This window comes from Dokdonella soli (assembly GCF_039523175.1).
GTDB lineage: Bacteria > Pseudomonadota > Gammaproteobacteria > Xanthomonadales > Rhodanobacteraceae > Dokdonella_A > Dokdonella_A soli.
Map to the genome: position 1 here is coordinate 1 of NZ_BAAAEU010000010.1, position 113,727 is coordinate 113,727.

Here is a 113,727-nt window from a genome sequence, read left to right on the forward strand (position 1 = left end):
ACCTGATAATCGATGCCGAGGCCGGATGGCACGCACGGCTGCGATACCAGGGACGGCGGCGGGGGCGGGGACGAAGCAACGTCGAATCCGTCGCTGAAAACACTGTCGGTCGTCGCTGCAGGCTGCGCGGCGCTGGCTGTCGCCGCGAGCTGAAACATCACCAGCAGGGCGAATGAGGTCTTGCCAACCAATGTCACCAGCGGCGAACCACACAATCTTTTTACGTGCCGACTGGCGACGCTTGGAAGGAACTGTTTCATGCAACCCGCTCTTTCAAATCAGGAGGGGCGCAGACTACTGTTCGATTTCTCACTAATACTGTGAACAGGTAAACAGTTGTGTTCCATGAAAAGCGCGGGATTGATTCAAAACATCATGAAAGGTGACGTGCTTCTCATTGTCGGATATTTAACGTTAGCTGCATTTTAACAACCGCTTTTTCGACTTATTTGAAATATTGCAAGTGTCTGATGTGCATGACTTTGCCGGCGTGGTCGTGCCGTTTGGAAGTGATGGGCATCCACTCAAATTCGAGGACTGTATTTGTTGTCTTTTAACGGTTCTGGAAAATATGGCATCTGTGAAATGGCTGCCTCGATAACTGCGCATGAGTTTCGGCCATCGAGGCGGAGGCCTTCGCTGGAATTATTCATTTCGAAGCATTTTCCATCGCGTGTCGGGATTCCGGCAGGCCCCTCGAAGGGCAGGCCGTGAATCGTCTCGGCTGCTGTTTCGGGGTGATGGCAGGCAATTACGCAAGACGCGATTAATTTTGACTGACAGGGGGCGGGCTGATGGATTTCACCGCACGCGACCTGGCGCGTAATGGCAACCGCCTCGGCCGGGGCGGCGCCATGGAGGCCGGGGACGTCCGTGACGAACGAAATCGCCGCATTCGATCCGGTAACGGGCCGATCCCCGGCAGCACGCTTCTCGGGAAGGGGCCGCGCTGTGCTACATCGGGCGCGCGTGGCAAAGTAACGCCGCCTCACTTGGCGGGAGCCTTTCAGCTGCCCGTTGGCAATCCGTGGGATACTCGATCAACGACAATCGAGATCATCGCTGGAGATCGGTAAGAGTCGCGGGTGAAGCTCGATGACTATCTCCGGACATCGGAACGCTACCCGCGTGGTCACGCGACGCCGCGCCCGGTACGATCTCGGCGATGCTGAGCGAATGGCAGTAGGTGCGAACCTGTCGGCACAATACTGCGTCCGACGCAGGAGCGATCGGTGCATCGGATAGAATCGGTGAATGGTGATCCAATCGCCTGGTCGTTGTACATCGACGTCAGGGGGCATGCAGAGTGTCCGTCGCTTACTCGTTGATGCGCACCGTTTGCCGCTGTGTGGCGCCAGCGGGAGATCGTGCACGTTTGCCGATCCTGTTTTATCACCGGGTCCTGCGCAGGTCGGATACCTTGCTGCCGACGGAGCCGGATGCTGCGATCTTCGATGCGCACATGCGTGCAGTCGCGAATGTGTTCAGGGTGCTGCCGCTTGACGAGGCGGTCGACCGACTCGGTTCCGGAACCTTGCCGGCGCGCGCGGCCTGCATAACGTTTGACGACGGCTACCGGGACAATTTCGAGATCGCCGTTCCGATCCTGCGGCGGCATGGTCTCGTCGCGACATTCTTCATTGCCACCGGCTACCTCGGCACCGGGCGGATGTTCAACGATACGGTGATCGAAGTCGTGCGCCGCCTGCCGTTGGGTGAGATAGACCTTTCGTGGATCGGTCTGGCTACCCACAATATCCACGACGACGCATCACGCGCTCGCTTGTTTGCCGAGTTTGTCGGAGCAGTGAAGTATCTGCCTGTCGAACGCCGGCTCGCTGCCTGTGACAGGCTCGCGTCGATCGTGCAGGGCCATCTCCCGGCGGATCTCATGATGACGCCGGAACAGGTTCGCGACCTCGTCAAACATGGCATGTCGGTCGGCGGCCATACCGTCGATCACCCGATTCTCGCAAGCCTTACGGATGAACAGGCGCGCATCCAGATCACCGAGAACCGCAACGATCTCGCAGCGCTGATCGGCACGGCCCCCACCTTGTTCGCATATCCGAACGGCAAGCCGGGTACCGACTACACGATTGCGCATGCACGCATGGTCGAGGAAGCTGGTTACCGCGCGGCCTTCTCGACGGGCTGGGGTGTTGCGACGCGACGCTCCAGCAAGTTCCAGCTGCCCAGGATTGGCCCTCGGGATGTGAACGCCACGCGCTTCATTGCCCGCGTGATCTACAATGTCGGGTCCGCGCGGCCTGCGGTCGAGGCGATTTGAGCCTGATCGCACACACGCTGGAACAGCGGCAGTCTTCGCCGGAAGCCGACGGATTCCAGGGCCTGCCCGACTTCGGTTGTACGACGGCGGAGGTCAAAGCCCCATGTACATTCCGGTCAGCAAATTTCATACGGTCGGTCTGGTCGTCCTGACCTGCGTCGGCCTGGTCGCGCACGCCGGCGGTGGGCCGAAGAGTCGGGTGCGGGTCGCGAGTGCGTCGAATGCCACACTCATGGCGGAGCCTTTCTTTTCGGCGGCGTGCCTGGCGTCCGGTAGAGGGCGCGACTACCAGGTCGGCCCCGGCGCCGGCCAGCTGGCCAGCCTCGACCAGGTGCCCTGGGAAAACCTCGCCGCCGGCGACACCGTACGTATCTTCTATCGCGCCACCCCGTACACCGGCAAGGTCGCGATCAATGCCCACGGCACGGCGAGTGCGCCGGTGCGCGTGTGCGGCGTCAAGGGACCCAATGGCGAGCGTCCGATCATCGACGGCGCCAATGCCGTCTCGCGCCCGAGCCTGTCCTTCGGCCGCTCCAGCGCCAGCACCATCAACCAGCAGCGCGGCATCATCATGCTGGTCGCCAGCCTCGCCGACGGCAACGGCAATCCGACCTACGTCCAGATCGACGGCCTCAAGCTGCAGCACGCGACCTCCGCCTACAGCTACACCGACACCAGCGGCATCGTGCAGCCCTACATGGACTTCGGCGGCTGCATCTGGATCGAGCAGGGCGAGCACATCACGATCGCCGACAACGAGATCACCGATTGCTCGCAGGCGATCTTCAGCCGTTCGGCCGACTGGGCCACCAACTACGTGACCAAGGACATCCGCATCGCCGGCAACACCATGACCAACAACGGGGTGGTCGGTGACATGCACATGCACACCACCTACATCCAGAGCGTGGGCATCACCTACGAGTTCAACCGCTACGGGCCGCTGCGTCCGGGTGCGGCCGGCAACTCGATCAAGGACCGCTCCGTCGGTGCCGTGGTGCGCTACAACCGCATCGAGGACGGGACCTACGGCATCGACCTGGTCGATGCGGAAGACTATGCGCGGACCGCGCTTGCCAACCCTGCCTATCGGACCGCCTTCGTCTACGGCAACCAGTTCGCGTTGCCGGCCACCACGGTCATGCTCCACTACGGCGGCGACCACATCGGCAGCGAAGCCAACTATCGCAAGGGCACCCTGTACTTCTACAACAACACGGTGCACTTCACCGGCACGGCCAATGCGGCCTTCCTGTTCCGCCTGTCGACCACCGATGAGACGGCGCAGGTCTGGAACAACCTCTTCACTTTCGACCCGGGCATCCAGTACCCGGCCATGCGCATCGGCCAGGACGCAGCCGTCGGCTACACCGCCGGCGGCATCCTCAACCTGGGCGCAAACTGGATCACCGCCGGCTGGGCCGACAGCGATCCCTGGCACCCGGTCCCCGGCCAGCTCAACGGCGGCCAGAACATGATCACCGGCGCAATTCCACCGATCGATCCGAGCACCCTGCTGCCACACGGCGGCTCCATCTTCCTCGGCAAGGCGCGCAAGCAATCCGCAGGCGCACCTCCGGTGCAATATCAGCTCGACGCCCGTCTCAGGCCGATGGTCCGCAAATCTGCTGACGATCTCGGCGCCATCGAGCATTGACGGGTTCGCACGCTACGGCGGTGTGTCGGCAGCAGGCGCACGCATCCACCGCTCAAGTCGTTGCAGTATGGCGCGCAGCATCGGAATCCGTGTTGCGACCGAGCCGATGAGTTGCAGGTCGCGCTGATGCCAGGCGCGCAGCAGCACGCTGCTTCCCGCATACGCTGTCGCGTACACGATGCCGGCGATGAACTGGGCGACAAGGTTCGAAGATACGAGCAGAACGGGAAGCGCGGCGAGGGCGCCGCATGCCGCTGCCCCCAGCAGGCGTGCGATTTCCGCGTACGGCAGACGGATCCGCAACATGCGGGTCGTGCCGATCGCGATGGCCAGCGTCACTATGCTGCGCGAAAGAACGTGAGCCCAGATGGCGCCCATCAGACCGTATACGGGAACCAGTGAAAACGCGGTGACCGCCGTGACGACGACATACAGCACGGAGGCCGCCACGCGCGCCTTCTGGTTGTCCGTGGTCGAGAGGACTGCGCCAAACGCCCCTTCGACAAGGGTCAATCCTCCCACCAGAACCATCATCTGCAGCACAAAGGCCGCCTGGCTGAACTTCGCGCCGTACATGATCGCGATGACGGAATTCGCCCAGAGCACGCCGACCCCGGCGAGCAGCAAGCCGAGAAAGACGAAATAGCGCAGCGCGTCGATCAGGATGCGATTGACGCGTTCGATTCCTCCGACACCGAATGCGTGGCTCATCGCCGACATGAGAACGGAGTTCAGACCCGAACACAGCAAGTCGATTCCACCGCGCGTCAGCGCCGCCGCAATGAGGAAGAATCCCACCGCTTCAGGTCCGGCCCACTTGTTGAGCAGGAACGTCTCCAGCGATTTGTTGGTGAGCGCCCCAACCATCGTCAGCACGATGGTCCACCACAGATGTTGGCGGATGCGTCGAGCCAGCACCTGATCCACGGCTTCGTGGCGGGGATGGATCCGAGCTCGCCGCGACAGCACCTGTGCGACGATCGCGTGCCCAAGGCTGACGGCCGCGAACAGCAGCACATAGGCGTTCAACGATGCGCCGGCGACCGCAAGAGCGACGGTGCCAAGCAATCCGAGGATGCTCATCATGCTGGTGGTGGCCGCGTCCATGCCAAACAGCCCGTAGCCCTTCGCGATGGACACGCGGAACAGGTAGTGGGCTTTCGCTACCGCGCTGATCAGCGCGATCGCTGCGAACACCCAGAGATGCCCTGCCCAGCCCGCCGGCTCCAACCAGCGCACGCACGCGCAGAAGGCGAGCGTCACGATGGCAAGGCTCGCGTAGTAGCCCTTCTGCAGCCATCCGTGCACGTCTTCTGCGACCCCGGGGTCACCGCGCCCGAGGCATTCGGACACAAAGCGGATGCCCGAAGTGGTCAGTCCGTTCGTGAAGAAAATGATGAGGACGCCACACAGCCAGACGAGGTACGAGTAGCGGCCGTAATCGGCCGGGCCCAGGCTGCGCGCGATCAGGGTGCTGACCAGCAGTCCGCTGGCGTAGTTCACGTAGGTCGATCCGGTGACCATGAGCACCGACCGGAACACGACCTGCTTGCTGAATGCCTGGGTCATAGCGGCGATTTTTCCTCGGGCCCGACACGCAGTATTCCGGAACTTGACGCCATCGGACGGTCATCCAGAGCGGCAAGGAGTTCGCACAAGACCCGCCAATGGACCGCCTATCGAGCAACGAAAATCACGGTCGCCGGCGACGTCGTGCGGACGCCATTCGGATTGATCGCCAAGAGTTCAACCAGGTTGTCGAACCGGCTTCGCCTGCTCGCATCCTGACGTCAGGACAGCGTGGTGTCGCCGGCTCCCATCGTACCCTGCGTCGCGACGCTCGGCACGCATGCGTCCGGAGCATGCGATTGCAGTAACCGAACCCGCGTGGGCAGGAGCGAAGGTGCCGGAATCGCGTGCAGCCATGTCGTGGCTGCGGGCCGCGCGACCCGACTATGATGTCGGCGCCGGTCCTTCCACAGCCTTGCCTGCCGACCTATGCAACCAGCGCACCCCGCTCGCGATCCGCTGCGCATCATGCACGTGGTGGACAGCCTCGAACGCGGTGGACTGGAGCGTGTGGTTACGGATCTGGCGATCGCGCAGCATCTGGGCGGACATGCCGTCACGGTCTTCAGCATCAACGACAGCGATGGGTTGCTGTCCGAGCTGAGGGAGGCCGGCGTCCGCGTCGTGATGGGCGGCAAGCGCAGGTCGTTCGACCTCGCGGTTCTGCGCAAGCTGCGTGCTGTCACCACGGACGGCGCGATCGATGTCGTCCACTCCCACAACTTCGTGCCCAACTACTACAGCGCCGCGGCCCAGTTCGCGGCACGCCGGAAGCCGACCCTGCTGACCACGTGCCATGACATGGGCACGCGGCTGTCGAACCGCAAACTGCGGCTGTTCTACCGGGTGTCGCTGGCCAGAACGCAGCTCGTGGCCATGGTGAGCCGGCAGGTTTTCGACCACTACATCGGAACGGGCATGGTCAGCCGCGCGCGGGCGCGTATCGTCATGAACGGCATACCGGTCGAGCGCTTCGACGCCTCGGCCGCGCAGCGGGCCTCGGCGCGCCACGCCCTCGGCCTGGCCGACGCGGCGATCGTGATCGGTTGCGTGGGACGTCTGGTGCCGGTCAAGAACCATCGTTTGCTCGTCGAGGTGATGCCCGCGCTCGTCGCCGGCCATCCGGGACTGCACGTCGTGCTGATCGGAAAGGGCGAGCTCGAGCAGGCCCTGCGTGCGCAGGTGAGCGCGTTGGGCCTCGGTGAGCATGTGCGGTTCGCGGGCGAGCGCGCCGATGTCGCGCAGTTGCTCCCGGCGCTCGACATCTTCGCGATGCCATCGCTGTCCGAAGGCCTGTCCATCGCGCTGCTCGAGGCCTGCGCATCGGGACTGGCCATTGTGGCGACCGACGTGGGCGGCAACGGCGAGATCGTCACGGACGGCAGTACCGGCCTGCTGGTTCCATCCGGCGATGCGCAGGCGTTGCGCATCGCGCTCGGCGACCTCGTCGCCGATCCGGCGCGCCGCGCATCGCTTGGCGCAGCGGCACGCGACTGGGTCGGCCGCCATGCCTCGATGTCGGCCTTTTCCGCCAGCTACGATCGACTCTATCGCGAGGCGCTTGGCGAATCTGTCACCGGCGGCTGATGGCCGGCCGCGAACGCGCGGCGGCGCTATTTCGAAGGCGCGCGCGCATCACGGAACGTGATCGCCATTCCATCCGCCGTCGCGATGCGTTGTCGCCAACCGAGTGCCTTGAGGGCGGCATTGGAGTAGCGCAGGGGCCGATACATCGAGCGCACAATATAGGGCGTGAACACCGCGGGCAGCTGCCCCTTCGATTTACGGTGATACCAGACCAGCAGGCGCGAGCCCAGCAGCAGCGCCGGATACGGCACCGGCAGCACGCGAAGCTTCTGCACGTTGGCGCGATAGCCGCGCAGATACGCGCTGCAACTCGGCAGGTCGTCATCGACGACGTTGAACACGCTGCCGGGCGATCCCTTCAGGGTGGCGACGGCAATCGCGTCGGCGCAGTTGTCGACGTAGCTCAGCGGAAGCAGGGCGCGGCCGCCGAGGCTGAAGAACAGGCCAAGCACGCGCAGGCCGACGCGCGGCGACAGGCCGCCGCCACCGGGACCGTAGATGACCCCGGGGCGCACGCGGACGAGGTCGAAGCCGTAGCGCTGCGCGAGTTCCAGAGCCAGCGACTCCTGGCGCGTCTTGGCGTAGCCGTAAGGCCCCTTCTCGATACCGATCGGCTCGACCGGTACCGTTTCGTCGAGCAGCGCGTCCGCCCCGAGTGGCTCGGTGCGGTAGACCGAGAACGAGCTGACCAGCACGATCCGTCGCGCCGCGCCGCGCTGCCCGGCCGCATCGAGCAGGTTGCGAGTTCCGACGACGGTGTTGGCGAACATGTCCGCCGGCGCGCCGCGCATGCCCGCGGCGGCGTGCACGATGCAGTCGACGCCCTCCACCAGCGGGGCGAGCATTCCGCGCGCGAGCAGATTCGCGCCCACCCATTCGATGCGCGCGTGTGGATAGCGCACCTGCAGATCCTCGATCAATCCGCGCGGAGGGCGCTCGCGGACATGCAGGCGCAGATCCGTCGCGCCTTGCGCGAGGAGACTGGCGGCGATGCGCGACCCGAGGAAGCCGCCGGCGCCGGTGACGAGGATCTTCATCGCTCCGCTCCCGTCGCAACGACGATCTGGTCGATCAGGCGGCACACGCGCAGGATGTGTTCGCGCGGCACCGGATCCGGGCCGCGCCCTTCCACCGCATCGTAGAACCGCCCCAGCAATACCCGCAGGCACTGGAAGTAGTGGAACTCGCTGCGCCGGAAGCGGCCCAGGTTGCGCCAGCCACTGCCGGCGAAGCGGCGCGCCTGCGTCCATGCCGGCATCAGGCGTCCGATCGCGCTCGGTTGGGTCTGGCGCGCGCTGCGCACGAGGGTGCGTGCCGCGTAGTCCAGCTCGACGCTGTCCTGCGTGCCCACCACCTTCAAGGTGTGTGCGACCGGCCGACCATGCGCGCTGACCAGTCCGGAAACGGTGACGTCGCCGCTGCGCATGAGGAAGCGCAATTCGTCGGCCATCCCGTCGACGATCGGGTTGCCGGTTTCGGGCCGGCGTCGCAGCGCGAACGCCTTCACGGTGACCTCGTCGCCGAGATGGGCCACGACCTTGGCGAGCACGTGATCGAGCACGTTGTGGAACAGTTTGCCCGGCAGGCGATGCACCCAATGCGTGGCATCGGCCATGACCGCGAGGCCGTAGTCGCCCGACAGGTTGTAGCCGTAACTGGTATCGAGGTGGACGATGTCACCGAGGGCGCCAGTGTCGAGCAATCCCTGCAGCTCGAGCGCGGGAGCTTCGAAGTTGTACAGGTAGTTGACGCCGACGTGCCTGCCGACCCGTTGCGCATGGTCGAGGATCACCTGCGCCTGCGCCGCATCGAGCGCGAAGGGCTTTTCCATGAACACGTGACAACCCGCATCGAGTGCGGCGGCAGCGAGGGCGACGTGCGAGTCGGGCGGGGTGGCGACATGCACGACATCCAGACGTTCGCTCGCGAGCATGCGCGCGAGATCCGAATACTGCGCTGGCACGTTCATCCGCACCGCGAGCTGTTCGGCCATCAGCGGTTCGCGGTCGCAGACCGCGACGATCTCGCCGCGTCCGATCGCGCGAACCTGCTCGATGTGTCCATCGGCGATCTTGCCGCATCCGATCATCCCGATTCTCAGCACCTGTCGCCTCCGATTGCGATCATCATTGCCGGCCTGGAATCAGCGGCGGGTACGGCGCCAGGAGCCGCTGTAACGACCGCTGGCATAGCCCACCGACGCCACCAGGAACGCCCAGTTCAGTGCAAACAGGAATACCGGGATGCGCAGGATCCGCGGTATCGAATGTCCAGCGCGGCTGGCCCGCCAAAGGGCCGCTGCGACCAGATAGCCAGCCAGCTGGAGCAGGCCGAAGTACAACCAGGGCCGCGATTCGAGTCCGAGCAGCAACGATCCCACCAGACCGATCACCAGCAGATGGGGCGCGATCCAGCGCAGCACCTTGTGCGACAGGTACGCGAACGCGGTGCCGATCGAGGTTCGCCACAGGTACTCGGGATGGCGGACCAGCGCCTGGAAATTCCCGATGCCGATGCGCACGCGGCGCCGGTATTCGTCCGTGATCGTCTCCGGCGTGTCCTCCCCGGCCCATGCCGAGGGCTCGTAGACGAGGCGCCATCCCGCGGCTGCCACGTTCATACCGACGCAGAAATCGTCGCAGATCGTGTCCGCGCGCAGCGGCTGCCAGAGTTCGCGCCGGATCGCATAGATCGCGCCGTTCGCTCCGAGCAGACCGCCGATGCGGGCCTCGAAGAACTTGAGGAACTGCTCGACGCGCCAGTACAGGCTGTCCTGGTTGTCTCCACCGGTACGCGCCAGCCGAAGTTCACCGCTCACGCAACCGACGCGAGGGTCGGCAAAGTGCGCGACCAGCGATCGCGCAGCCGCGCTGCCAAAGTGTGTATTGGCATCCGAAAAGATGAGGATTTCCTGGTCGGTGCGCGCGACCAGATCGTTGAGAACGCTGGCCTTGCCCCGGTTGTGCGGAAACACGATGCCGCGCACGCGAGGGTCGTCGAACGCGGCAAGGAGTTCGCCCGTGCGATCGCTGCTGCCATCGGAGCCGACATAGACGTGCAACCGCTGCGCGGGATAGTCGAGCGCCAGCAGGTTCTCGATGCGCGCGGTGATGTGCGCTTCCTCGTTGTGGGCCGCAATGATCACCGCGACGGCGGGAAGGGTGGAGTCGCGCAGCACGTGCGGGTTGCGCGGGTCCGACCCGTGGAGCGCAAGCCGAGCGATGCGCAGCACGCCGGCGATGCAGACGAGGACCAATGGATAGATCAGGTAGGTGTAGAGGACTGCGCCGAAACAGGTCATGACGACGACCTGCAGGATGAGCGCTTCCATCCAGCGGTCTCAGCGGGCGGCGTAGCGCGGACGCGGAATCGCGTAGTCGCGGTAGCGACCCGGATCGCCATCGAGGCCTGCTTCTGCGGCCTTGACGATGTTGTAGGTCTCGCGGGCGCTTACGTAGTGAAGCTTCCATTCGCGGCCATCGTTGTAGCGTGACTCCAGATAGCGGAACGCGCCGTCCATCAACGGGCCGAGCAGGGTATCGGTGTCGCGCTCCTGCGTGCCGTGCGTGTGCACCTTGACGACGATCCATTCGGGGCGCCCCTGCACGTGAATGCCGGTGCGCACCCATGCATCGATGCGGTCTTCGCTGGGCGGACAGCTGGTGCGCACGTCGCCGTTCTCGATGCGCGGGAAGATGCCGGCCTTGCGGCTGCTCCAGCGAAAGCCGAGAGGCCCCTGGATGATCATCAGGTCCCCGACGGCGTGGCCTCCGACGCGCACACGTTCGCCGCGATCATGCGACTTCGGTTGTCGTGGATCATCGGTGGCGTAGTAGATGCGATTGATCGTGCTGGTCTGGCAGGGATCGGGTGCTGCCGGCAAGGTGAAATCCGCGTAGCAACCCTCTTCGCGCAGGATGATCAGCTCGTTGTTCACGCCGCAGCCGGTGCCATTCGGGTGGCTGTTGTCGAGCGCCCAGTTGCCGTGGATGAAACCCCAGCGCAGCTGGCCTGTCTGCGGGTCGCGCGGCAGCGCGTCGTGGCGATCGGTGAGCAGTCGGGTGAAACGACGCAGCTTCTCGCGCAGCCCGGCGTCGGTGTCGTTGTCGTGGTGCAGATGGATCTCGATCTCGCCGAGCCCCATTCTGCAAAGTTCCACAAGCGCATCGATATGTTCGGGACGATATTCCTCTTCCGGGAAGAAGAAGGAATGCACCGGCGGCCGTCCATCGGCATCGCGATGGTTTTCACACAGCTTGGGATAATCCATGCGCCAGCGTGCGACGCGCGCATGTTCGGTTGCCGGATCCGGATTCGCCCAGCCTGGTTCGAAGTGGTCGACGAAACAGAACAGCAGGTGTTTCGTCACTCCGGTCGGGGCCGGAGCCCGCCAGCCCCCGCGCAGGTAACCGAGGAGCCAGCCGGCCACGTTGCGACGGCGGATCAGGATGATCGAGTACGCCAGGCCGACGGTGATCGGTGCGATGAAAAACCAGGGCGATGGGCTCATCGGACTCTTCAGTTGTTGGTCGCGAGCAACAAACGCGGCGTCGATTGGCGCGCTGGCCGGCGATTCGGGAGCCGGCCGGCAAGCACTCGGCGACGGTCCCATCCATGGCGGGCCTGCACCGACACGGACCCCCTGTACAGGGCGGCGAGTCTATCACGAGCACCTTGCCGCATGACTTCGACAGCACCGGCCGTCGTCACGAGCCGAACACGCGGCCCATGACGATGAAGCCGTACACCGTCACGACGGCTGCCAGCATGCTCAACGCCGTCATTCCGAGCCACGGCTGCGGTGCCCATGAAGTGGTTTCGTTGTTTTCGGAGGTGCGTCGAACGCACCAGGCGGCACTCGCGCAGAGCGCCAGCAACAGGTACAGCTCGGGTTGGTAGGTGCGCGAAAGGAACCAGGCGCAGGTCAGGAAGCCGATCAGTGAATAGCGCAGCGCGCTCGTGATCCGGTGCTCGAACGATCCCGCGGGTGTTCGTCTTACCGCTTCCCCCAGTTCCCGAAAAGCCACGACCAGCAGCGCGGTCCATGCGAAGAAGCCGAGCAAGCCGAGTTCGGAGAAACACAGGACGAAGGAGTTGTGTGCGGTCCGCTCCGGATGGAAGTCCGTGAAGCTGCCATAGCCTACGCCAAACAGCGGATGAGCCTTGAGCATCTGGATTCCGGAATACCAGGCTTCGATACGGTCATTCGCCGATTCCTCTCCGGTGGAAAAACGGCGCCCGCCACTGAAATCGGCGGCATTTACGCCGACAGCGACCACGATGGCCAGCAGCGCCATGCGTGTCGTGCCGAGCATTCGCCGCATGCCGAAAATGAAGATGGCGGCGAGCCCGAGCAGCCCGCCGCGCGAGTGCGTCAGATAGAGCGAATACAACAGCGTCGCGGTAGGCACGCCGATCAGGACCATGTTCCGCAAACCACGCCCGCGACGCCAGGTCACCCACAGCAGCGGCAGCACCACGATGATGGCCTGGGCGAGGTCGTTCGGATCGTTGAGGAATCCCAGATAACGCACCCGCCACAACGTTTCGCCGGACGTATCCTCCGCTGGAGCCGTGGGCACATTGATCGGGGCCAGCGCGTCCTCGGCATCGGTGCTCTGGCTCAGCACCAGTTGATCCATCATGAAGCCGTCGTGGTAAGCCGCAATGGTGAGTGCGGAGATCACGAGCATGCACAACACGATGACCGTACAGGTGCGTCTGACGCGCGCGATGGAAGTAAGGTTGAGGCAGGTCAACACGAACAGCATCGCAGCGGTGCTGAATTCGACCAGTGCGTCGATGGCGCCGCCGAGCCACATCCTGGCCAGCAACGAGGCGGCGATCGCCGCGGTGAGCAGGAGCATCAAACCGAGGAACAGCGGTCTGGCTGCGATCTCACGCCGGGCGCCGGCGCGACCCGCCGCGAAAATGAAGGCGAGGGCCCACAGCCAGAGCATCGGCCGGTAGTCCGCCAGGTCGGGAGCGTACGTCTCGATCGGACGAAGATAGGTGAGGACCAGATAGAGGAGATAGAGGGCGTAGCTCATGCCGGATGGCAATCACGTTGGTCCGGCGCGTGCGATCCACACGGCCACGCCACATGACCGCGCGCGGCGTGTGTGTCGTGACGTGGGCGCCCCGGAAGGGCCGGCTGGGGGTGATCGACGGCGCGGAGCGCAATCAAACGCCGCGCCGGCCTGCTAAGCTCGCAAACCATGACCTCTCCCGCGGCTGCCGGTATCCATGTGGCCATGAACGAGAATACGCCGCCCGCCCCTGAAACAGTCCCGGTGCGCCGGGTACTTTATCACCACCGGACACAGGGCAAGGCGGTGGAAGGCGTTCATATCCGCGGGATCGCGGATGCGCTGCGCGCAGAAGGCGTCGCTGTCGACATCATGTCGCTGCCGGGCGCCGATCCGTATGCAAGCCCCAAGTCGATGTCGCCCACCCGGCAGGCGCGATGGTGGATGCGGTTGCTGTCCAGGTGTCCGGAACCGTTGTTCGAGCTCGCCGAGGTGGCCTACAACCTGATCGCCGGCGCGCGCATCCTCGCCTACCTGCTCCGCAACCGCGACGTGGATTTCATCTACGAGCGCTACTCGTTGTTCATGTTTGCACCGGTGCTGGCGGCGCGCTGGCGGAAGCTGCCGATCATTCTCGAAGTCAATGATTCGGCCACCGTGTTCCGGGTGCGGCCGCTGTTCTTCCAGCGGCTCGCGATGGCGATCGAGCGTTGGGTATTCCGCCGCGCGGCCGGACTGGTTTTCGTTTCCGGCGTGTTCCGTGATCGCGCACTCGCTGCACACGGCGCCATCGCGCCCACGATCGTGACGCCGAACGCCGCCAACATCGCCGACTTCAGTTTCACCGCTGAACAGCGCGCGACCGCGCGCGAGAAATGGAAGCTCGATGGTCATGTGGTGTGCGGCTATCTCGGTGCGTTCGTGCCCTGGCATGCGATCGACGACTTCGTGCGCCGCATCGCGGCGCAGTTGGGTTCGGCGCCACATCTGAAGTTGCTGCTGGTTGGTGACGGCGCCACGTTCTCTGCACTCAACACCTACATTCAGGAGCACGGGCTTGAACAACGCGTGGTCCTGACCGGCCGTGTCGCACACGATGCGGTACCGGGTCTGCTCGCCGCAATGGATATGGCGATCCTGCCGAACGCGGGCGATTACACCTCGCCGGTCAAGCTGTTCGAGTTCATGGCCTGCGCGGTGCCGCCGGTCGCGCCCGATTTCGAACCGATAAAGGAAGTCGTGCGTGAAGGCGAAACCGGTTGGATGTTCAAGGCCGGTGATCTCGATGCGGCGGTGCAGGCCGTCCTCGAACGCAGCCGGGATGACGCGGGCCTCAAACGGGTCGGCGCTGCGGCGCGCGCCTATGTCGCGGCCGAGCGGCAATGGCGCAACAACATACTCCAGCTCGTCGGCTTTCATCTCGCGCTGAAGAAGCGGGAGTGCACGTGATGAATCTGCTGGCCGATCTGCGGGCCAAGCAGGCGCTGTACTCGCAGTATGGGCAGTCGTGTTCCCTGGCCAGGGCGATCTTCGCCGACGGCACATTGGCCAATGCGCTCTACCGCATGCAGGCCGCGCTGGTGCGCTGGCGTCTTGCACCGCTGGCGTTGCTGCCGCACTGGTTGAACAAATGCCTCAACGGCTGCGTGCTCGGCGTGCATGCGCAATTCGGCCCGGGTCTCGTGCTGATCCACCCGGTGGGTGTGGTGATCAATTCGGCAGTGCGCGGCGGACGCAACGTGTGGATCGAGAGCGGCGTGGTCATCGGCGACAACCGTGGCCGCACGCCCATGCTGGGCGACGACATCTTCATCGGTTCCGGCGCGAAGATCATCGGTGGCGTCACCCTGGGGACAGGCGCGCGGGTTGGTGCGAATGCGGTGGTGCTGGAAGACGTCGCACCGGGTGTGACGGTCGTCGGCATTCCTGCCCGGCCGGTCGACGCGAGGCGCACTGCCGCCACATAGCCTTGGCGCAGTCGTCCGCGCATATCCTGGCGACGCGTGTGGGAAGCCACGGTGAGGGACGGCGCAGTCCGGATCCTCGGTTGCCGAAAATCCCTGCTCTATGCGGCCGTCGCTGCGAGGCCGGCCTCTGCACGCGGGAGATTGGGCGTCGCTTCCCAGGCTTCGTTGAGAATGCGCCCGTGCATCACGGCCGGGACCGGCAGCCCCAGCAGCGTCAGCACGGTCGGCGCGACATCGAGATTCGTGCAGTCGGCCAGCTGCACACCGGGTCGGATTCCGCTGCCGATGAAGGCCAGCAGCCCGGCCGGGTGGTGCATGCCCTGCTTGGTGGTCGGCGTGTCGGTCGCGAACAATTCATCGATGGCATAGCCGGCAGGCTGTGCGCGTTCACAGAGCGGGAAGTGGTAGCGGATGCCGGCAGGCTTGTCCGCCAGACCGAGGGGAGTGACGGTGAGCAAGTCCGCGGTCTCCTCGACGCTGATGGCAGCCTCTTCCCTGCCGGCGACGATGCGCTTCGCCGCCTGGAATTGCTCGCGCAGTTGCGTGCGCCTGGATCGGTCCGGGATGCGCAGGTTCCACTGCGGAACCATCGTCGGTACCACATCGAGTATCCCGTCACGACCGGTGATGTCGAGAATGCGTTCGATGTCGAGGAATCGGACGACGATCTTTCCGGACTGATAACGCTCGGTCACGAACGGCTGCTGGCCCATGCTGGATGCGACGACCAGCACGGTGTCGTCGTCGATCAGCCGCAGGAAGTCCCCGATCAACCGGTCGCACACGCGATATCCATACGGAACGGCGTCTCCGAACTGCGCGCGCTCCGCCGCGGTCGCCTGCACTGCAAAGCCATTGTCGTCCCATGCGCGCCAGTAGTGATGCATGTAGTGGGCCGCATGGTTGGTGTGCCAGGTCGCGAAATCCGGCTGGAACTTGCGGTACAGGTGCGCGAAGAAATCGAAATTGAGCAGGGGCTGCAGGCTGACCCGGCGCCACTTGTGGGAGCTGGAAACACGTTCCAGCACGAGTTGGCGGGCAACCGCGTACAGGGTGCGCATGCGCAGGCCCAGACGCAGGAGGTCGAACGCATTGCGCACCGCTCCGAACGCGGTGACCGACTTGCCGGTGCGGTTGTGCAGACTCGTACCGAGACGGTTGAGTGCCTGGATCGGCCGCAGCGAATCCGGATAGGTATCGTCGCTTGGTGCGAAAGGCCCGGGCACGATGAAACCCTCGACCGGGCGTGGCGGAAAGGCGCTGATGCTGCCGAAGACACCGACCGATCGACCGCCTTCCGCCGCATAGTCCCACAGCCGCGGCGCGGAAATACTGGCGGCGTCCTGCTCGAGGACCGCGGCGCCGTGAACCTCGCGCGGAACTCCGGTGTGCAGCGTGACCCAGGTGATCCAGGGGTCCAGATGCGGCGGATGCTCGACAGCGGTCTGAGTGGCCCAGGCACCGGCTGTGCGCAGACGCTGGAAATTCGGCAGATACGCCTGACCGTGTTGCGCAGTCAGGCGATCAACCACGCGCCAGTTGACTTCGTTCAACTCGAGCAGCAGGACTTTCTTGGTGCTGTGCACGGCGGACGTCCTGACAGACGGCTTCATCATGATGCTCCGAAAACCGTGCACAGGACAACCGCAGGCGTGTTTTCGATCCTTGCGTTCAGGTCATCCGCCGACGGGCTGCGGCGGAGAGGACGCGCTCGCACACGCCCAGCGTCTCGGTGGCCACGTCATCCCAGGTCCGCTGCATCGACGCGGCCATGGCGGCGCGGTCCCAGCGCGATGCCAGCGCGGTTTCCAGCGCCGCGCGCAACGCGAGCGGATCGCGCGGCCGGATCAGGATGCCGTTCGTCGCGTTGACGATCTCGCGAGTACCGCCGACATCGGTCGCGACCACCGGGCAGCCGCAGGCGATCGCCTCGACGACGACGTTGGGATAGCCTTCCGACCAGCTCGGCAGGGTCAGCACATCCGCCGCGCCTATCCATTCGGCGACTTGCTCCGGCATCAGTCCGCCCGGCATCACGACGTGATCGCTCAGGTTGGCCGCGCGCACCAGGTCGATCAGTTCCTGGCGCATCACGCCGGCTCCGACGAGCGCGAGCCGAACCCGCGGGTCGGCTGCGCTGAGCAGCTGGAATGCCGCGAGCAGTTCGCGCATGCCCTTGGCTTCGACAAAGCGGCCGACATAGACGATCAGGCGAGCGTCGGACGCGATCGCCAGGCGCGCTCGCATCACCGATTGCGGGCGCGGATGAAACACCGCGGTGTTGTAGCCGTTGATGATCGTGTGCACCTTGTCGGGCGCCGCGCCGAAGTCCGTGATCGCGGTCTGCCGCATTGCCTCGCTGACGGTCACGAGCGCATCGACTCCCGCAATCGTGTGGCGGGTCATGAGCCGGTTGAATCCGGACCGCACGTGGATGTCGGAGCCGAGTGCACCGATCACGCACGGCAGCCCGAGCGCGCGCGCGCTGCGCAGCGCCGCGTACCCGTCCGGATAGATCCAGTAGGCTAGAACCAGGTCAGGCGCGAACTGGCGCAACCGGGGTGTGAGTGCGCGACTGCCGACAAAGCCGTTGAGCGCGCGCGACAGTCCCGGAATGGCCGGATAGGAGAACGTCTCGAGTTCGATCCCCGGAAGGCGGTAGTCAGCTCCAACACGGCCGGGCAGGACGCTGCGCGGTGCAAGCCCCGGAACGCGCGGATAGCGCATTTGTGCGAGGAAGACGCGAACCTGGGTCTGGCGCGAGAGCGAGCGGGCGATCTCGTGGATGTAGCGACCGCGCGCAGGGTCGAACGGCGTGGGCAGCATGGGTGTTACGAGAGCGATTCGCAGCATGGTGTCCGTGATTGCGGAGGCGAAAAGTCATGGCGCGGCCAATGCGGCAGCGAGTCCGTAAATCGCTAGTAGCTGCCTTCGCGCACAGCGTTCCGTAAGCCTGTCGCCGCCGCGCGCGGCGGTCGCCGCCATGTCGTGACGGGCGTCAGGACCCGCGGTGCGCGAGGGGGACAGGAGTCGCGTTGACGTGTCGATCTGCGATAGCAACGCGGTGGATGGGCACCGCCTCTGCCTGCGTGGCGACTCATGCGTTCACACGGGGCGCCGACCGCTGCTCCCATGCCAGGGCGGTGCGCACGATGAATTCCAGATCGTCGTACCGCGGTTGCCAGCCGAGGATCGCTTTCAGGCGGTCGCTGCATGCGACCAGCGCCGGCGGATCGCCGGCACGGCGCGGTACCTCGACAACATTGGCGAGCCGTTGGCCGCTGACGTGCTCGATCGCATGGATGACCTCGCGCACGCTGTACCCATGCCCATATCCGCAGTTCAGCGTCAACGACCGGCCGTCGATGCGCAGATGATCCAGTGCGGCGAGATGGGCGGCCGCCAGGTCGTCGACGTGGATGTAGTCGCGGATGCAGGTGCCATCCGGAGTGTCATAGTCGGTGCCGAAGATCGACAGCTGCGCGCGCTTGCCGACCGCGTGCTCGCAGGCCACCTTGATCAGCAGGGTCGCGTTCGGAGTCGACTGGCCGATACGTCCGCCCGGATCGCAGCCGGCGACGTTGAAGTAGCGCAGGATGACGTGGCGCAGGGCACTGGCTGCGGAAACATCGCGCAGCATCGTCTCGCTCATCAGCTTGGAGCTGCCGTAGGGATTGATCGGCGCGGTCGGCGTGTCTTCGTCGGCGATGCCCGATGCCGGCATGCCGTAGACCGCCGCGGTCGATGAAAAGACGAAGTGCCGTACTCCGGTCGCCGCGCAGCAGGCGAGCAGGTTGCGGGTCGCGCAGGTGTTGTTGCCGTAGTACTTGAGCGGGTCGCTGACCGATTCGGGCACGACGGTGTGCGCAGCGAAGTGCATCACCGTGTCGATCGCGTGGTCGGCGAGAATGCGCACAACCAGATCGCGGTCACCGGTGTCGCCGACGATCAGTTCGCCTCCGAGCACCGCTTCGCGAAAACCGGTCGAGAGGTTGTCGAGCACGATCACGCGTTCGCCGCGCTCGCTGAGCTGGGCGACGACGTGGCTGCCGATATAGCCGGCGCCGCCGGTCACGAGGATCGGATTCATGGTTTCGGTGGCGTCGTGTGTTGCGCGTGTCCGCGGCAGAAGTGTCAGGGCTGCATCAACGCGTGTACGCGACGCCGAAATAGATGATGTTCTGGCTCGCGCCCTGGCCCGGCACCGTGCTGTCGCGCTTGTAGTGGGCCAGGTTCAGGCGCCAGCTCCAGTGGCGTGCCCATTGCTGAAGCAGAAATACGCCGAACGTCAGGTCCTTGTCGGTGCGAGCGATGGCGCTATAGCGCACATGATCCGCGGTGACGTTGGCGCCGAGCGTCAGCTCCGGTCGCAGCAGCCAGGTCGCGACCACGTCACCGCCGCGCACGCTCCGTTTCAAGTTGCCCTGGCTGGGAACCAGCCCCTCATTCAGATAGTCGAGCTTGTCGTAGAACGCCTCGGCGCCGATCGCGCCCTGCGCGACCCGATAGGTGTAACCAAGGTTGACGCGGCTCTCCAGGTAGGGCGCCGAACTGGTGACCACACCACCGGTCGCGATACTGGTTGGAATCGGCAAGCCGAGGCTCGGCTTCACGCGCAACTCCACGGTGTCGATCATGCCGGATGCGGCATCGGAGTACTGGTGCGCCGCGGTCAGTGTGACGGTGCTGCGTTCGCTCGGTCGCCAATCGGCGTTCGCACGCAACAGCGGTTTGGCATGGCTTCCAAACGGAGGTCCGCTGTCGATCGACGTGTAGCCGAGGTCGACCGCGTAATCGAACAAGCGCAGGCTGCGCGCGTAGCGCGCGTACAGGTTGTAGCGGTCGTAGTTCGGGCCACTGCCCGAATGGGTGAAGTTGACGTGTTCGACCTGCACGTTGCCCGACAGCTGGCTGGTCGCACTCAGGTCCTTGATGATGCGCAAGGCGCCGGCCAGGCGATTCGAGTCGAATTCGCGCGTCTCCTCCGCGTAACTGTTGATGTAGCGTAGTTCGGCCTGGCCGTGCGTGGTTGAGCCGAGCCGGAAATTCAGGTTCGGTCCGACCGCGATCACATTGGTCTGCTGCACATTGGTGGGTGTATTGACGAGCAGTGTGTTGATCGGCTGCACACCCAGGTAGTCCTCGACGACCAGGCTGAGCCGCTCCGGCAGCATGACCCAGTTCAGGTGGCCGCCGAGCTGGCTGCGCAGCTCGTTGCCGAAGGCGCCGCCCAGATAGTCGCGGTATTGGAGGATGCCCTCGGCACGTGCCTGGACGTCCGAGCCCTCCTCGGCGAACGTGAAGCCCAGCGCCGGCTCCAGGATGTTCTGCGAGATCGGATTGTTCTCGCTCAGGTTGACGTTGTCGTTGTGTTCGATGCCTAGTTCGAGCCGGTAGTCGAAGCGTGCGGCATGCGCCTGGGTCCATGCGACGACGGGAATTATCAGGCCGAGCACGCGCCCGGCAGAACGAAGCAGCGCCATATCGTTTCCTCCCTTTCTCGATACCGTACCGATGGCCGTTGGCCCGCCTCAGTGCGTGCTGGTGGTTTCGGTCCTAAGGAATATGGTTGAACACCACGCCTGCCAGTTTGTTCGGGTCGAAGTTGGCGACGGCCTTGTTGATCGCGGCCGGTGTATCGCGGCCGTAGCCCACCACCAGCACGACGAAATCGGCAAGGTCGGCAAGTATCCGCGCATCCGGCGACCCCCTCACCGTCGGCCCATCGAGGAACAGGTAGCGGTCCGGATAGCGGCTGCGCAGCGAGTCGAGTGTTGCACGCATGCGGAACGACGAAAAATACTCACCACCCAGCTCGCGTCGCGCGCCGGTCGGGATCAGGCGCAACCGTGGTATGCCGGTGTGATAGAGAATCTTCTCGATGCCGATACCGGGATGGTCGAGATAGTCGATGAGTCCGCCGTTGGCCGGCTCCACGCCCAAGGCGCCATGTTGCGCCGGGTGGCGCAGATCGCAGTCGATCAGCAACGCGGTCCGGGTGTCGTCGAACGCGAACGCCGCGGCGAGGTTGCGCGCCACGAAACTCGCGCCCGAGCGCGGACTGATCGATGCCACCATGGTCACGAAGTTCTGCTCGCCACCCAGGGCGAGCAGTCGGGTGCGCATCTCGCGGAACGCGTCGGCCTCCTTGCGGGCCGACTCGTCGCGATGGATCATCCGGCGCTGCTCGAGCGCGCGCGGAGTCAGGGGATGAGGCTCGGTGATCCTCGCGATCGACAGGCTGGAGCCGGCGCGTCGGCCAATATCGCTGGCCGCGGCACCGAGCGCTGCGCCGACATGATCGGGAACCTCGGAGTTGTCCGGCGAATGGGTCATGAGTTGCCCGCCAGTCTGATCCAGTACGTCAGGCCGTACGCGGCAAGCGTCGCGATCACCAGCAGCGCCGCCAGCGACATGCGGGTGCGATCACGGAGGCGGTCGCGCGAAGTCGTGTAGGCAGGTACCGTCGCCATCACCGTGATGCCGGTCAGGCGCTCGAGCTGCGGCGCCGAGAGAACGCGCGGATCGAAGCGCACCCGCGCAAACAGAAGCCCGAGCGGAACCGCCACCGCGAGCACCAGCCCGCCCAGAGCAAAATGCATCAGGCGCAGCCCTGAGGGGCGCTGCGGCATGACCGCAGGATCCTGGATGCGCAGCGTGAGGCCGCGTTGTTCCTCGTCCATGACCATCGATACGCGCGCATTTTCGCGTCGCTTGAGCAGGTCCTGGTAGATGTCGCGGTTGACCTCGTAATCGCGGGTCAATTCGGCCAGGGCCCCCTCGGAGGCGGCGATGCGCCGGCTGCGCTCCATCTCGTCCTTCAGCATCGATTCGGCAGCACTCATGCGTGAGCGCGTGGCGGCGGTTTGCGCGCGTGCCTGGCCAAGGCGGTTCCGAAGATCCTGGTAGTGCGGATTGAATTGCGCATTGTCGAATGGATTTTTCGCGGAGGCATCCGACTGGGTGTTCTTGCGTTGTCCCTCGGCGGCCAGCTGGCGCTGGAGGTCCTGCATCTGGTGTCGCGTGCGGACCACGTCCGGATATTGCTCGGTGTAGGTCAACAGCAGTCGGTCCAACTGTGCCTGCAGGTCGACCAGCTGGGCGCGATACAGGCCCTCGCGGGTCTGCACGGCCGTCACCTGGGATTCTCCGGAGAGCTGTGCGGCCAACGCACCCTCGCCGGACTGCTGTTCCATCAGGCTCATGCGCGCCTGCTCGATTTCGGTGCGCAGGGCGCCGATGCGCGCGTTCGCGTCGGTTGCGCTGCCCGGCTGCGCATCCGCGTTCGCCGAGCGGTACTTGAGCAGGCTGGCCTCGGCGTCGGTCAGTTTCTTGTGATAGTCCTTGACCTGGTTGTCGATGAATTCGAACGCCTCGCGGCTTTCGCGCTCCTTGGTAGCGCGGCTTTCCTGGATGAACAGCGCGGCCATGCGTTCGGTGATGTCGAACGCGCGCTTGCGGTCGGTGTCGCGATAGGTGATCTGGATCAGGTCCGGACGGGGGCTGGTGATGCTGGTGCGATCCTTGATCTGCTCGATGATCTTGTCCTGCGCCACGGGCGATGGATTCTGGGCCGCCCAGCCGCCGGTCTTGAGCAGTTCGGTCATGACCTTCTGACCGAACACGACCTGGCGCGCCAGGCCTGCACGATCCTTGTTGCCGGTCGGAACCGCGCGTCCTTCCATCAGCGGCTGGATGATGTCGCTGGCCTGGGCCAGGATCGTCGTCGATGCGGTGTAGGTCTTGGCCCAGAGCGCGCCGATGACCAGCGCCACCAGGGCGATGATCGCGAACAGGATCGCCAGCGTCACGCCGTGTCTGCGCCCCTCCCTGTACAGGGCCGGTACGATTTCGGCAGCGGGAACCAGGTCGGTCGTCATCGACCCGCATTCCTTGACACACAGATCCGGGATTTGACGGATGGCATGGTCAGAACGCCCGCTCGGGCACCGTGATGACGTCGCCGGGTTGTGCTTCGTAGTTGGTCGACAGGTCGCCCTTCTGAAGGATCCGATCGAGCCGGACCGCATAGGAGCGCGTACCCTTCCCGTCCTTGCGATACAGCTCGGTACGATCGGCCGCGGCGAACTCGTTGGTGCCGCCGGCGGCGAGCACCGCATCGAGAACGGTCATGCCCTGGCGATAGGGTACCGAGATCGGCGTACGCACTGCGCCTGTCACACGCACGCGCGAAAGGTATTCGTGGCTGCGCAGCTGGTCGACGATGACCGTGACCTGGGGATCGCGGACGAAGTTGGCGAGGCGGGTCTTGATTTCCGCAGCGACGTCCGCGGGCGTCCGGCCGCCGGCTTCGACATCGCCAACCAGGGGCACCGAAATCTTGCCATCGGGGCGTACCGGAACAGTGACGTTCAGGTCAGGATTCTGCCAGACCGCAACGCGGATGCTGTCATCCACGCCGATGTGGTAGTCCTTCACCGCTTGCGCCTCGGGATTGATCGTCGGGGCATCGCCCGGACGTGGGCCGGCGGCGCAGGCCGCCAGCAGCAGGGCACAGCAGATCACGAGCAGCTTGGCGACATGATTCACGTCCACGCCCTCCCGAATGACATGCTCAGAAGTGTGAAAGTTATCACAGTACAGCGATCGTGGCCGGCGCCTACACCTCGAAATAGCGCCGGTACCATGCAACAAACCGGCCGACCCCTTCCTCGATCGAGGTGGCCGGAGCGTAGCCAGTGTCAGTGGCCAATTCCGTGACATCCGCAAAGGTGTCCGGCACGTCACCCGGTTGCAGCGGCAACAGGATCTTCTCGGCCTTGCGCCCCAGGCATTCTTCGAGCACCTCGATATAGCGCGCGAGCTCGACCGGCCGATGGTTGCCGATGTTGTACACCCGATAGGGGGCGGCTGACGAGCCGGGATTTGGATGCAAGGCATCGAATGCCGGATCGCCGGCCGGCACGCGGTCGAGGGTACGGATCACGCCTTCGACGATGTCGTCGATGTAGGTGAAGTCGCGCGTGTGCTTGCCGTGGTTGAACACCTCGATCGATTCGCCGGCAAGGATCTTGCGGGTGAACAGGAACAGCGCCATGTCCGGCCGGCCCCATGGCCCGTAGACCGTGAAGAAGCGCAACCCGGTGGTGGGCAGCCTATACAGATGGCTGTAGGTGTGCGCCATCAGCTCGTTCGCCTTCTTCGTGGCGGCGTACAGGCTGACCGGATGGTCGACCGAATCACGCACCGAGAACGGCAGCTTGCGGTTCGCGCCATACACCGAGCTCGACGACGCATAGATCAGGTGCTCGACGTTGCCGTGCCGGCATGCTTCAAGAATGTTGATGAAGCCGACCAGGTTGCTCTCGACGTACGCGTGCGGATTTTCGATCGAGTAGCGCACGCCGGCCTGGGCGGCGAGGTTGACGACCCGCTGCGGACGGAAATCCGCGAATGCCTTCTCCAGCGCCGTGCGGTCCTCGAGTGCCGCGCGCACGAAACCGAAGTTCGCATGCGGCGTCAGGCGCGCGAGGCGCGCCTCCTTCAGGGACGGATCGTAATAGCTGTTGACGTTGTCATAGCCGAGCACGTCGTCGCTGCGTGCAAGCAGACGCTCGCTCAGGGCTGAGCCGATGAACCCGGCGGCGCCGGTGACGAGGATGCGCATGAGGTATCTCTTGTTTCGCTATGGGAACGGGGCACCGGAAATCGTTAGTCGGCATCGAGTCTCTAATCAGCGCGCTACAGCCGATCATCCACCTTGTCGCGCGGCAGCGCCTGCTTGACGTCGAACACGACGCAGCCGGGCTTGCCGAGCGCGCGGATGCGATCCGCACCGAGCTCGATGAACTGGCGATGCGCGACCGCGAGGATCACCGCATCGTATTTGCCGGGTACGAGCTCGGATGCGAGATCGAGGCCGTACTCCTGGCGGGCCTCGTCCGCGCTGACCCAGGGGTCGTGGACGTCGACGTTCGCGTGGTAGCTCCTGAATTCGCGCACGACATCGACCACGCGCGTGTTGCGCAGGTCCGGGCAGTTCTCCTTGAACGCGAGGCCGAGCACGAGGATGTGCGCGCCCGCCGTGTGGATGCGGCGCTGGATCATCAGCTTGATCACGCGCTGCGCGATGTGTTCGCCCATGCCGTCGTTGATGCGCCGGCCCGACAGGATCACTTCCGGGTGATAACCGATCTGCTGCGCCTTGTGCGTGAGGTAGTACGGATCGACGCCGATGCAATGTCCGCCGACCAGGCCCGGCTTGAACGGCAGGAAATTCCATTTCGTGCCGGCCGCGGCGAGCACCTCGCTGGTGTCGAGACCGAGCCTGTGGAAGATCAGCGCGAGTTCGTTGATCAGTGCGATGTTGAGGTCGCGCTGCGTGTTCTCGATGACCTTGGCCGCCTCGGCGACGCGGATGCTGGACGCCTTGTGGGTGCCGGCCGTGATGATCTGGCGGTACAGCGCATCGACGAAGTCCGCGGCCGCTGGCGTCGAACCGGAGGTCACCTTGGTGATCGTTTCGAGCCGGTGCTGCTTGTCGCCGGGATTGATGCGTTCCGGACTGTAGCCGGCATGGAAATCGACGTTGAATCTCAGCCCCGATGCGCGCTCGATGATCGGCACGCAGACCTCCTCGGTCGCGCCCGGATACACGGTCGATTCGAACACCACGACGCCGCCGCGACGGATCGCGTTTCCGACCGTGAGGCTGGCCGATTTCAGCGGTGCGAGGTCCGGGCGCTTGGCGGCGTCGATCGGTGTCGGCACGGTCACGATGAACACGTTGCATCGGGCGAGGTCGGCCGCATCCGCACTGAACGTCAGCCGCGGCGTCGCCTTCAGTTCCTCGCTCGACACTTCCAGCGTGTGATCGCGGTGTTCGCGCAATTCCGCGATGCGCGCGCGGTTGATGTCGAAGCCGAGCGTCGGCAGGCGGCGGCCAAACCCAACGGCCAGCGGCAGCCCGACGTAACCAAGTCCAATCACGGCAACCCGTGTTTCGTCCGCGCGGGGCAGGGCGGCTGCGTCCATTCGAGGCTCCGGATCGTGGGAGGCAAGTCTAGCAAGAGAGCGTCGCCCGGAACCCGCGGGGGATTGCCTTTGGCATACGCGGCGGGTGCGCGGGATGTGATTGACTCGGCAAACCATTGTTCCGGAGCCGAAACCCATGCGCTGCGTCAGTCCCGCATTGATCCTGGCCCTTGTATCCGGATTCGCCCATGCACAGGGCGCTCAGCGCCACGACCAGATCCTGCTCCAGGGCAACGCTGCCGGTACGCAGACCGTGGAGACGCTCGGCGGCGGCGCCGTGCGCGCCGAGTACTCCTACAACGACCGTGGCCGCGGTGATCATGTCACCGCGACCTGGACGCTCGACGCCGCCGGCATCCCGGTCGCGTACGAGGGGCATGGCAACGACTACATGAAGGCGCCGGTCGAGGAGCAGTTCGCGCTCAAGGACGGCAAGGCGAGCTGGAAGAGTCGTGCCGAACACGGTGAGCAGGCCGTCACCGCCGCCGCGTTCTATATACCGGCGAACGCGCCGCCGGAATTCCTCGGCGTGCTCGCACGCGCCTTGCTGAAGACACCGGGCCACAAGCTCTCGCTGCTGCCCGCCGGCGAAGCGAGCATCGAGGCCGCCGGCAATGTCAGCGTCGACGGCCCGTCAAGCAAGACTCCGTTCACGCAGTACCGCATCACCGGCCTCGGCTTCACGCCGCAGGCGGTCTGGCTGGACAAGGGCGGCAATACCGCGGCCATCGTTTCAGGCTGGTTCTCGGTGATCCCCGACGGCCGCGAAGCGGCGATTCCACCGCTGCAGGCCGCGCAGGACGAAGCGGACAACGCATGGTCGGCGCGGCTTGCGAAAGAGCTGGCGCATGCTCCGAAAGGCGATCTGGTGCTGCGCAACGCGCGCCTGTTCGATCCACGTGATCTTTCGGTGACACCCGGCACCAGCGTGCTGGTGCGCGGCGAACGTATCGTGCGCATCGCGCCGGATGCCGAACTCAAGCCCGCCGCCGGTGCCGAGACGATCGACGCGCGCGGCCGCTTCCTGATGCCGGGCCTGTGGGACAACCACCAGCATTTCAGCGACATCGATGGCGCGCTCGACATCGCGAACGGCGTGACCAGCGCGCGCGACATGGCCAACGACACCGACGGATTCCTGAAGCGCGTCGAGCGCTTCGACGCCGGCACGGAACTCGGCCCGCGCGTACTGAAGGCCGGCATCATCGACGGCACCGGCGAGTTCGCCGGGCCCACCAAGATGCGCGTGGACACCGCGGAAGAGGCGATCAAGGACGTCGACTGGTATGCCGACCACGGCTACGCGCAGATCAAGATCTACTCATCGGTGAAGTCCGAACTGATGCCGCTCATCGCCGAGCGCGCACATGCGCGCGGCCTGCGCGTCAGCGGTCATGTGCCGGCCTTCATGTCGGCGCAGCAATTCATCGAGGGCGGCGCGGACGAGATCCAGCACCTCAATTTCATCGAGTTGAATTTCCTTTATCCGGAGGTCAAGGAAACGCGCAACCGCGATCGCTTCATCAAGGTGGCCGAGCATGCGCGCGAATTCACGCCCGAAAAGCCGCAGGTGCGCGACTTCATCACGTTCCTGAAGCGGCATCACACCGTGCTCGACCCGACCATGAACGTGTTCGAGGGATTGTTCTCAGGCGATCCGGCCGCGGTCACGCCGGGCCTCGAGGACATCGCGCAGCGTCTTCCCCCGCAGATCCGCCGCGGCCTGCTGAGCGGCGCGCTCGAGGTACCGAAGGGCCAGGAAGCCGCGTACCGCGAAGCGTTCCCGGCGATGCTCAAGCTGCTCAAGGCGCTGCACGACGCCGGCGTCACCATCATCCCCGGCACCGATGCGCTGGCCGGCTACATGCTGCACCATGAGCTCGAAGTCTATGCGCGCGCCGGCATTGCACCGGCCGAGGTGCTGCGCATGGCGACGCTGACCTCGGCGCAGGTCATGGGCGTCGAACGCGAGCGCGGCGTGATCATGCCGGGCAGCTACGCGGACATGATCCTCGTCGATGGTGATCCATTGAAGAACATCGCCGACATCCGCAAGGTCGACACCGTGATCAAGAACGGCAAGGTCTACGATCCGGCGGCGATCGAGAAGGCGCTAGGCATCCTGCCACGGCGTTAGAGGATGGCGTGCGCCGGCGCTGACGCAGCGTAGCGACGATCTTCGCGGGACGTCGCCGCTACGTGCTTCAGCGAATTTGTCGTTACGGCGAGGCGATCAATCGTCGGAGTGAACCACGAGCATCCAGGCGCTGCGGCTGCCCGAGATCAGCAGGACCATCGGGCTGGATGCAAGCAGCGACCACAGAGCGTCCGAATCGACCATTCCTCGAAGCGCGATCACGCCGGTGCAGAGGACGCCAGAATTGCCCATCAGCGAGAGCAGAAAGCGCTGCACGATCTGGCCGCGAGCGCGCGCGTCGGCCGTGCGCGTCACGGCACCATACAGGCCGCGAAGGACACGTAGCAGCGCGACGAGAGCGAGCGCGATCAGCACGTATCCGGCCGCGTCCGCCGACAGACCGGGCAGCAGCAGCGTGAGCGACAGCACGAGCACGGTCAGGAAATCCGCGAACGTTTGTCGGGCAAGGTCGCGCAGTTCGGGGCGGCCGCGCAGGCCGAGCGACTTGATATTGAAGGTCAGCGCGACGAACACGAGGCCGACCAGGGCGCCGCTGATCTGCGCAAGCGAACTGAAGTAGGCGCCGAACGGCGCGGCGTGTTCCGAGAACGTGCTCATCGGGGAGGTCAGGTCGGACGATCCGTGGCGGAGCGTTATTTACGTGGTCGCTTCCAGCCCGGAATCGTTGTCTGCTTCGCACGCGCGATGCTGAGCTCGCCGGGCGGCGCATTCTTGCCGATCGCGGAACCGGCACCGATCGTCGCATCCTTGCCGATTCGCACCGGCGCGATCAGCGCGGTGTTGGAGCCGACGAAGACGCCATCCTCGATGGTGGTCACATGCTTGCCCACGCCGTCGTAGTTGCAGGTGATCGTGCCGGCGCCGATGTTCACTTCGCTGCCGATCTCGGCGTCGCCGAGATAGCTCAGGTGGTTTGCCTTCGAGTTCTCGCCGAGGCGCGCCTTCTTGGTCTCGACGAAGTTGCCGACGCGCGTGCCGGCGGCGAGTTCGGTGCCCGCGCGCAGGCGCGCGAATGGCCCGATGTTGCAGGGTCCGTAGGTGACGACGCCGTCGAGGTTGCAGTGTGAATGCACGACGGTGCCGGCGGCCAGCGTCGAATTGCGGATGCGGCAGTACGGGCCGATCTGCACTTCGTCGCCGAGTTCGACCAGGCCTTCGAGGATCACGTCGATGTCGATCTCGACGTCGCGACCGACACGCACGTCGCCGCGCACGTCGAAGCGCACCGGGTCGGCGAAGCGCACGCCGGCCGCGGCCAGATGCGTCGCGCGCAGGCGCTGGTACAGACGCTCCAGCGCCGCGAGCTGCCACGGGTCGTTCGCGCCGAACACCTCCTGCGGATTGATGCACAGGCTCGCCTCGGCGGGCTGGCCTTCGTCGTTGGCCTGCGCGAAGACGTCGGTCAGGTAGTACTCGCGCTGCGCATTCGCGTCGGTCAGGTGGTCGATCCAGACACGTAGACGGCGCGCGTCGGCGGCGAGGATGCCGCTGTTGATCCAGGTGATCGCGCGCTGTTCGGGCGTGCACTCCTTTTCCTCGACGATCGCGCGCACGCGGCCGATGCCGTCACGCACGACACGGCCGTAGCCATAGGGGTTGTCGAGCTGGGTCACCAGCGCGGCGAGCGGGGTTTCCAGTGCAAGCAGCTTGCGCAGCGTATCGGTGCGGATCAGCGGCACATCGCCGTAGAGCACGAGCACGCGCGCATCCTCGGGTACGCCCGGCATCGCGAGTTTGGCCGCGTGACCGGTGCCGCGCTGCTCGGGCTGATGCACCCAGGTGATATCACCGAGATCGGTCAGCGCGGTCTGCACCTGTTCGCCGAGGTGGCCGTACACCACATGGATGCGTGCTGGCTGCAGTGCGCGCGCAGTGTCGAGCACATGCGCGAGCATCGGCCGCCCGGCGAGCGGCATCAGCACCTTCGGCTTGGCCGACTTCATCCGCTTGCCCTCGCCGGCAGCGAGGACGATCACATGCAAAGGAGTGCCCGTCACAGAAAATCCCCTGATGAGATGCAGCGCACATTCTAGACGGGCCGGGTTCGCCGTGGCGCGCCGCTGTTCCGCCCGGCGATGGCGTTGGTCGACGTGGAGGGCAGGCGAGCGCACCAGCGGTGGCTCACAGCCACGGGCGAAGTTCTGGTTGCAGTGCAGCATCAATCCGTGAAACAAAAACGCCGGCTCGCGCCGGCGTTCGTCGATTCGCAGACGGCTGCGACCGGTCGATCAATGCTTGAGCGAGCGCCGCAGCCGTTCCAGAGCCTGCAACTGCGCGAGGGCCTGGGCGAGCTGCGCCTGCGCCTGCGCGATCTCGAGCGCATCGGAGCGGTTCGCCAGCGCACGCTCGGCTTCTTCCTTCGCGTTGCGTGCGGCGGCCTCGTCCAGATCCCTGGCACGGATCGCGGTGTCGGCGAGCACAGTCACGACGCTCGGCTGCACCTCCAGGATGCCGCCCGAAACGTAGAAGAACTGCTCTTCACCGTTTTCGAGCAGCACGCGCACCTGGCCCGGCTTGAGGCGGGTGATCAGCGGCGCATGGCGCGGCGCGATGCCGAGCTCGCCCATCTCGCCGGTCGCGATGACCATCTGCGCGTTGCCGTGGAAGATTTCTTCCTCGGCGCTGACGATGTCGCAGCGGATTGTGCTCATTGTTTCTCTCGCTTCGCTCGATCAACGGGAATCGGGAATGGGGAATCGGGAATGGTCAAAGCAGGCTTCGTCGGTTTGTCGCTTTTGACGATTCCCGATTCCCCATTCTCGATTCCCGAGAAGAAAGCCGCTTAAGCGGCTTTCTTCTCCATCGCCTTGGCCTTCTCGAAGGCCTCGTCGATGCCGCCGACCATGTAGAACGCCTGTTCCGGCAGGTGGTCGCACTCGCCGTCGCAGATCATCTTGAAGCCGCGGATGGTTTCCTTCAGCGAGACGTATTTGCCGGGCGCGCCGGTGAACACCTGGGCGACCGTGAACGGCTGCGAGAAGAAGCGCTCGATCTTGCGCGCGCGCGTGACCGCCTGCTTGTCTTCCTCGCTGAGCTCGTCCATGCCGAGGATCGCGATGATGTCCTTGAGTTCCTTGTAGCGCTGCAGGGTGCCCTGCACGCGACGCGCGGTGTCGTAATGATCCTGGCCGATCACCAGCGGATCGAGCTGGCGGCTGGTGGAATCCAGCGGATCGACCGCCGGGTAGATACCGAGCGAGGCGATGTTGCGCGAGAGCACGACGGTCGCGTCCAGATGCGCGAAGGTCGTCGCCGGTGACGGGTCGGTCAGGTCGTCGGCCGGGACGTAGACGGCCTGGATCGAGGTGATGGATCCCGTTTTAGTGGACGTAATGCGTTCCTGCAGGCGACCCATTTCGTCGGCCAGCGTCGGCTGGTAGCCCACGGCCGACGGCATGCGGCCGAGCAGCGCCGACACTTCGGTGCCGGCCAGCGTGTAGCGATAGATGTTGTCGACGAAGAACAGGATGTCGCGGCCCTTGCCGGTGGCCGGGTCGATGTCGTCGCGGAAATACTCGGCCATGGTCAGGCCGGTCAGCGCGACGCGCAGGCGGTTGCCCGGCGGCTCGTTCATCTGGCCGTACACCATCGCGACCTTCGACTGCTGGATGTCGTCGAGCTTGATGACGCCCGCGTCGATCATCTCGTGGTAGAAGTCGTTGCCTTCGCGGGTGCGCTCACCGACGCCAGCGAATACCGACAGACCCGAGTGCTGGGTCGCGATGTTGTTGATGAGTTCCAGCATGTTCACGGTCTTGCCGACGCCGGCGCCGCCGAACAGGCCGACCTTGCCGCCCTTCGCGAACGGGCAGACCAGATCGATGACCTTGATACCGGTCTCGAGCAACTCGTTGGCCGCCGCCTGGTCGTCGTAGGCGGGCGCCGGGCGATGGATGACCCACTGGTCCTTCTCGCCGATCGGACCGGCCTCGTCGATCGGATTGCCGAGCACGTCCATGATGCGGCCGAGCGTGGCCTTGCCGACCGGCACCTTGATGCCTTCGCCGGTGTTGTTGACGACGAGGCCGCGCTTCAGGCCGTCGGTCGAACCGAGCGCGATCGTGCGCACGACGCCGTCACCGAGCTGCTGCTGCACCTCGAGCGTGATCGCCATGCCGTCGATCTTCAGCGCGTCGTACACCTTCGGCACGGACTCGCGCGGGAATTCGACGTCGACGACGGCGCCGATGATTTGTACGACTTTGCCCTGACTCATTGGAATGCTCCGGATGACTCTTCAAATGTTCGGTTTGGCGCCGCTATGCGTCGCCGTTGCTTCGAGTGCAGCAGCGGTCAAACCGCTGCTGCTCCTCCCACGATTTCCGAGATTTCCTGGGTGATCGCGGCCTGGCGCGCCTTGTTGTAGATCAGCGTCAACGTACCGATCGCCTTGGTCGCGTTATCCGATGCGCTCTTCATCGCGACCATGCGTGCGGCGTGCTCGCTGGCGAGGTTCTCGAGCACCGCCTGATAGACCAGCGACTCGACGTAGCGCGTCAGCACGTGCTCGAGCACGGTTTCTGCGTCCGGTTCGTAGATGTAGTCCCACGCGTGCGTGGTCGCCATTTCCTCCGACGGCGGCAGCGGCAGCAACGGATGCACCGTCGCCTTCTGCGTCATCGTGTTGACGAAGTCGTTGTAGACCAAGCTGAGCCGATCGACACGGCCGGCGGTGTATTCGTCGAGCATGACCTTGATCACGCCGATCAGCTGCGCGATCTGCGGCTTCTCGCCGAGGTGGGTCACGCTGGCGACCAGGTTGACCTTGAGGCGCTTGAAGAACTGCGTCGCCTTCTGACCGATGCAGACCACATCGACTTCGACGCCCTTGTCCTGCCACTGGCGGATCTCGCCGAGAAGCTTGCGGAACAGGTTCGAGTTCAGGCCGCCGCACAGGCCACGGTCGGTCGAGACGACCACGTAGCCGACGCGCTTCACGTCGGCGCGCTCGATCAGGAACGGGTGCTTGTACTCGGCGTTCGCGTGTGCGACGTGGCCGATGGCCTGGCGCATCAGACGCGCGTACGGCCGCGAGGCCTTCATCAGGTCCTGCGCCTTGCGGATCTTCGACGCCGAGACCATTTCGAGCGCGCGCGTCACCTTGCGCGTGTTCGCGACGCTCTTGATCTTGGTGCGGATTTCTCTTGCGCCTGCCATGTTCTTCGCTCGCTAAACGTGATTCGTCATGTGTGATTCGTGATGGGTAGGGGTCATTCGTGTCGTGAGGATTGTTTGCCCTTTCGAATCACGAATGACGATTCACCAATCACGGCTTCACCACGATCCCGTCTTCTTGAACTCATCGACACCCTTCTTGAAAGCGGCTTCGATGTCGTTGTTCCAGTCGCCGGTGTCGACGATCTTCTTCATCAGGTCGCCGTAGTTGCTGTGGAAGTGCGCGTGCAGCGCGGCTTCGAACGGCAGGATTTTCGGCAACGGCACGTCGTCGAGATAACCCTTCTCGGCGGCGTAGATCGACAGGCCGAGCTCGGCGATCGACAGCGGCGCGTACTGCTTCTGCTTCATCAGCTCGGTGACGCGCTGGCCGCGCTCGAGCTGGGCGCGCGTGGCGGCATCCAGGTCCGAGGCGAACTGCGCGAACGCGGCGAGTTCACGGTACTGCGCCAGCGCGAGCTTCACGCCGCCGGACAGCTTCTTGACGATCTTGGTCTGCGCAGCGCCACCGACGCGCGACACCGAGATACCGGCGTTCACGGCCGGGCGGATGCCGGCGTTGAACAGGTCGGTCTCGAGGAAGATCTGACCATCCGTGATTGAAATGACGTTCGTCGGAACGAACGCGGAGACGTCGCCGGCCTGCGTCTCGATGATCGGCAGCGCGGTCAGCGAGCCGGTCTTGCCCTTCACGGCGCCGTTGGTGAACTTCTCGACGTACTCCTCGGAGACGCGCGAGGCGCGCTCGAGCAGGCGGCTGTGCAGATAGAACACGTCGCCCGGATACGCTTCACGGCCCGGCGGACGGCGCAGCAGCAGCGAGATCTGGCGATACGCCCAGGCCTGCTTGGTCAGATCGTCATAGATGATCAGCGCGTCTTCGCCGATGTCACGGAAGAACTCGCCCATCGCGCAGCCGGAGTAGGGCGCGATGTACTGCATGGCGGCCGACTCGGATGCCGAGGCGGCGACGATGATCGTGTGCGCCAGCGCGTCGTTCTCTTCCAGCTTGCGCACCACGTTCGCGATCGAGCTCTGCTTCTGGCCGATCGCGACGTAGACGCACTTAATCCCGGAGCCCTTCTGGTTGATGATCGCGTCGACCGCGAGCGCGGTCTTGCCGGTCTGGCGATCGCCGATGATCAGCTCGCGCTGGCCGCGGCCGACCGGGATCATCGAGTCGACCGACTTGTAGCCGGTCTGCACCGGCTGGTCGACCGATTTGCGCCAGATCACGCCCGGCGCGACCTTCTCGATCGGCGAGGTCTGCTTCGCGTTGAGCGGGCCCTTGCCGTCGATCGGGTTGCCGAGCGCATCGACGACGCGGCCGAGCAGCTCGCGCCCGACCGGCACCTCGAGGATGCGGCCGGTGGTCTTGGCGGTGTCACCCTCACGCAGGTGCTCGTATTCGCCGAGCACGACCGCGCCGACCGAGTCGCGCTCGAGGTTCAGCGCCAGCGCGAACGTGTTGCCCGGGAGTTCCACCATCTCGCCCGACATCACGTCGTTGAGGCCGTGGATGCGCACGATGCCGTCCGACACGCTGGTCAGCGTGCCTTCGTTGCGCGCTTCCGCGGACAGCTTGAACTTCTCGATGCGGCTCTTGATGAGTTCGCTGATTTCGGACGGATTGATTGTCGTTGCCATGGCCCGGGTTCCTTTGTCATGTATCGCTGTCGCGACGCATGCAGAAATGAGTTTTTACGTGAAAAGTGCGGGCAGGGATGCCCGCTTCCTGATTCTCGCGATCACGGATGATCGCACCAGTCAATGTGCAAGTGCTTGTTCGAGACGCGCCAGCCGCCCGCGCACCGAGCCGTCGATGACGACATCGCCGGCGTCGATGACCGCGCCGCCGAGCATGCCGGCGTCGATCGACTGCTCGATCTCGATGTCGCGGCCGAAGCGGCGCTTCAGCGCGTCCTTGAGCTTGGCCTTCTCAGCATCATCAATCGGCGTGGCCGAACGCACGTTCACCTTGAGCACGCGTTCGGCCTCGTGCTTGAGCTCCTCGAACAGTGCGCCGATCTCCGGCAGCACCGGCAGGCGACCGTTCTCGGCGAGCACGCGCACGAAGCAGGCGAACGGGGTGTCGGCGCCTTCGCCTTCCGGCGTGACCAGTGCGGCGAGGTCGTTCTGCGCGACGCGTGGATCGCCGAACAGCGCGGCCACGCGCGGGTCCGCGGCGACCTGCGCTGCGAACGCGAGCTTGCCGGCCCAGTCGCCGAGCGCGTTGTGCGAACGCGCCAACTCGAACGCGGCGCGCGCGTAGGGACGGGCGAGGGTGAGGGCGTTGGACATGTCAGATCTCGGTGACCAACTGGTCGATCAGCGCCTTGTGCGCGTTCGCATCGATCTCGCGGTGCAGGATCTTCTCCGCGCCGGCGACGGCGAGTGAAGCGACCTTGCCACGCAGTTCCTCGCGGGCACGGTGCGTTTGCGCCTCGATGTCGGCCGCGGCGATCGCCTTCTGCTTGGTGGCTTCGACGATCGCGTCCTGCTTCGCCTTGTCGACGATCTGCGCGGCCTGCTGGTGCGCCTTGTCGATGATCGTCGCTGCGTCGGCGCGTGCCTTCTTGATTTCGTCGGCAACGCGCGCGTCGGCATCGGCGAGCTCCTTGCGCGCCTTCTCCGCCTGCGACAGGCCTTCGGCGATCTTGTTCTGCCGATCCTCGATGGCCGCGATGATGTGCGGCCAGCCGAACTTCATGACCAGCAGGACCACGGCGAAGAACGCCAGGCCCTGAATGACCAAGGTGAGATTGGGAATCATCGTCTGCTCCTGCGTGGCGACGGCCGCCGGCCGCCGCACGGACGCTGCGGGTTTATTACTTGGCGCCGATGTGGCCGAGCAGCGGGTTCGCGAACAGCAGCAACAGCGCGATCGCGACGCCGATCATCGGCACCGCGTCGAGCAGACCGGCGACGATGAACATCTTGGTCTGCAGCATCGGGGTCAGTTCCGGCTGGCGCGAGGAGCCTTCGAGGAACTTGCCGCCGAGGATCGCGAAGCCGATCGCGGTACCGAGGGCGCCGAGGCCGATCAGGAGGGCGGCAGCGATGACGGTCATGCTCAGGACATCGGCGACCTGGGCGACGTTGGCGATGGTTTCCATGGTTTTCTCCGTGATTCTCTAGGTAAAAGTGAAAGAGGAAACGAGTGAAGCTAAAGCAAGAAAGAACGAGCTGTTAGTTGAAAAGTGCAGGCATGGATGCCTGCTTCTTGATTCTCGCGTTCACGGACGAACGCACAAGCTAGTGGTTCTCGGCAGCCATGCTGAGGTACACGAGGCTCAGCACCATGAAGATGAACGCCTGCAGCGTGATGATCAGGATGTGGAACGCGGTCCAGCCGAAGCCGGCGATGAGCTGGCCGATGCCGAGCGGCCAGGTCGAGAACTGTCCGAGGCTGCTGCCAAGCGTCATCACCGCGATCAGGATGAAGATCAGTTCGCCGGCGTACATGTTTCCGAACAGTCGCAAGGACAGCGAAACCGGACGCACGCATTCCTCGATCAGGCGCAGCAGCAGGTTCGGTATGACCAGCAGCACCTTGCCGACCATACCCTCAGCATGGAACGGCACGGTCAGGAATTCGGCGAAGAACTTGCCCAGGCCCTTGTGCTTGATGCCGACGTACTGGATCAGCAGGAACACGGTGAGCGCCATGCCGAGCGTGGTGTTGAGGTCGGCGGTCGGCACCACGCGCAGGTACGCATGCGCCGGATCGTGGCCGGTCGCGGCATGGCCGCTCGCCCACGCCCATGGCAGCAGGTCGATCGGCAGCAGGTCCATGAAATTCATCAGGAACACGAGGCAGAAGATCGTGATCAGCAGCGGTGCGAGCATCTTGCTCTTGCCGTGGAAGGTCTCCTTGACGAGGCCGTCGACGAACAGCACCACCATCTCGATCGCGCATTGCAGCTTGCCCGGCACGCCGGCCGTGGAGCGCCGCGCCACGCGCACGAACAGCACGAGAAAGACCAGCGCGGTCAGCAGCGTGAAGAACAGCGTGTCCAGATTGAGCGTCATGAACGCGCTGTCGCCGACGCTCAGCTGCAGGTGATGCAGGTGATGCTGGATGTACTCGGTCATGTTGCCCGAGCCGGCTTCTTCAGTGGCCATTGTTCTACCTGATTGCGATGAGGGCGATCCAAAACGCGAACTGCGCGGCCAGTATCCCGGCGGTCAGGCCGGGAAACGGCAGCTTCCACACGGCTATCGCGAGATACAGCATCGCGCACAGCCAGAACCACTTCAGCGCTTCCGCTGCGTAGGCGGAGCGCAGAGCACTGCGAGCCGGAGCCACGCCCCGACCGAACATGCGCAGTGCGAACAATATGTTTCCTGCGGAGACGATGAATCCGCCCGTGAGTGCCGCCAGTCCCGCGCGCCAACCGAAACCCACTGCCGCGACCGTCGCGACCGCCAAGGTTGCGCCGAACTGCAGGGTTGCGGTGCGCGTCGCCACGTGCCAACCGTGGGCGATGGAATTACGCACTCGGACCTCCCGGTCAAGGGAGACTGGGCGGTGGCGCGCCTCTCCCGATGCGGCCCCACCTCTCCAAAAGGCCGCAGAGTTTATCAACGCGGCACTGGTGGCCGCAATCGGAAACCATGTGAGTGACCGCGTTCCACGGTCAGGATCGCGCGCGCGGGCGTTCCCAAGACGGGCGCGGACCGAGCCGGGGCGCGGGCTTGCGCGGGAGGCGCGGCCTTGGCGTCGCGCTCGCGGCATATTGCCGCAGGTGCGCAGAGTCCGGCAGGCCCGGGATTCCGGCGCGGAAAACAAAAAAAGGCCGGACAGAGTCCGGCCTCGAAGTGAACACGCTCGCGGAGGGGAGCCGCGAGCGTGCTTTCTCTGGGTAAACGTGAAACTCAGCGGGCGCCGGTGGCCTTCTTGGCCGCATTGACCGTCTTGGTCAGCGTCTCGTTGGTGTTCTCGAACGAGCCCTTGGCCAGCGCGCCGATCGCCTCAGAGGTCTTCAGCGAAACGCCGAGCACTTCCTGGCTGTTCGCGTAAAGCTTCTCGGCGCTTTCCTTGGCGAGCTGGACGCCCTTGGCGGAGATCGCCTTGGCGCCTTCGAAATCACGGACTTCGGCGGCTTCGGACCAGAAATCGACGGACGCCTTGACGCGGTCCTCGAAGGTCTTCAGGTTCAACTCGGTGATGCGCTCGAAACTGGCCAGCGCGAGGCCCTGCGCCTTGACGAACGCATCGGCATAGCTCTTGCCGAGCGCCAGGGACTGGGTGTTGATCTGCTCGAACATGATCGATACCTCTGGGGTATTGGGGGAGTGTGGAGGCATCCTAGCAGGGATTATGTTGCGACGCAACATGATTTCGTCAAAAGCATCCACTCGCCGAGAATACGGCTGTCATATGACGTTTATATTCAAGCAGCTATGCGGAGAGCGGCCGCTTGCGGCGTTGCGGGATATTCGGCGCGCGTGACCGGTCAGAGGGCGTCGTCGGGGCCGTCGTAGGTGCAGGTCGAGGTGCAGGTCTCGTGCACGACGATGCGCGCCAGCAGCGGCAGGCGCGGCTTGAGGTTCGCCCAGACCCAGCGCGCCAGCACCTCGCTGGTCGGGTTGTCGAGGCCGGGGATGTCGTTGAGGTAGTTGTGGTCGAGCTGCTCGAAAAGCGGCGCGAACGCGGCTTTCAGGTCCGCGAAATCCATGACCCAGCCCAGCCGTGGATCGAGCGGCCCGCGCACATGGACCTCGATGCCGAACGAGTGCCCGTGCAGGCGCGCGCACTTGTGCCCGGCCGGCACGTTGGGTAGCCGGTGTGCGGCTTCGACGCGGAAGGTCTTCGAGATGTCCATCACCAAGCAGTTTACTGCAAGCGCAGCATCGTCCCTCGGCGGCCCGGCGGCGGCGTTTCGCGAGGATCCATCCATGGAGCGCCTCCCAGTCGGCATCCATGCCTCCTCCACGGTCGCCCTGAGGGCGCGTGAGGTCGGTACAAGCATCCTCCGTGGAGCGCCGCCGTTCCCTCGCGCTCTCCGACGAGAGCGCTCGACCTGCCTCACCCGCATCCGCCCTGAGGGGCAGTGTCAGTGTTTTGCGAGGATCCATCCATGGAGCGCCTCCCAGTCGGCATCCATGCCTCCTCCGCGGTCGCCCTGAGGGCGCGCGAGGTCGGTACAAGCATCCTCCGTGGAGCGCCGCCGTTTGGCATCCTGCCTCACCCGCATCCGCCCGGAGGGGCGGATGCGACCATGCCATTTGTCACGTGACGAATCGCGCAGGCTTCCGACAAGATCGGGTGACGCCTTGCGCATTTCATGAAGAACCGAACCTCGGGAGTGGACTGATGGACAGACGAGATTTTCTCAAGATCACCGGCGCCGGCCTCGGCAGCCTGGTGATTCCCGCGATCTGCGGCCGCGCGATCGCGGCCGAAGCGCTGCTCACCAAGATCGACGTGGCGACCAAGAAGCGCCTCGCCGACGTCGCGCTGCAGGCCGCCAAATCCAGCGGAGCGAGCTACTGCGACGTGCGCATCGGCCGCTACCTGCGCCAGTTCGTGATCACGCGCGAGGACAAGGTGCAGAACGTCGTCAACACGGAATCGACCGGCATCGGCATCCGTGTGATCGCGAAGGGCGCCTGGGGCTTCGCGGCGACCAGCGACCTGTCCAGCGACGCCATCGCCAAGGCGGCGGCGCAGGCGGTCGCGATCGCGAAGGCGAATGCGCGCCTGCGCACCGAGCCGGTGCAACTCGCGCCGACCAAGGGTGTCGGCGAAGTGTCATGGGCGACGCCGATCGTGAAGAACGCGATGGAAGTGCCGATCAAGGACAAGGTCGACCTGCTGCTCGGCGTCAACGCGGCCGCGATGCAGGCCGGCGCGAGCTTCATCAACTCGATCCTGTTCCTGGTCAACGAGCAGAAGTACTTCGCCTCGACCGACGGCTCCTACATCGACCAGGACGTGCATCGCATCTGGGCGCCGATGCATGTGACCGCGGTCGACCAGAAGACCGGCAAGTTCCGCACCCGCGCCGGCCTTTCCGCGCCGCGCGGCATGGGTTTCGAATACCTCGATGCGAAAGCCGCCGACAGGATCGAGCTGCCGGGTGGCGCGGTGGTCTACCGCGACTCCTATGACATGAAGGCCGATGCGATCGCGGCCGCCAAGCAGGCCAAGGAGAAGCTGACCGCGCAGTCGGTCAAGCCCGGCAAGTACGACCTGATGCTCGACCCCTCGCACCTGTGGCTGACCATCCACGAGTCGGTCGGCCATCCGCTCGAGCTCGACCGCGTGCTCGGCTACGAGGCGAACTACGCCGGCACCAGCTTCGCGACGATGGACAAGCTCAAGGACAAGTTCAAGTACGGCAGCGACAAGGTCACGATCTTCGCCGACAAGGTGCAGAAGGGTACGCTCGGTGCGGTCGGCTACGACGACGAGGGCATCAAGACACAGCGCTGGGACCTGATCAAGGACGGCACGCTGGTCAACTACCAGGTGATCCGCGACCAGGCGCACATCCTCGGCCTCAAGGAGTCGCAGGGTTGCTGCTATGCCGATTCGTGGTCGAGCGTGCAGTTCCAGCGCATGGCCAACGTCTCGCTGGCGCCGGGCAAGGACAAGCTCGCGCCCGCGGAGATGATCAAGAACATCGAGAACGGCATCTACATCATCGGCGACGGCTCGTTCTCGATCGACCAGCAGCGCTACAACGCGCAGTTCGGCGGCCAGCTGTTCTACGAGATCAAGAACGGCAAGGTCACGCAGCCGCTCGAGGACGTCGCTTACCAGATCCGCACGCCGGAATTCTGGAACTCCTGCGCCGCGGTCTGTGACGAGGGCGACTACCGCTTCGGCGGTTCGTTCTTCGACGGCAAGGGCCAGCCCGGTCAGGTCTCCGCCGTCTCGCACGGCTCGAGCACGGCGCGCTTCAACGGCGCCAACGTCATCAACACGGCACGCAGCCTCGGCTGAGCGGCGCGGAGAAATCATCCATGAGCATGTACACCGAAGAACAAGCCAAGGCGATCCTCGACAAGGTCATCAAGCTGTCGAAGGCCGACCAGTGCAGCGCGACGCTGAGCGGATCGAACGGCGGCAACATCCGCTACGCGCTGAACAGCGTGTCGACCAGCGGTTATGTCAGCGACGCCGACCTCGCGGTCGAAGTCGCGTTCGGCAAGAAGACCGGCACCGCCACGATCAACACCTTCGACGACACGTCACTGGAAAACGTCGTGCGCCGCGCCGAGGAACTCGCCAAGCTCGCGCCGGACAACCCCGAGTTCGTGCCGGCGATCGAGAAGCAGGCCTACAAGGCCAGCAACACGTTCCTGGACAAGACCGCCGCGGTCACGCCGGAATACCGCGCGCAGGTCGCGGCCGCGTGCATCGAGCCGTGCCGCAAGGACAAGCTGGTCGCCGCCGGCTTCTTCTCCGATACGCAGAATTTCTCCGCGATCGCGAACAGCAAGGGCAACTTCGGCTATCAGAAGTCGACCGGCATGGACTTCACCTGCACGGTGCGCACCGATGACGGCCACGGCTCGGGCTGGGTCGCGCGCAACCTCGCCGATGTGTCGAAGTTCGACGCGAAGAGCGACATCCAGACGGCCATCCGCAAGGCCAAGGGTTCGGTCGACGCGAAGGCGCTCGAGCCCGGCAAGTACACCGTGATCATGGAGCCGGCCGCGACCGCGGGCCTGATCTCGTTCATGATGTTCGGCTTCGACGCGCGCCAGGCCGACGAGGGCCGCAGCTTCCTGTCCAAGAAGGGCGGCGGCAACAAGCTCGGCGAGAAGCTGTTCGACGAACGCGTGTCGATCCATGCCGATCCGTGGGACGTGGATGCCGCGGTGCTGCCGTGGGACAACGACGGCCTTGCCCGCGAGCGCACTTCGATCGTCACCCAGGGCAAGATCGACTACCTGCACTATTCGCGCTACTGGGCGCAGAAGCAGGGCAAGAAAGCGATCGGCCAGCCCGGCAACCTGATCATGGTCGGCGGCGACAAATCGACGATGGACCTGGTCAAGGGCACCAAGAAGGGCGTGCTGGTCACGCGCACCTGGTACATCCGCATGGTCGATCCGCAGACCGTGCTGCTGACCGGCCTCACGCGCGACGGCACGTTCTACATCGAGAACGGCGAGATCAAGTACCCGATCAAGAACTTCCGCTTCAACGAGTCGCCCGCGATCATGCTCAACAACATCGAGGAGATCGGCAAGCCGGTGCGCGTCGGCGACGACGAGTCGCCGTTCGTGATGATGATCCCGCCGATGAAGATCCGCGATTTCACGTTCACGTCGTTGTCCGACGCGGTCTGAGAAAAGCCCTCTCCCCCGAACTCGTTCGGGGGAGAGGGTTGGGTGAGGGGGCGAGAGTCGGTCGTTCGCAGTGCCGAATTTTGTCGATGCGCACGGCATCTGAATGAATCGTTCCGTATCCAATGTCCCGCCTTCGCCCGCCCTCCGCCCCCTCACCCCAACCCTCTCCCCAACGATGAAACCGTTGGGGGAGAGGAAGCTCGAGCCATGACCCGCTCCGAATTCCTCCGTCTCATGCTCGCCGGCAGCACCGGCGCGCTGCTCGCGCCGCTGGCGAAAACCGTGCATGCGGACGAGGCTGCGTACGACTTCTGGTTCACGCGCCTGATGTACGAATCCGGCGACTGGGATGTCGACCAGCGCATGCCGTCGAACCTGCTCGACGCGCTGATCCAGTACACGACGTTGCGCGTCGACCCGAAGGAAAGAGTGCTGCCGCTTTCCGACCGGCGCATGCTGACCCAGCCGTTCTGCTACATGGCCGGACACAAGCTGGTCGAGTTCAATCCGGACGAGCGCCGCAACTTCGAGCGCTACGTGCGCAACGGCGGCTTCGTGCTGGTCGACGACTGCAACCACGATATCGACGGCCTGTTCGCGAAGTCATTCGAGCGTGAGATGGTGTCGATCTTCGGCGACGGTGCGTTGCAGAAGCTTCCGAAGAAACACCCGATCTTCGACAGTTTCTTCAAGTTCGACGGACCGCCGAACACCGCCTTCGAACTCAACGGCTGGGGCGACGACCTCGTCCATGAATACCTGAAAGGCATCGAGATCGACGGCCGCCTCGGCGTGCTCTACAGCAACAAGGACTATGGCTGCGAATGGGATTACGACTGGCGCAACAAGCGCTTCCTCGCCGAGGACAACACGAAGTTCGCGGTCAATGTCGTGATCTATGCGCTGACGGCGTAGCCTCAAATTCCGTCGTCCCGGCGTACGCCGGGACCCAGCGTCTTGGCCGTCGAGAGCCGCTGGGTTCCGGCTTGCGCCGGAACGACGAATTGAAACCAGGGAATCGTAATGAATGATGTAGCGACTGAAGAATCCGTGCATTCGCAGCTTGACAAGCTCAGCGCGCTGCGCGACGCCATCGCCAAAGTCATCGTCGGCCAGCACGACGTCGTCGAGCAGTTGCTGATCGCCCTGCTCGCCGGCGGTCATTGCCTGCTTGAAGGCGTGCCCGGCCTCGGCAAGACGCTATTGGTGCGTTCGCTCGGGCAGGCACTCGCGCTCGACTTCCATCGCATCCAGTTCACGCCGGACTTGATGCCGAGCGACATCATCGGCACCGAGATCCTCGAGGAAGACCACGGCACCGGCAAGCGCTATTTCAAGTTCCAGCAGGGTCCGGTGTTCACGAACCTGCTGCTTGCCGACGAACTCAACCGCACGCCGCCGAAGACGCAGTCCGCGTTGCTCGAGGCGATGCAGGAACGCACGATCAGCTACGCCGGCACCACGCACAACCTGCCGCGCCCGTTCTTCGTGCTGGCCACGCAGAATCCGCTCGAACAAGCCGGCACCTATCCGCTGCCCGAAGCGCAGCTCGACCGCTTCCTGCTGCATATCCGCGTCGATTATCCCGATGAATCCGAAGAGCGCGCCATCCTCGCGCAAACCACGGGCAGCGCCAGCGGTCGCATCGATCCGGTGATGAACGGCGACGAAGTCATTGCGCTGCAGAAGCTCACGCGGGAGGTGCACGTCGGCGATGACGTGCTCGCGTGGATCACGCGTCTGGTGCGCGCCACGCGCCCGCAAACCAGCGACGTCGCCGAGGTGCGCGAATGGGTGCGCTGGGGCGCCGGTCCGCGTGCCGGCCAGTCGCTCGTGCTTGCCGCGAAGGCGCGCGCGTTGATCCATGGTCGCTTCGCGGCGACGCGCGACGATGTGAAGGCACTCGCGGCGCCGGTGCTGCGCCATCGCCTGCTGCTCTCGTTCGCGGCCGAGGCCGAGCAGCGCAGCAGTGACGATGTCGTGACCGCGCTGCTGCGGGCACTGCCGTTTCCCACGTGATCTTTTCAGCGCCGAGGTGATCTGATGATGGGTGAAACCACCGGTGGCGTGCGCCTGCTGCTGCGCGCCGAAGCGTTGTGTGTGCTCGTCGCAGCCGTGCTGATGTATGCCCGTTCCGGGTTCGGCTGGGGCACGTTCGCGCTGTTCTTCCTGGCGCCGGACTTGTCGTTCTTCGGCTATCTCGCCGGCGCGCATGTCGGCGCGGCGTGCTACAACGCCGCGCATTCCTACATCGGCGTGGTGGTCTGTGGCATTGCCGGCGTGACCTTCGCGTCGCCTGTGCTGATGGCCACCGCTTTGATCTGGGCCGCGCACATCGGCTTCGACCGCACACTCGGCTACGGACTCAAGTATTCCGCCGGCTTCGGCTACACGCATCTCGGTCGCATCGGACGCCAGCACGATGCCCGCGGTCCGCAGCCATCCTCCGCGTGAGCGCGACCGAACTCATCCCGCCCGAGGTGCGCGCGCGCCTGCGCGACCTGCACCTGGTCGCGCGCAGCGGCGCCGGCGGCGATGGCCTCGGCCAGCACGCCAGCCGCAGCCGCGGCGCCGGCCTCGAATTCGCACAATACCGCGCCTACGAGCCCGGTGATGAGCCACGCCGCATCGACTGGAAGCTGTATGCGCGCTCGGACCGCTACTTCGTGCGCGAAGCCGAGCGCGACAGTCCGCTGACCGTGTGGCTGATCCTCGATGCGACCGCGTCGATGCACCAGTCCGACGTCGCGCGCAAGGATTTCAGCAAGCTCGATGCGGCCAAGGCGCTGGCCGCGTGCGTGATCGAACTCGCCGTGCGCCAGGGCGACCGCTTCGGCGTGATCGCGCTCGGTGGTGATGCGCCGCTGGCGCTCCCCGCTTCGGCCGGAGCGCGCCAGCGCGATCGCTGCCTGCTCGAACTCGCGCGCCTGCGGTGCGCCGGAGGCTGGCCCGACGCGGCCTCGCTGCGTCCGCTCTGGGAGCGCATCGCGGCGAACGCGCTGGTGCTGTTCTTTTCCGACTTCTTCGACGAGGCGGCGGTCGCGCTCGCGGAGCGCCTCGCCGCTGCGCGCCGTGAGGTGTTGACCGTGCAATTGCTCGGCGCCGACGAGCGTGATTTCCCGTTCACCGGTGGCCATCGCTTCCTCGATCCGGAATCCAAGGTCGAGCGTCGCGTCGATGCCAGTGCCGCGCGCAAGGACTTCCTTGAACGCTTCGCCGGCGCGCGCGCGGAGCTCGCGCGGCGTCTCGCGGTGCGTGGCATCCGCCACACCGAACATGTACTCGACGAACCGTTGGACGCTCCATTGCGCCGCTTGTTCGGTGCAGGCTTGTCTCCCTCTCCTCCAACGGCCTCATCGTTGGGGGAGAGGGCTGGGGTGAGGGGGCGGGGACTGCATGCGGAGCAAGGCATTGCACGTCATCAGGGCCATACAGGCTCGCAGGTTGAGGACTTTCGCGAATATCGCGGCGATGCGGATCGTCATGGCCCCGCCCCCTCACCCAACCCTCTCCCCCAGGCAGCGCCTGGGGGAGAGGGCTCGAAGCGCAGTCACAGTTCTGAAGATCAAACCGATCGTGACGAACGGCGCCGGTCTCCTCCGGCGGCAGGAGAGAAATGAACTTCGCGCTGCTCGCGCCACTCGGCCTCGCCGCGCTGACTGCGCTCGCGTTGCCGATCCTGATCCATCTGGTCCGGCGCATCGAGCTGACCACCACCGAGTTCGCGGCGTTGCGCTGGATTTCCGAACGTGTGCGACCGCGCCGGCGTATCCGGTTCGAGCGACCGTGGCTGCTGCTGGTGCGCATTGCGCTGCTGGCGCTGCTGGCGTTGCTGTTGGCGCGACCGATCCTCATCGAGGCGACGCGGCCGGCGAAGCCGTGGATCGTCGTCGCGCCCGGCGTCGACCGCTCCGCTGCACAGGCCGCCGTGACGGGCGTCAACGCGGACTGGCATTGGCTTAGCGCCGGTTTTCCGGCGCTGGACAGCACACCATCGCCCGGCGACGTCCCGCTCGCCAGTCTGCTGCGCGAACTCGATGCGGAACAGGGGGGCACCGCGCTGACCGTTGTCGTGCCGGAAGAACTGGCCGGCCTCGACGGTGAACGACCCCACCTCGCGCATGCGATCGACTGGCGTGTCGTGCCGGGCCGCATGGCCGCGAGCGAAACCGCCGCGCCGACGGCGCCCGTCCAATTCGCGGTGCGCTACGCGCCTGAGGCACAGGTTTCACTCACCTATCTGCGCGCGGCCGTCGCGGCATGGAATGCGCGTGAGCCCGACCGCTACGTGCTCGACGCGCAACCGCTGAACGTGCCGATTCCCGATGACACTCGCTGGCTGGCCTGGTTGGCGCCGCAGACGCCGCCCGAGGTTTCCGCGAGGATCGACCGCGGGGGTGTGGCACTCCTGACCAATCACACCGCAACCGCTGGCGAGGTGATCTGGAGCGATGCCCGCGGCGACGCGCTCGCGCGCATCGTGCCATCCGGGCAGGGGCGCGTGCTTGCGTTGCCGGGTGCGCTGACACCGACCGCCGTGCCGATCCTGCTCGATCCGGATTTTCCGGAGCGCCTGCTGGCCGCGTTGCAAGGACCTGCGGTGGCGCCGACACGCTCGCCGGCCGAGTCGTTGCAGCCCCGTCACGTCACGGCGGTGACGACGGCCATGCATTCGCTCGATGGAGCGCGTTCGTTGGATGCCTGGTTGGCCCTGCTGATTGCGGTGCTGTTCCTCGTGGAGCGCATCGTCGCGACACAGCCGCGTGCGGAGACTTCCGCGTGAGCGTCGAGGAGCGCATCGAGGCGATCCGGCATGCCGCGTCGCGGCGCCGGCTGGCGATCGCGCTGGGTTGCGCGGCAGCGCCCGTCGCTGCGCTGATCGTACTGGCCGCGCGCACTGCCGGCACAGGTTTCGCGAGCGCTGCCGCGCTCGCCGGTGCCGTGGCGCTGGTCGCGCTCGCACGGCGCGCATCGCGCAGCATCGACGACACCTGGATCGCGCGTCGTCTCGATTCGGCTTCACCCGTGATGGAAGACAGTGCAGCGCTGCTGTTCGATCGCGAGGCGGCTCTTTCGAACCTGCAGCGCCTGCAGCAGGCGCGATTGCGCACGCGCTTCGCGGGATTCACCGCCGACCTTCGCCCCGCGTGGCCCGCGCGCGCGTTCGCGGCGAGCGCGCTGCTCGCACTCGTGATCCTCGCACTCGCCGTGGCATGGCCGGCACGCGAACACGGCACGAGTGCGGCGAGCGACAGCCCGCGCGCGTCGGAGCGGAAGAACGCCACCGCGATCGCGCACGCCGAGCTCGCGATCGAGGCGCCGGCCTACACACGGGTTCCTGCGCGCAGCGAGGCCGCGCTCGAGACGAAGGCGCCGGAGGGCGCGCACCTGCGCTGGCGATTGCGCTTCGATCCGCTGCCGCAGGCAGTGACGCTGCAGTTCCACGACGGCAGCCGCGTCGCGCTGGTCAGCGATGGAGCGGACTGGATCGGCGAGCGTGTGCTGACCACATCGTCGCTGTATCGCATTGCGCTCGATGGCGTGCCGGCGCTGGCCGATGACCGCCTGTACCGGCTCGACGCCATCGCGGACCAGCCGCCGGAGATCCGTGTGATCCAGCCCGCGAAAACCCTGACCCTGCTCGAGGCGCAGCAGAAGACCTGGGATCTCGCCTTCGAGGCCAGCGACGACTACGCGATCGCGCGCGCCGATCTCTCGATCACGCTCGCGCAGGGCACCGGCGAGAACATTGCGTTCAAGGAGAAGACGGTCGCGTTGACTCCGGCCCTCACCCCACCGTCTGCGCCGCAGACGGTCCCCCCCTCTCCCGCGATGCGGGAGAGGGACGGTCGCGAGCCGCCCGTGACGGTGCGGTATTCATATCGCTTGGACCTGGCGGCTCTCGGTTTATCCATGGGCGACGACGTGATCGTGCGCATCGCGGTCGGCGACAACCGCGAACCGACGCCGAATACCACGCGCAGTGCGAGTTTCATCCTGCGCTGGCCGGTCGACGCATCGAGCGAAAGCGCGGGCCTGGAAGGTATCGTGCAGAAGACGATGCCGGCGTACTTCCGCAGCCAGCGCCAGATCATCATCGACAGCGAGGCGCTGCTCGCCGACAAGCCGTCCCTCGACGACACGAAATTCCTGGCGCGTTCGGACGCGCTCGGCGTCGACCAGAAGATCCTGCGCCTGCGCTACGGCCAGTTCCTCGGCGAGGAGTCCGAGACGCATGCCGAACAGATGCAGGAGTCGCCGCATGCGGCGCACGACGCGGGAAGGCCCACGCAGGCTGACGCGCTGGCCGCTGCCCACGAGGCGCAGGAGCGCGAGCTGCCCACATCGACATCGACGAAATTCGGCGAAGAAGGCAATACGCTCGCCGAGTACGGCCACGTGCATGACATCGCCGAGGCGGCGACCCTGCTCGATCCGGACACCAAGGCGACGCTGAAGTCCGCACTCGCCGAGATGTGGCAGGCCGAGTTGCACCTGCGCCAGGGCCGGCCGGATGAGGCGCTGCCGTACGAGCATCGCGCGCTCGAGTTCATCAAGCAGGTGCAGCAGTCGACGCGCATCTACCTTGCGCGCGTCGGCCTCGAACTGCCGGCACCGGACGAGACGCGGCGCCTTTCCGGCGACCGCAAGGGGCTCATCGATCGCACCGGCACGCTGGGCACCGCCGAGGCCGGCGACATGACGATCGCCGAACTCTGGCGCACGCTCGCTGACGGCGGCACGCCGGACTGGAATGCGGCGGAAACCTGGATCCACGCCCACGAGGCCACGCTGCCGGATGCGCTCGGTGTACTCGCGGCGCTCGACACCGCGCGCCGCGATCCGGCCTGCGCCGACTGCCGCGCGCAACTCGGTCGCCTGCTCTGGCCGCTGCTGCCGGTGCCAGCCGCCGGCACCGCGCCGCGCGCGACACCGGATGCCGCCGGGCGGGCCTATCTCGACGCGCTGCGCGATGCCGCAGCACACGGCGAGGCACGATGAACGGCGCGTCGATCGTCGCGATCCTGCTCGCTGCCGGCGCGTTGCTCGGCTGCGCGCGCGTCGTGCGTGGTGCGGGTCGCTATCGGCTCACGCGGATTGCGCTGCAGATCGCCACGGCCGCGCTGCTGTATCTGTGCCTGTTTCCGCCGTCGACACGCGAGCCATTCGCAGCGGGTGAACTGGTCGTGCTGACACCGGGCACGACGGCGGCACAACTCGATGCAGTGAGCACGGCGGCGACCGTGGTCGCCCTGCCAGGCGCGCTCGAGCGCAGCGGCATCGAGCGCGTGCCGGACCTCGGTACGGCCCTGCGCCGACACCCGGACAACCGTCGCTTGCGTATCGTCGGCGGCGGTTTGCCGACGCGTGATCGCGATGCGGCGCGTACGCTGGTCGCGAGCTTCGACGCTGCGCCGCTGCCGCGCGGCGTGGTCGAGCTGGATATGCCGACCGCTGTACGCGCGGGCAGCGCGTGGCGCCTTGCAGGGAGAGTCGAGGCGGTCGCGGAGGGGCGCGTCGAACTGCGCGATCCATCCGGCGCGGTCGTCGCGAGCCATGCGCTCGGGGCCGACGGCCGGTTCGCGCTGAGCACGCGGGCCAAAGGCGAGGGCGAGGCCTTGTTTGCGTTGCGCGTGCTCGATCGCGGCGGCGCGCACGTCGAAGACATTCAGGTGCCGCTGGTCGCGCGGCGTGGCGAACCATTGAACGTGCTGCTGTTCGCCGGCGCACCGGATCCGGAACTCAAATACCTGCGCCGCTGGGCGATCGATGCCGGCGTGCAGCTCGACAGCCGCATGGGCTTGAGCGAAGGCGTCGCGTTGACCGAAGGCGCGGCCGCACTCGATGTCGACGCACTGCGCAAGGCCGACATCGCGATCGTCGACGAGCGCGCCTGGGCCGCATTCGGCGCGGCGCAGAAGGAGGCGTTGACCGTGGCGGTGCGTGATGGATTCGGCCTGCTGCTGCGCGTGACCGGGCCGATCGCCGCACCGGTCGCAGCTGACTGGGCCGCACTCGGGTTTCGCGCGCAGGCGCGCGATGCCGCGACCGCGGTGTCGCTCGACAAGGCGCTGGATCTCGGCGACTCCGGGCTCACGTTCGCGCGCCGTGCGCTCGACGTCGATGCCACCGATGCAGCGCCGCTGCTGCGCGCCGACGACGGCACGCCACTCGCGCTGTGGCGCGCGCAAGGCCAGGGCCGCGTCGCGTTGTGGTGGCTCGTCGACAGCTGGCGGCTCGGCCTCGGCGGCGACCGCACGCGCCTTGCAACCTTGTGGAGCGAGACACTGGCGACGCTCGCGCGAGCGCGCGGCAAGCGCATGCCTGATCTCCCGGCGGACGCGCGTATCGATGAACGATTGGTGCTGTGCGGCCTCGCGCCGGATGCGATGATCGAAACGGCGCATGGCGAAAAAGTCGCGCTGATCGTCGAACGCGACGCCACGCAACGCGGTTGCGCTGCGTACTGGCCGGCGCAAACCGGTTGGCAGACGCTGGTTTCCGCCGGCGCACACTGGCCGTTCCACGTGCGCGCCGCCGACGAGGCGCGCGCACTGGCCGTCGCCGAAAGCGCGCGCGCAACACACGCACTGCTCGGCGCTGCGAACGCTCGCACCGACATCGCGACGCGATCGATCCCGCTGCCGCGCTGGCCGTTCTTCATGGCATGGCTCGCGGCCATCATGCTGCTGTGGCTGATCGAGCGGCGTGCCGCGAGTGCTGGACAGTTGTGATCACGGTTGCGGTCGAGGCGCATCGGCGCGCCGGCGCTGATCACGTCCCGCTGGCGATCGTCAGAGTGCACCCGAAGGGCAGCATCCGGCGGTTGAATCCGCAACCCAAAGCGGACAGCTATCGTCCCGGTGGTCGCTAAAGATCAAGAGCCAGGAACCGGGTGCCTTCAATGGGATTGAAGACATAGGGCGCAACCGGCTTGAAGCCCAGCGATTCATACAACCGTTGCGCCGATGTCATGGTCGGAAGCGTGTCCAAGCAGATGCGCGAGTAGCCGGCCGCGTTGGCCTCTTCACGAATGCGCATGACCAATCGACGTCCTAGCTGTTCACCGCGCGCTTGTGGTCGCACGTAGAGACGCTTCATCTCGCATGTCTGGCCATCGAGCGGACGCAGGCCGATGCAGCCGACTGCCTCGGTGCCGCGCCACGCGAGAAGGAGACGCCCAGCCGGTGTCGAGTATTTGCCGGGCAATTCGGCAACTTCAGCTTCAAAGCCCTGGAACTCCAAGTCGACGCCCAAGGTTCCGGCGTACTCGTGGAACAGGGTGCGCACATTCTCCAGGTCGTCTGGCCACAGTGCAGGTCGGATGTCGGTCATCGTCTATCAGTCAGCTGCTCGGTGATTCGCGAGAGTCGCGGGTTCCTCAACCGCGATGCGGTGGACCGGTCTGATCCTGCTGCAGCATAGCCTAGACGTTGCCGCAAACCGATTCTGCCGGCGACCCCGAAGCGTCCCGTTCGGAACGCCGTGCAAGTTGACACGTCCGTCGACCGCACGCGTCAAACGCCGGCTCAAAAACGCAGAGGCTGAATCGTTCCGTTGCTGAATGGGCAAAGGCTCCGCGACGGAGCGAAGCCTTTGCCGTCGTTGGGTTCTATCGCATGGTCACCACGGCGTTGCGACGAACCCGTGCCGTTTACCGGCTGCGTCGAAGTATTCGCCGGCGACCATGCCGAAATTGTTGACGGTGGTCGCGAGCGTCACCTTCGCACCGGGTACGTCGAGCGTCTGGAATTGTCCGTACGTCTCGATGAAGCCGTGAAAGAGCCCCGACGTGTCGACATAGTAGCCGGCGATCTGACCGACGTCGTTGATCGCGAATGCGACGGTGCCGCCCGGTCCCGCGGTCGGTACTTCGATCGGCGAAATTTTTCCGTTCACGCCGCGATAGAAGCCGTGCACCTCGCGAGGATTGGTGTCCCAATAGCCGACGATCTCGCCGTCGCCGCTGATGCCAAGCGGATACGTGTCGCGCGCGCCGGCGACGTCGATCGGCGTATCGTGCCCATGGTGGCGCAACACCCCGTGAAAAACCCCGTCGGCATCCCAGTACACGCCGGCTATCGCGCCGAAGAGACTGACGCCATCCACATTCGAGTTGAGGTGGCCCGGAAAGTCGACCGTCTCGACCTGACCCCACTGGAGCACGAAACCATGCTGCCGCTTCGATGCGTCGGCATAGGCGCCGAAGATCGTGCCGAGTTCGTTGGGGCCGCCGGCGGCGCTGAAGTTGTTGCCGAACAAGCCGTCCGGGTCGAGCGACTCGAAGCGACCGTCGCGATAGACCATCGCATGAGGCGGAAGACCGTTCATGCTGTATTGGCCGGCCAGTTCGCCGAAATCGTTGATGCCCCAGATGATCGTCGCCGACGCACCCGGATAATCGAACGTCTGATATGTGTAGTGTGCGACAACATCTGCGCCGGCTTCGGGCTCCGGAGCCGCAGCGCCGGCGGACCCGGCGAGCGCGAGGGTGAAGAGGGCGGCTGCCTGCGCAATCCGGCTGCACGAAACGCGATGATTCGACATGGCTTCAATCCTTCATTGAAAGAGAGTGCGATGGCGTTCCGCAGGCGGCTGCCGTTCCGGAACTTCGCCATCTCCCACTACAGCGAAAAAACGCTGTCGGTACCGACACGCGCCGACGCGCCGCGCCGACCGCGGTTGTTAGACTAGGTGCGCAGATGAGTGCCGGGCCCGACATCACGGAATTTCTAGAGCGTGCCGCGCGCGGCGACTCCGCGGCGGTGGATGCGCTGATTCCGAGGATCTACGCGTCGCTGCGTCAACTCGCGCGCCGCCAGCGCGTGCGCGAAGGCGCTCATACGCTCGAGACGACGGCGCTGGTCCACGAGGCCTATCTGACGCTGGCCAGGCAGAACGGCGTCACGTTTTCCGATCGCGCGCACTTGTATGCGTACATGAGCCGAGTGATGCGGCATATCCTGATCGATCACGCGCGACGGAAGAACGCGCAGAAACGTCAGTCATCTGAGATGACGGCGGGAGAGGCGAGATCGGAATTCGTCGACGTGCTCGCGCTCGATGAGGCGCTGAACAAGCTCGCTGCGTTGGATCAGCGGCTTGGGCGCGTCGCGGAGCTGCGACTGTTCGCCGAACTTTCGAGTCGGGAAATCGCCGAGATCACCGGCGTCAATGCCCGCACGGTCGAGCGCGACTGGCTGAAAGCGCGCACGTTCCTGTCCGGCTGCCTGATGTCGGACAGGTGACATGATTTCGATGCCGGCGGCTCGACTGCGTCATCAAGGATGCAGGAACGGAACACGCACCACTGATGATCGTCGACTTCGCCCAACGTTGGCACGAGATCGAACCGCTGCTCGACCGGCTGTTCGACGTCCCTGCTGCCGAACGGACCGATTGGCTGCGCGGGCAATGCGAAGCCGCGACCCTGCGCGCACTTGTCACGCAAGCGCTCGACAACGCGCCCGACATCGAGATGCTCGAACGAGGCGTCGCGCAATGGTTGCCGGCGCTCGCTGACGACCTTCCCGATACGCTGCCGTCCGTTTCCGGCTACCGCGTGCTGCGCTTCGTCGGTGCCGGGGGCATGGCCAGCGTATTCGAAGCCGAGCGCGAACTGCCCGGCGGTTCGCAAACTGTCGCGCTCAAGCTGTTGCGCATCGACGTGCACGATCCCGATGAGCGCCGGCGCTTCCTGCGCGAGCAGCGCATCCTCGCGCGGCTGCAGCATCCGCACATCGCGCAATTGCTGGACGCGGGATTCACCTCGGCTGGCACGCCATTTCTCGCGCTCGAATTCGTCTCCGGTGACAACCTCATCGCGCATTGCGAGCGGCGCGGCCTCGGCGCACGCGAGCGTCTCGCGCTGTTCATCGATGTCTGCGCGGCGGTCGAGCACGCGCACCGCAATCTGATCGTGCATCGCGATTTGAAGCCGGGCAACGTGCTCGTCAGCGCCGACGGTTGCGTCAAACTCGTCGATTTCGGCATCGCCAAGCTGCTGACCGGTGAAGGCGAGGAGACGCGCACCGAGGCGCGGCGCCTGACGCGCACGTACGCTGCGCCCGAACAGCTCGCCGGCGGCGCCGCGACGACCGCGATCGACGTTTATGCGCTCGGTGTGTTGCTGGCCGAGCTGCTCGGCGGCGTGCGACCGCTCCGTGCCGACGATCGCGCAATCGATGCGGCTGTCGTCGATCACGATACGGTCGATCGCGCCGGGGTGGATACGCGTGCGTTCGACGATGCGACGTTGCGACGGAAACTGGGTCCCGATCTCCATGCGATCGTGTGCCAAGCGACACAGCTCGATCCCATCCGCCGCTATGCGACGGCTGCCGCGCTGCGCGACGACATCGAGCGCCACCTGGAGGGCAAGCCACTGCGGGCCCGCGCGGACACGTTCTCGTATCGGGTTCTCACGTTCGCGAAACGGCATGCATTGGCAGTCGCCGCTGGCGCGGCAAGCACCGCAATCCTCGTCGGCGCGACGACTGTCAGCCTGCATGAGACGCATCTTGCCCATCGCGCGGCCCAAAACGTGCGCGCGCAGGCGCTGGTTGCCGAAGCGGAGGCGCAGCGTGCGGATGCGGTCAAGTCGTTCCTCGAAGGCCTGTTCGAAAGTGCATCGCCCGGAACGAAGACCAGCGAAACCGCCGAAGAGCTGCTCGCGCGTGGTCGCGAGCGGGCCGATCGCGATTTCGCGATGCAGCCGGCGCTGCGCGTCGAGATTCTCGCGCTGGTCGGCGATCTCGAACGCCGCAGCGGTCATCCAGACCGCGCGCAACAACCTCTCGAAGCGGCCGCGGCGCTGGCCAAGGCGCAATTTGGCGCGACGGATCGGCGCACGCTGCACGTCGAATATCTGATCGCGAAGGAAGCCGACGAGCTTGGCCGCGTTCGCGATGCGACGTCGCGGTTGCAAAGCGCAGTCGAAGCATTCGACTCGGGCCCGAACCGGGGATCGCAGGAGGAAGTGCAGGCGCTGGCGTGGCTTGCAGGTCTCAATGAGCGCATCGGCGAATCGGCAAAGGCGATCGATGTCGGCGCAAACGCGCTGGCGCTGGCGCGCCGCGTGCTGCCGAACGACAGCAACGCGCTGACCGAGGCCATATTGAATCTCGGCTGGATCTTCACGGATGCAGGCCACGCCGACCGCGCAGAGCCGTTGCTGCGCGAAGCGCTCGCGCGCAAGCGCAGCCAGCTCGGCGCACGGCATGCCGACGTCGCCGACGTGATGACGATTCTGAGCTGGGCGTTGAACCGGCGCGGCCGCTACGGCCAGAGCGAGCAGCTCATGCGCGACGCGCTCGACATCGACGCGAGCGCGTACACGCGTCCGCACCCGCATGTCACCTGGCATCTCAACGATCTTGCGAACGTGCTCGCACTCGAAGGCAAGCTCGGCGAAGCGAGCGCTTTCTACGCAAAGTCGATTGCACTCGATCGGGCACTCGCGCCGGCGGCGGCACTCACCGAGGCGGTGAGCCTCGGCAATCTGGCACGCATCCGGTTCAGCCAGGGAGCCTACGCCGAAGCGGAGGTCGGCTTCCGCGATGCGATCGAGCGCAAACAACGCCTGCTGGGCGCGGACTATGGCGACAACGGCCGCAACTACGATCGCGCGTGCCTCGCTGAAATCCTTATCGAGCGCGGGCGCTTCGACGAAGCTCGGATGCTTGTCGACGAGGCGCTTGCGGAAGCGCGGCGGCGGCATCGCGATGCGCATCCGGACATCGCATTCGCGCTGACTGTCGAAGCCAGACTTATGGCGGCACTAGGCAATCGCGAGGCCGCGGCCGTGCGCGCCGGAGAGGCCGTCGCAACGTATACCGCGTTGGCGGATAGGGGTTCCGACAAGGCGACCCGAGCGCGCCTCCTGTTCGGCGAAATTCTGCAAAGCCTTGATCGCGACGACGAAGCAAAGCCGCAATTTGAAAGCGCTCTTGCGGCGGCCAGGGCGATTGAACCGAATGCGGCTGCACTCATCGTGCGGGCTGCGACCGACCTCGCGCGCGTCGACGACTCGCTCGGCGACAAGGCCGCCGCGCATCGACTTCGCGCCGAGGCCGAGGCGTCGTTAGCCGGAATCCCGTCAGAACAGAGCACCGAGCGCGATGCGGCGATACGTCTCGTTGCCGACGCCTCGGCAAGGACCAAACTCTGAGGCGTCGACCTGCCCGGTGTGGAGAGGCGTGTCTACAACCCGAGCACCACGATCTTGCCGTTGACCTTCGGCGTCGGCCAGATCGGCGAGGTCATGCCGGCCGCGACCGCCACGCGCTGACCGGCGCCGGTGTCGTAGCTGATCACGCCGCCGGCGATCGCGCCGCCGAGCTCGGTGGACCAGAGCTTCTTGCCGCTCGCAGCGTCGAACGCATAGAAGGTGCCGCCCATGTCGCCGAAGAACAGCACGCCGCCGGCGGTCGGGGTGATGCCGCCCATCAGCGGGAACGGCGCCTTGAATTGCCAATGCCGCTTGCCGGTGTCGGCATCGGTCGCCGTCATCCAGCCGGCCCATTTCGAGGTGTCGTCCATCTTGCCGAAGCCATCCGGCGAACCACTCCAGGGTTGTCCGATCGGTGAACCGGAGATCGCATCCGCCGTCGCCGCATGCACGGTCACGCACCAGTCGACCTCGCCGGTGAAGACCAGGTTGAGGGCGGGGTCGTAGGCGGGACCGTTCCATTCCGCGCCGCCTTGCGAACCTGGGCAGAAGCGCGTGCCTTCCGCGGTGATTGGCGCATCGGTGTTGAACGTGCGCGTCATCGGCTTGCTGTAGAGCACCTTGCCCGAGTCGAGATCGATCACATGCAGTTGGCCGTCCTTCGGTGCGGCGGCCATCAGCTTGCGCTTGCCTTTGCTGGTGAACAGCACCGGCGCGGTTGATGCGTCCCAGTCGTGGAAGTCGCGCTTGACCAGCTGGAAATGGCGTTGATACGCACCGGTCTTCGCGTCGAGCACGACGATCGAACTGGTGAAGAGGTTGTCGCCGGCGCGGTGCTCCTTTGCGAAGTTCGGTGCGGGGTTGCCGCTGGGGACGTACAGCAGGCCGCTGGCGGGATCGAGCGTGTACGAGGTCCAGGTCGCGCCGCCGGTGATCGGGAACCCTTCCGCGGTCTTCCAGGAGGCCGCCGCTTCGGCGGGCGGATTCGGCGCCTGCGGGCCGCGCGCGAAATCGCCTTCGCCCTTCGGCACCATGTAGAACTCCCAGACGATGCGTCCGTCCTTCGCGTCGAGCGCATACATGCGGCCCTTGACGCCCTTGTTGTCGCTGCCGGCGTTGCCGACGAAGACCAGGCCATTCCACGCGATCGGCGCGGCCGGCACCGATTCGCCTTTCGCCGCGTCGGCGATCGTGGTCGCCCACAGGCGCTGGCCGCTCTTCGCGTCGTAGGCGAGCACACGGCCGTCGGCGGTGCCGCGGTAGACGCGGCCGTCGAGCCAGGCGAGGCCACGGTTGACCTTGAGCAGGCCGGACGCGAACTCCTCGTGCGCGCGCCAGTTCTGCGTGCAGGTGTTCGGGTCGATCGAGAACGTGTCGTGCTCGGTCGTCGCGAACAACGCGCCGTCGACCTGCACGAGACCGGTCTGGAAACCGGTCTGCTCGCCGCTGTCGTAGCTGCACAGCACCTTGAGGTCCTGCACGTTCTTCGTGTTGATCGCGTCCAACGGGGTGTAGCGCTCGGAGGTCAGCGTGCGGTTGTAACTCGGCCAGTCCTTGGTGTCGGCGGCGCGCACGGACGGTATGGCGAAGGCTGTGACGATCGCGATGGCGAGTACGGTGCGGTACGACATGACATCCTCCGGCAGGGCAGACGAAGTCGCCGCGCGCACGGCGCATGCGCAGTCGGCGCAAATACTACTCGCGCCGCTGCGTGGCACCATCCGCACCGCGTCAACGGAGTTGAGATCCTTCAGTCGCCGGCCAGCGCATACGGACCGCCGCGTTCCAGCGCCCGCCGGTAGGCTGGTCGCGCGCGGATGCGCTCGAGCCATGACCACAGCCGTGGCCGGTTCGCATCGAGTCCGGCACGTGTGGCCGCGGCCTCGACCGGAAAACTCATCTGGATGTCCGCGCCGCTGAAGTCCGCGCCGATGAACCACGGGCCTTTGGCGAGTTCGCCTTCGAGATAATCGAGATGCAGCGTGAGCTGCGGGTCGATGAAGCGGCGTGAGACGCTCGCTGCGATCCCTTTCGCGATCGGCTTCGCGAAGAATGGCATCTTCGCGTTCGCGACTCGCTGGAATACCAGCTTCAGCAGCAGCGGCGGCATCGCCGAGCCTTCCGCATAGTGGAGCCAGTATGCGTAGCGCAAACGCTCGGGCGTTCCCGGCGCCGGCGCGAAACGGCCTTCGCTGTAGCGGTCGGCCAGGTATTCGACGATCGCGCCGGATTCGGCGAGCACGAGATCGCCGTCGGTGACGACGGGCGACTTGCCGAGCGGATGCACCTTGCGCAGCGATGCCGGCGCCAGCATCGTCTCTGCGTCGCGCTGGTAGCGCTCGATCTCGTAGGGCACGCCGAGTTCCTCGAGCAGCCAGAGCACGCGCTGCGAGCGTGAGTTGTTCAGATGATGGACGACGAGCGTCATTGCGATTTCCTTATGTCGGTGCGCAAGGAGTCGCGGTTGCGCGGTGTTGCGGCAACGCGCCTGCGGCGCGATGGCTGTGTGTCGGCCGCATCGGCGGCGTCACGGAATGCGGCAGCCTCGTCGAGCAGCCAGGCGCGGAATGCCTTGAAGCCCGCGTGTTCGCGCGAGCGCTGCGGGTAGACGAGGTAGTGCGCGTAGCGCGCCTTCATGCGCTCGGGGAACAGCGCGACGAGGCGGCCACCCTCGATCAGTGGCCGCATCAGCGTCTCGCGTCCGAGTGAAACGCCCATGCCTTCGACGGTCGCGCGCTGCAGGGTCTCCGAATCGCTGAAGGTCGCGACATAGCGCTTCGGTTCCTTGCCGCCGAACTGTTCGAACCAACGCGGCCACGGATCTTCCGGACTCAGCAGCGGCCAGTCGCCGAGCTGGTCCAGGCGCGGCCGCTCGCGACCGGCGAGCAGGGCCGGGCTCGCCACCGGCGTCAGCCATTCCTCGAACAGCAGTTCCGCGTTGACGCCGTCCCAGTTGCCCGGGCCGTAGCGCAGCGCGCCGTCGAAACGTCCGTCGGCGAAGTCGACGCGCTCGATCGACGAGTCGAGGTTGAATTCGAAGTCCGGGTACTGCGCGACGAAGCGCGGCAGGCGCGGTACCAGCCAGCTCGATGCCAGCGACGGCAACGCGCTCAGCGAAAGCACACAGTCGCGGCGCGCGCACAGTGGTCGCAGCGCGGTTTCGATCGCATCGAAGTGCGACGCGACGCGATCGAGCAGCAGCGCGCCCTCGGCGGTGAGCTTGAGGCCGCGCGGACCGCGCACGAACAGCGTGAAGCCGATGCGCTGTTCCAGCGTGCGTACCTGATGGCTCAGCGCACTGACGGTCAGGTGCAGGCGTTCCGCCGCACGCGTCATGTTCTGCGCGCGTGCGGCGGTGACGAAGACTTGAAGGGCGTTCAGCGGCACGCGTTCCATGTTCGATATTCCTCAAGTCTACCTATCAAAGATATCGCTACAGGATCCCATTAAAGCGGCCTATCTTCTCGCCTACGCAACATCACCGCAAGCAGAGGAGCGAGTGCCGTGTTGAAAGAATTGAACATCATCGCCAATGGTCTGCTGAACCTGCACGGTTATCCGGTGCAGCCGATCGCGTGGCCCGCGATCTTCGGGGCACCGCGGAACGAAGGGTCGAAACGGATCGCCGCCGCGCGTCCGCAATCGATGCGCGAGGCTGCAGCCAGTCCCAGCTGGAACGTCTCGTCGGCCAATGGGCACGTCTACTGGTGAGGCAGGTCATGAATATCCCGCTCAGGAACAACGCGAGTGCGCTGCCGCTGCTGGCGGCAGCGCTGGCCACGCTGATCTGGTCGTCGGCGTTCGCCGCGTTTGCCTATGGCCTGAGCGCGTTCTCGCCGCCCGAGCTCGCCTTGTTGCGCTTCGGTGTCGCCTCGTTGATCCTCGCCGTGCCGGTCGCGCTCGGCATGATCCGGCTGCCGCCGCGGCGTGACTGGCCGGCGGTCGCGCTGCTCGGCCTGCTCGGCATGACCGTGTACCAGCTCGCGTTCGGCTACGCATTGACGCGTGTGGCCGCCGGTGCAGTCGCTGTGATCATCGCGCTGGCGCCCGGCGTCACCTCGGCGCTGGCGGCACTGCGCCTCGGCGAGTCGCTGACCGTGCGCATGGCGATCGGTCTCGCGATCGCGTTCGCCGGCGCGCTGCTGGTCACGCTGGGCTCCGGCCGCGCGATGCGCTTCGAGCCGCTGGCGCTGCTGGTGCTGGTCTCGGTGCTCGCGACCAGCGTCTATTTCGTCTGGCAGAAACCGCTGCTCGCGCGCACGACACCGATCGGTTTCACCACGCTGAGCATCTTTGCCGGCACGCTCGGCCTGCTGCCGTTCGGGCTGCATCTGCCCGAGAAGCTGCTGGTTGCGTCAGCGCCGCAGATCGCCAGTGCGGTCTATCTCGGCATCGCGCCGACCGTGCTCGGCTACCTGGCCTGGAACTGGGCGCTGTCGCGCGCACCGGTTTCGACGGTGTCGAGCTTCCTGTACGCGCAGCCGCTGCTCGTCAGCCTCTTCGCCTGGCTCTGGCTGGGTCAGACGCTCGGCGCGCTGGTGATTGCCGGCGGAGTGCTTGCGATCAGTGGCGTGGCGCTCACGGTGCGCGGCTCGCGCGCGGCTGCCCCGGCTCCTGTCGATACGCTGTCGCCGCGCATGACCGGGTTGCGGCAGCGCGCTGCATCCTGCTGATCAGGGCGGACCGCGGCGAGGCAGGCGATCGGCCTACCTGCAAGATCCGGCAGCTTTCGCAGCGCCATTGCCTTGCGCCAAGCTGACACGGCAAGACTTCCAGGGAGTCTCGCCGTGAACAACATACGTGGATTCCACGGCTTTGCTCCGAACATCTCGCCGCTTGCCTATATCGATCTCGCCGCCCAAGTGATCGGACAAGCCCGGATCGGCGACGAGAGTTCGGTGTGGCCGTGCGCCGTGGTGCGCGCGGATGTGCATGTGATCCGCATCGGTGCCCGCTCGAACATCCAGGATGGCGCGCAGCTGCACGTGACTCACGACGCGCAATACACGCTCGGCGGTTTCGCGCTGACCATCGGCGACGACGTCAGCATCGGACATGGCGCCGTGCTGCATGGCTGCACCGTACAGGACGCCTGCCTGATCGGCATGAACGCGATCGTGCTCGACGGAGTGCTGGTCAAGAGTCACAGCATCATTGGTGCCGGAGCCGTCGTCACCCAGGGCAAGATCGTCGGCGAGGGCGAACTCTGGGTCGGCAATCCGGCACGCTGTGTGCATCTGCTGTCGGCCGAGCAGATCCAGCAGGTGTACTGCCTGGCCAAGCAGTACGTGATGTTGCAGGCGCGCTATCGCGACGATCTGCGTTCCGGCGCAGGCGTCAATCACGAATACGACCGGCGCGTACTCCAGGCCTGAACCCGCTTGCAGTTCAGGAATTGAACAACGCCGACTGCACCGGTGTGTCATCCGGATCGAAGAAGTTGGACAAGCCGACGCCGACCAGCCGGTACAGGGTCGTTGCCGGCAGATTCACCTGCGTGCGCAGGTCGAGCGCGATCGTGGTCAGCTCCCCGACCGATCGCGGCGCGCTGTCCGGCGTGCGGCTGCGCGTCAGGACGCGGAATTCACGCGTCTTGAGCTTGAGCACCACGGTGCGGCCGACACGCTCGGTGCGCTGCGTGGCGGCCCAGGTTTTCGCGGCGAGTTCGCGGATCATCGGTTCGGTCGCGCTGAGCGGAACGTCGCTCGCGAAGGTGTCCTCGGCCGAGATCGATTGCGTCGGCCGGTCCGGTTTCACCTCGCCGCGGTCGATGCCATGGGCGAGCTCGGACAGGCGCCGGCCGTAGCGGCCGAAGCGCGCCTCGAGCGCATGTACGTCGAACGCGCGCAGCTCGCCGACCATGCGGATGCCGAGCGCGGCGAGCTTGCCGTCCATGACCTTGCCGACGCCATGGATGCGCGCGACCGGCAGCGGCGCGAGGAACGCGTCGACCTCTTCCGGGCGGATCACGAACAAGCCGTCCGGTTTACGCCAGTCCGAGGCGATCTTGGCCAGGAACTTCGCCGGCGCGACGCCGGCCGAGGCAGTCAGTCCGGTTTCCTCGCGGATCTGTGCGCGCAGCAGTTTCGCGATCGCGGTCGCCGAGGACAGATTCGACTTCGGCTCGGTCACGTCGAGATAGGCCTCGTCCAGCGACAGCGGTTCGACCAGGTCGGTCTGGCGCAACAGGATCCCGCGCACCTGGTTCGACACCGCTTTGTAGCGCACGAAATCCGGCGGTACGAACACCGCATCCGGACACAGGCGTTCGGCGCGCGCCGCCGGCATCGCCGAACGCACGCCGAACGTGCGCGCCTCGTAGCTTGCCGCGCAGACCACCGAACGCGCGCCGCGCCAGGCGACCACGACCGGTCGGCCGCGCAGCGACGGATCGTCGCGCTGTTCCACCGACGCGTAGAACGCGTCCATGTCGATGTGGATGAACTTGCGCATCGCGCGGTGTGCTTCGCGTCCGGATTCGCGATGCTACTACCGGTGCCGTGTTCGCCGCGTGGGCCATTCGGTGCTAAAACGTGGAGCCATGAGCGCGCCCTGAGGGCGCTCGACCATGACGCAGGCGTTCGGGGGCGCAATGGGGAATGCAGATGACATTCGAAGCGGGACGCCGCTGATTCCGGCCGCGCCGCCGCGTTCGTCGTTCGTGAGCGTGCTCGCATGGGTGTTCATCGCGCTGTCCGCATTCACGACCCTGATCGGCGTGATGCAGAACGTGATGCTGCATCTCATGCTTCGGGGCGAGATGGGTGCGGCGATGCGCAGCGCTCCGGAACCGGCGGGCATGCCGGGGGCCGCGTCGTTTTTGATGCGGCACGTCGACTGGCTCTTCGCCGGATTCCTCATGGTGTCCACGTTGACGCTGGCCGCGGCGATCGGATTGCTGCGACGTCACGAGTGGGCGCGCAGGGTGTTCATCGCGCTGTTGGGGCTTGGCATCGCCTGGCAGCTGGCCGGGCTGGTCATGCAGTTCCTGATGATGCCGGCCTTCCTTGCGCCGCTCGCTCAGGCGCCGGACGGTTTCGCGAAGGATTTCCGTGCGATGACGGTCGCGATCCTGGCATTCAGTGCGATCATGGCGCTTGGGTTCTGCGTGCTGTTCGGCTGGCTCATCAAGCGCCTGATGTCGACCGCGGTGCGTGCCGAGTTCGCGTCGACCGACCCCCGTTGATCGAAAACCGCCGCGCTGATTTCCTACACGACGGCGGTCGTGTTCGCGATGGTTCCAAAGTGCAGTGCTGACGATGATGGCCTCCCCATCACCGGAGACACGTCATGCGCCGGCTCAGTGGACGACGGATTGAATGGCTTGGCAGCATCGTTCTGCTGGCGACGCTCGGCATCGCACACGGCGCGCACACCGCGTCGGTCTACAAATGCCGTGACGGGGCGGGTCATGTCGCGTATCAGGATCATGCCTGCGCCGGCGCGCAGCAGGAGTCGCAGATCGAACTCGCGCAGGCGCCTGCGCCGGCGAAGTCGCCGGAGTACAGGGTGGCCACCGACACGAAGCCCGCGCGCGCTGTCGCGACGCGCGGATCGCGACGCAGTGGCGCCCGCGCGACCGAAGCGATGTCCTACGAATGTCGCGCCGACAACGGCGAGGTCTTCTACCGGCATTCGGCGTGCCCGAAATCAATTCCCGTCGACGCGTCGCACGGCGCCGCTCCGCGACGAGGCCATGGCAAGTCGCAACGCGGCAAGACGTCGGCTGCGGTTTCAGCCGTTTCGCTGCCGCGTTCCGAAGTGTGCAAGCGGCTCGCGGCCGGCGGCTCGATCGGGCGTGCCGGGCACGCGCGCGACGAGCGCGTGTCGACCTACGAGCGCAACGCGGGTCGTGATCCATGCCGGCGCTCGTGATGGCTTCGCCGTGCGGGTAGGATGGACGTCTGTTCGTCGAGGAACGATCCGATGTCCGTCCGCAATCGAGTGATTTCGTTCGCGCTGCTCGCAGTGAGCGCGCTGGCCGCATGTTCGCAACAGCAGGCTCCCGCGCCCGCATCGGCACCGGCTGCGGCGCCGGTCGCGGATGCGCAAATGACCAAGGCGCTCGATCTCTACCGCAAGTTGCTGCAGGAGAAGTCCTGGGAGCTCGCCGCGCCGATCGGCAAGGAGATTGTCGAGAAATACCCGGCCAGCCCGGCGGCGAAGGAGGTGCAGGAAACCCTGTCCGATGCCACCGCGAAGGCGACCGCGATCACCACGCATCGGCGCCTGGAGCGGTTGTGGATCTACCAGTCCGGCAAGGAGTCCGGCGGTGACCAGAACACCGCATCGATCTACAGCGGCGACGCGGCGGACAGCGATCGCGTGCGCCTGATCCTGCGCCGCCATTCCGCGTGGGGCCAGAGCGCGTATCTGTTCGGCAGCGGCAAGGGCTTCGAATGCCGTGGCACCTGCAGTCTCGCGGCGCGCTTCGACGACCAGCCACCGACGAAGATCAAGGCCTATCTGCCGCCGACCGGCGAGCCGGCGCTGTTCATCAGCGACGACAAGGCGTTCATTGCCCGACTCGGCGCCACGCAGAAAATCAGCATCGACGTGACCGAGAAGGGCAAGGGCACACGCACGCTGGTGTTCGAGGTCGGCGGCTTCGATCCGGGCAAGTTCCCGCCGCTGGCGAAGAAGAGGTGACGCAACAATGCCGAGCAGTGCCGCAAGCAACGCAGAGGCCTACCTGCAAACCTTGCCGGCGGAACGGCGTGCGGTCGCAGCCGCGCTGCGCGAACTGATCCGGAAACATCTGCCCGATGGATATGTCGAGGCGATGAACTGGGGCATGCCGAGCTACGAGGTGCCGCTCGCGCGCTATCCCGCGACCTACAACGGCCAGCCGCTGAACTACGTAGCGTTCGCCGCGCAGAAGAACGCTTATTCGTTGTACTTGAGCGGCATCGCAATGGACGTTGCGAAGGAGTCCGCACTGCGCAAGGCGTTCGCCGACGCGGGCAAGAAACTCGACATGGGCAAGGCCTGCGTGCGCTTCAGGACGCTCGACGATCTTCCGCTGGCTGCGATCGGGCAGCTGATCGCGAGTACGCCGGTCGAGGAGTTCATCGCCTGCTACGAGCGGAGCCGCGCTGGTTTTCGCTAGATCGCATCGGGATCATGCGCTTCGAGGGTAACGCCGGTCGCTACGATCTCGTAGCGGCGTTTCGAGAGCACACGCAGCTCGCTGCCGTCGGCGAGACAGATCTTGACGAGCCGTTCGATATGTGCGTTCGAATGGCTCGCCGGCTCGACGTAGACGTGGACCTCGTAATCTTTTCCGTCGCTGCCGCGCGCGTGGTACAGATTCTTGAGGACCATGGCTCCCGCCTTGTGGGACTCCGGGCCAAGCCCGGGCGCCCCGAGGATGCCGGCCGGCGCCTGAATGATTTTGCCGTGAATGCCGGTTTCCGGCACGGCGGGCGTAGACTGCACGCAACTTGCGGTCGCGTCACGCGACGGTGTCCACCCTCGACGGAGATCTCCCGATGAAACGCATTGCCTTTGTCCTTGCGCTGCTCCTCGCGCTGCTTGCGATACCGGTGTTCGCGGCGTCGGATGCCGTCGAGAACGGCCCGACGGTCGGCCAGGCCGCGCCGGATTTCCATCTGCAGGACCAGAAAGGCGCCTGGCACACGCTGGCCGAGCAACGCGGCAAGTGGATCGTGCTCTACTTCTATCCGAAGGACTTCACGCCCGGCTGCACGACCGAGGTCTGCACGTTCCGCGACGACATCATCGCGCTGCGCAAGGCCGGTGCGGACGTGTTCGGGGTCAGCCTCGACGACGTGAAATCGCACGCCGAGTTCGCCGAGAAGTACCACGTCCCGTTCCGCCTGCTGTCGGATGCGGACCAGTCGGTCGCGAAGAATTACGGCGTACTGACTTCCAAAATGGGCATGAGCTACGCGCGCCGCGAAACCTTCCTGGTCGATCCGCAGGGCAACGTCGCCAAGCGCTACAAGGACGTCGACCCGAAGGAGAATTCCAAGCAGGTGCTGGCCGATCTTGCCTCGCTCAAGAAGGCGCAGGGTTGAGCAGGGAAGCATCGGCGCGCCAGGCGGTGTCCGCGCAGCGGTTGCGCGGCGCGGACGCTGCCGGTCCGCAGGCGCAGGAAACGATGACTGCGCGTGCGGCGCGCGTATCGAGCTTTCCGCCGCAGGTCGGCGCGGACTGCCGCGTTCTGATGCTCGGCACCGTGCCGAGCCTGCGCTCGCTCGCGATGCGCCAGTCCTACGCGCATCCGCACAACCTGTTCTGGCCGTTCATGGGTGAGCTGTTCGACGCCGGCCCGGAGTTGCCATACGCCGAACGTATTGCGCGCCTGCATGCGGTTGGGATCGGCATCTGGGATGTGCTCAGAGACTGCGAGCGCTCCGGCAGTCTGGACAGCAGCATTCGCGTCGGCAGTGAAATCGCGAACGACATCCCGGGGCTGCTCGACGCCCATCCTACGATCACGGCGATCGCCCTCAATGGTGCGAAGGCACAGCAGGTGTTCGCGCGCCGCATTGCGCCGCGAATCGAAACGCAGGCGGCGCTGCGTGTCGAGATTCTCGCGCTGCCATCGACGAGTCCGGCGAACGCATCGATTCCGCGCGCAGCCAAGCTGGAGCGCTGGCGGGCCGTGCTGCGCTGGACGAAGCCATGTGCTGTGAACGCACCAGCAGGGCGGGACGGCCGGGCGCGATAACCCCGATGATACAAAAGTCCGGTTGCGTTCAGCTTGTCGCGCCGACAGTACTTCCCCCAACAACAACGATGGGAGGCTGGCATGAAACATCGCTATCTGGCGGGTTTGGGTATCGCATCTGTCCTGGCATTGAGCATGGGCCTGCCGAGCGCGGCACAGGCTGCCGAGGCGAATCTCGACTGCAAGCTCAGGTTCTCGTTGACCGGCTGGGCGGCCATCTACAAGCGCGCCGAAGGACACGGCGTGGTGACCTGCGAGAACGGCAAGTCGATGCGCGTGAATATCCGCGCCAAGGGCGGCGGCCTGACCGTCGGCAAGTCGCACATCGACAACGGCACCGGCAGGTTCACCGATGTGCACAGCATCGAGGACGTGCTCGGCACCTATGCGCAGGGCGAAGCCAGCATCGGCGCAGTCAAGTCCGGCACCGCACAGGTGCTGACCAAGGGCACGGTATCGCTCGCGCTGGCCGGTGCCGGCGAGGGCGTCGATATCGGCATCAGTTTCGGCGGCTTCACGATCAGCCGAGCCGGCAAGTCGAAATAAGCTCGGCAGCTTCCAGCGGGCCGCGGCCGTGCAGGCCGCGGCCCCGTTACTTTTTGGACATTGACGCGGCGCCCTCCGATGCATGACGCTGCCGGCCTGTGCCGTCATCTGTCCATCAGGGGAGCAACATGAAGCATGTCCTGCGCGGCTTTGCCGTGGTCATCCTGTTGCTTGTTGCAGTCGCCTTTGTGCATGCAGAGGCCCCATCCGCGCGCGACCTGCCGCCGGGCCTGCAGATTCCCGACGCCGCCCGACCAGGGCCGAACTTCGATGTGGACCGCGCGACCGAGGCCTACCTGAACCTGCTCTCGCCCGAGCAGCGAGCCTCGTCGAACGCGTATTTCGAGGGTGGCTATTGGCTGCAGCTGTGGGGCCTTCTGTATGGCCTCGTCGTCGCAACGGTCTTGCTGCGCGCGGGCATTTCCCAACGCCTACGCGATATCGGCGAACGCTTCAGTCAACGGCCATGGCTGCAGACGATGATCTATGCGCTGCTGTGGGTGCTCGTCGCCTTCGTGCTCGGCCTGCCGCTCTCGATCTACGCGGATTTCGTGCGCGAACACCAATACGGTCTGGCGACGCAGACCTTCGGCGGCTGGTTCGGCGATCAGCTCAAGGGTCTCATGGTCAGCGCGATCCTGGTGCCACCGCTGCTCGCGCTGCTGTACGCGGCAGTGCGCCGCGCCGGTGCTCGCTGGTGGATCTGGGCCGGCAGCGGTGCGTTCGTCGTGATCCTGTTCCTGATGATGCTCGCGCCGGTGTTCGTCGAACCGCTGTTCAATGACTACAAGCCGCTGCGTGAGGGCGCCGTACACGATGCGGTGCTGTCGATGGCGCGCGCGAACCAGATCCCGACCACCAATGTCGTCGAGTTCGATGCGTCGCGGCAGACCACGCGGATCAGCGCGAACGTGGCCGGCTTCCTCGGCACCACCCGCGTCGCGCTGAACGACAATCTGTTGAACAAGACCTCATTGCCCGAAATCAAGGCGGTGATGGGCCATGAGATGGGCCACTACGTGCTCAACCACGGCCTGCGCGGAACGGTCTATCTCACGCTCGTGCTGGTGTTCGGATTCTGGGTCGTGCACCGCGTGTTCGACGCGTTGCTCGCGCGCTGGGGTGGAGGTCTCGGCCTGCGCGGGCGTGGCGATCCCGCGGCCTTGCCGCTGGCGATCGCGATCCTGTCGGTGTTCTTCTTCCTGGCCACGCCGCTGACCAATTCGATTGTGCGCCAGATGGAAGCAGAAGCCGATGCGTTCGGCCTCAACGCCGCGCGCGAGCCCAACGGCTTCGCGATGTCCGCCATGCGCCTGTCCGCGTATCGCAAGATCCGGCCCGGTCCGCTCGAGGAGACGTTCTTCTACGACCATCCGAGTGGCTATCAACGCGTGCACGCCTCGATGCTCTGGCTCAAGGAGAACCAGGACAACGCGACCGCCAACGCGCCGCTGCCATCCGTCGCGCCGGCGGCAAAGTAGACGTTCGCGATGCGGCGGCGCGTGACCTGCGACCGCCGCGCACGCGTATGATGCCGGCTTCGTCGGGCCGGCGCCCGGAAGCGGAGTCAACGTGATGCTACGTATCGTCCTGGCCGCCATCCTCGGCGGCTTCCTGATGTTCGTCTGGGGCGCGGTTACGCACATCGTGCTGCCGTTCGATCGCGACGCGCTGAAGCCGATCCCGAACGAGGCTGCCGTGCTGTCCACGCTCGGCAGCAACCTCGCCGAGCCGGGCATGTATGCGTTCCCGTGGATCGACATGAGCGGCAAGGTTCCGGCCGACCAGCAGCAGGCCTGGCGGCAGAAGCTGGCCGGTGGTCCATCAGGACTGCTGGTCTACCGTCCCAACAGCGGCGAGGCGATGTCGCCGCGCCAGCTCGTCAGCCAGTTCTTCGCCAGCGTGCTCACCGCGTTGTTCGGCGCACTGATCCTCGTGCAACTCGGCGGCGGTTTCGGTCGCCGCGTGGCCTCGATGGTCGTGATCGGCATCGCGGCGTGGCTGTCGGTCTCGGTTCCGCAATGGATCTGGTACGGCTTCTCGACACCGTTCCTGACCGGCGACTTCGTCGACCAGTTCGGCGGCTGGCTGCTCGCCGGCATTGGCATGGCGACGCTGCTGAAGCCGCGACGCGTGCGCTCGTTCTGAGCCTGCGCCACCGAACGTTGCAGTTCCGCCGTCGCCGACGGCGGCTTCCAGCGTAGGATGCGCTCGCCGAGGCGGTGCGCCGGTCTCGTGTTGCGCCGTTCCGGTATTCATCCGCACGCCAACTACGGGAGGTAGATCATGTCCATCGGCAAACGTCTGGGCGCCGAGTTCTTCGGCACGTTCTGGCTGGTCATCGGTGGTTGCGGCAGCGCGGTGCTGGCCGCGGCTTTCCCGAGCCTCGGTATCGGCTTCATGGGTGTCGCGCTCGCGTTCGGCCTGACCGTGCTGACGATGGCGTATGCGGTCGGGCATATCTCGGGAGGGCATTTCAATCCGGCGGTGTCGGTCGGTCTCGTCGCCGGCGGACGATTTCCGGTGGGCGACCTGCTTCCATACATCGTCGCGCAGGTGGTCGGTGCACTCGCCGCGGGCGGCGTGCTGTACCTGATCGCGAGCGGCAAGACCGGCTTTGACGCGGCCGGCGGCTTCGCCTCGAACGGCTACGGCGAGCATTCGCCGGGCGGCTACTCGCTGCAGGCCGCGCTGGTCTGCGAGATCGTGATGACGTTCTTCTTCGTGTTCATCATCATGGGCGCGACCGACGGCCGCGCGCCGGGCGGCTTCGCGCCGATCGCGATCGGCCTCGCGTTGACCCTGATCCACCTGATCAGCATTCCGGTCACCAACACGTCGGTGAATCCGGCCCGTTCGACCGGCGTCGCGTTCTTCGCCGGCGGCCTCGCGGTCTCACAGCTCTGGCTGTTCTGGGTCGCGCCGATCATCGGCGGCGCGCTCGGCGGCGGTGTCTATCACGCGTTGTTCGAGGACCCGGCGAAGCGTTGACGTCGCTTCCGGTTCAGCGGCGAGACGGGCCCGGAGTCAACCGGAGCCCGTCTGCCGCGTTCCTGCCTGCAATCCCGGCGGCATCCCGCTGCCGGCGTTGCAGGAGACTTTCGATGAAACACACTCTTCTTGCGTTGGCGACGAGCCTTCTGTTCTGCGCCGGCGCGCACGCGCAGAGCGCCGCCAGCGAGACCGAGCGCAATACCGACCAGCAGCAGCGCATCGAGCAGGGTTTGAAGTCCGGTCAGTTGTCCACCGGCGAAGCGGCCACGCTCGAGCGCCAGCAGCAACGCATCGACAACACCGAAGCGCGCGACATGCGTGACGGCACTCTCTCGGCTGCGGAAAAAGCGCGGATCCAGCGTGAGCAGAACCATGCGAGCGCCGCGATCTACCGCGACAAGCACAACGCCGTCACCGGAAATCCGGGTTCCGCGTCATCGGAGCGCATGCAGGCGGACGTGCAGCGCAACGTCAACCAGCAGGCGCGCATCAATCAGGGCGTGCGCTCGGGACAGTTGACGAACCGCGAGGTCGGCACGCTCGAGCACGGCCAGGCCCGGGTCGATCGCAAGGAAGCCAATGCGGGTGCGGACGGCCGCGTCGGGGCAGCCGAGCAGGCGCGCATCCAGCGGTCGGAAAACCGGCAGAGCGGTCGCATCTACCGCAAGAAGCACAACGGGAACGTGCGCGCCGGCGGCTAGGCCGGCAGGGCGTTGCCGTGTCATGACTTTCAGCAGGTGCCGTGCTTCACCCCGACGCACGGCACGTGTGACGCCTAAACCAAACCGCGATTCTCCGCATCCAAGCGCCAGCATTTCGAGCGGAGGATTGCGATGAATCGTTCCATTGCCCTGTTCGCATTGACGGCGCTCTGCGCTTCGACAGCGCATGCCAATGCCGATATCCGGCACGCCGGCTGCGACCTGCACAGCGACTACTCACTGAAGATCGAAGCCGATCGCCTCGTGTTCACGCGCGGGTCCGGCCATCCGGCCGACGTGGTGATCGCGGATGGTTCACTGCGCGTCGACGGCCGTGCGATCGCGGTGAGCGCCGGCGATCGCCAGCGCCTGCGCGACATCGAGCACGGCGTTCGCGATGCGCTGCCGGACGTGAAGGCGATCACGCACGCCGCCGTCGCGATCGCGTTCGAAGCGGTCGGCGAGGTCTCGGCCGCGTTCGCCAAGGACGGCGACGCTGCGCGTGCCAGCGCATTGCGAATGGCGCGCACCGCGCACGAGCTCGATCAGCGCATCGATGCCACCGAAGGTTTCTCCGACTGGCAGGGCGCCGACGTCGATCGCCTAGTCGGGGATGCCGCGGGCAGCCTGGCCGGCGAGATCGCCGGTACCGTCGCCGCACGCGCGGTGACCGTCGCGCTCAGTGGCGACGAGAAGGGCGCGGCCGAATTCGAGGCGCGTGCCAGCAACATCGACAAGAACATCGATCGCCTCGTCCAGAAGCGCAGCAATGAGCTGGAAGTCCGCGCCATGGGCCTGTGCTCGCGTTTGCGGGCGCTGGCGAGCCTGCAGTCCGCATTGGAACTGCGCCTGCCAGATGGCAGCCGTCTCGATCTCGTGCACGTGGAGAACTGAACGGTCGTCAGCTACCGCGCGTCATTGCGCGACGCGCTTGCCGCATTGCTATCAGCAGCGCAGACGGATCCTGACGAGGACCGCCGCCGGCCACCGGTCGGCGACGGAGCAGCAGGTTACGCCCATTCGGTCAGTCCCTCGATCTCGTACAGGCGCTGCCAGCTCGGCCGCGCCTTCACGCGCTGCGCGAGTGCGGCCAACGCCGGCCAGGCGGTCGCGGGCTTGGGCATGTTGCGCGACCAGCGCATCAGCATCGTCGCGTACAGGTCCGCGATGCTGAGCTGCTCGCCGAGGATGTGCGGACCGTGCGCAGCGAGGTGCGCATCGAGCCGATCCCACACCGCCTCGATGCGCCGGCGCGCGAATTCCTTCGATTCTTTCTCATGTTCGGTCGGCGCGAAATCCTGCGGATAGAACCATTGCCGGTAGGCGGGCTGCAACGTGTTCGCGAAATGCACGACCCATTGCAGGAACGTGGCGCGCTGCGGCGTGCCGGGCGCGGGCGCCAATGCGGCTTCCGGATGGCGCTCGGCGAGCAGCAACAGCAGCGCCGCGCATTCGTAGTGCGGCGCGCCGTCGACGACCAGGGTCGGCACCATGCCGTTCGGGTTCAGGCGCAGGTACTCGGCGCTCTTCTGCGCGTTCGTGTCGAAATCGACCTTGCGCAGCTCATGCGGCGCGCCGAGTTCGAGCAAGGTCTGGTGCACGGCCATGCTGGCGGTGCCGGGCGAGTAGTAGAGGACATACATGCGGGAAGCTCCTTCGTGCGTCGTCGTGGCCACCAGCCGGCGTGTACGCCGGCGACTGCAGGCTTGGTAGCCTATACGGGTTCGTTGATCGAGGATGCGGGATGACCGATCGTCTGCGCGAATTCTACGCATCGCTGGACACCCATGCGTTCGCCGACATGGTGTTCGCGTGGAGCGGCCGGCTGCTGATCGCGCTGTTGATCCTGCTGGTCGGCTGGTGGCTCGCGCGCCGCGTTGCCATGGCCGTGCAGCGCGTGCTGGCACGCGCCGGCGCCGATCCGTTGCTGGGCCATTTCCTGTACAACCTGGTGCTGGTGCTGCTGCTCGCCGTGGTCGTCACCGGCGCGCTCGACCGCATCGGCGTGCCGACCGCCTCGCTGCTGGCCGCGCTCGGCGCCGCCGGCCTCGCGATCGGCCTCGCCTTGCAGGGTTCGCTGTCGCATCTTGCAGCGGGCGTGCTGCTGATGGTGTTCCGTCCGTTCCGCGTCGGCCAGTACGTCGAGATCGCCGGCGTCGGCGGCACCGTGCAGGACGTCAGCCTGATGCACACGCGCCTGCTGACGCCGGACAACCGCGAGGTCGTGCTGCCGAACGGCAAGGTCGCGGGCGACGCGATCGTGAACTACAGCGCGCGCGGCACGCGGCGCCTCGACCTCGTCGTCGGCATCGGCTATGGCGATGACATCGGCAAGGCGATCGCCGTCGTGCGCGAACTGCTCGGCGCGGAACCGCGCGTGCTGGCCGATCCGCCCGCGGATGTCGCGGTGATGCAGCTTGCCGATTCGAGCGTGAACCTCGCGATCCGGCCATGGGTGAAGTCGGGAGAGTACTGGTCCGTGCAGACCACGCTGCTGCGCGCGATCAAGGAACGCTTCGATGCCCAGGGCATCAGCATTCCGGTTCCGCGGCGGGAGGTGGTGCTGCATGTGGCGCGAGATGCGTCGGCGCTTGCGAACGGAGCGTCAAACCCATCCCCACCCAAACCCTCCCCTTGAAGGGGAGGGCTTAACCGCAAAGGCAAGTCAGTCAGCGGGCGGCGGGCGATTTGACGATCGCGCCGCCCTTCATCACGAAACTCACGTGCTCGAGCGCGGCGACGCTGGCGAGCGGATCACCGTCGACCGCGACCAGGTCGGCGTAGTAGCCCGGCTTCACGGCGCCGACCTTGTCCGACCAGCCCAGCAGGTCCGCCGCGTTCGTCGTCGCGGCCTGGATCGCCTGCATCGGCGTCATGCCCCATTCGACCATCTTCGCGAACTGCTTGCCGTTCCAGCCGTGCGGGTAGACGCCGGCGTCAGTGCCGAACGCGAGCTTCTCGCCGGCCTTGACTGCACGGCGGAAACTCTCACGCTGCAGGCGGCCGACTTTCTTCTCTTTCTCGATCGTGCTCGCCGGAAAACCGAGGCGCGTGTACTCGGCGAGGATGTAGTCGTCGTTGTAGACGTCGAAGACCAGATATGTGCCGTGCTGCTTCGCGAGCTTCAGGCCCTCGTCGTCGATCAGGCTGGAGTGCTCGATCGAGTCAACGCCGGCCTTGATCGCCATCTTGATGGCCTCGGAGCCGTGTGCGTGCGCGGCCACGCGCTTGCCCCAGCGGTGCGACTCGTCGACGATCGCGTCCATTTCGGCCTGCGAATATTGCGGCGCGCCGACCGATTCCTCGGCGCTGAGCACGCCGGCGCTGGCCATGAACTTGATCACGTCGGCACCGCGCTTGACGTCCTCGCGCACGCGCCGCCGCACCGCATCGACGCCGTCGGCGACGCCGGTTTCGCCGTGGAACTCGATATACGGCGAGAATCCCGTCGTGTCGTCGGCGTGGCCGCCGGTCGCGCCGAGCGGCAGGGTCGCGGCGAGGATGCGCGGGCCGGCGATGTCGCCGCGGTTGATCGCGTTGCGCAGGGCAACGTCGATGTATTCGGCGGACCCCAGGTTGCGCACGGTCGTGAAGCCGGCTTCGAGCGTGCGCTTCGCGAACACGTGCGCGCTGACCGCGAAATCGATCGCGCTCATCTGCAGCACGTCCTTGTAATAGTTGCCGGATGACTGCGTCGGATCGCTGGCCAGATGCACGTGGCAATCGATCAGGCCCGGCAGCAGGGTCGCGTTGCCGAGGTCGATGCGCATGTAGCCGTCCGGCACCTGACCGTCGCTGCGCACTTCCTTGATGCGCTCGCCCTCGATCAGCACCAGCGGATGGTCGATCACCTTGCCCTGCTCTGGCGCGACGAGATGCGCGGCGCTGACCGCGATCCGGGTTGGCGCAGGCTCCGCTGCGGATGCGATGCCCGCGAGAGCGACGACTACGAAGGTGGACACATGGAGGCGCATGCAGGAATTCCGGTAACGGGAAGCGCCGCAATCTAGCAGGTCCGGTGCTCGCGACCTCTGTGCCGGAACGCACGATCGCGTGTGATCCACGCGTGGCATGACGGCGCGCACCCAAATCGGCGAAACTTGGCGTTCTGCATCACGATTCGGAGCAAGGCATGGCCGTCCAGGAAGCGAAGGTGCCGGATATCGGCAACTACACCAACGTGCCCGTCATTGAAGTGCTGGTGAAAGCCGGCGATACGGTCAGCAAGGACCAGGGCCTGGTCACGCTCGAATCGGACAAGGCGACGATGGAAGTGCCGGCGCCGTTCGACGGCGTGGTCAAGGAGGTCAAGGTCAAGGTTGGCGACGAGATCGCGGAAGGTTTCGTGGTCGCGCTGATCGAGACCGGCGCGGCCGCATCGGCCCAGGTCGCCGCACCCGCGCCGGCCGCTGAGCCCGCGAAGGCGGCTCCGGCCGCGGCACCGCCTGCGCCCGCGAAGGTCGAGCCGGTGAAATCCGCCCCCGCACCGACGACAGAGACGCGGTCCGATGCCGCTCCGCGCACGCCACCGGTGCCGTTCGACGCCAGCGCGGTGATGCCGGACCAGGTGCCGTATGCGAGCCCGGCCGTGCGCCTGATCGCGCGTGAACTCGGCGTCGATCTCACCCAGGTCAAGGGCAGCGAGCGCAAGGGCCGCATCACCAAGCAGGATGTGCGCGCGTTCGTGAAGCAGATCCTCACCGGCGGCGCGGCGCGCGGTGCGGTGTCCAGCGGCGCGGTCGGCGGCGGACTGAACCTGTTGCCGTGGCCGAACGTGGATTTCGCGAAGTTCGGCGAGGTCGAGTCGAAACCGCTGTCGAAGATCAAGAAGATCTCCGGCGCGAACCTCGCGCGCAACTGGGTGATGATCCCGCACGTCACCCAGCACGACGACGCCGATGTCACCGATCTCGAAGCGCTGCGTGTCGCGCTGAACAAGGAAAACGAGAAGGCCGGCATCAAGCTGACCATGCTCGCGTTCCTGATCAAGGCGGTCGTCGCCGCGCTGAAGAAGTATCCGGACTTCAACGCCTCGCTCGACGCCAGCGGCGAGAACCTGGTCCTCAAGAAATACTTCCACATCGGCTTCGCCGCGGACACGCCGAACGGCTTGGTCGTGCCGGTGCTGAAGGACGCCGACAAGAAAGGCGTCATCGAGATCGCGCAGGAAACCGGCGAACTCGCGAAGAAGGCGCGCGAAGGCAAGCTCGGCCCCGCCGAGATGTCCGGCGGCTGCTTCTCGATCTCCTCGCTCGGCGGCATCGGCGGCACCGCGTTCACGCCGATCGTCAACGCGCCCGAGGTCGCGATCCTCGGCGTGTCGAAGTCGGCGATGAAACCGGTGTGGGACGGCAAGGCGTTCCAGCCGCGCCTGATCCTGCCGCTCTCGCTCAGCTACGACCACCGTGTAATCGACGGTGCCTCGGCGGCGCGCTTCACCGCGTATCTCGGCCAGGTGCTGGCCGATATGCGGCGCGTGCTGCTCTGAGGCGCGGAGAACGACATGGCGAATACGGTTGAAGTCAAAGTCCCCGACATCGGAAATTTCAAGGGTGTGCCGGTCATCGAGATCCTGGTCAAGCCGGGCGACACGGTGGCCAAGGATCAGGGCCTGGTCACGCTCGAATCCGACAAGGCGACGATGGAGGTGCCGTCGAGCGTCGCCGGTGTCGTGAAGGAAGTGCGCGTCAAGCTCAACGACGAGGTCGCCGAAGGTGCCGTGGTTGCGGTGATCGAGACGCAGGGTGCCACCGCTTTGAAGTCCTCTCCCTCGACGGGGGAGGATTCGGGTGGGGGTACGGCGCCGAGGGCATCTGCAGTAGAAGCCAAAGGCAGTGCCGCTGGCGCGGCGCCACCCCCATCCCAACCTTCCCCCGTCAAGGGGGAAGGGGCAAAGGCGTCTGCCACTGCGCCTGCTCCCGGCGCTACAGCGGATTCCGGCCGCAAGGCCGACATCGAATGCCAGGTCGTCGTGCTCGGCTCCGGTCCGGGCGGTTACACCGCCGCGTTCCGCGCCGCCGATCTCGGCCAGAACACTGTGCTGATCGAGCGTTACGCGGCGCTCGGCGGCGTCTGCCTCAACGTCGGCTGCATTCCATCGAAGGCGCTGCTGCATGCGGCGCGCGTGATCGATGAAGCCGCGCACGCATCCGATATCGGCATCACGTTCAGCGCACCGAAGATCGATCTCGACAAGCTGCGCCAATCCAAGGACAAGGTCGTTGCGCAGATGGTCGGCGGTCTCGGTGGCATGGCCAAGCAGCGCAAGGTCACGGTCGTGCAGGGCACCGGCCGTTTCATCTCGCCGCACGAGATCGAGGTCGAGACGAAGGGCGGCAAGAAACTCGTGCGCTTCGAGAACGCGATCATCGCGGCCGGTTCGCAGGCGGTGAAGCTGCCCGGTTTCCCGTGGGACGACCCGCGCATGATGGATTCGACCGACGCGCTGGATCTCGCCGACATCCCGAAGACACTGCTGGTCGTCGGCGGCGGCATCATCGGCCTCGAGATGGCTTGCGTGTACGACGCACTCGGCAGTGAGGTCACCGTCGTCGAACTGCTCGACCAGCTGATGCCGGGCACCGATCCGGACCTGGTGCGTCCGCTGCAGCAGCGTTTGTCGAAGCGCTACGCCGGCATCCATCTCAAGGTCAAGGTCGCGAAGATCGAGGCGCAGAAGAATGGCCTCAAGGCGACCTTCGAAGGCGAGAAGGCGCCCGATCCACAGGTCTACGATCGCGTGCTCGTCGCGATCGGACGCTCGGCGAACGGCAACAAGATCGGCGCGGACAAGGCCGGTGTGAACGTCACGGAGCGCGGCTTCATCCCGGTCGACCGGCAGATGCGCACCAACGTGCCGCACATCTTCGCGATCGGCGACCTCGTCGGCCAGCCGATGCTCGCGCACAAGGCGACGCACGAGGGCAAGGTCGCCGCCGAAGTCGCAGCCGGGCAGAAAAGCGAGTTCGTCGCGCGCGTGGTGCCGAGCGTCGCCTACACCGATCCCGAGATCGCCTGGGTCGGCCTCACCGAGACCGAGGCGAAGAAGCAGGGCATTGCCTACGGCATCGGCAAGTTCCCGCACGCGGCGTCAGGCCGCGCAGTCGGCATCGGCCGCACCGAAGGCTTCACCAAGCTGATCTTCGACGAGGCCACGCACCGCGTGATCGGCGCCGGCATCGTCGCGCCGAACGCCGGTGATCTGATCGCCGAGATCGCACTCGCGATCGAGATGGGCTGCGAGGCCGCGGATATCGGCCTGACCATCCATCCGCATCCGACCTTGAGCGAATCGGTCGGCATGGCGGCGGAGGTGTACGAGGGGACGATTACGGATTTGTATATTCCGAAAAAGCGCTGAGGGATTGGAAGGACACGTCAGCGCGCCAGCCTCGCACGTCAATGATGGATCGCCGATCCTTCCCTGACGATGGCCGCGCGTTGACGCTCTCCTGACCGCGGCGTAGCGTGCGCGCCTCAGCCTCCCATCTGCACGGCCGTTTCCAGACGCGGCCGGAGAGTTCCGGCGCTCCCGACCGCGCCCCATGAGCCGGAACGTCGGGCACCTTTGTGCCCAGGGAGAGCACCATGCACCGCTTGATCCGTGGATTCGTGTTCGCCGTCATCCCGGCTGCCGTCGCGATGATGGCTGTTGCTCCGCGCAGCGCGGCGGCAACCGAGCCAGGCACCACCCTTATCGGCATCTATCGCGTCGCGGCGGGCAAGCACACTGAATTCCTGAAATGGCAGGCCGCCCGCGATGCGATCGATAAACAGGCAGGCGTGCCGCAGGCGCAGTGGTATGCGCATACGGACGGCGATTCGTGGGACTACCTTTCGGTAGGACCGGTCCTGTCGGACGCGCAGCAGAAGAAGGTGGACGAGGCGACCCGCGCCAAGGGCATGGCGCTCGGCTTCAAGGCCAGTCTCGAGTTTCGCCAGTACATCAGTTCGCACACCGACACCTATGCCATTGGGCCGATGACGGTCACGGAACTGTCGGCGATGGCCAGCGGGAAGTGACCCTGGAAGTCTGCGGAGCGGGCGGTGAAAAGCGCCCGCTCCACGGACGATTTGCGGGCGACGACGGCTCTCTGGCTTGCCCCGACCTGCTGAGCAGGCCGTAGGTTGGGGTGAGCCTGCGAACCCCAACGCTTCCACCCGCCGATGTTGGGCATCGCTACGCTCAGCCCAACCTACAAGTCGGCGGCGCGGGTGCAAACAACTCGATATCGCTCGCGCAGTGTGCAGATCGGCGCGGCCGGTTTTGCCGCCGCGGCTGGCCTGTCGATCGCGCGCGGACTTCAGGAACCCTTCTTGCCCGCCGCGGGTTTCGCGGCTCCAGGCACCGCCGCCGGCGCAATCTGCTCGGCCACCTCGTAGTGCCGCACCAGCGGTTCCATCTCGAGCAGGTAGTTCGAGTCCTCGGGGTAGTACACCGAGCGCTCGGGGTTTTCGCCGGCGAACGCGCGTACCGCGTCCATCGAGTCCCACAGCGAAATCAGCACGATCTCGCTGTGCTCGCCTTGCACGCGTCGCAGCACGGTCACGCCGCGATTGCCGGGCGTGGTTGCGTAGTCCTTGAGGCCGGTCTCGTCGAGGTACGCGATATAGGCATCGGCCTTTTCCACCAGGGTGATGCCCCGCCAGATGCGCGCGATCATGGAAAGCCTCCGGTTGCCGCGACGCCATCATCGCATACGCCGCGTTTGCGGCAAGTTATTGATGCGGCGCGATGAGCGAGCGCTGTCGAGGGCTCGGCCCAACGAATCAGGGCGCACCTGAGTACCCCTGCAACGGCGCCAAGAGCGCGTTTTGTGTGCCTGTGGTCACAGCGGCGATGATGCGTGACAGACTCCACGCACTGCGCAATGGCGCCCGCGGGGCGCGCGTTCTATCCTGCGTGGGAGGCATGGGGCGCTGCAGGTTTGTGCGGTTCATGCCAATCGCTGCCGGCCGGAGGTGCGGGATGGAGTGGATCGGATGGGTGTGCGCGTTCGCCGCGATCGGCGTGGCCATCTGGCTGTGGCGCCGGCTGGGCACTGCGCACGCGCACGCAAGCGAGCTGCTGTACGCAAAGCTCGACGCCGAAAACGAGGCCGATGCGTTGCGCGCAAAGCAGGTGCAGGTCATGGATTCGGCGCGCTTCGGTGCGCCGGGCAGCCCGGTTGGCGACATCGCCCAGCATCTGCACGGATCGCTGGAATCGGTGCGTGCCGGCCTTGAGGACGCCGACTCGCAACTCGCGGACTACCGCGGACGGGTCAAGCAGTTCGACGCGGCCGTGCAGTACTGCCTGCAGCCGGTCGAGCTGATTCTCGGTGCCGACAAGGCGACCCTGGACCAGCTCGTGCATCACGTCGAAGGGGCGCGCCGCAAGCTGTTCGAGGCGCGTGCGGCGCTGGAACGGCATCCGCTGCACAAGGGCGCCGGCGCGCTCGCCGAGAGCCTGGGCGGCGCACGCGCATTGGCGGACTACGCGCAAGGGCTGTGCGCGTTCGCGGAGCCGGACGGCGGCGCGCATGCCACGGTCGATGTGAACGCCTGCCTGGACGACGCACTGCGCGTGCTCACGCCGCGTCTGGGCGAGCGCATCCGGATCGGGCGCGACTACGGCGAGATACCGAAGATCCGCGCGCCGGGTGCCGAACTCCGTCAGCTGTTCCTGCATGTGCTCGACCACGCGGCACGCACGATCGAGGCGCAGGGCACGCTGACCGCGTCGACGCGGCACAACGACGTGAACACGCTCCAGGTGGCGATCGCCGAAACCGGCAGCGGCAGCGGTGACGAGACGCGACCGATCGCCACCGGTGCGCTGTTTGCCGAGGACGAGGCTGCGCTCGGACTGGACTTCGCACAGCAGCTCGTCGAGGAGCTGGGCGGAACGATCGCGGTGCGCACGACGCGCGGGCAGGGTTCGACCTTCACGCTGACCCTGCCGGTGACCGTGCCGACGCCTGCCACGGCACACGGGCCGATGGTGCATTGAGCCAGCCGAGGGATTGCCGGCAGATCCTGGTCCTCGGCGCCAGCGGCGCGATCGGCCGGTTCCTGCTGCCGCGCCTGCTCGGCGCCGGGCACGAGGTGCTTGCAGTAAGCCGCGTTCCGCGAGCGAGCGCGGTGCCGCGCCTGCGCTGGGTTGTCGGCAATCTCGACAGCGGCGTGCCGGAATGCGCGACGCCCGACGTGATTTTCAGTCTCGGTCCACTCGATGCGTTTGCGCGCTGGTTCGCGCAGGCGCGCCTCGACGGGGCGCCGCGCGTGATCGCGTTCGGTTCGATGAGTGTCGACAGCAAACGCGATTCGGACGATGCCGGCGAGCGCGCGCTCGCCGCGCGCCTGCAGGCCGCAGAGCAGGCGCTGATCGCCAGCGCCGACGCGCGCGGGTGTGCGTGGACGCTGTTCCGGCCGACCCTGATTTATGGCGCCGGTGTCGACCGCAGCCTGACCCCGATCGCGCGGTTCGCGCAGCGCTGGCGCGTGTTCCCGCGCATGGTCGGCGCGAGCGGACTGCGTCAGCCGGTGCATGCGGATGATCTCGCCGCGGCGTGCATCGCCGCGCTCGCCACCCTGCAGACGGCGGGAAAAACCTACGCGCTCGGCGGCGGCGAACGGCTCGCGTTCGTGGCGATGCTCGAACGCGTGCGGGCATCGTTGCCGGTGCGTACGTTGCCGCTGCCGATCCCGCTCGGCGCCGCACGCGCGCTGGTCGGCGCCGCGCGCGCGGCGGGTCTGCACGCGTCGAGTGGCGCGGCGATCGATCGGCTCACGCGCGATCTCGTCGCCGACCATTCGGCGGCCGTCGCCGACTTCGGCTGGGCGCCGCGGCCATTCCATCCGGATGCGCGGATGTGGTCCCCGGCCTGATCCGAGCTTGAAACGACGTCCGTCGATCGCCCCGACGTTGGAGTGAAGACATCCTGTGCAGCCGTTCGCGATGAAGCATCGAATCGTGCTTCCGCATCCGTTCGCGTTTCGATGCCTCGACACGAACGGATGGAAGGTTTCGTTGACCGCATCCGGTGCGACCGACGCGTGCGCAGCCCGGTTCAGCGCGGATTGGTGCATAGTCGGGTATCGCTGCGTGCCCACGCTTTCGAGGAAAATCGATGCGACCGATCACGCTAGTCGTTGCCGCCTGTGCGCTCATCGTCGTGCCCGGCGCGCGGGCACAGGATCTCGCGACGACCTGTCACGCGAGCAGCAGCTACGACCTCACGATCGCGCCGGATGCGCTGCGCTTCGACCGCACCACGCCGGCGCCGAAACGGATCGATCTGCGCAACGGCCAGCTGGGTGTCGAGGGCACGGCGGTACGGCTGAATGCCGAGGACAGCGATCGCCTCGCGTTGTTCGAGCACGACCTGCGCGCACTGGTGCCGAAGGTGAAGGCGGTCGCGGCGGAGGGCGTGGATCTCGCGGTCAAGTCGGTGCGTGCGGAAACCGCGAACCTCGGCCTCTCTGCGCAGACGCGCGGCGAACTCGACCAGCGGCTCGCCGCGCGCAGCGCCGAACTCAAGCGGCGCATCGTGGCGAGTACCAGCACCCACGACTGGCAGGGCGACGCATTCGACGGCTATGCGGACGACATTGCCGCGGACATCGTGCCGCTGCTCGCGGCCGATCTCGGTCAGCAGGCGGTATCGGCGGCCGTCAGCGGCGACCTCGACGCAGCGGCGACCCTGCGTGATCGCGCCGCGGACCTGGCCGGCGACCTCCGCCCGCGGCTGGAACGGCGCATGCAGGCCTTGGGCCCGCGGATCCAGGCGTTGTGCCCATCGGTGCGGCACCTGTACGAGCTGCAGCGCGACATGCGCGCGAACGGGCGGCCGCTCGACCTGCTGCAGGTTGGCAAGGATTGATGAGGTCATCGCCTGTGACGCCGGCCCGCGCGTGCCAGGATGCATCGCCGCGCAGGCCCGCGTGGCGCGCGGTTTTCGCCGCAGTGCAGCGTTGCCAACGATCGTTTGAACGACCTAAGATGCGGCGACTTCGAGTCGTCTTCGCTATCCAAAGGGGCAAGCCATGCAGGTTCGACTGATCACGACTGCGGCCATCGTCGCGTCCGCGTTTGCGACGTTCGTCGTGCGCGATGCGCAGGCCTACGACTACACCGCACCGGTCCAATTCCACACGATCGCGAATTTCGATCCGGCCCATGGTGTCGTGCCGTTTCCGAACAATCTGCTGCTGAGCGGCACGACCGACCTGACCTTGAACATTCCGGTCGCCAATCCCGGCAACTTCGCCGACCCGCAGGTCGCGCTGAACGCGCTGGACGGTTTCAGCACGACCGCACCGTGGTCGCTGACCTTCTCGGCGCCGATCGACGCGACCTCGCTGGCCGCAGGCAGTTCCGTGCGCATGTTTGAGGTCAGCCTGACCGGTCCCGGTGGCGGCGTCACCGGCGTCAAGCGCGAACTCACGTCACCGCAGGAGTTCGTGGTCGCGCTGGCGCCGTCCGATGCGACCGGCCGCACGCTGGCGATCGTGCCGACAGCGCCGCTGAAGCAGCTGACTTCGTACATGGCCGTGGTAACCAACGGCATCAAGAACACCGGTGGCGCGAACGTGCGCCAATCGTTGACCTACCTGCTGGCCGAACGCACCAGCCCGTTGTGCACGGGCGGCCACTCGACGCTGCCGGCGCTGCCCGCCTCGCAGGCCTGCGCACTCGAACCGCTGCGCCAGCTGGTCAATTCGCAGGAAGCGGCAGCGACGTCGGCCGGCGTCGCGCCGGGTTCGATCGCGATGTCCTGGGTCGCGACCACGCAGAGCATCACGCCGACCTTCCTGGCGATCGGGAGCGTGATCGCGCATTCGCCGCCGGCGACGACGCATCTCGCGCCGACCGGCAAGACGCTCGGCGACCTCGGCCACGGCCTGCCGCCGATCGCCGACATCTATATCGGCACGATCGACCTGCCGTACTACCTCAGCGCGCCGAGCCAGACCAATCCGACCGCGCCGCTGACCGGCTTCTGGAAGGCCGCGCCGGGCGCCTATGTGCCGCCGTTCGACAAGGCCGGCCTCGATCCGACCTCGACCAACCTGACCTTCGCCAACCCGTTGCCGGTCGCGACCTCGACGCAGACCGTGCCGCTGCTCATGACCGTGCCGAACGCGAAGTCCGGCAAGACCAAGCCGGCCGCGGGCTGGCCGCTGGTGATCTTCCAGCACGGCATCACGCGCAACCGCACCGACATGCTCGCGATCGCCGGCACATTGGCCGCGCAGGGCTTCGCAGTCGTCGCGATGGACCTGCCGCTGCACGGCGTCACCGACAAGACCAACCCGTTCTATGTCGGCAACACGCCGTTCGTGGCGCTTGGGGCGCATGAGCGCACGTTCGACCTCGACCTTTCCGACAACACCACCGGCGCGCCGGGCCCGGACGGCAAGATCGATCCGTCCGGCAGCTATTTCATCAACCTGCAGAGCCTGCTGACCTCGCGCGACAACCTGCGCGAAGGCGCGGTCGACCTGCTCGCGCTGTCGAACGCAGTGCAGGGCATGCATGTCTCGACCGGCACCGATTTCGATACGGCCAAGGTCAGCTTCGTCGGCCAGTCGCTCGGCAGCATCGTCGGCACGGTGTTCCTCGCGATCGATCCGAACGTGAAGGTCGGCGTGATCAACGTGCCCGGCGGCGGCATCGCGCGCCTGCTGGACGCCTCGCCGGCGTTCGGTCCACGCATCCATGCCGGTCTCGCCGCGGCGGGTCTGCAGCAGGGCACGCCGGCGTACGACGCGTATTTCGCGGCGACGCAGACCGTGATCGATTCGGGTGATCCGATCAACTTCGGGGGCAACAACACATTGCTCGCGACCGTGCCTGGCAAACGCCTGCTGGCGCAGGAAGTCATCGGCGGCGGCACGGTGCTGCCCGATCAGGTAATTCCGAACAGCGTTCCGGGCGCACCGCTGTCCGGCACCGAACCCCTGCTCGCCGCGCTCGGCCTCAACGCGATCACCGGCAGCGCGCAATCGGCCACCGGCATCCGTGGCGCCGTGCGCTTCCTGCAGGGCGAGCACGGCTCGCTCCTTGATCCGACCGATTTCCCGGCCGCGACCGTGGAAATGCAGGGCGAAATGGCGAGCATGCTGGTCACCGGCGGCGCAGCCGTGCAGGTCTCCAACGCCGCGATCATCAAGGGCCCATAACCGCAACCCGATCGAACACGCGGCGCGCCGTCGTCACGACAGCGCGCCGCGTGACTTCCGGCCCGGGCGCAGCCCGCGTGTGCCGGATCCAATGATCACCGGTCTAACATTTCCCGGAGATCATGGATGCGTCCTCTGTATGTCCTCCTGTTGGCCTCTGCTGCGCTGTCGGCATCCGCGCTGGCTCACGTGTCTCCCGCGCCGCATTTCAGCGCCGAGTTGCCGTTCCATGAGTGCGATGGCCTGATCTGCATCGAGGTCGCGCTCGATGGTGCCAAGCCGCGCACGCTGCTGCTGGACACCGGCAACATCAATTCAGGACTCACGACCGAAGCGGCGAACGCGCTCGGCTGGAAACTCGAGCCGATCGTGCAGGGCGGCAAGACGCTGCCGGGCATGTATCGAGGAGGCGTGCATGGCGTGGCACTCGGCAAGGCCAGGACAGATGCCAAGTTCCTCGTGCTGGACCGCAGCGCGTACGGCGAGCACGCGCCGCCGGCAGACGGAGCGATCGCGTATACAGCCTTCAAGGACCGCATCCTGCAGATCGACTACCCGCACCATGTGCTGAGGATCTCGGACGTGATCACCACGCCGGCGAAGACGGACACCGGTCCGGCGCCCGGTACGCTGCAGCTGATCACGTTCGGCGAGCACGGTCCGCCGATCGTGGTTGGCACTCCGTTCACCGTGGATGGCAAGCCGGTGCATGCGCAGATCGACACCTGCTACACCGGTACCCTGCTGGTCTACGACGCGGCCGTCGACAAGCTCGGCCTGCACAAGCAGGGCACGCCGGAATTCTTCGGCTACACCGACGGCGGCGTGAACATGCTGGCCACGCCGGCGCACAGCCTCGGCTTCGGCAAGCGCGTCATCGCGGACAAGAAACCGACGCTGTATTTCGTCGGCGAGGGCAAGGAGCCCGTGCATCAGCCCGACGGTCTGTTCGAGGCAACGGTCGGCAACGCGTTGTTCGCGCATAGCGTGGTGACGATGGACTTCCACGCGATGACGCTCGACGTGCGGCCGGCAGGCTAAGCGCTCGATCGAAAAGCATCGGCGAACGGCCCCGTTCGCGCTGAAGTATCGAAGCGCCCTTCGATACCTCAGGGCGAACGGCTTTTTCGAGGCCGCAATGCCAATGAGCCGTTCGTGCTGAGGTATCGAAGCATGAACGGCCCCGCACGCATGCAGCCGAGTAGTTGAACGCGCGGTTCAGTACGCGACGCCGATGCGCCGCATGATCTTGCCGGTCAACCAAGCGGGACCAATCAGCAGGTAGGCCAGATCGGTGAAGAACGAGGGCCGCTTGCCTTCGATGATATGGCCGACGAACTGGCCGATCCATGCAATGACAAACACGCCGATTGCGAGCCAGAGCAGCTGCGAAGCGCCGAGCGAGCGGTACAGTCCTTCCGTGAGCAGGCCGAGCAGGACGAACACCAGCAGCATCGCCACACCCAGTGGCCGCGACAGCCGCCAATAGAACGACAGCGCGCCGACCATGACCAGACCGCACCAGAAGCCGGGCCGGCCGATCGACGGCGACACCGGGATAAGCCACAGCGCTGCGATCGCGGCCCACAGGATCGCCGGCACGCAGATCCAGTGGATCAGCCGGTTGATCGGATTCTGATGATCGGCGCTGTAGCTGCCGAACCAGTCGTTCACGCTGCGCATGGCGCCGTCCTCACGCATGGGATCGGGCTACTGTAGAGCCAAGGGTGACGGCGTGGGAAGGCGCGCTGCAGCAGGGTTCGTGCGCGCGTCTCGCATCGCTCCGCGGCAACATCGCAGGGTTGCCCGTCCCATTTGCGCCATCTGTGCGGCCGCAACTTGCCATGTTGCTGCCATTCCGATCGGTCAGTCTGCCGTTCCACTTCCGCAAGGAGCGATACGATGAAATCAATCCTGCGCGCGTGCTGCCTCGGCGCCGCATTCCTCGCCACGGCCGGGGCCCACGCGCGCGATCCGCGCTGGTCCGAGCCGCAGCCGCCGTTCCGCATCTACGGCGACACCTGGTACGTCGGTTCGCGCGGACTCGCCGCGATCCTGGTCACGTCGCCGAAAGGCCACGTACTGATCGACGGCACCCTGCCGGACAATGCGCAGTTGGTCGAAGCGAACATCGCCAGCCTCGGCTTCAAGCTCGCCGACATCCGTGTGATCCTCAACTCGCACGCGCATTTCGATCACGCCGGCGCGCTCGCCGCGCTGGCGAAGGACAGCGGCGCCCAGGTCCGCGCCAGTGCGGCCGGCGCGCTCGCGCTGGAGGCCGGCGGCAACGACCCGGACGATCCGCAGTATGGCGAGGCGTCGCTCTATCCCGCGGTGGCGAACGTGGTGCGCGTTGCCGACGGCGAAGCGGTGCGGGTCGGCCCGCTCGCGCTCACTGCCCACTACACGCCGGGCCACACGCCGGGCGGGACGAGCTGGACCTGGCGATCCTGCGAGCACGGACGCTGCTTCGATCTCGTCTATGCGGACAGCTTCTCTGCGATCAGCCGCGACGGCTATCGCTTCACGGACGATGCGGCGCATCCGCACCGGGTCGAGGATTTCCGCGCCTCGATCGCGACGATCGCCGCATTGCCGTGCGACATCCTGATCACGCCGCATCCCGAGCTCAGCGGCTTGCCGGACCGGATCGCGGCGCGCGATCGTGGCGAAAAGCCCGATCCCGTGGTCGATCCGCAAGCCTGCAAGGCCCTCGCGGCCAAGGCGCAGGCAGGTCTCGATGCGCGTCTTGCGTCGGAAAAAGCGTCGCCGAAGCCGTCGACCGGACAGCGTTGAGCGATGGATGGGCAAGCCGGTCCCGCGTGATCAATCGACCACGATGCCGGCCAGCCGCTGCAGCGCCTCGGCATACTTTGCCGCGGTGCCGGCGATCACATCGCCGGGAACGTGCGGGCCGGGTGCGATCTTGTTCCAGTTCAGCGTTTCCAGGTAGTCGCGCACGAACTGCTTGTCGTAACTCGGCGGGCTGATGCCGACGCGGTACTGGTCGGCCGGCCAGAAGCGCGAGGAGTCCGGCGTCAGCATCTCGTCCATCACGTACAGCTTGCCGCTGGCGTCGGTGCCGAACTCGAACTTGGTGTCGGCGATCAGGATGCCACGCTCGGCCGCATAGGCAGCGGCGAACGAGTAGATCGCCAGCGTCGCCGCGCGCACCTGCTCGGCGAGATCGGCGCCGATGGTTTCCACGACGTGATCGAAACTGACGTTCTCGTCGTGCGCGCCGACCGCGGCCTTGGTCGACGGCGTGAAGATCGGCTCCGGCAGTCGCTCGGCCTGACGCAGCCCGGTGGGTAGTTTGATGCCGCACAGCGAACCGCTGGCCTGGTAGTCCTTCCAGCCCGAGCCGATCAAATAGCCGCGCGCGATCGCCTCGACCGGCACCGGCTTCAGCCGCTTGGCGACGACGCTGCGCTTCGCATACAGCGCGACGTCGGTGCCGGGCGGCAGCACGTCGGCGACTTTCCTGCCGGTCAGGTGGTTCGGCACCAGGTGCGCGGTCTTGCCGAACCAGAAGTTCGAGATCTGGGTCAGCATCTCGCCCTTGCCCGGAATCGGATCGGGCAGCACCACGTCGAACGCGGACAGGCGGTCACTGGCGACGATCAGCAGTTCGCCGGCGCCGATCGCATAGACGTCGCGCACCTTGCCGCGATGGATCAGGTCAAGCCCGGGAAGATGCGATTGGGAGAGCACGGTCGGCACGATGGATTCCGTTGGTGGGGCGCAGACGCCACGTAGGGGGCGATTGTAGCGGCCGATTCCGGCGGCGGCTTGCGCCCTGCCGCGCGCGTCAGCGGACAGCGATGCCTGAACGGCGCTTCAGACGACGCTTGCTAGAATCCGCGGCTTTTCCAGTCACCGGACCGCAATGCCCATCCAGTCGATCGACTCGCAGCACGCAGCTCCGTCTCGACGCGCGCCGGCCGCTGCGCTTGGGCGCCTCGCGCCGATGGATAGCGCGCGATGAGCGTCGTCGGCAAGCTGGTCGGCGCGATCCTCGGCCTGATCCTGTTCCACCATCCGGTTGGCCTGATCATCGGCGCGATGCTCGGCCATTTCTACGACAACGCAGTGATGCGGTTGCGGCCTCCCTCGATGCGCGGCGGCTTCATCGAGCCCCTGTTCGCGTTCGCCGGCGCGTTGTCGAAATCCGATGGTCGCGTTTCCGAGCCCGAGATCGCCGCGACCGAAGCCTTGATGGCACGCCTGCACCTGGATTCCGAGCAGCGCCGCGCCGCGATCGAACGCTTCACGGACGGCAAGCAGTCCGGTTTCGATGCGGCCCTCGCGATCGGCCAGCTCAGGGCCTGGTGCCACGGCCGCCGCGATCTTGCCTTCATCGTGCTCGACCTGCTGCTCGATCTCGTGCACGCCGAGGGCCCGCTCGCCGACGCCAAACTCGCGCTGGTACGCAAGCTGTGCGGGGCGCTCGGCGTCAGCGATCATGAGCTGGCCTGGCTGTCCGCGATGAAAGGCTACGCGTCGGCGGCGCAGGGGCCGCGCGGCTACGGCCCGCGACCGCCGCCAGCGTCGCGTGCAGCATCCGAGATTGATCCGTATGCGGTGCTCGGCATCGCCCGCGATGCGAACGAGCGCGACATCAAGCGCGCCTACCGCAAGCTGATGAGCCAGCACCATCCGGACAAGCTCGGTGACGTGCCCGAGGAACCGAAGCGCCGCGCCGGCGAGCGAGCAAGAGAGATCAATGCCGCGTACGAGCGCGTCAAGGCAGAGCGCGGCGTGAAATAGCCGTTCGGAGCGTCGGCCGGCTTGATGCTTTAGGCTTCGGCCTTGGCAAAAAAAGCAACGCGGCGCTCGCCGATCCCACCCAACACCTTGGAGAAGCGAACATGGCCAGACAGCCTGCCGTCATCGCCCCGTCGATCCTCTCGGCCGACTTCGCACGCCTGGGCGCGGAGGTCGATGCGGTGATCGATGCCGGCGCGGAGTGGGTCCATTTCGACGTGATGGACAACCACTACGTCCCCAATCTCACGATTGGACCGCTGGTCTGCCAGGCCTTGCGCAAACACGGCGTCACCGCGCCCATCGATGTGCACCTGATGGTCAAGCCCGTCGACCGCATCGTGCCGGACTTCGCGAAGGCCGGTGCCACGACGATCAGCTTCCACCCGGAAGCGAGCGAGCACGTCGATCGCACGATCCAGCTGATCCACGACAACGGCTGCAAGGCCGGTCTCGTGTTCAATCCGGCCACCTCGCTGAGCTGGCTCGACTACGTGCTCGACAAGCTCGACCTGGTGCTGATCATGTCGGTGAATCCGGGTTTCGGCGGCCAGAGCTTCATCCCGGCCGCGCTCGACAAGCTGCGGCTGGCACGCGAGCGCATCGATGTGAGCGGTCGCGCGATCCGCCTGGAGATCGATGGCGGCGTGAAGCCCGACAACATCGGCGAGATCGCGCGCGCGGGCGCCGACACGTTCGTCGCCGGTTCCGCGATCTTCAACGAGAAGGATTACCGCGCGGTGATCGCGCAGATGAAATCCGCGGCCGTCGGCATCTGATTCCCGGAGGAAAGGACCGCGCCGGGCCCGGAAGGGAGGGGCAATCGCCCGGCGCGGGTGCAGCAAGGGTTTCCTCAGATGACCTGCCACAGCGGATCGACGTAGTCGCCGGACGTCCGCTCCGCCGCGCGCAGGCCGTTGATGCAGGCAGGCGCGACCATCGCCTCGCCGCCCAGCCACAAGCCATCGGCGATCGTCTCGGGAATCGGGTCGTGGCGGCTGTCGTCGACAGCGCGCAGTGTCTGGTTCGCATCGTGGTCCATGGCGCGCTCCGTTCAGCCGTGGAACATGGCGATCAGGCCGAGTGCGACCGCGGCCAGCGCGAACACGACGCGCAGCGGCTCACGCGTATGAAGTTCGGCGTTGGGATCGGGACGTTGCGTGGTCATCGTGTTTCTCCGGGGTGGACTGCGATGACATTGGATCGCCCCGCCAGGGACGCATCGGGCATGCCCCGGGGCGCCGTGCCGACGAGTTCTGGCAATTCCCTGACGTCTGCGCTGCGGTCGTTGCGCTCGGGAGGAAGCGCTGCGTAAGCTGCCTTGCGCCGTATTCCGAGGAAGTCGCCCATGCCACGCAGCATCGCCATCGTCGAGGACGAACCACTGATCCGTGCCAATTACGTCGAGGCGCTGACGCGGCTCGGCTACGAAGTGCGCGGCTACGCATCGCGCGGCGAGGCCGAAACCGCGTTTGCGCAGCGCCTGCCGGAACTGGTCATCATCGACGTCGGCCTCGGCGACGAACCGGAAGGCGGCTTCGAGCTCTGCCGCAGCCTGCGTGCGAAATCGGCCACCTTGCCGATCCTGTTCCTGACCGCGCGCGACTCGGATTTCGACGTGATCTCGGGTCTGCGCCTCGGCGCCGACGATTACCTCGCCAAGGACACCTCGCTGCACCAGCTCGCCGCGCGCATCAACGCGTTGTTCCGGCGCATGGAGGCGCTGCGTCGGCCGGTTGCGGCGGACAGCGTGTTCGCGCAGGGGCCGCTCAAGCTCGAGACCGAGCGCATGCGCGTGACCTGGAACGGCATCGACGTGCCGCTGACCGTCACCGAGTTCTGGATGGTGCACACGCTGGTGCGCTTCCCGGGCCATGTGAAGAGCCGCGACCAGCTGATGCGTGACGCGCAGGTCGTGGTCGACGACGCCACGATCACCTCGCATATCAAGCGCATCCGCAAGAAGTTCATCGCGATCGACCCCGCGTTCGACGCGATCGATACGGTGCATGGCGCTGGGTATCGGTGGCGTGCTTGAGGAGGAAGTCAGCGGCCGGTAGTCGGAAAGGAAACAGCTCGTCATTCCGGCGAACGCCGGGATCCAGCGTATTGCCTGGGTCCGGATAAGGCCTTGGGTCCCGGCGTTCGCCGGGACGACGAGGCTTTAAGCTTCGCCGATTCTCCCTTCTCATTCCCAGCTTCACTCCATGTCCCTGCGCTTCAAACTTCTGCTCGTCGCACTCTCCACGCTCGCGCTGCCGTGGGCCGGCTGGCAGTTCGTCGAGCAGACCGAGGCGCTGCTGCGCCAGGGCCAGGAACAGGCCCTGCTCGCGTCGGCCGGCATGCTCGCGAAGGCGCTCGATGCGCGGCGCATCGAATTGCCGCAGACGGAGTCGGTGCTGTACGTCAATCGCGTGGGCGAGCCGATCGTGGTCGATGGTTATGGCGACGACTGGGCGACCCTGAAGCCGTTTGCGCAGGCGCTCGGTCCTGCGCATGACGCGCAGAAGTTGCGCGTGCTGCTCGCGCGCGGCCGCGATGGCCTGTACCTGTTCGCCGAGGTGCGCGACGCCACGCGCACACGAGTGGATCCTACGGATCCACGGGCGGCGATCAGCGATCACGTCACCCTCGTGCTGGTTCGTGGCGCCGAGACGCAGCGCTATCTGCTCTCGAGCGCAGCGCCCGGCGCATTCGGTGCGCCGGCGCAGGGCCGGGCGGAGGGACTGCCCGATCATGTTTCGGGTGTGCTGCAGGAAGACGGCTCCGGCTACCGCATCGAGCTGCGCCTGCCACGTGGGGTCGAGCCGGAACGGATCGGGCTCGGCGTCTACGACGCGGCGCAGCCCGGCACGGACTCTCCCGAGCCGCGCGCGCTGATCGCCTATGACGACGCAGCCGCACGTACATTGCAGCCGCTGGTGCCGGAGCATGCGCGTGCGCGCATCGTCGCCGCCGATGCATGGCTGCTCGCCGATGCGGGCCGTCTCGCGGCCGCCGATGCGGCGCGCGAGGAGAAATCCGGCTGGCTCGCCAACCTGGTCTATCGAGCCGCGATCGCGCCAGCCTTCAGCGGCTCCGCCGCGCTCGGCGGCGATCCGCCGCGCATCGACGCGACCGAGGTCTGGCAGGCCCTGTCCGGCGTCGCGGCGACCAGCTGGCGCGCGGCCGAGCAGGACGGCGTGGTCGTGCTGGCCGCGGCGGTGCCGTTGCAGGGCGCCGAGGGCACGCGTGGTGCGCTGTTGCTGGAACAGGCCAATCGCGCGCTGCCGCTGCTTGCGAACCGCGCATTGCTCGGCCTCGCTGGTGCCACCCTGGCTGCGCTCGCAATTGCCGGTGCGATCCTGCTCATCTTCGGTGCCTCGTTGTCGTTCCGCATCCGCCGCCTGCGCAACGCGGCCGAGCGCGCGGTGAGGACGTCCGGACGGCTGGATGGCCCATTGCCGCTGATCGACTCGCCCGACGAGCTGGGCGATCTTGCGCGCAGCTTCGGCCGGCTGGTCGACGAGGTCGGTTCGTACACCGAGTACTTGCGCACGCTGGCATCGAAGCTGTCGCATGAGCTCAACACGCCGCTCGCGATCGTGAAGTCCTCACTGGACAACCTCGATCATCACGAACTGCCGGCGGCCGCGCGGCCGTATCTGTCGCGCGCGCGCGATGGCGCGGAGCGGCTCGGCACGATCGTGCGCGCGATGAGCGAGGCGAACCGCATCGAGCGCGCGATCGCCTCGGCGGATGCCGAGGATTTCGACCTGCGCGCGCTGGTCGCCGGCTGTGCCGAGGGTTATCGCACGCTGTGCGGCGGCCGCGAACTCCGGCTCGACCTGCCGGCTGCAGCACTGCCGTTCCATGGCGCACCGGAACTGATCGCGCAGGCGCTCGACAAGCTGTTCGACAATGCACGCTCGTTCACGCCGGTGGACGGCTGGATCGCGCTCGTGCTGGAGCGTGATGGGAATGGCGCGACGATCCGCTTTGCGAATTCGGGTTCGCTGCTGCCGGCTGCGATGCAGGAGCGTTTGTTCGACTCGCTGGTCAGCATGCGCGGCAAGGGCGCGGCCGGCGGCGAGACGCCGCACCTCGGCCTCGGCCTGTACGTCGTGCGTCTCGTCGCCGAGTTGCACCGCGGCCACGCCGCCGCGCGCAATCTCGACGACGACCGTGGCGTCGAATTCACGCTGACCTTGGCCGGCATGCCACGGCGGCGGCTCGCCGAAGACGACGCGACCGCATAGTGCGAGGCATCCCGCGCGGATCGCTCCGCAAGGCATGGACGGACGGATGTCTATACGGACGGATGTCTATAATGCCGCATGATCGAATTCGACGGCATCCACAAGCACTATCGGGTCGGCGGCGGCGAAGTCCGCGCCTTGCATGCGCTCGACCTGGGTATCGCGCGCGGCGAGGTATTCGGCGTGATCGGCCATTCCGGCGCCGGCAAATCGACCCTGCTGCGCACGATCAACCTGATCGAGCGACCGAGCGGCGGGCGTCTGCTGATCGACGGCGAGGACATCAGCGGCCTGGACGGCGACGGTCTGCGTGCGCTGCGCCGGCGCATCGGCATGATCTTCCAGCACTTCAACCTGCTGGGATCGAAGACGGTCGCGCAGAACGTCGCGTTTCCGCTGCGTCTGGCCGGTCGGCCGCGTGCGGAGATCGCGCGCCGCGTCGGCGAGCTGCTCGAAAGAGTCGGTCTCGCCACGCGGGCGGACACGTATCCGGCGCAGCTCTCCGGCGGCCAGAAGCAGCGCGTCGGCATTGCGCGCGCGCGGGCCTGCGCACCGGACATCCTGCTCTGCGACGAGGCGACCAGCGCGCTCGATCCGGAAACGACCGCGTCGGTGCTGCAACTGCTCGGCGAACTCAATCGTGAGCTTGGCCTCACCATCGTGCTGATCACCCACGAGATGGATGTGATCCGCCGCGTCTGCGACCGCGTCGCGGTGCTCGACGCCGGCCATCTGGTCGAGAGCGGCGCGGTCGCCGACGTGTTCCTGCATCCGCGGCATCCAACCACGCGCCGCTTCGTGCTCGAAGCCGAGCATGTCGACGAGCGCGAGCGGCGCGCGGACCTGGCGCGGGCGAACGGTCGCATCGTGCGCCTGACCTTCCGCGGCGAGGCGACCTATGCGCCGCTGCTCGGCAGCGTCGCGCGTGCGAGCGGCGTCGACTACAGCATCCTCGCCGGCCGCATCGACCGCATCAAGGACACGCCCTACGGCCAGCTCACGCTGGCCCTGGTCGGCGGCGACATCGAGCGCGCGCTGCGCGCGTTCGCCGAAGCCGACGTGCAGGTCGAGGGGGTCGCTTGATGGAAGGCTGGTTCGCCAACATCGACTGGGCCGAGATCGGGCAGGCCAGCCTCGATACATTGCTGATGCTCGGCGGCTCGCTGCTTGCCAGCGTTGTGCTCGGCCTGCCGCTCGGCGTGCTGCTGTTCCTGACCGGCAAGCGCCAGCTGCTCGATCAGCCGGTGGTGTACGCGGCGCTCTCGTTCGTCGTCAACGTGCTGCGCTCGGTGCCGTTCATCATCCTCTTGATCGTGATGATCCCGTTCACGGTGCTGCTGGTCGGCACCTCGCTCGGCGTGGCCGGCGCGATTCCTCCGCTGGTCATCGGCACCGCGCCGTTCTTCGCGCGCCTGGTCGAAAGCGCATTGCGCGAAGTCGATCGCGGCATCATCGAGGCGAGCCAGGCGATGGGCGCCAGCACGCGCCAGATCGTGTTCGGCGCGTTGCTGCCGGAGGCGCTGCCGGGCCTCATCGCCGGCGTGACCGTGACCGCGATCGCGCTGGTCTCGTACACCGCGATGGCCGGCGTGATCGGCGCCGGTGGCCTCGGCGATCTCGCCGTGCGCTTCGGCTATCAGCGCTTCCAGACGGACGTGATGGTCGTCACCGTGGTCCTGTTGCTGATACTCGTGCAGGTATTGCAGATGCTCGGCGATCGTCTGGTCGCGCGCTTCAGCCGGCGCTGAACGTCGATATGACGCTTCGTCATGTCGTTGCGCGCAACGCGCATGTCGCCGGATTCGCGTGGCGCGCACAATTACGGCTTTCTCCAAAGGAAGAACGAAATGAAACGCTACCTCCTGCTCGCTGCGCTGGTCGCGTTCTCCGCGCACGCCGCGGAGACGCTCACCGTCGCTGCGACCGCGGTGCCGCATGCCGAGATCCTCGAAGTGGTCAAGCCGACGCTCGCTGCTGAAGGCGTCGACCTCAAGATCAAGGTGTTCACCGACTACGTGCAGCCGAACCTGCAGGTCGCCGAGAAACGCATCGATCTGAACTTCTTCCAGACCAAGCCCTATCTCGACGAATTCAACCGTGCCAAGGGCATGCACCTGGTGCCGGTGGTCGGCGTGCACATCGAGCCGTTCGCCTTGTACTCGAAGAAATTCAAGACGCTGGCCGAAGTCACCGACGGTGCCAGCGTGGCGCTGCCGAACGATGCCAGCAACGGCGGTCGCGCGCTGCTGCTGCTCGCCAAGGCCGGTCTGATCACGCTCAAGGATCCCGCGAGCGCGGTGTCGACGCTCAAGGACATCATCGCCAATCCGAAGCAGCTCAAGTTCCGCGAACTCGAGGCGGCGACGCTGCCGCGCATCCTCGGCCAGGTCGACCTTGCGTTGATCAACACCAACTACGCGCTTGACGCCAAGCTCGACCCAACCCATGACGCGCTCGCGATCGAGGACGGCAAGTCGCCCTACGTGAATTTCCTGGTTGGCCGCGAGGACAACAAGGACGCGCCGGCGGTGCACAAGCTCGCGGCCGCTCTGACCAGTGCGGACGTAAAAGCGTTCATCGAAAAGAAATACCACGGCGCGGTGGTGCCGGCGTTCTGAGAGGGTTCACGCAGCGTGACGGCAGCGGCGGCACCCCGTGTCCTGCTATCGTCGCGGTCCGAGAAACTGCCTCGACCGCTCGACGCCGTGATCACCCGCGAAGAATTCGCCGCGCTCGCGGCACAGGGTCACAACCGTATCCCCGTAGTGCGCGAGGTGCTGTCCGATCTCGACACGCCGCTGTCGGTGTACTTGAAACTCGCCGACGGGCCGTATTCCTACCTGTTCGAATCGGTCGAGGGCGGGGAGACCTGGGGCCGTCATTCGATCATCGGCCTGCCGTGCCGGCGCGTGTACGTGCTGCGCGGAAACACGCTGACCGTCGAAGAACTCGGCGAGGTCGTCGAAACGCGCGAGCTCGCCGATCCGCTCGCCGAGATCGAGAAGATCCGCGCGAGCTATCGCGTACCGCAGCTGCCGGGCCTGCCCGCGTTCAGCGGTGGCCTGGTCGGGCATTTCGGTTTCGAGACGGTCGGCTGGATCGAGCCGCGCCTCGCGCGCGCCAGCAAGCCCGATCTGCTCGGCACGCCGGATGCGCTGCTGATGCTGAGCGAGGAAGTCGCGGTGTTCGACAACCTCAAGGGTCGGCTGTACCTGATCGTGCATGCCGATCCCGCGCAGCCGCAGGCCTACGCGCGCGCGCGCAGGCGCCTCGACGAGCTTGCGTTCCGCCTGCGTCATTCCGGTTCCGGTTATCCCGACGTGCTCGATCCGAAGGCGCTCGAGGAAACCGATTTCAAGTCCAGTTTCACGCGCGACGAGTACGAAACAATGGTCGAACGCGCGAAGGAATACATCCGCGCCGGCGACATCTTCCAGGTCGTGCCCTCGCAGCGTTTGTCGGTGCCGTTCCGCGCGCGGCCGGTCGACGTGTATCGCGCGCTGCGTGCGTTGAATCCATCGCCGTACATGTATTTTCTCGATCTCGGCAACACCCAGATCGTCGGTTCGTCGCCAGAAATCCTGGTGCGCCTGAAGGAAGGCAAGGTCGTTGTCCGCCCGATCGCCGGCACGCGCCCACGTGGCAAGACGCACGAGGAAGACCTCGCGCTCGAAACCGAACTGCTCGTCGATGCGAAGGAGCGCGCCGAGCACCTGATGCTGATCGACCTCGGTCGCAATGACGTCGGTCGGGTCAGCAAGACCGGCAGCGTCGCGCTCACCGAGAGCTTCGTGATCGAGCGCTACTCGCACGTGATGCATATCGTCAGCCAGGTCGAAGGCGACCTGCGCGATGGTCTCTCCTACATGGACGTGCTGAAGGCGACGTTCCCGGCCGGCACCGTCAGCGGCGCGCCGAAGATCCGCGCGATCGAGATCATTCAGGAACTCGAACCGCACAAGCGCAACATCTACGCCGGCGCGATCGGCTACATCGGCTGGTGGGGCGACGCCGACACCGCGATCGCGATCCGCACCGCGGTGATCCAGGACGGCCGCTTGTACGTGCAGGCCGGCGGCGGCGTGGTGTTCGATTCCGATCCAACCATGGAGTGGGAGGAGACGATGAACAAGGGGCGCGCGTTGTTCCGCGCGGTGGCGCAGGCGGCGGGCGGACTCTGAGCCGACCTGCCCGGCAGGCATTCGTCGGCGCATTCGCGCGCTGCATGTCCGGTCGATCGGGGTGATCCATCGCGGTGCGATGAGCCGTGCGGATTTCGCGCCGAAATCCGCGAGTCGATCGCGAAGCGCACGTGCCGGCGGCAACGCGATAAACGGTGGCGGCGTATGCGCTGCCTAACCACGGATGCGTTCGCGCTGGAGCGGACGCGCGGTGATGACGGAAGTGGGAGTTGGGGCACTGCTTCGGTTATCGTCGGGACTCACGCCACCGCTCACGAGGACACCGATGCTCTTGTCGCTTGTCGTATCCGAAGGCCGCCTGCGTCCCATTTGGCGAGCATTGGTGTTCCTTGTCCTCGTGCTGTTCGTACTGCCCTGGTTGCTCAACGCACCAACGAATCTCGCTTGGAAGTTCCTGCATCTGGAAGATTCGCTGAATGCGGCAGCCGTCGCCTTCCAGGAAACGGAACTGCTGATCCAGGCATTGATCGCGACCGCCCTCTTCGCGTTCTACGAGCACAGGCGCATCGACGGCTACGGTCTGCCCGTCGCGCGCGCGCTGGGGTCTTCGACCTGGGAGGGCATGGCCGCGGGGGTCTTCATGGCGGCCATCGTCGCTGCCGGCATGTTGCTACTGGGCGGGATGCAGATAAACGGTTTCGCGACGACCGGCGGCGCGCTGGCGGCGTCCGCGCTCGCGTGGCTCGGCGCGAACATCGTCATCGCCGTGGCAGAAGAATTCTTCTTCCGCTCCTACGTGCTGCAGACGCTCTGGAGAAGCCTCGGGTTCTGGCCGGCTTCGATCGCGACGACGGCCGTGTTCGTGGCGCTGCATTATTTCTTCAAGCAAGGCGAGAACATCTGGGACGTGATCACGCTCGTGAGCCTGAGCTTGTTGATGTGCGATACGGTACGGCGCACCGGTACGCTCTGGTTCGCGGTCGGTTTTCACGTCGCTTTCGATTACATGCAGTTCTTCGTCATCGGCACGCCCAACGGCGCGCTGGTGCCGGTCGGGCGCATGCTGGACGTCAATTTCCAGGGGCCTGCCTGGTTGACCGGCGGCGTGCTGGGTACGGAAGCCAGCCTGCTGATGTATCCGGCCATCGCCCTGGTCTGGCTGTACGTCGTGGTTCGCTATCGCGACACACCGATCTGGCAGCCCGATCCCGAGGTCGCGCCGAAGAGGGCCTGACCGCACCGGAGTGCCCATGCCCCACCACGCCCTGATCACTACTCTGGTGTTTGCGCTGGTCCTTGCCTATGTCGCCGGCATGCTTGCGCAGCGGCTGCGGCTTGCGCCGATCGTCGGCTACCTCATCGCGGGTGTCGCGCTCGGGCCGTTCACGCCGGGGCTGGTCGCGGACCAGACGCTGGCGCCGGAGCTGTCCGAGATCGGCGTGATCCTGCTGATGTTCGGCGTCGGTCTGCATTTCTCGCTCGGCGACCTGCTTGCGGTGAGGGCAATTGCGATCCCGGGCGCGGTCGTGCAGATCTCGATCGCGACGCTGCTCGGCATGCTGCTCGCGTGGCTGCTCGGCTGGCCGCTCGGGGCAGGGCTGGTGTTCGGACTCGCGCTGTCCACGGCGAGCACGGTCGTGCTGCTGAGGGCGCTCGAGGAACGGCGCCTGCTCGAGACGAGTCGAGGTCGCATCGCGATCGGCTGGTTGATCGTCGAGGATCTTGCGATGGTGCTGGTGCTCGTGCTGCTGCCGGCACTGGCCGGTCTGCTCAGAGGCCACGTGGAAGGCACAACGGCGAACGGTGGAGTGCTCGCGGCCCTGGCAATCACGCTCGGCAAGGTCGCCGCGTTCGTGGCGTTGATGCTGATCGTCGGCCGCCGCGCGATTCCCTGGCTGCTCGAACGCACCGCAGGCACGGGTTCGCGCGAGTTGTTCACGCTGGCCGTGCTCGCGCTGGCGCTCGGCGTCGCCTACGCGTCGGCGATGCTGTTCGGGGTCTCGTTCGCGCTCGGCGCGTTCTTCGCCGGCATGGTGCTCAACGAATCGAAGCTGAGCCACCAGGCCGCGGAGGAGTCCTTGCCGTTCCGCGACGCGTTCGCGGTGCTGTTCTTCGTCTCGGTCGGCATGCTGTTCGATCCGATGATCCTGGTCCGTCAACCGCTGCCGGTGCTCGGCGTGTTCCTGATCATCGTGTTCGGCAAGTCGCTCGCCGCACTTGCCATCGTGCGTGCATTCGGACGGCCGCTCGAGGTCGGCCTGACGGTAGCGACCAGCCTCGCCCAGATTGGCGAGTTCGCCTTCATCCTCGCCGGGCTCGGCGCCAGCCTCGGCCTGCTGCCGAAGGACGGCAGTGATCTGATCCTCGCCGGCGCGATCCTGTCGATCATCGCCAATCCATTGCTGTTCGTCGCGCTGGACCGCTGGCAGGCGCGGCGTGAGGCGCGGGCCGCCGCCGACCTGAAGCGGATGGTCGGCGACGAAACCCCGGCCGGGCCGCTGTTACCGGATGGCGGGCACATCGTGCTGGTCGGCTTCGGCCGCGTCGGTTCGCTGGTCGGGCGCAGCCTGCGCCAGAACGGTCATGCGCTCGCGCTGATCGAGGCGGATCGCGATCTCCTCGCACAGGCGCGCGCGCTCGGCATCGCCGGTGTTCCAGGCAACGCGGCGGCCGAGGAAATGCTCGTGGCTGCGCATGCCTCCACCGCGCGCGCGCTGCTGGTCGCGATTCCACAGACGCTCGAGGCGGGCCAGATCATCCGGCACGCGCGCGCGCTCAATCCCGCCATTGCGGTGCTCGCACGCGCGCATTCGGACGACGAAGTCGCCTACCTGCTCGGCTGCGGCGCCGATGCGGCGGTGATGGGCGAGCGCGAGATCGCGCGTAGCATGTGCGAATCGGTGGACGGGCTTTCGCGCTATTTCGCACGGATGCGTGACGACCATGGCGCCGACGGGGCGGAGGCAACCTGATCGGCCGGCAGCGGCCTGTCACCTCCGCTTCGCTATACTTCCCGTTCCTGCAGCCCGCCGCTTCCGGTTCACGCCATGCTGTTGATGATCGACAACTACGACAGCTTCACCTGGAATCTCGTGCAGTATTTCGGCGAGCTGGGCGAGGATGTGCGGGTGATCCGCAATGACGAGATGACGCTGCCGGCGCTGCGCGCACTGGCACCTGCGGCGATCGTGATCTCGCCCGGACCGGGCACGCCGGACGATGCCGGTGTGTCGCTGGAGATCCTCGGCAAGCTGGCGGGCGTGGTGCCGATCTTCGGCGTCTGCCTCGGCCACCAGGCGATCGGTCAGGCCTTCGGCGGCAAGGTGGTGCGTGCGCGAGAAATCATGCACGGCAAGACCTCGCTGATCCATCACGACGGCAAGGGCGTGTTTCGCGGCCTGCCCAATCCGTTCGAGGCGACGCGTTACCACTCGCTGGTCGTCGAAAAATCCTCGCTGCCGGATTGCCTCGAAGTCTCCGCATGGACGCAGAACGCCGACGGTTCCGTCGACGAGATCATGGGTCTGCGCCATCGTTCGCTGCCGGTCGAGGGCGTGCAGTTCCATCCGGAATCGATCCTGACCCAGCATGGCCATGACCTGTTGCGCAATTTCCTGTCGCGCGAGCTGCAGCGCGCGGCGTAAATGAGTCGAGCTCCGTCCCACACCCTCTCCATCCAAGCCTCCACTTGAAGGGGTCTGAAGGCCGAAACCATGCCGATCACGCCGCAGGAAGCGCTCCAGCGCGCCATCGAACATCGCGAGATCTTCCATGACGAGATGGTCGATCTGATGCGCCAGATCATGCGCGGCGAGGTCTCACCGACGCTGGTCGCGGCGATCGTCGCCGGCCTTCGTGTGAAGAAGGAGACCATCGGCGAGATCACCGGTGCTGCGCGCGTGATGCGCGAGCTGGCCGCGAAGGTCGATGTCGGCGCGCCGTCGAACTTCGTCGATATCGTCGGCACCGGCGGCGATGGCGCGCACAGCTTCAACATCTCGACCGCGTCGATGTTCGTCGCGGCGGCGGCGCGCGCGCGCGTTGCCAAGCACGGCAACCGCAGCGTGTCGTCGAAGTCCGGCAGCGCCGACGTGCTGGAAGCGCTCGGCGCGGCGATCGACCTCGACGCGGAACAGGTTGCGCGCTGCTTCGAGGCGACTGGCATCGGCTTCATGTTCGCGCCAAATCATCATCCGGCGATGAAGGTGGTGGCACCGGTGCGGCGCGAGCTGGGCGTGCGTACGATCTTCAATATCCTCGGGCCGCTGACCAATCCGGCCGGCGCACCGAACATCCTGATGGGCGTGTTCCATCCGGACCTGGTCGGCATCCAGGTGCGCGCGCTGCAGCAGCTTGGCGCGCGCCATGCGCTGGTGGTCTGGGGTCGTGACGGCATGGACGAGATCTCACTCGGCGCGGCGACGATGGTCGGCGAGCTGCGCGATGGGGACGTGCACGAATACGAGATCGAACCCGAGGATTTCGGGCTGGTGATGGCGTCGAGCCGCAACCTGCGCGTCGCCAACGTCGCCGAATCGAAGGCGCTGCTGCTCGAGGCGCTGCACAACACGCCGGGTGTCGCACGCGACATCGTGCTGATGAACGCGGGCGCCGCGCTGTACGCGGCGGATGTCGTCGGCTCGATCCGCGAGGGCATTGTGCGTGCGCGCGCTGCCGTCGTGAGCGGTGCCGCGCTGGCGAAGCTGGAGGAGTTTGTCGAAGTGACCCGGCGGTTGGCCGGCGAGACGGTTGGCGGCTGAGATGTCCGATATCCTCCAGCGCATCCTCGCGCGCAAAGTCGAGGAAATCACCGAGCGCAGTGCACGCGTCCCGCTGACGGAGCTTTCCGCGCGTATCGCCGATCTGCCGCCGACGCGCGGCTTCGCCGCGGCGCTCGAAGCGAAGATCGAGGCGGGCGCACCGGCGGTGATCGCCGAGGTCAAGAAGGCGAGTCCGTCGAAAGGCGTGATCCGCGCGGACTTTGATCCGGCCGCGATCGCGCGCAGCTACGCGGCGGGTGGCGCGGCCTGCCTGTCGGTGCTGACCGACGCGGATTTCTTCCAGGGCAGCGAGGCGTATCTGGAACAGGCGCGCGCGGCCTGTGATCTGCCTGTGTTGCGCAAGGACTTCACGATCGATGCGTACCAGGTCTACGAGGCGCGCGCGATCGGCGCCGACTGCATCCTGCTGATCGTCGCCGCACTCGGCGACGCGGCGCTGCTCGAACTCGCGCTGCTCGCAGCCGAACTCGATCTGGATGTGCTCGTCGAGGTGCACGACGAGGCCGAGCTGGAGCGGGCGCTGGAGATCCCGGCGCCGCTGATCGGCGTGAACAACCGCAACCTGCGTACGTTCGAAACCTCGCTCGACACAACCTTGCGACTCCGTGAACGCGCGGGCGAGGATCGTCTGCTGGTCACCGAAAGCGGCATCCACACACCGGACGATGTCGCGCGCATGCGCGCTGCCGGCATCGGCGCGTTCCTGGTCGGCGAGGCGTTCATGCGTGCGCCCGATCCCGGCGCGGAACTGGCGCGGCTGTTCGGCACCGCGCGTCCGGCGAAGCCCGCCTAGGCTCGCCCGCCCGCTGCATCGGCGTACGCAACACGATGAACGAGGTCATGGTCTCCGCCAAGGCCGGCGCGCGGGGCAAACCGCGCGTGGTGCTGTTCGACTTCGATGGTGTGCTGGTCCGGGGCGATGCATTCACGCGGTTCATGCGCGACCGCTATGCGCACGCATGGTGGCGCGCGGTTCTCGTTCTGCCCCTGTGGCCGCTGCTCGCGCTGCTGGCAACGACGCCGCGCGGGCGCCGCACGGCCGCGCGCGTTCTCGTGCGCTGGGCCCTGTGCGGTGTCGGCGAGTCGTGTTACCGCGAGCTCGCGGAAACGTTCGGCCGTGCGTTGGCGCGTGATGCGCGCAACCTGTCGCGCGAGGCGCTGGCGGCGCTGAACGCGCACCGGCACGCGGGCGACCGCATCTTCGTCGCGACCGCCTGCGAGGAAATCCTTGCGCGCGCGATCCTCGACGAGCTCGGGTTGGCTGCGATCGAGCTGGTCGCGTCGCGCCTCGTGCCGGGCCGCCTCGGCATGCGCATCGCGCTGCACAATCGTGGCGTCGAGAAGGCGAATCAGCTGGCACGGCGCGGCGTACGACCGCCGTGGGACATCGTCTACAGCGACTCGCTCGACGATCTGCCAATCCTCGCGGCAGCGCGTTCGGCGGTGCTCGTGAACCCGAGCCGGCATCTGCTGGCGCGCGTCTCGGCCCGCCTCGGCCAGCGCGTTTCGATCGTGGAATGGAACTGACGGCGCTGCGGGTGCCTCGGACATGCGCCCGGCTCGCCCGAGCGGGGACTTGCGTCCTGTTCGATCAAGGATTAACGTAAGCACTTCCGTAAGTGCTTACTAAAAACTATGTTCCTGCATATGCAAGGCGAGCTGGCGCTCGGCAGTCGTTTCAAGGCGGTCAGCGAGAGTCTCTACGCGGTGGCGAATGCGACCTATCGTGCGAGTGGCGTGGAAATCGATGCGCACTGGTTCCCGCTGCTTCGATACCTGCAGGTGAAGGGGCCAGCGACCGTGACCGAGGTGGCGGCCGCGATCGGCCAGACCCATCCCGCGGTGAGCCAGCTCGCGGCAAAGCTGCGCAAGGGCGGCTGGATCACGCGCCGGACCGATCGCGCCGACGCGCGCCGCGGCATGCTCGAACTTTCCGCGGACGCCGAAGGCACGCTGGACCGGCTGGGGCCGATCTGGTGCGCGATCCGCCGCGGCGCGCGGGCGGCGGCGTTGCGCGGCCAGGGCTCGCTGATCGATGTGCTGGCCGGCTTCGAGGCGGACATCGACAGTGGCAGGCTCGCTGCCGAGATCCTCGCGCAACGCGATCGCCTGCTGGCCGCGCAGGTCGAGGTCCAGCCGTTCCGGGACGAATGGGCGGCGCACTTCCTGCGTATCAATGGGGAATGGCTGGAGCGCTACTTCGCGCTCGAAGCGGTCGATCGCGCGATGCTGGAGCGTCCGCGAGAGCATGTGCTCGACCCGGGCGGCGCGATCCTGTTCGCGCTGCTCGATGGCGAAGTGATCGGTACTTGCGCGCTGCTCAGGGAATCGCCGGGTGTCTACGAGCTCTCGAAGATGGCGGTCGAGACCGGCTATCGCGGCCTCGGCGCCGGGCGCAAGCTGCTCGATGCGGCGATCGCCGAGTTTCGCAGGCGGCAGGGCAGCACCCTGTTCCTCGAATCGAACGCGCGGCTCAAGCCTGCGCTGGCGCTCTACGAGAGCGCGGGCTTCGTGCACCATCCGGCGCCGCGTCCGGGCAGCCACTACCAGCGCGCCGACGTCTACATGGTGTACGAACCCGCCGCGACCAAGACGACCGCAGCGACGGCCAAGGCCATCGGCGACCGACGCGCGCGGCCACCGCGACAGACGTCGGTGCGCTGAGCGCCGCTCGGGCGCCGGCGCCAGCTCAGCGCGTGCCGAGCACCACGATGGTCTTGCCGGCCACCGAGATCATGCCCTGTTCCTCGAGTTGCTTGAGCACGCGACCGACCATCTCGCGCGAGCAGCCGACGATGCGGCTGATCTCCTGGCGCGAGATGCGGATCTGCTTGCCGCTCGGGTGGGTCATCGCGTCCGGTTCCTCGATCAGATCGAGCAGGGTCTTGGCAACGCGGCCGGTCACGTCCATGAACGCAAGGCGGCTGACCTTGCGCGAGGTATGCAGCAACCGGTTGGTCAGCTGCGAGCCGATCGCGAACAGGATCTTCGGACACTCGTCGCGCAGCGGCCCCTCGAACAGGTTGAACATGCGTTCGTAGCCGATCTCGGCGAGCTCACACGGCGTGCGCGTGCGCACCATGACCTCGCGGCGCGGCGTCTCGACGAACAGGCCCATCTCGCCAATGAATTCGCCACGGTTCAGGTAGGCGAGGATCAATTCGCGACCTTCCTCGTCTTCCGAGGAGACGGTCAGCGAACCGTCGATCACGTAATAGAGGATGTTTGCCGAGTCGCCAGGCCGGATGATCGCGGTCTTGCTGGCGTACCGGCGGCGGTGGCATGCACCGAGGAAGCGCTCCATCGCGGCGCGATCCGGGGTCAGCATCGGCGGTGCCTGGACACGGTTCACTTCACGCTGCAGCGTGTAACGAAAATCTGCGATCTTGCCTTGTGCTTCCACTCAGGCCCCTTCTTCGTCCGATCGCGGCGGGTGCCGCGTCGCGACGGAACGTACGGAAATCCATACGTTTGCGAGCCCGGCGCGAGTAGACGTTGCCACAGTTTATTGCAAATCGTGCCACGCGTGCGGATTCGCGCTCGCGGTTTCATCGCGGTGCCGCTTGGCCCATAATCCGCGCCCCCGGCGAGCGTGTACGCCGTGCCGGGATTCTGTTGTCGTCCGTATCGAGGTAGGCCGCCGTGGTCAAACCAATTCCGCGCTTGCAGCTGCAAGGTTTCAACAACCTGACAAAAGCGCTCAGCTTCAACATCTACGACATCTGCTATGCGGTGTCGGAGGACCAGCGCCAGCGCTACATCGAGTACATCGACGAGCAGTACGACTCGGACCGCCTGACCCAGATTCTGACGGATGTCGCCGACATCATCGGCGCGAACATCCTGAACATCGCGCGCCAGGACTACGACCCGCAGGGCGCCTCGGTGACGATCCTGATCTCCGAGCACCCGATCGTCGAGAAGCTCGGCCGCGACATGATCTCGGACGCGGTGGTCGCGCACCTGGACAAGAGCCACATCACGGTGCACACCTATCCGGAGACGCACCCGCACAACGGCATCGCGACGTTCCGAGCCGACATCGACGTGGCCACCTGCGGCGTGATCTCGCCGCTGAAGGCATTGAACTTCCTGATCGACAGCTTCGAGTCCGACATCGTCACGATGGACTACCGTGTGCGCGGTTTCACCCGCGACGTGAAGGGCCGCAAGCACTACATCGACCACAAGATCAACTCGATCCAGGATTATCTGGCCAAGCACATCCGCCAGAAATACGAGATGTTCGACGTCAACGTCTACCAGGAAAACATCTTCCATACGAAGATGCACATCAAGGACTTCGACCTCGACACCTACCTGTTCGAGGCGAACGCGGACGACCTCTCGTTCAAGGAGCGCCAGCGCATCGAGCTGCTGCTGAAGCGCGAGATCGAGGAGCTGTTCCACGGTCGCAATTTGATGTAGCCAAAAAGCGACCGTAGGAGCGGCTTCAGCCGCGATGCTCTTGCTCTGACGCTCACGACAGAGGCATCGCGGCTGAAGCCGCTCCTACAGATGCAGGAGTTCTTGCGGCGGTCCCGCGAAAGCCAGTGCATCGCGCTCACAGCCGATACGCGACCGTCTTCATCACATTCGAGGCAAAACGCATCAGCGTCGGGATGGGCGGCGGCAGTTCCACGGCGCCGGCGGCCTGCGCGGTGCGGGCGTGGCGCGCCTCGTCATCCTTCATGCGCGCGACGATCGCCCGGCTGCGCTCGTCGCCGGGCGGCAGCGTTTCCAGATGCTCGCCGAGGTGGGCCTCGACCTGACGCTCGGTCTCGACCACGAAACCGAGGCTGAGCCGGTCGCCGACGATGCCGGCGGCCGCGCCGATCGCATAGGCGCCGGCGTACCAGAGCGGATTCAGCAGGCTGACGCGACTGCCGAGTTCATCGAGGCGCTCGCCGCACCAGGCCAGGTGATCGGTTTCCTCGGCGGCCGCCGCAAGCATCTGGGCGCGCAAGGCCTCATTGCGCGCGACCTTGGCCTGGCCGAAATACAGCGCCTGCGCGCAGACCTCGCCGACATGGTTCACGCGCATCAGGCCGGCGGCATGGCGTCGTGCGGAATCGTCGAGATCGGCCTCGGGAAGGTCGCCGGCCGGTGACGGCTGCGATGCGACCGGCGTCGAGACGAATACGGTTTCGAGCGCGCGTTCGATCTCGACGAACGTGCGATCCAGTGGCGAAAGCGTGCGCAAGGTCATGACGCGGCATTGTCCAGTTGTTGCGCGAGCAATGCCAGCGGATGCAGCACCGGAATGCCCGCGGCACGTTCGCGCAGGCCGTTGCCGAGATGGATGCGGCAGCCGATGTTGGTGGTCAGCAGCAGATCGGGCGACAACGCCCGCGCCTGGTCGAGTTTCTCGCTGCGCAGACGATCCGCGAAATCCGCATGCTCGAGGAAATAGCTGCCGGCCGCGCCACAGCAGCGCGGCTGTTCCGGCAGCGTCAGCACCGCGAGCTGCGGGATCCGCGCAAGCAACGTGCGGATCGATGCAACCGCGCCGACCACATTGACCTGCGTGCACGGCAGATGCAGCGCAGCACGTACGGGCAGCGGCCGGAAGCGCAGCGTCGCGAAACCGGGGTCGGCGGCCAGGAATGCATGCAGATCCATCGCGCGTTGCGCGGTGCCGGCCAGCACCTGGTCGCGCAGGTCGCCGTAGCAGCCGCTGGCGCTGACCAGCACGATCTCGGCGTCGGTCGCCGCCAGCGCCGCTCGCGTTGCCGTGGCCTGGGTTTGTGCGGAAGCGATGTCGCCGGCGTGTCGCGGCAGCGCGCCGCAGCAGTGCGTGCCAGCGGCCTCGACGACCTCGTAACCAAGGGTTTCGAGCAGGCAGCGGCTGGCGGCGAGCGTGTCGCGGTCGTAGACGCTCGCGACACAGCCGCGGAACAGCGCGACGCGTCCGCGTGTGCCTGTGGCGGACTTCGTTGCGGCAAAGCGGGCAGCGCGCGGCAGCGCCGGTTGCGCCGCGGCAAGCCGCCGCCAGTTCGAATTTTTCGGCAGCAGGTGCGCCAGTACAGGCAGCCAGTGCCCGGTGCGCAGTGCAGCGCCGACGCGCGCAAGCGCGGTCAGCCTCAGTGGATCGCGCAGCCAGCGCAGCAGCGGTCCGGGTGCGGGGCGTGCCCCGACGAGCCCGGCACGTGCACCGACCAGGATCTCGTCGTACCTGACCTGCGAGGGGCAGACCTTCTGGCAGGACAGACACCCCAGACAATGGTCGAGATGGGCCAACGCGGTCGGCGACGGCGCCAGCGCGCCGGTCGTCAACGCCCGTGCCAGCGCGATGCGCCCGCGCGGCGATTCGGCTTCGATGTTCTCGAGCCGATAAGTCGGGCAGTGCGGCAGGCACAGGCCGCACATCACGCATTGATCGATCAGGGCCAGCAGGCGCGCGTCGGCCGCGGGCAGGGCCGGAGCAGGGGTGGACATGGGATTCATGCTATCATTGCCGATCACGTTGACAGGCGGTGCCTCGTGCCCGGCTGTTGCCAGCCGCGGGCTGTTCCGCTATCCTCCCGCGCCCTCATTTATGACGAGCCCGTTTCCAGGGCCCAGCCAGAGTCTTTCGGATATGAAAACGATCAGCGCCAAGGCAGAAGGCGTCAAACGCGATTGGTACGTGGTCGACGCCACCGACAAGACGCTCGGCCGTCTGTGCACCGAACTCGCGCATCGCCTGCGCGGCAAGCACAAGCCGATCTACACCCCGCACGTGGATACCGGCGATTACCTCGTCGTGATCAACGCGGAGAAGATCGCGGTCACCGGCAACAAGCTGGAAGACAAGAACTATCACCGCTTCACCGGTTACGTCGGCAACCTCAAGACCACTTCGCTCAAGGACATGCTGGCCAAGCATCCGGAGCGCGTGATCGAGATCGGCGTCAAGGGCATGCTGCCGAAGAACCCGCTGGGTCGTGCGATGTATCGCAAGCTCAAGGTCTACGCCGGCGCGAATCACCCGCACACCGCCCAGCAGCCGCAGGTGCTGGACATCAAGGCGTAATGCGATTCCCTCGCAAGAGCCCGCACATCCTTGTGCGGACTTCTCAACGAAAAGCATAGAACTCACATGGCTACTCAGCAGAACTACGGCACCGGCCGTCGCAAGTCCTCCGCAGCACGCGTGTTCCTGCGCAAGGGCAGCGGCAGCATCGTCGTGAACGGCAAGCCGCTCGACGATTTCTTCGGCCGCGAGACCTCGCGCATGATCGTGCGCCAGCCGCTCGAACTGACCCAGAATCATGACAAGTTCGACGTCCTGGTTACGGTCGAGGGCGGCGGCATGACCGGCCAGGCTGGCGCGATCCGCCTCGGCATCGCCCGCGCGCTGGTCGAGTACGACGAGACGCTGAAGTCGCCGCTGCGCAAGGCCGGGTTCATGACCCGTGACGCGCGCGAGGTCGAGCGCAAGAAGGTCGGCCTGCACAAGGCGCGCCGCGCGACGCAGTACTCGAAGCGCTAAACTGACTGCACAGCCCCGTCGCCAAGCGGTAAGGCACCTGACTCTGACTCAGGCATTCGGTGGTTCGAATCCATCCGGGGCTGCCAAACTCGATCCGGCTGCACCGATCCGCAGTGCAATCCCGGACAGTCAAACAAAAACCCGCCATCTGGCGGGTTTTTGCGTTTCAAGGAACGCCGGACGACCGGCTGTCGACCCTTGTGTCCCGCCGCTGTCGTTGGCGCGCTTGCGTGCCTGACGCCAACGCGGCGAGCAGACCTGCCAGCAGGGCCATCATCCATTGCGACAGCGTCGGCACCGGTGTCTGCACGAATGGCAATGCCTGCTGTTCGAACGCGCCGATATCCGCCGCCGCGCCGTACACGCGTGGGTAACCAGCGCCGCGCTGGTCGAAGGACAGGTTCGCGGAATTGTTGCCCACGTCGACGGCTGGGCTGCCGCGCAGCAGCGCATGCGTCCTTGTCGGGCCCCCGTTGTCCGCCAGAACGCCGAGCAACGGGTCGGTATTCAATGTGCCGGCTGGCAACGCGACATTCGGTCCGCTGGTACCGATCAGGTTGCCGCCGCCGCTGATCGTCAGCGCGGCGGGGTCCTGCAACTCGGCGAACTGGCCGCCGCCCGTGCTGTTGCCGAACACGATGCTGCTTTGCAGGTTCGCGCTCGGCATCGCGAGCCAGATCCCGCCGCCACCGGCTTCGGCATGATTCGCCGTGATCGTGCTGTTGCCGAGATCGATCGTTGCGGGCCAGCGCAGGAACAGGCCGCCGCCGATCTCGCTGGCCGCGACATTGCCGGAGATCGTGCTGTTCGATACGGAGATGCTGTTGAACGCGGCGATCCCGCCAGCGCGCCCCTGGCTGACGTTCGAATCGATCGTCGAGCCGGCGATGCTGCCGCCGCGCACTGCAATGACGCCACCTGCAATGTCGTAGCTGGTGCGGCCGGGTTTGACGCGGTGTTCGGCGCGGTTGCCGGTCACCGTGCTGTCGGTGAATTGCATCTGATAGACGAACGCCGCACCGCCGAAAGCCGCAGTGCCGGCATCTTCGTGCACACCGTTGGCAACGTTGCCGGAAAGCGTGCTGTTCGACAGCGTCAGCGAATACGCGTAGATGGCGCCGCCATAGGCACCCTCACCGCCGGCGTAGCAGTTCCTGACAGTCGCGTCCTCGAGCGCCACATAAGCGGCCGAGGCGACGCAGCCGCCACCTGCGACGTTGAAGCCGGTCGCACGGTTGCGGCCGTTCTGGATCGTCATTGCGCGCAGGGTCAGCGTGCCGCGGCCGGGATGGATGAAGACGCGGTCGGTGGCGTTGCCGTCGATCGTCAGCGCGGAGCGTCCCGGACCTATCAGGGTCAGGTTGTTGCGACGAACCGGGATCGCGCCGGTCTGCAGCGTGATCGTTCCACAGGTGAGCGCGGTCAGGTCGATCGTGTCGCCGTCACCGGCGGCGCCGATCGCGGCGCGCAGGCTGCCGGCACCGGAATCGGCGCAATTGACGACGGGCCACGTGGCGGCCGGCGCGGGAGCGCTGCGGCTGTATCGCGTCGGAAACTGCGCGAAGATCCGGCGCGCCGGATCGCTGCGGATTCGCACCCACGTGTTGTCGGGGGCCGACATCCCCTGTGTGGGCGACAACGAAGTGGCGGCCAGGGCGGTGGCAAACGCCACCGCCAGCGGCGTGCGCCGCGAACGGATTGACGCGATCATGCAAGCTCCCCCTTGCGTGATTTCGTGGACAGGATGGTAGGTGGCATGGGAGCACGCTTGCGCGTGCGGGGTCAATCGCGCAATCCAGGCCGCGGTCCGCTCAGCGCATTTCCTCACTGCCAATCAGCACGATGTCGGCCGGCCGTTGCGCGAACAGGCCGACGGTGACCACGCCGGCGATCTGGTTCAGGTCACGCTCGAGTTCGACCGGTTGCGTGATGCGCAGATGGTGCACGTCGAGGATCCAGTTGCCGTTGTCGGTGACCACGCCGTCACGCCAGACCGGCTGGCCGCCGCGTTTGACGATCTCGCGTGCGACGTAGCTGCGTGCCATCGGGATCACCTCGACCGGCAACGGGAACCGGCCGAGCACGTCGACGCGCTTGCCGGCATCGATGATGCAGACGAAGGTCTTCGCGACCGCGGCGATGATCTTCTCGCGCGTCAACGCGCCGCCGCCACCCTTGATCAGGCATCGGTGCGCATCGCATTCGTCGGCGCCGTCGACGTACAGCGGAATGTCGCCGGCCGAATTGAGGTCGAGCACCGCGATGCCGCGTTCTTTCAGCAGGCGCGTGGACTGCTCGGAACTCGACACCGCACCT

107 protein-coding genes, 1 tRNA gene and 1 pseudogene (1 of these 109 only partly in view) are annotated in these 113,727 nt (G+C 66.2%); 61 read left to right on the plus strand and 48 right to left on the minus strand.

Features of this window, described 5'->3' with window-relative positions; genetic code table 11:
- A partial coding sequence (locus ABD002_RS10610) for a hypothetical protein (protein WP_343790714.1) occupies positions 1-260 on the minus strand: 260 nt, incomplete at its 3' end.
- A 1,274-nt stretch (positions 261-1,534) separates the two neighbouring features.
- Between ABD002_RS10610 and ABD002_RS10615 the strand changes: the two genes are divergently transcribed.
- A complete protein-coding gene (locus ABD002_RS10615) occupies positions 1,535-2,290 on the plus strand; it encodes a polysaccharide deacetylase family protein (RefSeq protein ID WP_343790717.1) in 756 nt (251 codons plus the stop codon).
- Between the two features lie 103 nt (positions 2,291-2,393).
- Positions 2,394-3,947 (plus strand): right-handed parallel beta-helix repeat-containing protein, encoded by a 1,554-nt coding sequence (locus ABD002_RS10620; protein WP_343790723.1) that lies wholly within the window; start codon positions 2,394-2,396, stop codon positions 3,945-3,947.
- 12 nt (positions 3,948-3,959) lie between these two features.
- Here ABD002_RS10620 and ABD002_RS10625 read toward each other — a convergent pair whose 3' ends face one another.
- Positions 3,960-5,516 (minus strand): lipopolysaccharide biosynthesis protein, encoded by a 1,557-nt coding sequence (locus ABD002_RS10625; RefSeq protein WP_343790726.1) that lies wholly within the window; start codon positions 5,514-5,516, stop codon positions 3,960-3,962.
- A 384-nt stretch (positions 5,517-5,900) separates the two neighbouring features.
- On the minus strand, positions 5,901-6,068 hold the full coding sequence (locus ABD002_RS10630) for a hypothetical protein (protein ID WP_343791416.1): 168 nt from the start codon (positions 6,066-6,068) through the stop codon (positions 5,901-5,903).
- Here ABD002_RS10630 and ABD002_RS10635 point away from each other — a divergent pair.
- Positions 6,027-7,103 (plus strand): glycosyltransferase, encoded by a 1,077-nt coding sequence (locus tag ABD002_RS10635; RefSeq protein WP_343791404.1) that lies wholly within the window; start codon positions 6,027-6,029, stop codon positions 7,101-7,103. The two genes, ABD002_RS10630 and ABD002_RS10635, sit on opposite strands and share 42 nt — an antisense overlap.
- A gap of 26 nt (positions 7,104-7,129) precedes the next feature.
- Here the strand turns inward: ABD002_RS10635 and ABD002_RS10640 are convergent, their stop codons facing one another.
- The 5 genes from ABD002_RS10640 to ABD002_RS10660 form a co-directional block, all read right to left on the minus strand.
- A complete protein-coding gene (locus tag ABD002_RS10640) occupies positions 7,130-8,140 on the minus strand; it encodes an NAD-dependent epimerase/dehydratase family protein (RefSeq protein WP_343790729.1) in 1,011 nt (336 codons plus the stop codon).
- Positions 8,137-9,207 (minus strand): Gfo/Idh/MocA family protein, encoded by a 1,071-nt coding sequence (locus ABD002_RS10645; RefSeq protein WP_343790732.1) that lies wholly within the window; start codon positions 9,205-9,207, stop codon positions 8,137-8,139. The genes ABD002_RS10640 and ABD002_RS10645 overlap by 4 nt, the downstream gene beginning before the upstream one ends.
- A 39-nt stretch (positions 9,208-9,246) precedes the next feature.
- Positions 9,247-10,434 carry a glycosyltransferase family 2 protein gene (locus ABD002_RS10650; protein ID WP_343790735.1) on the minus strand — a complete coding sequence of 396 codons (1,188 nt, stop codon included), beginning with the start codon at positions 10,432-10,434 and terminating at the stop codon, positions 9,247-9,249.
- Positions 10,435-10,443: 9 nt separating this feature from the next.
- Positions 10,444-11,613, minus strand: coding sequence for a hypothetical protein (locus ABD002_RS10655; protein WP_343790738.1), 1,170 nt, complete (start codon positions 11,611-11,613; stop codon positions 10,444-10,446).
- A 196-nt stretch (positions 11,614-11,809) separates the two neighbouring features.
- Positions 11,810-13,153 (minus strand): O-antigen ligase family protein, encoded by a 1,344-nt coding sequence (locus ABD002_RS10660; protein WP_343790741.1) that lies wholly within the window; start codon positions 13,151-13,153, stop codon positions 11,810-11,812.
- 243 nt (positions 13,154-13,396) lie between these two features.
- Here ABD002_RS10660 and ABD002_RS10665 point away from each other — a divergent pair, with 243 nt between their 5' ends.
- The gene (locus tag ABD002_RS10665; RefSeq protein ID WP_343790744.1) at positions 13,397-14,581 is read left to right on the plus strand and encodes a glycosyltransferase; all 1,185 of its coding nucleotides are present in this window, start codon (positions 13,397-13,399) and stop codon (positions 14,579-14,581) included.
- Positions 14,581-15,099 carry a serine O-acetyltransferase gene (locus tag ABD002_RS10670; RefSeq protein WP_343790747.1) on the plus strand — a complete coding sequence of 173 codons (519 nt, stop codon included), beginning with the start codon at positions 14,581-14,583 and terminating at the stop codon, positions 15,097-15,099. Before ABD002_RS10665 ends, ABD002_RS10670 begins: the two co-directional genes overlap by 1 nt.
- 98 nt (positions 15,100-15,197) lie before the next feature.
- Here ABD002_RS10670 and ABD002_RS10675 read toward each other — a convergent pair whose 3' ends face one another.
- The 9 genes from ABD002_RS10675 to ABD002_RS10715 form a co-directional block, all read right to left on the minus strand.
- A complete protein-coding gene (locus ABD002_RS10675; protein WP_343790750.1) occupies positions 15,198-16,712 on the minus strand; it encodes a hypothetical protein in 1,515 nt (504 codons plus the stop codon).
- Between the two features lie 58 nt (positions 16,713-16,770).
- Positions 16,771-17,925, minus strand: a complete 1,155-nt coding sequence (locus ABD002_RS10680; protein WP_343790752.1) for a glycosyltransferase — start codon at positions 17,923-17,925, stop codon at positions 16,771-16,773.
- A gap of 271 nt (positions 17,926-18,196) precedes the next feature.
- Entirely contained in the window at positions 18,197-19,189 is a 993-nt protein-coding gene (gene galE, locus ABD002_RS10685) for a UDP-glucose 4-epimerase GalE (protein ID WP_343790755.1), read from the minus strand.
- A 55-nt stretch (positions 19,190-19,244) separates the two neighbouring features.
- Positions 19,245-20,582 (minus strand): hypothetical protein, encoded by a 1,338-nt coding sequence (locus ABD002_RS10690; RefSeq protein WP_343790758.1) that lies wholly within the window; start codon positions 20,580-20,582, stop codon positions 19,245-19,247.
- A gap of 73 nt (positions 20,583-20,655) precedes the next feature.
- On the minus strand, positions 20,656-21,435 hold the full coding sequence (locus ABD002_RS10695) for a P-loop NTPase family protein (RefSeq protein ID WP_343790761.1): 780 nt from the start codon (positions 21,433-21,435) through the stop codon (positions 20,656-20,658).
- Complete coding sequence (locus tag ABD002_RS10700; RefSeq protein ID WP_343790764.1) at positions 21,432-22,979, minus strand: XrtA system polysaccharide chain length determinant; 1,548 nt, start codon at positions 22,977-22,979, stop codon at positions 21,432-21,434. Before ABD002_RS10700 ends, ABD002_RS10695 begins: the two co-directional genes overlap by 4 nt.
- A gap of 49 nt (positions 22,980-23,028) precedes the next feature.
- Positions 23,029-23,649: an XrtA/PEP-CTERM system exopolysaccharide export protein gene (locus ABD002_RS10705; protein WP_343790767.1), complete on the minus strand. Its 621-nt coding sequence runs from the start codon at positions 23,647-23,649 to the stop codon at positions 23,029-23,031.
- Positions 23,650-23,719: 70 nt separating this feature from the next.
- Entirely contained in the window at positions 23,720-24,727 is a 1,008-nt protein-coding gene (locus ABD002_RS10710) for an NAD-dependent epimerase (protein ID WP_343790770.1), read from the minus strand.
- A gap of 74 nt (positions 24,728-24,801) precedes the next feature.
- Entirely contained in the window at positions 24,802-26,079 is a 1,278-nt protein-coding gene (locus ABD002_RS10715) for a nucleotide sugar dehydrogenase (RefSeq protein WP_379989070.1), read from the minus strand.
- 151 nt (positions 26,080-26,230) lie between these two features.
- Here ABD002_RS10715 and ABD002_RS10720 point away from each other — a divergent pair, with 151 nt between their 5' ends.
- Positions 26,231-28,231 carry an amidohydrolase family protein gene (locus ABD002_RS10720; protein ID WP_343790776.1) on the plus strand — a complete coding sequence of 667 codons (2,001 nt, stop codon included), beginning with the start codon at positions 26,231-26,233 and terminating at the stop codon, positions 28,229-28,231.
- A 96-nt stretch (positions 28,232-28,327) separates the two neighbouring features.
- On the opposite strand, the gene ABD002_RS10725 is transcribed toward ABD002_RS10720, so the two are convergent.
- The 13 genes from ABD002_RS10725 to queD all read right to left on the minus strand — a co-directional run bounded on the left by ABD002_RS10725 (position 28,328) and on the right by queD (position 39,255).
- A complete protein-coding gene (locus tag ABD002_RS10725) occupies positions 28,328-28,849 on the minus strand; it encodes a hypothetical protein (RefSeq protein WP_343790779.1) in 522 nt (173 codons plus the stop codon).
- Positions 28,850-28,884: 35 nt separating this feature from the next.
- Positions 28,885-30,249, minus strand: a complete 1,365-nt coding sequence (glmU, locus tag ABD002_RS10730) for a bifunctional UDP-N-acetylglucosamine diphosphorylase/glucosamine-1-phosphate N-acetyltransferase GlmU (RefSeq protein ID WP_343790782.1) — start codon at positions 30,247-30,249, stop codon at positions 28,885-28,887.
- A gap of 231 nt (positions 30,250-30,480) precedes the next feature.
- The gene (locus tag ABD002_RS10735) at positions 30,481-30,903 is read right to left on the minus strand and encodes a F0F1 ATP synthase subunit epsilon (protein WP_343790785.1); all 423 of its coding nucleotides are present in this window, start codon (positions 30,901-30,903) and stop codon (positions 30,481-30,483) included.
- 131 nt (positions 30,904-31,034) lie between these two features.
- Positions 31,035-32,468 (minus strand): F0F1 ATP synthase subunit beta, encoded by a 1,434-nt coding sequence (gene atpD, locus ABD002_RS10740; protein WP_343790788.1) that lies wholly within the window; start codon positions 32,466-32,468, stop codon positions 31,035-31,037.
- A 77-nt stretch (positions 32,469-32,545) separates the two neighbouring features.
- Positions 32,546-33,409, minus strand: coding sequence for a F0F1 ATP synthase subunit gamma (gene atpG / locus ABD002_RS10745; RefSeq protein ID WP_343790791.1), 864 nt, complete (start codon positions 33,407-33,409; stop codon positions 32,546-32,548).
- Positions 33,410-33,526: 117 nt separating this feature from the next.
- Entirely contained in the window at positions 33,527-35,074 is a 1,548-nt protein-coding gene (atpA, locus tag ABD002_RS10750; protein ID WP_343790794.1) for a F0F1 ATP synthase subunit alpha, read from the minus strand.
- A gap of 120 nt (positions 35,075-35,194) precedes the next feature.
- The gene (locus ABD002_RS10755) at positions 35,195-35,728 is read right to left on the minus strand and encodes a F0F1 ATP synthase subunit delta (protein ID WP_343790797.1); all 534 of its coding nucleotides are present in this window, start codon (positions 35,726-35,728) and stop codon (positions 35,195-35,197) included.
- A gap of 1 nt (position 35,729) precedes the next feature.
- Positions 35,730-36,200 (minus strand): F0F1 ATP synthase subunit B, encoded by a 471-nt coding sequence (locus tag ABD002_RS10760; RefSeq protein WP_343790799.1) that lies wholly within the window; start codon positions 36,198-36,200, stop codon positions 35,730-35,732.
- Positions 36,201-36,255: 55 nt separating this feature from the next.
- Positions 36,256-36,543 carry a F0F1 ATP synthase subunit C gene (gene atpE / locus ABD002_RS10765; protein ID WP_343790802.1) on the minus strand — a complete coding sequence of 96 codons (288 nt, stop codon included), beginning with the start codon at positions 36,541-36,543 and terminating at the stop codon, positions 36,256-36,258.
- A gap of 139 nt (positions 36,544-36,682) precedes the next feature.
- Positions 36,683-37,552 carry a F0F1 ATP synthase subunit A gene (atpB, locus tag ABD002_RS10770; protein WP_343790805.1) on the minus strand — a complete coding sequence of 290 codons (870 nt, stop codon included), beginning with the start codon at positions 37,550-37,552 and terminating at the stop codon, positions 36,683-36,685.
- 4 nt (positions 37,553-37,556) lie between these two features.
- Positions 37,557-37,928, minus strand: coding sequence for an ATP synthase subunit I (locus ABD002_RS10775; RefSeq protein ID WP_343790808.1), 372 nt, complete (start codon positions 37,926-37,928; stop codon positions 37,557-37,559).
- A 377-nt stretch (positions 37,929-38,305) separates the two neighbouring features.
- On the minus strand, positions 38,306-38,698 hold the full coding sequence (locus ABD002_RS10780) for a phasin family protein (protein WP_343790811.1): 393 nt from the start codon (positions 38,696-38,698) through the stop codon (positions 38,306-38,308).
- A gap of 188 nt (positions 38,699-38,886) precedes the next feature.
- Positions 38,887-39,255, minus strand: coding sequence for a 6-carboxytetrahydropterin synthase QueD (gene queD / locus ABD002_RS10785; protein WP_343791406.1), 369 nt, complete (start codon positions 39,253-39,255; stop codon positions 38,887-38,889).
- Between the two features lie 491 nt (positions 39,256-39,746).
- On the opposite strand from queD, the gene ABD002_RS10790 reads away from it, so the two are divergent.
- From ABD002_RS10790 to ABD002_RS10830, 9 genes and pseudogenes are all read left to right on the plus strand, one after another.
- Complete coding sequence (locus ABD002_RS10790) at positions 39,747-41,381, plus strand: TldD/PmbA family protein (RefSeq protein WP_343790814.1); 1,635 nt, start codon at positions 39,747-39,749, stop codon at positions 41,379-41,381.
- 20 nt (positions 41,382-41,401) lie between these two features.
- The gene (locus tag ABD002_RS10795; RefSeq protein ID WP_343790817.1) at positions 41,402-42,736 is read left to right on the plus strand and encodes a TldD/PmbA family protein; all 1,335 of its coding nucleotides are present in this window, start codon (positions 41,402-41,404) and stop codon (positions 42,734-42,736) included.
- A gap of 207 nt (positions 42,737-42,943) precedes the next feature.
- Entirely contained in the window at positions 42,944-43,651 is a 708-nt protein-coding gene (locus ABD002_RS10800) for a DUF4159 domain-containing protein (RefSeq protein ID WP_343790820.1), read from the plus strand.
- Positions 43,652-43,759: 108 nt separating this feature from the next.
- Entirely contained in the window at positions 43,760-44,755 is a 996-nt protein-coding gene (locus ABD002_RS10805) for an AAA family ATPase (RefSeq protein WP_343790823.1), read from the plus strand.
- 24 nt (positions 44,756-44,779) lie between these two features.
- Positions 44,780-45,190, plus strand: a complete 411-nt coding sequence (locus ABD002_RS10810) for a DUF4260 domain-containing protein (protein WP_343790826.1) — start codon at positions 44,780-44,782, stop codon at positions 45,188-45,190.
- Positions 45,178-46,065, plus strand: a pseudogene (locus tag ABD002_RS10815) (DUF58 domain-containing protein); the annotation flags it as partial. The gene ABD002_RS10810 and the pseudogene ABD002_RS10815, both read left to right, overlap by 13 nt.
- A gap of 287 nt (positions 46,066-46,352) precedes the next feature.
- Positions 46,353-47,519, plus strand: a complete 1,167-nt coding sequence (locus tag ABD002_RS10820) for a BatA domain-containing protein (protein ID WP_343790828.1) — start codon at positions 46,353-46,355, stop codon at positions 47,517-47,519.
- Entirely contained in the window at positions 47,516-49,738 is a 2,223-nt protein-coding gene (locus ABD002_RS10825; RefSeq protein ID WP_343790831.1) for a hypothetical protein, read from the plus strand. Before ABD002_RS10820 ends, ABD002_RS10825 begins: the two co-directional genes overlap by 4 nt.
- Positions 49,735-51,471 (plus strand): hypothetical protein, encoded by a 1,737-nt coding sequence (locus tag ABD002_RS10830; protein WP_343790834.1) that lies wholly within the window; start codon positions 49,735-49,737, stop codon positions 51,469-51,471. The genes ABD002_RS10825 and ABD002_RS10830 overlap by 4 nt, the downstream gene beginning before the upstream one ends.
- A gap of 136 nt (positions 51,472-51,607) precedes the next feature.
- Here ABD002_RS10830 and ABD002_RS10835 read toward each other — a convergent pair whose 3' ends face one another.
- Together ABD002_RS10835 and ABD002_RS10840 are read right to left on the minus strand one after the other, a co-directional pair.
- Positions 51,608-52,072 carry a GNAT family N-acetyltransferase gene (locus ABD002_RS10835; RefSeq protein WP_343790836.1) on the minus strand — a complete coding sequence of 155 codons (465 nt, stop codon included), beginning with the start codon at positions 52,070-52,072 and terminating at the stop codon, positions 51,608-51,610.
- 288 nt (positions 52,073-52,360) lie between these two features.
- The gene (locus tag ABD002_RS10840) at positions 52,361-53,284 is read right to left on the minus strand and encodes a hypothetical protein (RefSeq protein ID WP_343790838.1); all 924 of its coding nucleotides are present in this window, start codon (positions 53,282-53,284) and stop codon (positions 52,361-52,363) included.
- A gap of 155 nt (positions 53,285-53,439) precedes the next feature.
- Between ABD002_RS10840 and ABD002_RS10845 the strand changes: the two genes are divergently transcribed.
- Together ABD002_RS10845 and ABD002_RS10850 are read left to right on the plus strand one after the other, a co-directional pair.
- Entirely contained in the window at positions 53,440-53,985 is a 546-nt protein-coding gene (locus tag ABD002_RS10845) for an ECF-type sigma factor (protein WP_343790841.1), read from the plus strand.
- 65 nt (positions 53,986-54,050) lie between these two features.
- Positions 54,051-56,906: a protein kinase domain-containing protein gene (locus ABD002_RS10850; protein ID WP_343790844.1), complete on the plus strand. Its 2,856-nt coding sequence runs from the start codon at positions 54,051-54,053 to the stop codon at positions 56,904-56,906.
- Positions 56,907-56,938: 32 nt separating this feature from the next.
- Here the strand turns inward: ABD002_RS10850 and ABD002_RS10855 are convergent, their stop codons facing one another.
- The 3 genes from ABD002_RS10855 to ABD002_RS10865 form a co-directional block, all read right to left on the minus strand.
- The gene (locus ABD002_RS10855; protein WP_343790847.1) at positions 56,939-58,537 is read right to left on the minus strand and encodes a pyrroloquinoline quinone-dependent dehydrogenase; all 1,599 of its coding nucleotides are present in this window, start codon (positions 58,535-58,537) and stop codon (positions 56,939-56,941) included.
- Between the two features lie 119 nt (positions 58,538-58,656).
- Entirely contained in the window at positions 58,657-59,334 is a 678-nt protein-coding gene (locus ABD002_RS10860; protein ID WP_343790849.1) for a glutathione S-transferase, read from the minus strand.
- Positions 59,331-60,302: a LysR substrate-binding domain-containing protein gene (locus ABD002_RS10865; protein ID WP_343790852.1), complete on the minus strand. Its 972-nt coding sequence runs from the start codon at positions 60,300-60,302 to the stop codon at positions 59,331-59,333. Before ABD002_RS10865 ends, ABD002_RS10860 begins: the two co-directional genes overlap by 4 nt.
- A gap of 108 nt (positions 60,303-60,410) precedes the next feature.
- Here ABD002_RS10865 and ABD002_RS10870 point away from each other — a divergent pair, with 108 nt between their 5' ends.
- The 3 genes from ABD002_RS10870 (at position 60,411) to ABD002_RS10880 (ending at position 62,281) form a co-directional block, all read left to right on the plus strand.
- Positions 60,411-60,617: a hypothetical protein gene (locus ABD002_RS10870; RefSeq protein ID WP_343790855.1), complete on the plus strand. Its 207-nt coding sequence runs from the start codon at positions 60,411-60,413 to the stop codon at positions 60,615-60,617.
- 8 nt (positions 60,618-60,625) lie between these two features.
- Positions 60,626-61,579, plus strand: coding sequence for a DMT family transporter (locus ABD002_RS10875; protein WP_343790858.1), 954 nt, complete (start codon positions 60,626-60,628; stop codon positions 61,577-61,579).
- 114 nt (positions 61,580-61,693) lie between these two features.
- The gene (locus tag ABD002_RS10880; protein WP_343790861.1) at positions 61,694-62,281 is read left to right on the plus strand and encodes a gamma carbonic anhydrase family protein; all 588 of its coding nucleotides are present in this window, start codon (positions 61,694-61,696) and stop codon (positions 62,279-62,281) included.
- Positions 62,282-62,294: 13 nt separating this feature from the next.
- Here the strand turns inward: ABD002_RS10880 and dinB are convergent, their stop codons facing one another.
- Complete coding sequence (gene dinB, locus ABD002_RS10885) at positions 62,295-63,359, minus strand: DNA polymerase IV (protein WP_343790864.1); 1,065 nt, start codon at positions 63,357-63,359, stop codon at positions 62,295-62,297.
- A 115-nt stretch (positions 63,360-63,474) separates the two neighbouring features.
- On the opposite strand from dinB, the gene ABD002_RS10890 reads away from it, so the two are divergent.
- The 4 genes from ABD002_RS10890 to ABD002_RS10905 all read left to right on the plus strand — a co-directional run bounded on the left by ABD002_RS10890 (position 63,475) and on the right by ABD002_RS10905 (position 66,015).
- Positions 63,475-64,092, plus strand: a complete 618-nt coding sequence (locus ABD002_RS10890) for a hypothetical protein (RefSeq protein ID WP_343790867.1) — start codon at positions 63,475-63,477, stop codon at positions 64,090-64,092.
- A 104-nt stretch (positions 64,093-64,196) separates the two neighbouring features.
- Complete coding sequence (locus ABD002_RS10895; protein WP_343790870.1) at positions 64,197-64,781, plus strand: DUF4124 domain-containing protein; 585 nt, start codon at positions 64,197-64,199, stop codon at positions 64,779-64,781.
- Between the two features lie 51 nt (positions 64,782-64,832).
- Positions 64,833-65,555 carry a hypothetical protein gene (locus ABD002_RS10900; protein ID WP_343790873.1) on the plus strand — a complete coding sequence of 241 codons (723 nt, stop codon included), beginning with the start codon at positions 64,833-64,835 and terminating at the stop codon, positions 65,553-65,555.
- A 7-nt stretch (positions 65,556-65,562) separates the two neighbouring features.
- Positions 65,563-66,015: a DUF1801 domain-containing protein gene (locus tag ABD002_RS10905; RefSeq protein WP_343790876.1), complete on the plus strand. Its 453-nt coding sequence runs from the start codon at positions 65,563-65,565 to the stop codon at positions 66,013-66,015.
- On the opposite strand, the gene ABD002_RS10910 is transcribed toward ABD002_RS10905, so the two are convergent.
- Positions 66,012-66,326: a hypothetical protein gene (locus tag ABD002_RS10910; protein WP_343790879.1), complete on the minus strand. Its 315-nt coding sequence runs from the start codon at positions 66,324-66,326 to the stop codon at positions 66,012-66,014. The genes ABD002_RS10905 and ABD002_RS10910 overlap by 4 nt on opposite strands.
- Before the next feature lie 71 nt (positions 66,327-66,397).
- On the opposite strand from ABD002_RS10910, the gene ABD002_RS10915 reads away from it, so the two are divergent.
- The 8 genes from ABD002_RS10915 to ABD002_RS10950 all read left to right on the plus strand — a co-directional run bounded on the left by ABD002_RS10915 (position 66,398) and on the right by ABD002_RS10950 (position 72,737).
- Positions 66,398-66,946, plus strand: a complete 549-nt coding sequence (locus ABD002_RS10915) for a peroxiredoxin (protein WP_343790881.1) — start codon at positions 66,398-66,400, stop codon at positions 66,944-66,946.
- Positions 66,943-67,602, plus strand: a complete 660-nt coding sequence (locus ABD002_RS10920; RefSeq protein WP_343790885.1) for a DNA-deoxyinosine glycosylase — start codon at positions 66,943-66,945, stop codon at positions 67,600-67,602. The genes ABD002_RS10915 and ABD002_RS10920 overlap by 4 nt, the downstream gene beginning before the upstream one ends.
- A gap of 81 nt (positions 67,603-67,683) precedes the next feature.
- Positions 67,684-68,148 carry a hypothetical protein gene (locus ABD002_RS10925; RefSeq protein WP_343790888.1) on the plus strand — a complete coding sequence of 155 codons (465 nt, stop codon included), beginning with the start codon at positions 67,684-67,686 and terminating at the stop codon, positions 68,146-68,148.
- Positions 68,149-68,276: 128 nt separating this feature from the next.
- Complete coding sequence (locus tag ABD002_RS10930; protein WP_343790891.1) at positions 68,277-69,629, plus strand: M48 family metallopeptidase; 1,353 nt, start codon at positions 68,277-68,279, stop codon at positions 69,627-69,629.
- Positions 69,630-69,723: 94 nt separating this feature from the next.
- Positions 69,724-70,296 carry a hypothetical protein gene (locus tag ABD002_RS10935; protein WP_343790894.1) on the plus strand — a complete coding sequence of 191 codons (573 nt, stop codon included), beginning with the start codon at positions 69,724-69,726 and terminating at the stop codon, positions 70,294-70,296.
- A 138-nt stretch (positions 70,297-70,434) separates the two neighbouring features.
- The gene (aqpZ, locus tag ABD002_RS10940; protein WP_343790896.1) at positions 70,435-71,139 is read left to right on the plus strand and encodes an aquaporin Z; all 705 of its coding nucleotides are present in this window, start codon (positions 70,435-70,437) and stop codon (positions 71,137-71,139) included.
- A gap of 113 nt (positions 71,140-71,252) precedes the next feature.
- The gene (locus tag ABD002_RS10945) at positions 71,253-71,843 is read left to right on the plus strand and encodes a hypothetical protein (RefSeq protein WP_343790899.1); all 591 of its coding nucleotides are present in this window, start codon (positions 71,253-71,255) and stop codon (positions 71,841-71,843) included.
- Positions 71,844-71,975: 132 nt separating this feature from the next.
- Positions 71,976-72,737, plus strand: coding sequence for a DUF2884 family protein (locus ABD002_RS10950; RefSeq protein WP_343790902.1), 762 nt, complete (start codon positions 71,976-71,978; stop codon positions 72,735-72,737).
- Between the two features lie 116 nt (positions 72,738-72,853).
- Here ABD002_RS10950 and ABD002_RS10955 read toward each other — a convergent pair whose 3' ends face one another.
- Positions 72,854-73,486, minus strand: a complete 633-nt coding sequence (locus ABD002_RS10955) for a glutathione S-transferase family protein (protein WP_343790905.1) — start codon at positions 73,484-73,486, stop codon at positions 72,854-72,856.
- Positions 73,487-73,587: 101 nt separating this feature from the next.
- On the opposite strand from ABD002_RS10955, the gene ABD002_RS10960 reads away from it, so the two are divergent.
- Positions 73,588-74,481, plus strand: coding sequence for a mechanosensitive ion channel family protein (locus ABD002_RS10960; RefSeq protein ID WP_343790907.1), 894 nt, complete (start codon positions 73,588-73,590; stop codon positions 74,479-74,481).
- Between the two features lie 31 nt (positions 74,482-74,512).
- Here ABD002_RS10960 and ABD002_RS10965 read toward each other — a convergent pair whose 3' ends face one another.
- On the minus strand, positions 74,513-75,817 hold the full coding sequence (locus ABD002_RS10965; RefSeq protein WP_343790910.1) for a Xaa-Pro dipeptidase: 1,305 nt from the start codon (positions 75,815-75,817) through the stop codon (positions 74,513-74,515).
- Positions 75,818-75,975: 158 nt separating this feature from the next.
- Here ABD002_RS10965 and aceF point away from each other — a divergent pair, with 158 nt between their 5' ends.
- The 3 genes from aceF (at position 75,976) to ABD002_RS10980 (ending at position 79,865) form a co-directional block, all read left to right on the plus strand.
- Positions 75,976-77,331: a dihydrolipoyllysine-residue acetyltransferase gene (aceF, locus tag ABD002_RS10970; protein ID WP_343790913.1), complete on the plus strand. Its 1,356-nt coding sequence runs from the start codon at positions 75,976-75,978 to the stop codon at positions 77,329-77,331.
- A gap of 15 nt (positions 77,332-77,346) precedes the next feature.
- Entirely contained in the window at positions 77,347-79,203 is a 1,857-nt protein-coding gene (gene lpdA / locus ABD002_RS10975; RefSeq protein ID WP_343790916.1) for a dihydrolipoyl dehydrogenase, read from the plus strand.
- Positions 79,204-79,430: 227 nt separating this feature from the next.
- Positions 79,431-79,865 carry a hypothetical protein gene (locus ABD002_RS10980; RefSeq protein WP_343790919.1) on the plus strand — a complete coding sequence of 145 codons (435 nt, stop codon included), beginning with the start codon at positions 79,431-79,433 and terminating at the stop codon, positions 79,863-79,865.
- Between the two features lie 281 nt (positions 79,866-80,146).
- Here the strand turns inward: ABD002_RS10980 and ABD002_RS10985 are convergent, their stop codons facing one another.
- The gene (locus ABD002_RS10985; RefSeq protein ID WP_343790922.1) at positions 80,147-80,506 is read right to left on the minus strand and encodes an antibiotic biosynthesis monooxygenase family protein; all 360 of its coding nucleotides are present in this window, start codon (positions 80,504-80,506) and stop codon (positions 80,147-80,149) included.
- A gap of 305 nt (positions 80,507-80,811) precedes the next feature.
- On the opposite strand from ABD002_RS10985, the gene ABD002_RS10990 reads away from it, so the two are divergent.
- From ABD002_RS10990 to ABD002_RS11010, 5 genes are all read left to right on the plus strand, one after another.
- Positions 80,812-81,834, plus strand: a complete 1,023-nt coding sequence (locus ABD002_RS10990) for an ATP-binding protein (RefSeq protein ID WP_343790925.1) — start codon at positions 80,812-80,814, stop codon at positions 81,832-81,834.
- Positions 81,831-82,712: an NAD-dependent epimerase/dehydratase family protein gene (locus ABD002_RS10995; RefSeq protein ID WP_343790928.1), complete on the plus strand. Its 882-nt coding sequence runs from the start codon at positions 81,831-81,833 to the stop codon at positions 82,710-82,712. The genes ABD002_RS10990 and ABD002_RS10995 overlap by 4 nt, the downstream gene beginning before the upstream one ends.
- Before the next feature lie 242 nt (positions 82,713-82,954).
- Positions 82,955-83,707 carry a DUF2884 family protein gene (locus ABD002_RS11000; RefSeq protein WP_343790931.1) on the plus strand — a complete coding sequence of 251 codons (753 nt, stop codon included), beginning with the start codon at positions 82,955-82,957 and terminating at the stop codon, positions 83,705-83,707.
- 163 nt (positions 83,708-83,870) lie between these two features.
- Positions 83,871-86,009, plus strand: coding sequence for an Ig-like domain-containing protein (locus tag ABD002_RS11005; protein WP_343790934.1), 2,139 nt, complete (start codon positions 83,871-83,873; stop codon positions 86,007-86,009).
- 126 nt (positions 86,010-86,135) lie between these two features.
- Positions 86,136-87,050 carry a hypothetical protein gene (locus tag ABD002_RS11010; RefSeq protein WP_343790937.1) on the plus strand — a complete coding sequence of 305 codons (915 nt, stop codon included), beginning with the start codon at positions 86,136-86,138 and terminating at the stop codon, positions 87,048-87,050.
- A gap of 177 nt (positions 87,051-87,227) precedes the next feature.
- Here the strand turns inward: ABD002_RS11010 and ABD002_RS11015 are convergent, their stop codons facing one another.
- On the minus strand, positions 87,228-87,692 hold the full coding sequence (locus ABD002_RS11015) for an Mpo1 family 2-hydroxy fatty acid dioxygenase (RefSeq protein ID WP_343791408.1): 465 nt from the start codon (positions 87,690-87,692) through the stop codon (positions 87,228-87,230).
- A gap of 219 nt (positions 87,693-87,911) precedes the next feature.
- Between ABD002_RS11015 and bla the strand changes: the two genes are divergently transcribed.
- The gene (gene bla / locus ABD002_RS11020) at positions 87,912-88,805 is read left to right on the plus strand and encodes a subclass B3 metallo-beta-lactamase (protein ID WP_343790940.1); all 894 of its coding nucleotides are present in this window, start codon (positions 87,912-87,914) and stop codon (positions 88,803-88,805) included.
- A 30-nt stretch (positions 88,806-88,835) separates the two neighbouring features.
- On the opposite strand, the gene ABD002_RS11025 is transcribed toward bla, so the two are convergent.
- Complete coding sequence (locus ABD002_RS11025; RefSeq protein WP_343790943.1) at positions 88,836-89,732, minus strand: phosphoribosylaminoimidazolesuccinocarboxamide synthase; 897 nt, start codon at positions 89,730-89,732, stop codon at positions 88,836-88,838.
- Positions 89,733-89,993: 261 nt separating this feature from the next.
- Between ABD002_RS11025 and djlA the strand changes: the two genes are divergently transcribed.
- Positions 89,994-90,779, plus strand: a complete 786-nt coding sequence (djlA, locus tag ABD002_RS11030) for a co-chaperone DjlA (RefSeq protein ID WP_343790946.1) — start codon at positions 89,994-89,996, stop codon at positions 90,777-90,779.
- A gap of 101 nt (positions 90,780-90,880) precedes the next feature.
- Entirely contained in the window at positions 90,881-91,555 is a 675-nt protein-coding gene (gene rpe, locus ABD002_RS11035; protein ID WP_343790949.1) for a ribulose-phosphate 3-epimerase, read from the plus strand.
- 74 nt (positions 91,556-91,629) lie between these two features.
- Here rpe and ABD002_RS11040 read toward each other — a convergent pair whose 3' ends face one another.
- On the minus strand, positions 91,630-91,818 hold the full coding sequence (locus ABD002_RS11040) for a hypothetical protein (protein WP_343790952.1): 189 nt from the start codon (positions 91,816-91,818) through the stop codon (positions 91,630-91,632).
- A 306-nt stretch (positions 91,819-92,124) separates the two neighbouring features.
- Here ABD002_RS11040 and pdsR point away from each other — a divergent pair, with 306 nt between their 5' ends.
- From pdsR to ABD002_RS11105, 13 genes are all read left to right on the plus strand, one after another.
- The gene (pdsR, locus tag ABD002_RS11045; RefSeq protein ID WP_343790955.1) at positions 92,125-92,814 is read left to right on the plus strand and encodes a proteobacterial dedicated sortase system response regulator; all 690 of its coding nucleotides are present in this window, start codon (positions 92,125-92,127) and stop codon (positions 92,812-92,814) included.
- 169 nt (positions 92,815-92,983) lie between these two features.
- On the plus strand, positions 92,984-95,014 hold the full coding sequence (locus ABD002_RS11050) for an ATP-binding protein (RefSeq protein ID WP_343790958.1): 2,031 nt from the start codon (positions 92,984-92,986) through the stop codon (positions 95,012-95,014).
- A gap of 78 nt (positions 95,015-95,092) precedes the next feature.
- Positions 95,093-96,097: a methionine ABC transporter ATP-binding protein gene (locus ABD002_RS11055; protein WP_343790961.1), complete on the plus strand. Its 1,005-nt coding sequence runs from the start codon at positions 95,093-95,095 to the stop codon at positions 96,095-96,097.
- The gene (locus ABD002_RS11060; RefSeq protein WP_343790964.1) at positions 96,097-96,762 is read left to right on the plus strand and encodes a methionine ABC transporter permease; all 666 of its coding nucleotides are present in this window, start codon (positions 96,097-96,099) and stop codon (positions 96,760-96,762) included. Before ABD002_RS11055 ends, ABD002_RS11060 begins: the two co-directional genes overlap by 1 nt.
- A 99-nt stretch (positions 96,763-96,861) precedes the next feature.
- Positions 96,862-97,632: a MetQ/NlpA family ABC transporter substrate-binding protein gene (locus tag ABD002_RS11065; protein ID WP_343790967.1), complete on the plus strand. Its 771-nt coding sequence runs from the start codon at positions 96,862-96,864 to the stop codon at positions 97,630-97,632.
- Positions 97,633-97,719: 87 nt separating this feature from the next.
- On the plus strand, positions 97,720-99,195 hold the full coding sequence (gene trpE, locus ABD002_RS11070) for an anthranilate synthase component I (RefSeq protein ID WP_343790970.1): 1,476 nt from the start codon (positions 97,720-97,722) through the stop codon (positions 99,193-99,195).
- 286 nt (positions 99,196-99,481) lie between these two features.
- Positions 99,482-100,390 carry a CPBP family intramembrane glutamic endopeptidase gene (locus ABD002_RS11075; RefSeq protein WP_343790973.1) on the plus strand — a complete coding sequence of 303 codons (909 nt, stop codon included), beginning with the start codon at positions 99,482-99,484 and terminating at the stop codon, positions 100,388-100,390.
- 16 nt (positions 100,391-100,406) lie between these two features.
- A complete protein-coding gene (gene ybaL / locus ABD002_RS11080; RefSeq protein WP_343790976.1) occupies positions 100,407-102,128 on the plus strand; it encodes a YbaL family putative K(+) efflux transporter in 1,722 nt (573 codons plus the stop codon).
- A 75-nt stretch (positions 102,129-102,203) separates the two neighbouring features.
- Positions 102,204-102,800, plus strand: coding sequence for an anthranilate synthase component II (locus ABD002_RS11085; protein WP_343790979.1), 597 nt, complete (start codon positions 102,204-102,206; stop codon positions 102,798-102,800).
- A 69-nt stretch (positions 102,801-102,869) separates the two neighbouring features.
- Entirely contained in the window at positions 102,870-103,916 is a 1,047-nt protein-coding gene (trpD, locus tag ABD002_RS11090) for an anthranilate phosphoribosyltransferase (RefSeq protein ID WP_343790982.1), read from the plus strand.
- Between the two features lies 1 nt (position 103,917).
- The gene (trpC, locus tag ABD002_RS11095; protein WP_343790985.1) at positions 103,918-104,730 is read left to right on the plus strand and encodes an indole-3-glycerol phosphate synthase TrpC; all 813 of its coding nucleotides are present in this window, start codon (positions 103,918-103,920) and stop codon (positions 104,728-104,730) included.
- A 35-nt stretch (positions 104,731-104,765) separates the two neighbouring features.
- Positions 104,766-105,464 (plus strand): haloacid dehalogenase-like hydrolase, encoded by a 699-nt coding sequence (locus ABD002_RS11100; protein ID WP_343790988.1) that lies wholly within the window; start codon positions 104,766-104,768, stop codon positions 105,462-105,464.
- 120 nt (positions 105,465-105,584) lie between these two features.
- Positions 105,585-106,601, plus strand: a complete 1,017-nt coding sequence (locus ABD002_RS11105) for a GNAT family N-acetyltransferase (RefSeq protein WP_343790991.1) — start codon at positions 105,585-105,587, stop codon at positions 106,599-106,601.
- A gap of 25 nt (positions 106,602-106,626) precedes the next feature.
- Here ABD002_RS11105 and crp read toward each other — a convergent pair whose 3' ends face one another.
- Positions 106,627-107,241 (minus strand): cAMP-activated global transcriptional regulator CRP, encoded by a 615-nt coding sequence (gene crp, locus ABD002_RS11110; protein WP_379989068.1) that lies wholly within the window; start codon positions 107,239-107,241, stop codon positions 106,627-106,629.
- 338 nt (positions 107,242-107,579) lie between these two features.
- Here crp and speD point away from each other — a divergent pair, with 338 nt between their 5' ends.
- Positions 107,580-108,365: an adenosylmethionine decarboxylase gene (gene speD / locus ABD002_RS11115; protein ID WP_343790994.1), complete on the plus strand. Its 786-nt coding sequence runs from the start codon at positions 107,580-107,582 to the stop codon at positions 108,363-108,365.
- A 136-nt stretch (positions 108,366-108,501) separates the two neighbouring features.
- On the opposite strand, the gene coq7 is transcribed toward speD, so the two are convergent.
- Both coq7 and ABD002_RS11125 read right to left on the minus strand, forming a co-directional pair.
- A complete protein-coding gene (gene coq7 / locus ABD002_RS11120; protein WP_343790997.1) occupies positions 108,502-109,146 on the minus strand; it encodes a 2-polyprenyl-3-methyl-6-methoxy-1,4-benzoquinone monooxygenase in 645 nt (214 codons plus the stop codon).
- Positions 109,143-110,375, minus strand: coding sequence for a (Fe-S)-binding protein (locus ABD002_RS11125; RefSeq protein ID WP_343791000.1), 1,233 nt, complete (start codon positions 110,373-110,375; stop codon positions 109,143-109,145). The genes coq7 and ABD002_RS11125 overlap by 4 nt, the downstream gene beginning before the upstream one ends.
- Before the next feature lie 142 nt (positions 110,376-110,517).
- Here ABD002_RS11125 and rplM point away from each other — a divergent pair, with 142 nt between their 5' ends.
- The 3 genes from rplM to ABD002_RS11140 all read left to right on the plus strand — a co-directional run bounded on the left by rplM (position 110,518) and on the right by ABD002_RS11140 (position 111,497).
- Complete coding sequence (rplM, locus tag ABD002_RS11130; RefSeq protein ID WP_343791002.1) at positions 110,518-110,952, plus strand: 50S ribosomal protein L13; 435 nt, start codon at positions 110,518-110,520, stop codon at positions 110,950-110,952.
- 66 nt (positions 110,953-111,018) lie between these two features.
- The gene (gene rpsI, locus ABD002_RS11135; RefSeq protein WP_343791005.1) at positions 111,019-111,411 is read left to right on the plus strand and encodes a 30S ribosomal protein S9; all 393 of its coding nucleotides are present in this window, start codon (positions 111,019-111,021) and stop codon (positions 111,409-111,411) included.
- An 11-nt stretch (positions 111,412-111,422) separates the two neighbouring features.
- Positions 111,423-111,497: transfer RNA gene (locus tag ABD002_RS11140), tRNA-Gln, on the plus strand.
- Positions 111,498-111,577: 80 nt separating this feature from the next.
- Here ABD002_RS11140 and ABD002_RS11145 read toward each other — a convergent pair.
- Both ABD002_RS11145 and rpiA read right to left on the minus strand, forming a co-directional pair.
- Complete coding sequence (locus tag ABD002_RS11145) at positions 111,578-113,122, minus strand: IPTL-CTERM sorting domain-containing protein (RefSeq protein WP_343791008.1); 1,545 nt, start codon at positions 113,120-113,122, stop codon at positions 111,578-111,580.
- Between the two features lie 100 nt (positions 113,123-113,222).
- A protein-coding gene (gene rpiA, locus ABD002_RS11150; RefSeq protein ID WP_343791011.1) for a ribose-5-phosphate isomerase RpiA crosses the window boundary here: on the minus strand, positions 113,223-113,727 show its 3' portion. 140 nt of this gene lie beyond the right edge of the window; the window shows 505 of its 645 coding nt (coding positions 141-645); its start codon lies beyond the right edge, outside the window — the gene reads right to left on this strand; it ends in the stop codon at positions 113,223-113,225.

Excerpts from the sequence above, each read along its gene's own strand:
- ABD002_RS10620 (WP_343790723.1), top strand. The coding sequence starts at position 2,394 with ATGTACATTCCGGTCAGCAAATTTCATACGGTCGGTCTGGTCGTCCTG.
- ABD002_RS10625 (WP_343790726.1), bottom strand. The coding sequence starts at position 5,516 with ATGACCCAGGCATTCAGCAAGCAGGTCGTGTTCCGGTCGGTGCTCATG.
- ABD002_RS10630 (WP_343791416.1), bottom strand. The coding sequence starts at position 6,068 with ATGTCCGCCCAGATGCTGCGCGATCGCCAGATCCGTAACCACACGCTC.
- ABD002_RS10640 (WP_343790729.1), bottom strand. The coding sequence starts at position 8,140 with ATGAAGATCCTCGTCACCGGCGCCGGCGGCTTCCTCGGGTCGCGCATC.
- ABD002_RS10650 (WP_343790735.1), bottom strand. The coding sequence starts at position 10,434 with ATGGAAGCGCTCATCCTGCAGGTCGTCGTCATGACCTGTTTCGGCGCA.
- ABD002_RS10655 (WP_343790738.1), bottom strand. The coding sequence starts at position 11,613 with ATGAGCCCATCGCCCTGGTTTTTCATCGCACCGATCACCGTCGGCCTG.
- ABD002_RS10660 (WP_343790741.1), bottom strand. The coding sequence starts at position 13,153 with ATGAGCTACGCCCTCTATCTCCTCTATCTGGTCCTCACCTATCTTCGT.
- ABD002_RS10670 (WP_343790747.1), top strand. The coding sequence starts at position 14,581 with ATGAATCTGCTGGCCGATCTGCGGGCCAAGCAGGCGCTGTACTCGCAG.
- ABD002_RS10675 (WP_343790750.1), bottom strand. The coding sequence starts at position 16,712 with ATGAAGCCGTCTGTCAGGACGTCCGCCGTGCACAGCACCAAGAAAGTC.
- ABD002_RS10680 (WP_343790752.1), bottom strand. The coding sequence starts at position 17,925 with ATGCTGCCCACGCCGTTCGACCCTGCGCGCGGTCGCTACATCCACGAG.
- galE (WP_343790755.1), bottom strand. The coding sequence starts at position 19,189 with ATGAATCCGATCCTCGTGACCGGCGGCGCCGGCTATATCGGCAGCCAC.
- ABD002_RS10690 (WP_343790758.1), bottom strand. The coding sequence starts at position 20,582 with ATGGCGCTGCTTCGTTCTGCCGGGCGCGTGCTCGGCCTGATAATTCCC.
- ABD002_RS10695 (WP_343790761.1), bottom strand. The coding sequence starts at position 21,435 with ATGACCCATTCGCCGGACAACTCCGAGGTTCCCGATCATGTCGGCGCA.
- ABD002_RS10700 (WP_343790764.1), bottom strand. The coding sequence starts at position 22,979 with ATGACGACCGACCTGGTTCCCGCTGCCGAAATCGTACCGGCCCTGTAC.
- ABD002_RS10710 (WP_343790770.1), bottom strand. The coding sequence starts at position 24,727 with ATGCGCATCCTCGTCACCGGCGCCGCCGGGTTCATCGGCTCAGCCCTG.
- ABD002_RS10720 (WP_343790776.1), top strand. The coding sequence starts at position 26,231 with ATGCGCTGCGTCAGTCCCGCATTGATCCTGGCCCTTGTATCCGGATTC.
- ABD002_RS10725 (WP_343790779.1), bottom strand. The coding sequence starts at position 28,849 with ATGAGCACGTTCTCGGAACACGCCGCGCCGTTCGGCGCCTACTTCAGT.
- ABD002_RS10735 (WP_343790785.1), bottom strand. The coding sequence starts at position 30,903 with ATGAGCACAATCCGCTGCGACATCGTCAGCGCCGAGGAAGAAATCTTC.
- atpD (WP_343790788.1), bottom strand. The coding sequence starts at position 32,468 with ATGAGTCAGGGCAAAGTCGTACAAATCATCGGCGCCGTCGTCGACGTC.
- atpG (WP_343790791.1), bottom strand. The coding sequence starts at position 33,409 with ATGGCAGGCGCAAGAGAAATCCGCACCAAGATCAAGAGCGTCGCGAAC.
- atpA (WP_343790794.1), bottom strand. The coding sequence starts at position 35,074 with ATGGCAACGACAATCAATCCGTCCGAAATCAGCGAACTCATCAAGAGC.
- ABD002_RS10755 (WP_343790797.1), bottom strand. The coding sequence starts at position 35,728 with ATGTCCAACGCCCTCACCCTCGCCCGTCCCTACGCGCGCGCCGCGTTC.
- ABD002_RS10760 (WP_343790799.1), bottom strand. The coding sequence starts at position 36,200 with ATGATTCCCAATCTCACCTTGGTCATTCAGGGCCTGGCGTTCTTCGCC.
- atpE (WP_343790802.1), bottom strand. The coding sequence starts at position 36,543 with ATGGAAACCATCGCCAACGTCGCCCAGGTCGCCGATGTCCTGAGCATG.
- atpB (WP_343790805.1), bottom strand. The coding sequence starts at position 37,552 with ATGGCCACTGAAGAAGCCGGCTCGGGCAACATGACCGAGTACATCCAG.
- ABD002_RS10780 (WP_343790811.1), bottom strand. The coding sequence starts at position 38,698 with ATGTTCGAGCAGATCAACACCCAGTCCCTGGCGCTCGGCAAGAGCTAT.
- queD (WP_343791406.1), bottom strand. The coding sequence starts at position 39,255 with ATGGACATCTCGAAGACCTTCCGCGTCGAAGCCGCACACCGGCTACCC.
- ABD002_RS10790 (WP_343790814.1), top strand. The coding sequence starts at position 39,747 with ATGGACAGACGAGATTTTCTCAAGATCACCGGCGCCGGCCTCGGCAGC.
- ABD002_RS10795 (WP_343790817.1), top strand. The coding sequence starts at position 41,402 with ATGAGCATGTACACCGAAGAACAAGCCAAGGCGATCCTCGACAAGGTC.
- ABD002_RS10800 (WP_343790820.1), top strand. The coding sequence starts at position 42,944 with ATGACCCGCTCCGAATTCCTCCGTCTCATGCTCGCCGGCAGCACCGGC.
- ABD002_RS10805 (WP_343790823.1), top strand. The coding sequence starts at position 43,760 with ATGAATGATGTAGCGACTGAAGAATCCGTGCATTCGCAGCTTGACAAG.
- ABD002_RS10810 (WP_343790826.1), top strand. The coding sequence starts at position 44,780 with ATGATGGGTGAAACCACCGGTGGCGTGCGCCTGCTGCTGCGCGCCGAA.
- ABD002_RS10820 (WP_343790828.1), top strand. The coding sequence starts at position 46,353 with ATGAACTTCGCGCTGCTCGCGCCACTCGGCCTCGCCGCGCTGACTGCG.
- ABD002_RS10830 (WP_343790834.1), top strand. The coding sequence starts at position 49,735 with ATGAACGGCGCGTCGATCGTCGCGATCCTGCTCGCTGCCGGCGCGTTG.
- ABD002_RS10835 (WP_343790836.1), bottom strand. The coding sequence starts at position 52,072 with ATGACCGACATCCGACCTGCACTGTGGCCAGACGACCTGGAGAATGTG.
- ABD002_RS10840 (WP_343790838.1), bottom strand. The coding sequence starts at position 53,284 with ATGTCGAATCATCGCGTTTCGTGCAGCCGGATTGCGCAGGCAGCCGCC.
- ABD002_RS10845 (WP_343790841.1), top strand. The coding sequence starts at position 53,440 with ATGAGTGCCGGGCCCGACATCACGGAATTTCTAGAGCGTGCCGCGCGC.
- ABD002_RS10850 (WP_343790844.1), top strand. The coding sequence starts at position 54,051 with ATGATCGTCGACTTCGCCCAACGTTGGCACGAGATCGAACCGCTGCTC.
- ABD002_RS10855 (WP_343790847.1), bottom strand. The coding sequence starts at position 58,537 with ATGTCGTACCGCACCGTACTCGCCATCGCGATCGTCACAGCCTTCGCC.
- ABD002_RS10860 (WP_343790849.1), bottom strand. The coding sequence starts at position 59,334 with ATGACGCTCGTCGTCCATCATCTGAACAACTCACGCTCGCAGCGCGTG.
- ABD002_RS10865 (WP_343790852.1), bottom strand. The coding sequence starts at position 60,302 with ATGGAACGCGTGCCGCTGAACGCCCTTCAAGTCTTCGTCACCGCCGCA.
- ABD002_RS10875 (WP_343790858.1), top strand. The coding sequence starts at position 60,626 with ATGAATATCCCGCTCAGGAACAACGCGAGTGCGCTGCCGCTGCTGGCG.
- dinB (WP_343790864.1), bottom strand. The coding sequence starts at position 63,359 with ATGCGCAAGTTCATCCACATCGACATGGACGCGTTCTACGCGTCGGTG.
- ABD002_RS10890 (WP_343790867.1), top strand. The coding sequence starts at position 63,475 with ATGACGCAGGCGTTCGGGGGCGCAATGGGGAATGCAGATGACATTCGA.
- ABD002_RS10895 (WP_343790870.1), top strand. The coding sequence starts at position 64,197 with ATGCGCCGGCTCAGTGGACGACGGATTGAATGGCTTGGCAGCATCGTT.
- ABD002_RS10900 (WP_343790873.1), top strand. The coding sequence starts at position 64,833 with ATGTCCGTCCGCAATCGAGTGATTTCGTTCGCGCTGCTCGCAGTGAGC.
- ABD002_RS10905 (WP_343790876.1), top strand. The coding sequence starts at position 65,563 with ATGCCGAGCAGTGCCGCAAGCAACGCAGAGGCCTACCTGCAAACCTTG.
- ABD002_RS10915 (WP_343790881.1), top strand. The coding sequence starts at position 66,398 with ATGAAACGCATTGCCTTTGTCCTTGCGCTGCTCCTCGCGCTGCTTGCG.
- ABD002_RS10925 (WP_343790888.1), top strand. The coding sequence starts at position 67,684 with ATGAAACATCGCTATCTGGCGGGTTTGGGTATCGCATCTGTCCTGGCA.
- ABD002_RS10930 (WP_343790891.1), top strand. The coding sequence starts at position 68,277 with ATGAAGCATGTCCTGCGCGGCTTTGCCGTGGTCATCCTGTTGCTTGTT.
- ABD002_RS10935 (WP_343790894.1), top strand. The coding sequence starts at position 69,724 with ATGCTACGTATCGTCCTGGCCGCCATCCTCGGCGGCTTCCTGATGTTC.
- aqpZ (WP_343790896.1), top strand. The coding sequence starts at position 70,435 with ATGTCCATCGGCAAACGTCTGGGCGCCGAGTTCTTCGGCACGTTCTGG.
- ABD002_RS10945 (WP_343790899.1), top strand. The coding sequence starts at position 71,253 with ATGAAACACACTCTTCTTGCGTTGGCGACGAGCCTTCTGTTCTGCGCC.
- ABD002_RS10950 (WP_343790902.1), top strand. The coding sequence starts at position 71,976 with ATGAATCGTTCCATTGCCCTGTTCGCATTGACGGCGCTCTGCGCTTCG.
- ABD002_RS10955 (WP_343790905.1), bottom strand. The coding sequence starts at position 73,486 with ATGTATGTCCTCTACTACTCGCCCGGCACCGCCAGCATGGCCGTGCAC.
- ABD002_RS10960 (WP_343790907.1), top strand. The coding sequence starts at position 73,588 with ATGACCGATCGTCTGCGCGAATTCTACGCATCGCTGGACACCCATGCG.
- ABD002_RS10965 (WP_343790910.1), bottom strand. The coding sequence starts at position 75,817 with ATGCGCCTCCATGTGTCCACCTTCGTAGTCGTCGCTCTCGCGGGCATC.
- aceF (WP_343790913.1), top strand. The coding sequence starts at position 75,976 with ATGGCCGTCCAGGAAGCGAAGGTGCCGGATATCGGCAACTACACCAAC.
- lpdA (WP_343790916.1), top strand. The coding sequence starts at position 77,347 with ATGGCGAATACGGTTGAAGTCAAAGTCCCCGACATCGGAAATTTCAAG.
- ABD002_RS10980 (WP_343790919.1), top strand. The coding sequence starts at position 79,431 with ATGCACCGCTTGATCCGTGGATTCGTGTTCGCCGTCATCCCGGCTGCC.
- ABD002_RS10985 (WP_343790922.1), bottom strand. The coding sequence starts at position 80,506 with ATGATCGCGCGCATCTGGCGGGGCATCACCCTGGTGGAAAAGGCCGAT.
- ABD002_RS10990 (WP_343790925.1), top strand. The coding sequence starts at position 80,812 with ATGGAGTGGATCGGATGGGTGTGCGCGTTCGCCGCGATCGGCGTGGCC.
- ABD002_RS11000 (WP_343790931.1), top strand. The coding sequence starts at position 82,955 with ATGCGACCGATCACGCTAGTCGTTGCCGCCTGTGCGCTCATCGTCGTG.
- ABD002_RS11005 (WP_343790934.1), top strand. The coding sequence starts at position 83,871 with ATGCAGGTTCGACTGATCACGACTGCGGCCATCGTCGCGTCCGCGTTT.
- ABD002_RS11010 (WP_343790937.1), top strand. The coding sequence starts at position 86,136 with ATGCGTCCTCTGTATGTCCTCCTGTTGGCCTCTGCTGCGCTGTCGGCA.
- ABD002_RS11015 (WP_343791408.1), bottom strand. The coding sequence starts at position 87,692 with ATGCGCAGCGTGAACGACTGGTTCGGCAGCTACAGCGCCGATCATCAG.
- bla (WP_343790940.1), top strand. The coding sequence starts at position 87,912 with ATGAAATCAATCCTGCGCGCGTGCTGCCTCGGCGCCGCATTCCTCGCC.
- djlA (WP_343790946.1), top strand. The coding sequence starts at position 89,994 with ATGAGCGTCGTCGGCAAGCTGGTCGGCGCGATCCTCGGCCTGATCCTG.
- rpe (WP_343790949.1), top strand. The coding sequence starts at position 90,881 with ATGGCCAGACAGCCTGCCGTCATCGCCCCGTCGATCCTCTCGGCCGAC.
- ABD002_RS11040 (WP_343790952.1), bottom strand. The coding sequence starts at position 91,818 with ATGGACCACGATGCGAACCAGACACTGCGCGCTGTCGACGACAGCCGC.
- pdsR (WP_343790955.1), top strand. The coding sequence starts at position 92,125 with ATGCCACGCAGCATCGCCATCGTCGAGGACGAACCACTGATCCGTGCC.
- ABD002_RS11050 (WP_343790958.1), top strand. The coding sequence starts at position 92,984 with ATGTCCCTGCGCTTCAAACTTCTGCTCGTCGCACTCTCCACGCTCGCG.
- ABD002_RS11055 (WP_343790961.1), top strand. The coding sequence starts at position 95,093 with ATGATCGAATTCGACGGCATCCACAAGCACTATCGGGTCGGCGGCGGC.
- ABD002_RS11060 (WP_343790964.1), top strand. The coding sequence starts at position 96,097 with ATGGAAGGCTGGTTCGCCAACATCGACTGGGCCGAGATCGGGCAGGCC.
- ABD002_RS11065 (WP_343790967.1), top strand. The coding sequence starts at position 96,862 with ATGAAACGCTACCTCCTGCTCGCTGCGCTGGTCGCGTTCTCCGCGCAC.
- ABD002_RS11075 (WP_343790973.1), top strand. The coding sequence starts at position 99,482 with ATGCTCTTGTCGCTTGTCGTATCCGAAGGCCGCCTGCGTCCCATTTGG.
- ybaL (WP_343790976.1), top strand. The coding sequence starts at position 100,407 with ATGCCCCACCACGCCCTGATCACTACTCTGGTGTTTGCGCTGGTCCTT.
- ABD002_RS11085 (WP_343790979.1), top strand. The coding sequence starts at position 102,204 with ATGCTGTTGATGATCGACAACTACGACAGCTTCACCTGGAATCTCGTG.
- trpD (WP_343790982.1), top strand. The coding sequence starts at position 102,870 with ATGCCGATCACGCCGCAGGAAGCGCTCCAGCGCGCCATCGAACATCGC.
- trpC (WP_343790985.1), top strand. The coding sequence starts at position 103,918 with ATGTCCGATATCCTCCAGCGCATCCTCGCGCGCAAAGTCGAGGAAATC.
- ABD002_RS11100 (WP_343790988.1), top strand. The coding sequence starts at position 104,766 with ATGAACGAGGTCATGGTCTCCGCCAAGGCCGGCGCGCGGGGCAAACCG.
- ABD002_RS11105 (WP_343790991.1), top strand. The coding sequence starts at position 105,585 with ATGCAAGGCGAGCTGGCGCTCGGCAGTCGTTTCAAGGCGGTCAGCGAG.
- crp (WP_379989068.1), bottom strand. The coding sequence starts at position 107,241 with ATGGAGCGCTTCCTCGGTGCATGCCACCGCCGCCGGTACGCCAGCAAG.
- coq7 (WP_343790997.1), bottom strand. The coding sequence starts at position 109,146 with ATGACCTTGCGCACGCTTTCGCCACTGGATCGCACGTTCGTCGAGATC.
- ABD002_RS11125 (WP_343791000.1), bottom strand. The coding sequence starts at position 110,375 with ATGTCCACCCCTGCTCCGGCCCTGCCCGCGGCCGACGCGCGCCTGCTG.
- rplM (WP_343791002.1), top strand. The coding sequence starts at position 110,518 with ATGAAAACGATCAGCGCCAAGGCAGAAGGCGTCAAACGCGATTGGTAC.
- rpsI (WP_343791005.1), top strand. The coding sequence starts at position 111,019 with ATGGCTACTCAGCAGAACTACGGCACCGGCCGTCGCAAGTCCTCCGCA.
- ABD002_RS11145 (WP_343791008.1), bottom strand. The coding sequence starts at position 113,122 with ATGATCGCGTCAATCCGTTCGCGGCGCACGCCGCTGGCGGTGGCGTTT.